This window comes from Chlorogloeopsis fritschii PCC 6912, from assembly GCF_000317285.1.
GTDB lineage: Bacteria > Cyanobacteriota > Cyanobacteriia > Cyanobacteriales > Nostocaceae > Chlorogloeopsis > Chlorogloeopsis fritschii.
Genome location: NZ_AJLN01000100.1, coordinates 173,014 through 288,356 on the forward strand (window position 1 = coordinate 173,014; position 115,343 = coordinate 288,356).

Here is a 115,343-nt window from a genome sequence, read left to right on the forward strand (position 1 = left end):
ATTTTTTGTCACTGCCTTTGACGATCCGCGTTCCTCCAAAACTGATTTGATGGCAGCACGCAGTGGCAGACTTTATATTATTCGCTTTCCCAGTTCTATGAATATAGAATCGCGATTTGAAGCAGCCAAGCCAGGTAGTTTGGGAATGTGTTTGTACACCTACCGAGTGCAGGAACTTTATCAATTTAGCGATCGCATCAAAGCCAGCCAAGCGCAAAATTATACCAACATCGTCGAAAATGAATTTGGAGAACCGAGTTTCTCCTTTGTCGCACCGGATGGATACTTCTGGACTTTAATTGCACAGTAACAAAGAATGCCATCTCTACAATAAAATCTGTATTTTTCACATCAAGACTCCTACCAACCGCCACCAGGCAAAGCCTAGAAACCCTTGTTACCAGGTTCAACCTGGTAACGAGAACTTGAGCCTCTGGCTCGCTCAATTCCTTCTGCCCTCTGATTTGCGCGAAGAGCGACAAAACCCACTCCTACCAAATGCCATGATTAAAGTTGCCACTATCAATATCTTGTACGAAATGAAATTCTGGCAGCAGCGGCGCGAGTTGCTGGTAGAAGGTTTAGCAGCAGTTGGGGCAGATTTGATTGGATTGCAAGAAACCAATTTGCAAGCAAATACTGGTTTGTGGTTGGCTGAACAGCTTGATATGCCCTATATCCACTTAGTTGCTGCTCAAGAGCGATCCTATGTATTGAGAACCGAGTACGGAACTGCAATTCTTAGCCGCCATCCGTTTATTCAACAAGCCGAACTTGATTTGCAATCTCAGGGGCGGATCGCACAATACGTACAGGTAAAAATAGGCGATCGCTCATTAGTATTTTGCAACGGACATTATTACTGCCAACCCGGTTCTTCTTCTTTGCGAATGAGACAAATACAGTCGTTAGTCAACTGGCTCAGTGCCTTACCTGCAGATCTGCCTGTAGTAGTTGTGGGAGATTTTAACGCTACACCTGAAACACCTGAGATCGCATTCATGCGGGAGCAATTTACTTCCGCATACGCCGCCCAGCATGGTTGCGAACCAGAGTATACTTGTCCGACACCCTTATTGCAAGCCCACAGCAAGTTCTGGCGTCCATTGGGGCTGCGATTGATTAATTTGTGGACTAACCGCAAATTCACACCTTGGCGCGGTACACTTGACTACATATTTATCAACAAGCACTTGAGCGTCCGTGATTGCCAGCTGATTCTGACTGAACCTGCACCCGATCGCAAAAATATTTATCCATCAGATCATTTCGGCATCGCTGCTGAACTAGAGATAGTACAAGTATGAACCAAAGAGCGATCGCTCTGCCGAGAACTTTCCTTCAGCATTTGAGTAATTGTATCAACAGGAACGGGGCGACTAAAGTAAAATCCTTGACCTTCGTCACATCCCCGTATTTGCAGATAGTCAAGCTGGTCTTGAGTTTCCACGCCTTCTGCTGTAATATTCAACCGTAAGCTTTTTGCTAGAGCAATGATAGCATCAGTTACGGCTGCACTATCAGGATTTGATGTGACATCTTGTACAAATGACCGATCTATCTTGAGCATATTAATCGGAAGGCGCTTTAAGTAGTTCAGAGAAGAATAACCTGTACCAAAATCATCTAGAGCTAGGCAGATGCCGAGTTCTCGTAATTGTTGGAGGATTTGAACAGAGCGTTGAATGTCACTCATCAAGAAGCTTTCAGTTACCTCTAGTTCTAAGTAAGATGGTTCTAGTCCTGTCTCTTCAAGGATTTGCCTGACTACTTCTACGAGATTTGGTTGTTCAAACTGTCGGGCTGACAAATTCACCGAAATCCGAATTGGAGAAATTCCAGCCAGCTGCCAAGCACGATTTTGAGCACAGGCAGTTCGCAAAACCCATTCACCAATTGGCACAATTAAACCGTTGGCTTCTGCAATTGGAATAAACTTTGCCGGAGAAACCAAGCCATGTGTGGGATGCTGCCAGCGAACTAGTGCTTCTAGAGCTACCACTTGTCTGGTGTGCAAATCAATTAAGGGTTGGTAATAAACCAGTATTTCATTGCGTTCAACTGCTCCACGTAATTCATTTTCCAAAACCAGTCGCTCCTGCAACTGCGCATTAATCTCTGGCGAGTAAAATTGGTATTGGCTACGTCCCTGCTGTTTCGCTTGGTAAAGTGCTATATGAGCTTGTTGCAAGAGTTGCTCAACACCATTAAGATTATCCAGTTCGTTAATCGTGATGCCGATGCTGGCTGTGATATGGATGGTTTTACCCTCTAAAAAGAAGGGTTTTGCTAACGCACCAAGTATTAATTGAGATAGCTTAATTACACTCTCAAAAGAAGAAAAGTCTGTTCTGGCGATCGCAAATTCATCTTGACTCAAATGGGCAAGGATATCTGTTTGAGTAATGCAAGTTGTTAAACGTTGGGCAACTGCTCTTAACAATAAATTTAATGTCTCATGTTCCAAGGCATGGCTGATACCAGTGAAATCATCGATACCAAGTAAAAGAACAGCTATCAGTCGTTGATTGTTTTGAGATTGAGATAGAGTTTGATGGAGGCGATCGCTCAATAAATCCCGGTTGGGCAATCCAGTCAACTCGTCGTAGTTTGTAATGTAATCAATTAACTCATTTAATTTGTGAAGCGTTTGCGAGGTATCCGCCATCAGCGTACCTGCTTCATCAGTGAATTGGGTGGGTAGTTCGGGTAAGGTTTTGGTATTTAGATAGTTGTGTAATGCAGCAGATGTCAAAATGACTGGAGCGAGGAGATGGCGTAATGCATAGAGAGTGGCTGCCGTACCTGCCAATGTAGCCACCAGAGAAATAAGTAGAACTCGTACCGCGATCTCGAAAGAATAGGAATTTGAAATGACGAAGCTAAAGAGTAATGTCAACAGTGGTACATGAGTGCCTAAAAATGCCACTAACATGATTTTGGCGGTGTAACTTTTCTTGAGCAATCCAAAATGAGCTAGTGATGAGTACAGGGAAAGTTTGCGATCGAGGTTCATATATTCTGAAAAATTAAAAGTTGGCAATTTTAGCGATCGGGTATGTTGTAAAATCATGTCTTTTATTCATAATCCAATAGAATACATTCCATTAGGAAATGACATGAAGTAATATATTACACTTATCACTATTGCTATTCGCAGTATAGATATTTCTATATAGATTTGATAAAACTTACTTTGGAGTCTGTTTAGCAAGCAAAAATTTTTATCGTATAATTATTGAGTTAAATGTAAAATTTGTATTAATTGAATCTTACTCATTAGATAAACTTGGGTGAAGGCGATCGGAATTTCTCATTACCATGCTCTGCATAGTGATGAAAACTGAGGCTCCGCCTCATGAAGAGGAGACAGAGCCTCAATCAATGATTTCCCAGGCTCCAGCCTGGGAAAGAGAAAATTAGCAGTTGCTGAAGCTAAAGATTTTTAGATATAAACGTAAAAAAGCTAACAGCAGCAACGCTATATATGACTAGAGAATTTTTAGGCGATCTCTGGCAAGAAGATGTTTTTCGTCTACGCTATCAAATACAGCAGCAATTAGGGAAAAAAGCAGGAAGACGAACACTTTTAGCTCGTGATTTGCAAACTCAGGAATTAGTTGTAATCAAATTACTAACTTTTAACCATAACTTTGAATGGAGCGATCTGAAATTATTTGAACGTGAAGCTGAAACTTTAAAATCTTTATCTCATCCCTCCATCCCACGCTATTTGGATTACTTTGAGGTCAATTCACCACAACTAAAAGGATTTCCTCTAGTACAAACTTATCTGCCAGCAAAAACTTTAGAAGAATACGTAAAAGCAGGACGCTCTTTTACAGAAACAGAATTAAAAGATATAGCTAAAAGGTAAGGTGGGCATTCTACACCCTACTATGATTTAAGAAGGAGTTTTACAGGAGACACTAATGTTTGGACTGGGATGGACGGAAGTTGGTGTAATCGCGATCGTTGCGCTTTTGATTTTTGGCCCCAAAAAAATTCCCGAACTAGGAAGCTCACTGGGCAAAACCTTGCGGGGTTTTAAAGAAGAATTGAATAAAAATTCTAGCGATGATAACAATCTGGAAGAAGAAAAACAAGAAGAAATAAATAGTTAGGGTAGGGACAGACGAACGTACTATACGATCGCCGACGGCAGTCCACTCAAGTCTCTTAACCTGCCAATGTTGCTAACTCCCCTACTAAATGCAGGGGAGTAAAAACTTTTGACTTATAAAACAGTATTTACAGTATTTACCACAGAAGAAGTAACTCCTACCTGGGAATCTACGGTGTTTGAGGCACTACTTTGTTGATGTATCTCCTCTTTAACTACACCACGCGCCCTAATTAATTTGATCGCGCGGCTGACACTTTCTGGCAAAATCACCACCAGACTGTTTTCAGGAGCGATATCTAAGGCTTTATCGATCGCTTGTGTTTCATCAAGAATCAGTTCATATTTGTAATTAGGATTTACTTCTTTAATACCTTGAACTATCAAATCGGCTGCCGAACCGCGTGTCCTTCCTCTTGTGTCGTCATCTTCTTTGATAATCACATAGTCAAAAATCTCCGCTGCTAGCTTGCCCAATGCGATAAAATCTTGATCGCGGCGATCGCCAGGCCCGCCAACCACACCAATGCGTTCTCCATTTGTCCAGTTGCGGACAAAAGAACCCAATGCTTCGTAACTGTGAGGATTGTGAGCATAATCCACCAAAGCGTGGAAGTTGCCCAAATTAAACAAATTCATCCGTCCCGGCGTTTGACTGACGGAAGCACGAAAAGTATTCAAGCCAGCACGAATTTGTTCAATAGAAACGTTTTGGACAAAAGCCGCCAGTGACGCTGCTAAAGCATTAGCAATCATAAACGGCGCACGTCCGCCCATTGTCAGGGGAATATTTTCGGCACGCTCAATCCGGTGTGTCCAATCTCCCTTCAAAATAGATAGAAAGCCGTTTTCATATACTGCTGCCACTCCTCCCTTTTGAATGTGGTTGCGCACCAATTCTGAATTTGGGTTCATGGTGAAGTAAGCAATATTGGCTTTTGTCCTCTCTGCCATTGCTGCCACGCGCGGATCGTCGGCATTGAGCACAGCATAGCCATCAGGAAAAACAGCTTCGGCAACCACACTCTTGAGATGTGCCAATTGGTCTATTGTATCAATGTCACTAATTCCCAAGTGGTCGGCAGCAACATTTAATACTACACCTACATTGGCGGCTTCAAAAGCCAACCCAGAACGGACTATGCCACCTCTAGCCGTTTCCAATACTGCCACTTCTACCGTCGGATCTTGCAAGATTAATTGGGCACTTTGAGGCCCAGTATTATCACCAGCTTCTACTAAGTAATCTCCGATATACGTTCCATCGGTAGTTGTATAGCCTATTACTTTACCTGTCTGTTTAAAAATATGTGCTAGCAGGCGGGTGGTAGTAGTTTTGCCGTTAGTACCTGTCACCGACAAGATGGGAATGCGACTGGATTGTTCGTTAGGAAACAACATCTCAATCACAGATCCGGCAACATTGCGGGAAGTGCCTTGACTTGGGGCAACGTGCATCCGGAATCCTGGGGCAGCGTTAACTTCTACAATTACACCATCAACTTCCCGCAAGGGACGACTAATATCGGATGTGACAACATCAATCCCCGCAATATCCAGACCTACTATTTTAACGACCCGTTGTGCCAACCAAACGTTTTCTGGGTGGATTTCGTCTGTGCGGTCTACAGCAACCCCCCCTGTACTTAAATTTGCCGTTGCTCGCAGGTAACAAATTTCATCCTTAGATAGCACGCTATCGAGAGTGTAGCCTTGCCTTTCTAATAACTGATAGCTAGTGCGATCTAACTCTATTTTGGTCAGGACGTTATCATGCCCTTCACCACGGTTGGGATCTTTATTTGTTTCCTCAATCAATTCGGCAATACTGGATCTGCCATCACCAATCACATGAGCTGGCACACGTTCCGCCACCGCTACGACTTTGCCATCCACAACCAGTACCCGATGGTCGCGCCCCTGATAATATCGCTCAACAATAATTGATCGAGAAACCTGTCTGGCTGCATCATAAGCTGCCTCTGCTTCTTGCCAGTTTTGAATATCAATGGTAATACCACGTCCGTGATTACCATCCAAGGGTTTGATCACAATCGGATAGCCACCAACATATTCTATTGCTTCTTCCAAATCATCCAAAAAATTGATGACTGTGCCTTTGGGAACTGGCACACCCGCATTAGCAAGGACGCGCTTTGTAGCTTCTTTATCACAAGCTAGTTCTACTCCCAAAATGCCGGTTTTATCCGTCATCGTAGCTTGGATTCGCTTTTGGTTAACGCCATAACCTAGCTGGATCAAAAAGCGCGCTCCTAGCTGCATCCAAGGAATACCTTTTTTTTCAGCTTCTTTGACGATTGACTCGGTAGAAGGGCCAAGAGCAGCATCACGCCATAGGTCTTTCAGGTCTTGTAAATCTTGCTCTAATTCAGCTTTTGGATAACGCCCCCGATCGACAATACTTTGGCACAACCGTACTGCCGCCCTGCCAGCATAGCGTCCCGCTTCCTCATTCAGATACTCGAACACTACTTGATATACACCCGGTGTGGAGGTTTCGCGGGTGCGGCCAAAGCCGACGTGCATTCCGACCAGTTCTTGCAGTTCTAAGGCTACGTGTTCCACAATATGACCCATCATCGTGCCTTCGCGCACGCGCATTAAAAAACCACCACGACAGCCAGGCGAGCAATAATGACCCTCCAGACTAGGCAGAGCCTCAACTAATCCCTCATAAAAGCCAGGGATCTCGTTTGAAGGCGTCTCGGCAAGGTTTTCTAAATCGAGGCGCATGACGATCAGTTTGTGGCGTCGAATGCTCCAGTAGTTGGGGCCGCGTAAGGTCTGGATCTTGAGGATTCTCATGGGAATAGGTAGATGGAGATTCGGAACCAAAATACTAGTTTCTTACTGGAATTGACCGCTAAACTGTTCATTATGAACAGTTTTTCTTCTTCAGATCGTAGCTAATCGCACTTTTTTGCTGCATCTTTTAAGTTTAGCGGCCAAATCAGTGTAACTCCAGATACTTTCGTGCGTCAGCTGGAAACACGGTAAACAGAAGGTAGAACCGTGCGCTGATAGAGGTGAAAGCGATCGCCGTGGCTGAGAATATGCAGGCGTAAATTATGAAGATTTAAAGGTTCTGTCGCTCCCACATGAGGTTCGTTGGTATGGGTAACCTCAGTTGGATCGACAATTGTCACAGAACCTTTACCTAAAACTTGCAGCCAACCATCGCGTTCAAACAAGGCACAAGTATCTTCATCAATGCCAATACCAAGGCGATCGGGATGAGAAGCGATCGCGCTCATCAGTCGCCCCATGCGATTGCGATTGTTAAAATGCTGATCTACAATCACCTCCGGTATAAATCCCAAACCGGTTGCCATATCCACAAGCGAACGATTGGGAGACTCGCCACTACCACCTCCTGCGATCATATGGTGTCCCATTACAGCCGCTCCTGCACTAGTACCTGCTAAGGTCAGTTGCCCTGTCCTGACTCGCTGCCGAATGATGTCCATCGCTGGTGTGTCTGCTAACACACCACACAATCTTAATTGATCGCCTCCCGTTAAAAAAACCCCTGTACAAGCTTCCAGGGTTTGTTGGTAATCGCGGTATTCACACTGTTCTCGTTCGCGAATGTCTAAAATTTCAACCTTTTTAGCACCCATATCTTCAAAGATACGAATATACCGGCCACCGATAATTGAGGGTTCGCGGGAGGCAGAGGGAATAATGGCAATATGAGCATCGTTACCGCCAGCACGACCAAAAAAAGTTCGCAGAATTTCTCGGCCGTGAACTTTGTCTTCTGCGCCTCCGATAACCAGAACAGCGGTTTTAGTTGCTTGGGGTGTCCTCATTTCCAGCGATTTAGCTTGTAATTCCGGCATTGTGTTTCTCCTGTCAACAACTTCAGGTGAAAATTACAAGGTCAGCAGCCTAATTGTTTTTGCGCTTCGCCTCTTTTCAAGGACAGTGCTTAACGCCCAATATGCCTCAGTTTGTGGAGTATACATTGCCGTTTTTCAAAGCTAGTACCTTGTTTTTCACCTGTCCCATATTTCTAAATTGGCAAAATATTAATTGGGAACTAGTGAAGGACGGTTGCAAGGTTTTTGTGCTATCCCTAGCATTGTGCCCGTGGTATTCTTTGCTTTTGGGAAACAGAAGCAAGTATCGACACACTTTTGTTTTGAGGCTGGCTTGATGCATCCTGGAAGTTGTTAACTCAGTCAAAATATAAATTTAAATGTAGATGTGACAATATTTAAACATAAATTAAGTAATTAGAAAAATATTTGTCTTACCCATAAAATCTACAATTTTCAGTACTCTTAGATAATTTTGAACAAGGGTGTATGTGTTTTATGCAACATCGGCTTGTTGTCAGCTAAACATTTCAAATTTAAGATTAGTGTTCTTCAATACGAATTACTGTGCGCTTTGATATAGTTACGCTATTTCCTGATTGTTTTACCTCTGTTCTCAGTTCAGGGCTGATTGGCAAAGCCTTGGCAAAACAGATTGCTCAAGTGAATTTAGTTAATCCACGAGATTTTACCACCGATAAGCACCGGAAAGTTGATGATGAACCATATGGTGGCGGTGTGGGAATGCTGATGAAGCCAGAACCCATATTTGCTGCTGTTGAGTCACTGCCTGTTTTATCCAGAAGAGAGGTGATTTTGATGAGTCCCCAAGGGGAAACGATAAATCAACCTCTACTACGAGAGTTGGCAACAAATTATGACCAGCTAGTAGTGATTTGCGGTCACTATGAAGGTGTGGATGAGCGAGTATTACATCTGGTTACTCGTGAAATATCTTTGGGTGACTTTATTCTGACTGGAGGAGAAATTCCGGCAATGGCTTTGATTAATGGGGTGGTGCGGCTCTTACCAGGAACTGTCGGGAAAGTCGAATCTCTGACATTAGAAAGTTTTGAGGAGGGGCTGTTGGATTATCCCCAGTATACTCGTCCAGCTAATTTTCGCGGCTGGAAAGTGCCGGATGTGCTTTTATCTGGCAATCATGCCGAAATTGCCAAGTGGCGGTTACAACAACAAATTAAAAGGACACGCGATCGCCGTCCGGATTTATTGAAAGCTTGGGAAGAGGCAAAGGGACACGGGGAGGTGGAGACAAGGGGACAAGGGGACAACTAACTACTAATCACTAACCACTAACAAATACCACTTGACTTTTAACCTCTAACTAATGACTAATGACTAATGACTAATGACTAATGACTAAAACATGAACCTTCGTATTGGTAACGGTTACGACATCCACCGATTGGTGAGCGATCGCCCCCTAATTTTGGGCGGAGTCAATATACCCCACTCTTTAGGCTTATTAGGGCATAGCGATGCTGATGTCCTCACGCACGCGATTATGGATGCCATGCTTGGGGCGCTATCTTTAGGCGACATCGGACATTATTTCCCCCCTAGCGATCCACAATGGGCAGGGGCAGATAGCTTAATGCTATTGAGTAAAGTACACCAATTGATTCAACAACAAGGCTGGAAAATTGGCAATATCGACTCGGTAATTGTGGCAGAACGCCCAAAATTAAAACCCCACATTGAAAAAATGCGGGAAAATATAGCGGCTGTTTTGCAATTATTGCCAAATCAGGTAGGAATTAAAGCCACTACCAATGAAAAATTAGGCCCCGTTGGTAGAGAAGAAGGTATATGTGCTTATGCTGTTGTCTTGCTAACAGCTTCCTAGTAACTTTTGTTTAGTTGAGCGGGAAGCAATTTCACAATAGCTAGTATGGGAATAAATAGGGAACAGCCAACTAACCTTAACTGGGTGGAAAATGAGAGCCATGCAAGCCATAAATTTAGAAGATCTAGACCGTCCAGATGTTGTTACTTTAGACAAAGAAGGGCAAGTTGTTCTTATTGCTGATTGCTGAGGTTAAAGGTTTTCCATTCAACTTTCAAGATACAAAAAATCAAGAATATGCTATTTTGCGGCTAATTGATTACTTAAAAATTTTAAAATGATGGCATTTGCTCGTACCTTTACCATAATTAAGAGTTTTCGTTTACCAGGAATTTTGGCTTTAATCACAGCATTCACTGTTGCTGCTTGTAACCCAGCTAGTTTTCAAACGCAAGCTGCTCAAGTACCGCAATTGGTAACTAGCGTTCTCAGTGATCCCAAAACTTTTAACTATGCTCTCAGTTCCGAGTCTCCCAACGTTTTTGGACTTATTTATGAGGGGTTAATTACTGAAAATCCCATCAGTGGTGAAGTCGAGCCTGCTTTAGGAGAATCTTGGCAAATTTCTGATGATAAGTTGCGAATTGTCTTCACTTTGCGCGAGGGTTTGAAATGGTCTGATGGTAAACCTTTAACTGTAGATGATGTAGTGTTTACCTACAATGATATCTACCTGAATGAAGCTATTCCTACAGATACCAGAGATATTCTCCGAATTGGTGAAAGCAGAAAACTACCTTCTGTACGAAAAATAGATGAGCGTCGAGTTGAGTTTACAACGCCTGAACCTTTTAGACCATTTTTGCGTGTTCTCGGACTACCCATTCTACCCGCTCATTCATTACAAAAATATGTGAAACAAAAAGATGGTGAAGGTAAACCAATCTTTCTACAAAAATTAGGTGTTGATACTCCACTTGAACAAGTTATTGTTAATGGCCCCTATAAACTAGAGCGTTACGACACTAACCAACGTGTTATATTTCGGCGTAATCCTTATTACTGGCGTAAAGACGCTCAAGGCAATCCTCAACCTTATATCGATCGCATCATTTGGCAAATTGTTGAATCGACAGATACTGCTTTGCTGCAATTTCGTTCTGGCGGTTTGGATTCTATTAGCATATCCCCAGACTATTTTTCTTTATTAAAAAGGCAAGAAAAACAAGGTAATTTCAAAACTTACAATGGTGGCCCGGCGGCAGGTACTTCGTTTGTTTTATTTAATCTTAATAAAGGCGAAAGGAATGGTAAACCGCTCGTTAATCCAATCAAATCACGTTGGTTTAATACAGTCGAATTTCGCCAGGCTGTAGCCTATGCCATTGACCGCCAAACGATGATTAACAACACTTTTCGTGGTTTAGGTCAACCGCAAGATTCACCTATTTCCGTGCAAAGTCCTTACTATCTTTCGCCGAAAGAAGGCTTAAAAGTTTACGATTTTAACCCAGAAAAAGCAAAGCAACTGCTGCTCAAAGCGGGATTTAAGTATAATGATAAAGGTTTGTTGCTAGATGCCCAAGGCAATCACGTCCGCTTTACTCTGCTGACTAATGCTGGAAATAAAATTCGGGAAGCAATGGGTTCTCAAATTAAACGAGATTTGCGCAAAATCGGCATGACAGTAGATTTCACTCCCATTGCTTGGAATACTTATACAGACAAGCTGTCTAACACTTTAGATTGGGAAGCCGCCTTACTAGGTTTGACAGGTGGCGTGGAACCAAATGATGGTGCTAATGTTTGGTCTCCGGAAGGCGGATTGCATATGTTTAATCAGAAACCCCAACCCGGACAAAAACCGATTCAAGGATGGCAGGTGGCTCCTTGGGAAGCACAAATTGGCGAACTTTACATCAAAGGCGCACAGGAATTTGACGAAGCCAAGGTGAAACAGATTTATGCTGAAACTCAACGGCTAACTCAGGAATATTTACCTTTTATTTACTTAGTTAACCAATACTCAATGGCAGCAGTACGCGATCGCTTTGCAGGCATTCAATACTCTGCTCTCGGTGGTGCTTTCTGGAACCTTCATGAAATCAAAGTCACGGATGAGTGATTAGTTAGTGGATAGTGGATAGTGGCCAATAGTTAATAGCTAATGGTTAATTGCAATGAAAAATTAACAATCAACTACTAACCACTAACTACTAACCACTGTACGGGCGGGTTTAGAAGATAAATTATCTGTTTGAAAGTCAAGACGAGCGGCAAAACCCGCACGCCAGTTGCTACAACGCGGAAAACCCGCAAGGGCGCACTGGCTCCCCTACTAACTACTAACCACTAACTACTAACCAAATAATGACTGATGAAACTACTTTGCGATCGCTCCTAGAAAATGTTGCCAATGGTAACGTTTCCCCAGATGCAGCAGTAGACAAACTCAAGCATTTAGCCTACGAACCTGTGGGTGAGTTTGCCAAAATTGACAACCATCGTGCTTTAAGAACTGGCTTCCCAGAAGTTATTTGGAGTCCAGGTAAAACTCCCGATCAGATTGCTCAAATTATGGAGGTGATGCGCCTCCGCAATCCAGTGGTGATGGCAACTCGTATTGAAGGTGCAGTATATGCGGCACTGCAATCTAGGGTTAGAGGTTTGCGCTACTACGAGTCGGCGCGAATTTGTGCGATTACACCCCCTGAAATCGAACCACGCTATCCCGGTACAATAGGCATTATTTCTGCTGGTACCGCCGACTTACCCGTAGCCGAAGAAGCTGCTGTCACAGCAGAACTTTCTGGTTTTCACGTTCAGCGCCTCTGGGATGTAGGTGTTGCTGGCATCCACCGCTTGCTAAATAACCGCCATGTCCTGACATCAGCATCCGTTTTAATTGTTGTAGCAGGCATGGAAGGCGCTTTACCTAGCGTAGTTGCCGGTTTGGCAGATTGTCCGGTGATTGCCGTTCCTACTAGCATTGGTTATGGCGCAAGCTTTGGGGGTTTAGCACCGCTGTTGACAATGCTAAATTCTTGTGCGGCTGGAGTAGGTGTAGTAAATATTGATAATGGTTTTGGCGCGGCAATTTTGGCAGGACAAATTTTGCGAACAGCCGAGAAATTGCGGTTGGCATCCTCTGATTCTTAAGTTATGACGGTGATGTCAACTTAACACGTAAGTAAAAAATGAAACTTTGGGTAACATTGGCTGCATTTGCCTTGAGTTTTTTACTGACAATTTGTATATCGACATAAGAGATGGTTAAAGGGCAAAGGAGAAAAGATTATCGATATTTTTAAAGTATAAAAATCTTAACCTTCTGCCTACCAACGGATACGCCACTACCTTTGGAAGCCGCTCCGCGTCTACGTGTCTACTGCCTTTTGCCTTCTAATTATTGAGATTTATTAAAAAATATGAACATTTTTAGTGATTTGGCATCTCAGCTAGCTGGACATTCGCCTGTTGATTGGGCGGTTCTGGCTCAAAACATTACCGATCCAGATATCATAGGTCAAATGCAAAGAGCTTTTACTCATTTTCTAAAGACTGGTCAAGCTTGGGCGCTATTGATTGGATTAGCGATTGGTTATATGATTCGGAGTCTGACAAGCTACGGCTAAAAAAATTATGAATTATGAATTATGAATGATAAAAATTTTTCATAATTTAGAATTCATCATTCATCATTCCCCAATTTATGACTGAACAGCAAACTTGGAGCCAGCGGTTTGAATCAGCGCTGCATCCTGCGATCGCTCGCTTTAATGCGAGTATCACTTTTGATATTGAATTAATAGAATACGATCTGACTGGCTCTGTTGCTCATGCCAAAATGCTGGCTAAATGCGGCATTATTTCTCCAGAAGAAGGAGAGCAGTTAGTTGCTGGCTTAGAGCAAATTCGCCAGGAATATCAGCAAGGCAAATTTAGCCCAGGTATCGACGCAGAAGATGTACATTTTGCTGTCGAACACCGCCTTGTAGAGATTGTTGGCGATGTTGGTAAAAAACTACACACTGCTCGCTCCCGCAATGATCAAGTTGGTACAGATACCAGATTGTATCTGCGCGACCAAATTAAACAAATTCAGAAGCAATTACGAGAGTTTCAAAGCGTTATTTTAGATATTGCCGAAAAAAACGTTGAAACCCTAATTCCTGGCTATACTCACCTGCAACGCGCTCAACCCCTAAGTTTAGCCCATCACTTACTAGCGTATTTTCAGATGGCACAACGTGACTGGGAACGCTTGAGCGATGTTTGTCGCCGGGTGAATATTTCGCCTCTGGGTTGTGGTGCTTTGGCAGGAACTACTTTCCCTATTGACCGCCATTACACAGCCGAACTATTGCAGTTTGATAAGATTTATGCTAACAGTCTGGATGGAGTGAGCGATCGCGACTTTGCGATCGAATTTTTATGTGCTGCTAGCTTAGTCATGGTTCACCTTAGCCGCCTTTCAGAAGAAATAATTCTTTGGGCATCGGAAGAATTCGGTTTTGTCACCCTTCAAGATAGCTGTGCCACTGGCTCTAGTATCATGCCTCAAAAGAAAAACCCCGATGTTCCAGAATTGGTGCGGGGTAAAACAGGTCGTGTCTTTGGTCATCTCCAAGCTTTATTGGTGATTATGAAGGGATTACCTCTGGCATATAATAAAGACCTGCAAGAAGACAAAGAAGGACTTTTTGACACAGTTAACACTGTCAAAGCCTGTTTGGAAGCAATGACTATTTTGCTACGGGAAGGCTTAAAGTTTCGCACTCAACGTTTAGCACAAGCGGTAGCGGAAGACTTTTCTAATGCCACTGATGTAGCAGATTATTTAGCAGCACGAGGGGTACCTTTTCGTGAAGCCTATAACCTTGTGGGCAAGGTAGTAAAAACCAGTATTGCCGCTGGGAAACTCCTTAAAGATTTGACTTTAGAGGAATGGAAACAACTTCATCCGGCGTTTGCAGCTGATATTTATGAAGCAATATCACCCCAGCAAGTAGTAGCTGTCCGTAACAGCTATGGTGGTACAGGCTTTGAGCAAGTCCGAAAAGAATTGCTTGCTGCCCGTGCCCAAGTTGATAGCTAAACAATTAAATAAAACACCCATAAAGGCGAAGAAGGCGTACTTTTTGTACGCCAACACCATTAAAAAGCTTCAAGAGTGAGCATCTCAACAGGCAAACTATTCAGCATCAACTGCTGCTGCTCCCTCATCTTCTTCACTCTTGGGCGGTCTTTGTTGGAACCTTCTTTGGAAACGTCCTGTTGTAGTTCGTTTACGAAACTTTCTGGCATATGCCTGGTTCCGTAGCGCCTTTTCTTTTTTTGGATTGCGGCGCTTAGCCATGTTCACCTCATGAATAAACAACAAAAAGCTTTAGCTAGGCATAATATGGGCAATATCAGCTACCAATGTTTTTGATATGGTTTCAGCCTAGTTTAGCTATGAACATATTTTAAACAGCAATCTAGATTATCGCATTCTCATTTATTGTGTCAACGACAATTTAGTATCGTTATCTTAATTAGCTATCAATTCAGTATAATTCATGAAAATTATGTATTTATTACTACTGAGATCTTGAAGCCAACTAAATTTTACACTTCGCGTAAAACTGCTTCTGAATCTTATCATCGCAATTCAAAATACACACATTTATTATTTAGCTATAAAAATTAAATCTAAGCTAAATTTTTAGGTAATTAGCCTTTATTCATAAAGCCTTAGGAAGTTTAACTTTGGCTTATCAGGGCACAAAGACACAAGTTAGAATTTAACAGGAATATTTCTTCTGGATGTTGACAAAAACCATATGTATCCGTATAAAAAAATACTAACTTGTAGAATAATCGAGGAGATATAAATAGAAATCTACTATCAAGTAAAGTAAAACGTATATATTTACTAAGATTAAAAAGTTGAACATTCTGGCTGTTTTTATTGTGGCTATTCAATCCACACGTAACTTATGGCGCTATGGACAAACCGTACTAGGGATTATTTTCCGCCATCCAATCCCTGGCACAAGCATTATTCCGATTTTGCCTGATGGACGGATTGTGCTGATTCGACGGCGAGATAATGGTCGTTGGGCTTTACCAGGAGGTATGGTGGATTGGGGAGAAGATGTACCTAATGCCGTTCGACGAGAGTTGACGGAAGAAACCGGACTGGAGTTAGTAAAGATAAGACGTTTAGTCGGTGTTTATTCTGCTCCAGATCGCGATCCTAGAATCCACTCAATTTGTATTGTTGTGGAAGCAGAAGTGCAAGGAAAAATGGAAATTCAAGACACATTGGAAGTCATGGAAATTCAAGCTTTTCATCTTAACTCCCTACCCCCACAGATGTCTCACGATCACAGTCGTCAGTTAGAAGACTACTTGCAAGGCTTGACAACATTGGCATAATTTATATTGAATTAATTGTTCATTGCTATTAATTATTAGCTATTAGCTATTAGCTATTAGCCACTATCTACTATTACTTAAAAATATGAATAGTTTATTTCGTAATTCCCGGAGAAAACTTTCTCAAGGGTTGTTTTTCTGGCGTGAAGCTGGTGAAGGAGTTCCTATAATTTTCATACATAATGCTTGGAATGATAGCAGCCAATGGGTAGCGGTAATGGAATTCCTATCACAAAATTTTCATTGTTTGGCACCAGATCTACTTGGATTTGGTGAATCAGATTGTCCTAATATCCACTACTCTATTGATTTACAAGTCGAATGCCTTGCTGAATTTCTGCACGCTTTGAGATTAGAGAAAGTTTACCTCATAGGACATTCACTAGGAGGTTGGATTGCTGCTAGCTATGCTTTGAAATATCCAGAACAAGTTTGTGGGTTGGTACTTTTAGCACCAGAGGGTGTAGAAATCGAAGGATTAGAACAGCGTTGGCAGACAAAACAGAATTTGATGAAACGTCCTCCTTGGATATTTAAATTATTGCGACTGCTTCGCCCATTAACCAAGAAACTAGGTTTAAATTCTAACTTTGAAGAAGATTGGCAACAACGGCAAATAATGCTGCAATACACTACAGGTAGTCAGTTATTATTCTTGCGAAAGCTACCAGAAATTCGTGCTGAATTATTGCAAGATAAATTAAATTTTCTTACAGTTCCAGTATTAATTTTACAAGGAGAAAAAGATTTGCCAGAGTCCTTAGCTAAAAGTGAAATTTATGCTAGAGAAACTCCAAAATCTGAATTAAAAATTATTGCTCATACCGGAAATAATTTACCAGAAAAATGCACTAAGGTAGTGGCTGGAGATATTAAGGATTTTGTGAGAAGGGTTAGTGGTTAGTAGGGGCGGGTTTTGTTGATTAACTTTGGATTAAAACCGACAATTTATCTTTTAAACCCGCACGGCAGTCGCACTCGACGCGCTTAACCCGCAAGGGCGCGCTGCCTCCCGTACAGTGGTTATTGGTTGTTAATTAAATGACTAATGACAATTGACTAATGTCTAATGACTATTTCCCGCATTCCCCAAAATATCAAATTTGGTTCTACTATCAAACAATTAGCAATCTCTGGAAATTGGGATTGAAGATAGTTTACTAACAAAGTGCGATCGCCCCCAGTAATCGCTATTTTACTTTCAGGATACGAGCGCCACCATGCCTCTACAAAATCTTTGATTCCAGCCAATAAGGTGTAAATCACCCCGCTTTGCATTGCTTCTTGAGTAGTTAAAGCAAACCGCTGTGGAAGTTGCTGGGGTAATTCTACGTTTGGTAGTTGCCCAGTTCTATTAGCAAGAGCCGCCAGTTGTAAACTCAATCCCGGAAGAATTGCACCCCCGTTCAGATTTTGGTTAGCATCCGCACCCGTAAAGGTTAATGCTGTGCCTGCGTCTACGATCAACATGGGAAAGCCCCAAGTTTTGCCTGCACCCCATAGAGCCAAAGCACGGTCAATTCCCAGAGTCGGATACAATCCCTGGAGAGGTACTTGTTCTAAGGTAATAATGCGAACATTTGGATAAATTTGCCATAGTGCAGTTTGTTTGGGAACTACTGAGGCAAGGAGGAGAGGAGGAGGGGGAGAAGAGGGGAGTGGGAGAGGGGGGGAAGGGGAGATAGTTTTTAGTAAGTCGTCAAGGCTTTGCCCGATCGCTAGTTGCTGTAGAGAAGATTCAGGTAGATGATTAGTATCCCAAGTTTGGCAAAGAGTTTCGCCTTCAAATAAACCCCAGTGCAACCGAGAGTTGCCAATCATTAAAGCTAACCACATTTCTGATACTAAATTAGGATAGGAAATATTATTTGATGAAGTTTAGATTTGTAGAGACGTGTCATGGCACGCCCAACAGACTGGCGATCGCATACTCAAATCACAAGAAGCACCTCCACCAGCACTACCCGTGAGGCGAAGTAGCCGAAGAGTGAAGAAACTTTGAATAAAATCAAAAGTTATTGATGCTACTGCGATGGGTACTTTAACTATAAGTACTACGCAGGAGTAGCTATGAAATTTAGCCCAGGCATACAAAATTTTTGGCTTCAAATCAGCAATTTCCTCTTTGAAAGTTTAGTTGTATTTTTAGTTCTTCTGTGGTTGAGTGGCTGGAGATTTTCCAATCTGCTAAATTTTCCAATTTTAGTAGGTTTCATAGTAGGTTTTTCCTTAGTGTTCTTTCGTTTAATTTGGTTCCTGTCTCATCTCAAATCCCAGTTGCTTCAGGCTCTGCCAGATGAATGGAAGTTTGAAGTAGCAGTGCTTGCAGATTACCCACTTTTAAATCTCAGTTGGTTGCGCGAGCAAACCAGTATTTTAGAATCTCTTGGCTTTGTCCAGTTGATGGATTATAAAGTTGAACCGGATACTGGATTTGCGCGGTGTTTTGCCCACCTACAACATTATTGCTTGGCTGAAATTTGTCAGATTTTTGGGGAAAATGGAGAGACAATCGTACAAAGCATTTCTATTTTTAGTATTTTGGAACAAGATTGGGTAGTCGGTGCTATTAATCGAGAAGTTAATCAAAATGATGGGATTGCATACATCTGGCGTCACCCTAAAAAAGTGGGAACCTACTATCCAAATATCAGTCTTGATGAATTTTTGCAGGCTCACCTAAGATTTCGTCAGCAAATGCTCGATGATTTAGGCATCACTGTATCTACAGATGTTTCGTGGTTTGCTTTTAGAAACCTAGAGCAACAAGCTACTATTTACCGCAAACAAACTATGAGGCGAAAACCTCTTTTTTTATCAATACTAGAAGCAACACTGTTTGAACTAAATCCTAAATCTGAATGGTTGGGTGATTATCCAAAAGAAGCTGTAAAAAGAAGGGCAAATCATCGCTAAATTTATTGAAGTTACTATTTGACATCTAAATCACTATTCAAAAACCACATCTTCGTAAAGTGCTGCCATAGTTCCTTCAAAATTAATGCTGTTGAGTCGAAAAATTTCTTGCTGCGAAGTATACGATCGCAAAACCCACAATCCTTCACTATTACGCTGGAAACACTCTACTCGCTGACGTTTAGTGTTAATTAAAACATACTCTTGTAAGCTCTCCAATACTTGGTAATCAGCAAACTTATCGCCCCGATCGAAGGCTTCAGTAGAGTCAGATAAAACTTCGACAATTAAACAAGGATATTTTTTATAAGCTGGCGTTTCTTGGTCTCGTTGGTCGCAAGTAACCATCACATCAGGATAATAAAATCGATTCAGGGATTCGATTCGTGCTTTCATATCAGAAATGTACACACGACAGCCAGCTCCGCGTACATGATTGCGGAGCAGAGCAAACAAATTTCCGGCAATAGTAACGTGAGGATCGAGCGCTCCAGCCATTGCGTAGATATACCCGTCAATGTACTCATGCTTGACATCGCTGTTTTCCTCCATTTCGAGGTATGCTTCGGCAGTGAGATAGTCTTGTTGAGGAGAAGCAATCATAAGTTAAAACCTCGCTGAGTTTTGATCCAATTTGAAAAATGATTGCGACAGATGGATTCACCCAACCCGGATACAGAAGGTAATTTCCAATCCAAAATCTAAAATCTAAAATTCAAAATAGTATGAGTTCTAGGTTAACGTCTGAGAAAACCAGATTGCTTTTCAATTAGTTAACAAACCTTGAACAAAATGAAAGTATCGCTAATAACGCGATATCATCGTATCTTGTGTCAGTTGCCATCTGTACTGTTAAATTATCGATGACTGCTTCTCACTCTGCATCCCAACCCACTGGAAACAACAATGCGATTGCGCCTATTTCTGATTATCGAGCGGTGGATCGCAGCAAGCTGACTCAAATGTTCCAGCATTATGTGGAAACGAAGGAGAAGTATCCTCATGCTGTGTTGCTGTATCGGGTGGGAGATTTCTTTGAATGCTATTTCCAAGATGCTGTGACTTTGGCACAGGAATTAGAATTATTCCTGACTAGCAAGCCAGTCGGAGAAGTGGGCAGGGTAGCAATGAGTGGTGTGCCGCACCATGCCTGGGAGCGTCATGCAACTTTGTTGGTGGAAAAAGGCTATGCGGTTGTCATTTGCGATCAAGTTGAAGATGCGGCGGAAGCGGCTGGCAGATTGGTGCGGCGGGAGATAACGCGCATTCTCACTCCCGGTACTTTGCTGGAAGAGGGAATGCTAAAGTCTGGTCGCAATAATTACCTGGCTGCTGTGGTAATAGCTGGAGAGCATTGGGGTTTGGCTTATGCGGATATCTCTACAGGTGAATTCCTCACTACTCAAAGCAGCAATTCAGAACATCTCACACAGGAATTGATGCGCTTGCAGCCAGCGGAAGTTCTAATTCCTACCAATGCTCCCGATTTGGGAGGTTTATTGCGCCCAGGTGAAAAATCTGAGCATTTACCGGAATGTTTGCCACCTGCTTTTTGCTATGCTCTACGATCGCAAATTCCTTTCTCGGCAGGAGAAGCTAGAGCCAGATTGTTGCAGAAGTTTAAAGTGCGATCGCTTGAAGGCATGGGTTGCGAACATCTTCCTCTAGCAGTTCGTGCTGCGGGCGGTCTTCTACAATATTTAGAAGAAACCCAAAAACATAACTCAGTTCCTCTCCAACTTCTCCGTACCTACACGATTACTGATTTCCTGATTGTTGACCATCAAACTCGCCGCAACCTGGAAATTACGCAAACAGTTCGAGATGGCAGTTTTCACGGTTCCTTATTGTGGGCGTTAGATAGAACTAGTACAGCTATGGGCAGTCGTGCCTTGCGGCGGTGGTTGTTACAACCGCTACTTGATATTAAAGGCATTCGAGCACGGCAAGATACTATTCAAGAACTAGTAGAAAATACTCCCCTACGTCAAGATTTGCGGCAGTTACTACGGCAAATTTATGACTTGGAACGCCTCACGGGAAGGGCTGGTTCTGGTACTGCTAACGCCAGAGATTTAGTAGCTTTGGCAGATTCGCTTGCCAAATTACCGGAGCTAGCGCTGTTAGTTGCAGAAACTCGTTCTCCTTTTCTCAAAGCCTTACAAAAAGTGCCGCCTGTATTAGAAGAACTGGCACAAAAAATCAGCGCTCACGTCGTCGAGACGCCACCAGTACATATTAAAGAAGGTGGATTGATTCGTCCTGGAGTGAACAAGCACTTGGATGAAAGACGTGTTTTGGTGGAAGAAGACCAAAAATGGATTGCCAATTTGGAAGTAGAGGAACGCTCAAGAACAGGAATTCAAACATTAAAGGTAGGATTTAATAAAACTTTCGGTTATTACATCAGTATTTCCCGTGCCAAAGCTGACCAAGTGCCGTCAAATTATATACGCAAACAAACATTGACGAATGAGGAACGCTACATTACTCCGGAATTGAAGGAACGCGAAGCACGCATCCTCACAGCGCGAGACGATTTAAATCAGATGGAGTATGAAATTTTTGTAGCGCTACGAGAAGAGGTGGGGCAGCAAGCGGAGGTAATCCGGAATCTTTCTCGTGCAGTAGCTGCGGCGGATGTGCTGTGCGGCTTGGCTGAATTGGCTGTGCATCAAGGTTATTGTTGTCCGGAAATGGTAGAAGGACGAGAAATTTATGTTGTGGATGGACGGCATCCGGTAGTGGAACAGTCTTTGCCTGCGGGATTTTTTGTGCCAAATTCGACGCAGTTAGGGTTGGGAGGACAGGGGACAGGGGACAGGGAACAGGGGAACAAGGGGAATGTAAATGAAAATTTCTCCCCCTCTCTCACTCTCCCCCTCTCCCACTCTCCCACTCCTGACTTAATTATTCTCACTGGGCCGAATGCAAGTGGTAAGAGTTGTTATTTAAGGCAGGTAGGGTTAATTCAGTTAATGGCACAAATTGGCAGTTTTGTACCTGCTAGCTTTGCTCGGTTGGGAATATGCGATCGCATTTTTACTCGTGTAGGTGCGGTGGATGATTTGGCAACCGGTCAATCTACGTTCATGGTGGAGATGAATGAAACGGCAAATATTCTCAACCATGCTACATCGCGGTCTTTGGTGTTGTTAGATGAAATTGGACGGGGAACGGCAACTTTTGATGGTCTTTCTATTGCTTGGGCAGTAGCAGAGTATCTAGCAACGGAAATTCAAGCACGAACAATTTTTGCTACCCACTACCACGAGTTGAATGAATTGGCATCGCTGTTAGAGAATGTGGCAAATTATCAAGTGACTGTGAAGGAATTGCCAGAACAAATTATTTTCTTGCACCAAGTTCAACCGGGAGGTGCTGACAAGTCCTATGGTATAGAGGCAGGAAGGTTGGCAGGTTTACCCAAAGTTGTAATTCAACGGGCTAAACAAGTAATGGGGCAAATTGAAAAACACAGTAAGATTGCGATCGGTTTACGTGAAGGTCTTCAGGATAAAGAGGAGTAAGTAGGTAGGTAACATGGGGACGCGGGGACATGGGGAGATGGGGACAAGGGGACAAGGAGTAACAAACAACCAATGACCAATGACTAATGACTAATTCCAATCTTGTTCTTCCCTCTTGGCACGACTTTTATACATTCCACCTGCATCATGTAGAGCACGAGTTTTCTCAAATAACTCCGCTTCGCTCAAACCCCACTGCTGCATAATTTGCTCTAAATCCTTTTGAATATCCCGCGCCCCAGGAAAACCTTGATAGCGAATGCGCAGCCTTGCTAGTTCTACTAAGTTATAGTCTGTTGCTTCTTGAGCCATGAGATTATTAACTAGAGGGCGATCGCGATTATATAAAGGGTGTTGTTGGTCTTTAGCTTCTGTGCTCATAATATTGTGATATGGTTGGTAGTTGTTAACTGTTAATTGTTAATTGCTATTAGCTATTAGCCATTTTCCACTTTTTCATACGTTTTTCTCTCTCTAGGAATAGGTGGCAAACACACCTTTGCCCTTACGGCTCTCCTCACTGCGGTTACACTGGAAATAAAGATACATTATCCGTAAGGACAATCATTAAACAAAAGTTCAGGTGAGGGTGAATATAATTTTGCCCATAGCCCAAGCAGCAAGGGAGCAAGACCCGCTATGTTTGAACATTTTACTTCCGAAGCTATTAAAGTAGTTATGCTCGCCCAGGAGGAAGCACGTCGGCTGGGTCACAACTTTGTAGGGACAGAACAAATTCTCCTGGGTTTGCTGGGAGAAGGAACTGGGGTTGCTGCCAAAGTGCTGACGGAATTGGGCGTTACTCTCAAAGACGCACGTCGTGAAGTCGAAAGAATTATCGGTCGGGGTTCTGGTTTTGTACCACCAGAAATTCCTTTTACCCCCAAAGTAAAAACTTTGTTCGAGCAATCATTTAAAGAAGCTCGCAGTCTCGGACACAATTACATTGGTACAGAACACTTGCTTTTGGGGTTAACTGAGGCAGGTGAAGGAGTCGCCGCCAAAGTATTGCAAAATTTGGGAGTTGACCTCTCGCAAATCCGCACTATGGTAATTCGTCGTTTGGGTGAAGTAACATCTGTCGGCGCTGGTAGCAGTGGTAGCCCCAGACGTACCCAAACACTTACTCTAGAAGAATATGGTAGAAATCTTACTAGGCTAGCACAAGAAGGTAAGCTCGACCCTGTAGTTGGTCGTGAGAAGGAAATTGAACGTGCGATCCAAATTCTTGGTCGTCGGACAAAGAATAATCCAGTATTGATTGGCGAACCTGGTGTTGGTAAAACAGCGATCGCTGAAGGATTAGCGCAACGTATTGCTAACCAAGATGTCCCTGACATTCTCCAAGACAAGCAAGTGATCAGCCTTGATATGGGCTTGCTGGTAGCAGGTACTCGCTTCCGGGGCGATTTTGAGGAACGTCTCAAAAAAATCATGGAGGAAATCCGTTCTACTGGTAACATTATCCTCGTGATTGATGAAATGCACACTCTTGTTGGTGCAGGTGGTGTAGAAGGTGGCATGGATGCTGCTAATATCCTCAAGCCAGCATTGGCAAAAGGTGAAATGCAGTGTATTGGCGCAACAACCTTGGATGAATATCGCCAGCATATCGAACGTGATGCTGCACTCGAACGCCGTTTCCAACCCATTATGGTTGGTGAACCCTCGGTAGAAGAAACTCTCGAAATTCTCCGCGGCTTGCGTTCAGCTTACGAGCAACACCACAGAGTCCAAATTTTGGATCAGGCATTAGTTGCTGCCGCTCAATTATCTGATCGCTACATCAGCGATCGCTTCTTACCAGATAAAGCGATCGATTTGATTGACGAAGCTGGTTCTCGCGTCCGTTTGCGGCACTCAACCGCTGTCGCCAATCGCGAACTCAAGCGCGAATTAGCCACGATTACCAAAGCTAAAGACGAAGCCGTCAGAGCGCAAAACTTTGACAAAGCAGGAAACTTACGCGATCGCGAGTTGGAAATAGAAGCTCAACTAGCCGAAGAACCACAAGATGGTCAATCTGTCAATCGGCCTGTTGTTGATGAAGAAGACATCGCCCAAATCGTTGCTTCTTGGACTAACATTCCAGTCAACAAGCTCACCGAATCTGAGTCCGAAATGCTGTTGCATCTAGAGGATACATTGCATCAGCGGCTCATCGGTCAAGAGCAAGCAGTAACGGCAGTATCTCGTGCCATCCGTCGCGCTCGTGTCGGCCTGAAAAATCCGAATCGACCAATTGCTAGCTTTATTTTCTCCGGGCCGACTGGAGTTGGAAAGACAGAATTGGCAAAAGCTTTAGCAGCTTACTTCTTCGGTTCCGAAGAAGCAATGATTCGGCTTGATATGTCTGAATTCATGGAACGCCATACCGTCTCCAAGCTGATCGGTTCACCTCCTGGTTACGTAGGATACGACGAAGGCGGTCAATTAACCGAAGCAGTGCGACGCAGACCATACACAGTGTTGCTGTTCGACGAAATCGAGAAAGCACACCCCGATGTATTCAATATGCTGCTGCAAATGATGGATGATGGTCGTCTCACCGATGCCAAAGGTCGAGTAGTGGACTTTAAAAACACACTGATCATTTTGACTTCCAACATCGGTTCTCGCGTCATTGAAAAAGGCGGCGGTGGTTTAGGCTTCCAGTTTGGCGAAGACGAAGCCGAAGCAAGTTACAACCGCATTAAGTCTTTGGTGAACGAAGAGCTAAAAGCTTACTTCCGTCCAGAATTCCTCAACCGTCTTGATGAAATAATTGTCTTCACTCAACTCAAGAGAGATGAAGTCAAGCAAATCGCACAGATTATGCTCAAGGAAGTTGCTAGCCGCTTAACTGAAAAGGATATTGCCTTGGAAGTTACAGAACGTTTCCAAGAACGTGTAGTCCAAGAAGGCTACAACCCCAGTTACGGTGCAAGACCTTTACGTCGGGCAATTATGCGCCTCTTAGAAGATTCTCTGGCTGAAGCAATGCTATCTGGTCAAATCGTAGCAGGTGATAAAGCCGTTGTAGATGTTGACGATGATGGTCAGGTAACAGTACGTAAATCAGAAAAACCAGAGTTGCTTTTAGCAAGTGTTAGCTAATATTTGCAATTACTTCTATTCCCCATGTCGGGAACAAAGCAACCGTAGCAACAATTTGGTAAATTTTTACCCCTGGTAGCAATATCAGGGGTTTTATCTTAGCTGATTCTGCAATTCTTCCTAATACCCAATCCCTGTAATAAGCAATTTTTGTAGGGTGGGCACTGCCTAACTTTCCTCAAACCCTTATGATTACGTTGTGGACAGTGCCCACCTTACGGTTTTACAACAAAAACCCGCGCCGATAATCAAGTTCGGCGTCGGGAGTGAGTACGTCACAAGTAGTAAATTTAGAGTTAGTTCAAAAAGACACTGCCATTTTCTTGAATTCTGATTGCACCTTGATTGTTAGTAGCTGTTGTCTGTTCATCCAAAGACAGTTCTAACAAACCAGACTCGGATTTTGTGGGAGTAAACCTCAAAAATCCCCGATCTTGGCGAACAGCAGTAATCGTAACTGCTACTGGTAAGTCTCGCAGCACAACTTCGTTTCTACCAGGCAGCAAGCGCTTTCCAGTATGACCGATTACTTCATACGCAACGACAGCATTAGTATTATTTTTAAGTCTCACATTGACTCTACCGTCTGTGGGTGTCACCGTCGCGATGGGTTCTTGTTGCGTTTGTGGTAAAGGTGGTTGAACGGGGGCAGTGGTTGTTGTGTCAGGAGTACCTGGTTCGGCTTGTTGAACTCCTGCTTCTGCTTCCGGATCTGGTGCGGTTGCTTGTGGTTGCACTCTCTGCGTGAAAGCATTAGGCGGGCATCCTTGCGGCACCAAAACTCTACTATTGTGTGGCTCTTCGTAAAAAATACTAGGACAGGGATTAACTTGAGAACTCGGACGAACAGAGGGCTGCTGTTGAGCTATCGCCATACGTGGTGTTGCTGGCAAGCCAATCAGCAAGCCTCCGCAAATAGCACCCAGTAATCCAGTGGATTTACGAATAATTTTATTCATCTTTATACCTCTAGCCTCAAAACATTAAAGAAAGCTCAATCAATCACTAAGTTGTTTAAAAATTTTTGATTTTTATAAATCTAAAGTATTAGTTTATAAATTAACAGATGAATAAAATATAATTCCTCTAACTGAAGAGATGTAAATAAACAAAAATTTATATATTTGTTTCAACCAAAAGAATGATAGAGTCGGTTGATTTTGTATCTTATTGTTTATGGCTCTAAATTATTAGTTAATGTAATGCTATATCTGAGAATAATTGTATTTTTTAATATACATCTACTTTGAGTATTAGATTTATTTTAATTCTCAAGGTAGATGACTTTATAAATAAAATTTTTAATAGAAATTGTGTGTCAATTTGCAAACACGGATGGGCGATCGCGTAACTCAAACTTTGGATACATAACATTATCAACTTCTGGAAGATGTTAAGTATTTTTGACCTGTGCGACTCTTGGTTATGAAGAAAGCAGACACACCTTAAAAAAGTAAATATTAAGAAGCACAGGAAAAAACAATGCCAGACGAAACAATAAGAAAAGATATTCCGGAAATTGATCCAACAGAGATTGAAGACACCAGAACTTTTATCGCTGATGAACATAGATCTTTCCTTGAGAAGGTGATGGTCAAAGCCGGATTTGCAGATTTATACGATGCAAGAGACTTTACCGAAGTTGTGTTTCGCGTCATGCGTGACTTAATGACGACAGAAACAGCCGATCGCGTCGAGGCAGAACTGCATCAAGAGGCTGTACCTACTAAGGAAAAAGCCCTACAAATGGAAGTTGCTGAACTTTGGAGGGACACTAATCCGATTGTGGGATTTTTAAGCAGAGTTCGTCCACCTTGGCAAGGCCCAGGCATCTTCAAAATTGATTCCGATCGCTTTCTGTTTCGGGTTGCCAATGAATCAGGAATGCCGCGAAGCGTTGAGCGAGAGCAGGCAGTAAAAGCAGTATTTTCTGCTACTAAAGATGAACTTTCCGAGGAACGGATTCAGGAAATCGCAAGTTGGCTCCCCGATCATGTGCGCGAACTTTGGGAACAAGCTTAATTAGTTAATCTTGAAATATCATCCATAACAGATTTGCAAACTTCATCTTGTTAGCAAGGTGAAGTTTGTGTTTTTCCATAGTTGAGATTAAGTCTCATCAGTTATTGGTAAAGTCACGGTAATAGTTGTACCCACCCCAACAACACTATCAACTTGAATCTGTCCTTGATGATTTTCCACAATAGCTTGGGCGATCGCTAAACCTAATCCTGAACCAGTGGCATTTTCTGCTGCTGTCTTCTCATTGGTATGGGTGCGTGCCGGATCTACTCGATAAAAACGGTCAAATAAGCGAGGTAAGGCTTCTTTTGGAATACCAATACCAGTATCACCGATTTTAATTTGCAAGTGAGGGCCGCTATAGTAAAGCAGTCCAGAAACGCGATTTATTCCCTCTATCCTTGCTAGTTCTACATTTACCCGTCCACCAGATGGAGTATAACGTAAGGCGTTGCCAATTAAATTTGTAAATAGCCGCACTAGCTGATCCCAATTGCCCATTAATGAAAACCAATTTTCTAGCATTTCAGGGCTGATTTCTGGGCTGTGAGGATCAATAAATTGGAAGGTAAGAGTAATATTTTTTTCAGTTGCCAACAGTTGCTGTTCTTCTACAACTTCCATTAGCAAAGCATCCAAAGGACAAGGAGAAAAACTTTCTTTACTAATACCGCTATCTTGCCGTGCCAAAAAGAGTAAATCGTTAACTAATCTACCTAAGCGTTGTGTTAACCGTTCTATTAACTTTAATTGTTGTCTGTAGTGTACAAGAGTAGGACTGTCTTGTGCTAACTCCAAGTCAGTTAAGGCAACTTGCACATTAGTTTGAATTAAAGTAATGGGACTTCTGAGTTCGTGAGAAGCATCAGCAGTAAACTGCTTGAGACGTTGATAAGACTCTCGTACAGGCTCCATCGCTTTACCAGATAGGAACCAACCACTTGCCCCAACAGAAACCACCATTAACCCGGTACCCAATGCCAAATCAAAAATCAACTGCCGACTCGGCTTTGTGACTTCAAACCAGGGATGGCTAACACGCAGATATCCCAATACCTGTTTTCCAATTTCTACCCGTTGCGTGACTTGCCGTAGTAAAATTCCTGATTCCTCAGCATTAAATTCTGAGCCAGCAGATGAGATGAGTGGGAAAGTGGGAATATTCTTCTCCTTGTCCCCTATCCCCTGTCCCCTATCCCCTGTTCCCTGTCCCCTATCACCTGTCCCCTGTCCCCCCAACCCTCCTCCCCTCACCACATACACAGTTTCTCCAGTGCGATTGACGTGAATGGGAATATCTAGCGGTTCTGATAAAGTTGACCAAAGTAATTCACCAGTGGGACTAAACCACTCTAAGTCAATATGATCGTCTTCTGCGGTATCAGCATTGCCACGAAAACTCGCCTCCACATTTATACGGTATTTACCAGTGTCAGAGTTAACAGATTCAATGACAAGCGATCGCTCTACTATTTCCACCACATGATTTAAAGTATCGTCAATCCGCTCAATCAATGTACTGCGGACATACAAATATACGCCAATGGCAAATAACAGTAATAGTACGGCAGTTATAGCAGTATACCAAAGAGCAAGACGGCGACGAGTAGTTTGAAACATACAGTAGAAGTCAGAAGTCAGAATTCAGAAGGAAAACAGGCGTTAGTTCAGGCTTTGAGACGAAGATTTATACCTCACTTATCCGCAAACCGCTGTAGTTGTAGCAATCAAATACAGAACTACTGGCGATCGCTAGTTTTTCAAGAATCAACAGAATTGGAAATGAAGTTTATATGAAGCCGCATCTCACAGCCTAAACAAACTTCATTACTTGCGGAGGATATAAAAGTGTACCGCATCCTATTCACGTTGGTTCTAATTGTAACGGTTGGACTATCAAGTCCGTTTTTACCGTTCAAATCTGGTGCTGCTACAGACGCTCGCACTGCACCTTTGTTTGATAATCTTGGCAACTATCATCATCCCATTTCTACAAAATCGCAACTTGCCCAGCGTTACTTTGACCAAGGGTTAATATTAGCTTACGGTTTTAACCATGCCGAGGCAGAGCGTTCCTTCCGGGAAGCAGCCAAGCTCGATCCAAATTGTGCGATCTGTAACTGGGGAATTGCCCTCGTGCTTGGCTCAAACATTAACGCTCCTATGGATGACGAAGCTGTGTCTTTGGCATGGGAAGCCCTGCAAAAAGCAGTGAAACTGAGTAAAAAAGCTAGTAAGCAGGAGCAGGCTTACATCCAGGCTTTGACACAGCGCTACTCGCAAAAACCGACGAAAAACCGTAAATCTCTAGAGATTGCTTATGCAAAAGCAATGCGAGAGGTAGCGAAAAGTTATCCGGATGACTTAGATGCTGCAACTTTGTTTGCTGAAGCACTGATGAATACTATGCCTTGGGATTACTGGCAAGAAAATGGTAAACCGAAGCCGGAAACTCAAGAAGTGCTTGCGAGTTTGGAGTCAGTTTTACAAAAAAATCCCAACCATCCTGGAGCGAATCACTTGTATATTCATGCAGTGGAAGCTGCAAAACCTGAACAAGGTATAGCAGCAGCCGATCGCCTGGGCAATTTAGTACCGGGTGCCGGGCACCTCGTGCATATGCCTTCCCACATCTACATTCGTGTCGGGCGCTACCATGATGCTGCCATTGCCAACCAAAAAGCTATTGCTGCAGATAAAGCATATATTACCCAATACCACAAGCAAGGTCTGTATACTCTGGGTTATATGCCGCACAATCACCATTTTCTGTGGGCTGCTGCCACGATGGAAGGGAACCAAAAATTGGCAATGCAAGCTGCCCGCGATACCGCAGCAATGGTAGATGAAAAGAAAATGCGGGAACCTGGATATGGAACATTACAGCATTTCTATTCCATGCCACTTTATACCCTAACTCGCTTTGGTAAGTGGGATGATATTCTTGCACAGCCAGCCCCAGCCAAAGATTTGAAGTATCCCACAGGAGTTTGGCATTATGCACGGGGAACAGCATTTACAGCCAAAGCTCAATTCAAGGAAGCAAGACAGGAACTAAAAAAATTAAAAGCGATCGCTGCCGATCCGGAACTGGAAAAAGTAACTATTCGGGATATCAACACCACTAGCAGTTTGCTGAAAATTGCGTCTGAGGTTTTGGCAGGGGAACTAGCTGCCAAACAGGGCAACTACAAAAATGCGATCGCTCATCTTAAAACAGCAGTCACTTTGGAAGACAAACTCAACTACGACGAACCACGACCTTGGTATTATCCTGTTCGTCAATCTTTAGGAGCAATTTTACTTCAAGCTCATCGTCCTCAAGAAGCTGAGATTGCCTATCGAGAAGACTTGAATCTGTTTCCTGAAAATGGCTGGTCGTTATTTGGACTTGCAAAAAGTCTAGAAGCACAGGGCAAAACAAAAGAAGCTCAAGTAGTGCAAAAACGCTTTACCACCGCTTGGAAAAATGCCGATTTCTCCCTTCTCACAACAAGCCCCGATAACGAATAAAAACCAAAATCACCGCCCATGAACCCAACGCGACTTTAATTGCAACCAGAATGTTAAGCAGGGGAAGAACTCCACCACTGACAAGTGCGCCCAACTCTCCGTGTGGTAGTTCCACTCCTGCTAAAGTTATCACCGCCAGCACAATGAAAACAAGAACTGAAACCTTCTCCCATGTTGCGGCGTGCCAGCGCTTGTAAATTCCCTGCATCCATTCGGATGATGAGGTAATCGCAATCAGACCGATCGCTGTTCCGCCTGCCACCCCAGCTGCAAAACCACCGCCCGGACTCAGATGCCCCCGAATTGCCAGTTCTATTCCCACCAACGCGGCGATCGTCGCTCCCAAACGTGCCAGAACAATAGATGGTTGATCTGTAAACTGATAAATCGTACAGGACGGCCTTTCATTCGCTAGTAGAAAATTGGCACCCAAAATCGCAATTGTAAATACCACCACCTCAAAGATAGTGTCGTACAGGCGATTCCTGAAAATAATACCCGAAACTGCATTAGGCACCCCACTATCTTGTACAACTGACTCGACGATAGAGATCGACAAGTCTGGTGCTGGGTTGGGAATGACAAGCATTTTGACATATAGCGCTATTCCTGCTATAATATACAGCCATTTCATGGATGCTTCTCCCCTGAGTCCGGTGTATTTACGTAAGTTAGGGTTGTCCCTGGTGATGAAAGTTCGTTTTGGATGATGTCATAGATGCGTTGCACCCTGATCGCGGTGTGATAGGGTTGCTTTTCGTCGCCAGGCAATGCATCGTCTTGATAGCTTTGTTCTGAGGGAGCACAGATCGCATGAACTTCCTTGTCCATTAGCGCCCGGTGCAAAGCCTGTGTATTTGTATACGGCACCACCTCAAGCCGCATATGGCGTTTGCCAAAAATAGTTCGTAAGTTATCCATCAGCTGTCCAAAATAGCCATCATCATCTGCCTCGCTTGACTCATCATTAAGTATGCCAAGACGCATAACCAGCGATGAACGAACCGCAACCGCATAGAGAGTAATCGCGAGCATGGTACCTACCAATGCTTCAGTTAAGGCAACATCCGCTGCCCCTAAAACTGCATATACCAACGCTGCCACTGCTCCTAAAATACCGCGAATTACCAGAGCATGATATGGATTGACCTGAAGTACCACCATAGAGGCAGCCAAGGGCAGTAGAGCGACTATGATATAGACATAGCTATCATTCATGGTTGCCTCCACTACTCGAACAGTATGCCAACACATACCCCAGCATTGTATTCCAAATAGCCAAGGAGATAATGGCCAGGATAAGTAACGGCCATTCACTGGGTATCTTGAGAAGCAACCCGACAATGATACTCATCGATCCGAGCGTATCGGCAACTGAAAGACTATGCAGTTTGAATAACACCGATCGCTTGCCAAGCAGGTGAGAAGTTCCCCAAAACCAGAAAACAATGCCTACACCGATGCAGGTATAGCTAAACACGTTTATCATCATAAGTACTGCAACAAAATTAATTACACATTTTTAAAGCTCTTCCCTGTCCCCCCAACCCTATTCCCTACATCATTCATTCGTTTCAGTATATGTGCCAAAAGCATTAACGCGGCATTTCCCACACTCAGGATAATTACCCCGACAACACCAATCATCCAATCATCACGCAAGACGGATACAACCAAGATCATGACTGACGTTTTGGTAGCGATACTTGAAAATGCCAACATCTTCTGCCAGATACTGTTATCCTTACACGCCTCGTAGATGGGAATGAGCAAGGCCAAAATCATTGCAATCAGTACCAGATTCAAATTCATGCTTTTTTCCTCCGTCGAACCCTGTGTACTTCATACCAGCCATCTTCGTGGTATTTCAAGACTATTGTCTTTGGCGTAAAGGTAATCAGGAAGATATCTAAAAATATGAGTCCGGGTGTCCGTCGCGGTTTGACTCGTTCCAAGGTGACATCTTCTTCATTATGCGGACGGAGGATGATTTCAAATGCTTCAATATATGCCTGTGGAATTGCCACAAGCACCTCACCCAGCGCCCGCAGCCAATCTTTTAATGCTCCTGCAGCTTTGTGTCTGTGCGGCAGTAGGAGTGCGATGCTGACGCCAATAATGATATTTGCCACACTCAGATTAGCAGTAAGCAGAAACCAGATGACCAGTCGCAATATTAGATTCAAATACCCAATCATGCAAATACCATCCAGAACAGCAGAATCAACATCAAACTCATCACACCGATTAGATGCTCAAATTGCTCAAGTAGGCGCGGCAGCTTGAGGACTGTCCCTCGAAAAATCAAAAAATACGCCAACCATCCCACGCCAATGATTGCAAGTGGTTTGATGACATTGGCAACGGTATACGCCTCGAAATACACAACATTTGCCAAAACCAGCCCACCGATTAACAAGATTGTTGCTGCCCAGAAACCGGGTTGTACATCCTCTTGTCTTTTTCGTCTTTCATGAGGCAGAAATATAAATTTGGCAAACGATATTGCCGTTCCTAAAGCTGCAACATTCATAGCAATTTGTTGCCAGGGCAGCAGATTCTTTGTCGTCAAAACCTTTGCCCCAAATCCTGACAACAAGGGAAAGCCCGATATTGAGAAGCTAGCCATCACCAGAGCAATCCAGACTGAGGTATCAATCGGCTTCTGTTGTAACTCCTTGAGATTTCGGCTCGGTAAAACTCCGACAATCAGAAACAGCGACGATTTGACTAGTCCGTGTGTCAGCGCATAAAAGCCACCCACCCCAGGTGCAGCAAGGATAAAGCCTAACTGCGAAACTGTGTGAAATGCCAGCATCCTCTTAGTATCCTTTTCAAAGACGGCATAGAAAACTCCCAAAAGCGCCGTCCCAACTCCGAAGAGCCTGATGATCGGATCGATCTCATCCAAAAGCAGAGCACAACGCACCAGCGGATAGACACCAGCTTTAACCACAATTCCTGACAGCATAGCCGACACTGGCGTTTGGGATTCGGAGTGAGTCAACGGTAACCACAATCCCGATACAAAGATCCCTCCCTTAACCAAAAGTCCCAGAAAGATGAGGGCAAGTGCCTCCGGAGGTGCTCCGCTCAAACTTGTAAACGCAAATGAATGATTTGCCTTGTACGCCAGTACCGCACCCACCAGATAAAACAGCATTGCCACATTGCTGACAAACAGATAGCGCAAGCCCACCCAAATCGAGCGATCGCTCCGGGGATAGGCAATCAACAAAAACGCGGCAATACTGATCACCTCTAGCGCTACATATAGACTAATAAAATCTGTACAGACAAACGCTGCATTAACACTGCCATGCAAAATTATGGTTTGTGCATAAAAAAAAGCCGTCTTACCGCTGTCCCAACAGTAAAGGATAACCGCTGCTGTAACCAGCGCATTGGTCAATATAAAATAGCCACTCAACTGGTCAATCGTCAATGTGACACCGAAATGATCCAGCAGTTGCAACTTTAGCGATGGCTCGGCAAATAGCTGCAATGCATATCCGCCCGAAACAAGAGCCATGCCCAGTGCGAGATACCGATCAAGTTTGGGGAGCAGATAAATGACGAACCCCACAAAAAACGGGAGTGCGATCCATGCAATTGTCAGGTTAATCATGGGGTGTTGCTCTTCTCGATCTCGTTGCTTTCCAATGTCGGATTATCCCGTGCCAACTTCATGACACCAACCAGCATTAAGGCTTGAATTGATAAGCCGATTACAATCGCCGTCAATATCACCGCCTGGGGAACCGGATCAGCGTAAGCGACATTTTTGACCTTTGACACAATAGGTGTAAACAAACCATCTCGCGATGCAATCAACACGTAATAGGCGATCACCCCCGTGCTCATCACATCCATCGAGATAATCTTCATAACAAGGTTCTTTTTAAGAATGATGCCGAAAAATCCACACAATATTGTTGCGAATACACATGCTTCTAACACGGGAATTGCCTGTTGGGTAAGGGTCGGTCGTAATTATTTTTGAAAAAATCTTTGAAAAATTTTTGAAAAAATCAACTATTACTGTGAGACTTTGAAAAATTCTACGCCTAAATCAAGCTAGAGTTCAAGCGGTGAAGTTAAATTATTAATGTGAACATTTAAGCAATTTAAGGATGAAATTTCAGTATCTGTACGCAAGGCTTCTAATATTTCGCCAAAGGTGATAATAAGGATTAGTTGCTCGCTGTCGTTAAAAGTCTTTAGTTAACCGATACTAATTAGTAGTACTGTTGGTACAAAAAACAACCAGCCAATGGCATTTAGGACTAGTTTGAGCGTGTACTTCATTCTCGCTCAAACTTAACCAGCCCTTGGTCTTTCAGTCAAATACTTTAAATCGATAAGATTATGAATAAGTTTTGACAACCCACTCAGCACTAACTTGCTCGTATTTTGCATTTGTACAGAAATATTCAATTTTTGTGGCTTGCTATGATGCAGAACACACCATGACTCAAAGCATTTTGGCATTGCTGATACAGATGCATATTTTAGTTGACGCTGCTCTTTTCGAGTTTGACGTAAAAGTCGCTCTCAATAAGTATTTTCGCTTATTTTGCACCTGCTTTTGACAAAGTTCTATCTTATTTTTAATGGTGAAGCATTGATGTAACTCTATATATCAAGTTACAACAATCAGGTTTTTGGAGCGAAAAAGTTTGTTGATGAATAACAGAATTTACATAGCTGAACAACCAACTCTCCACACACAACGACTTATCTTGCGAGCTTTCACCCTTGCAGATGCACCAGATGTACAACGTTTGGCTGGCGCACGAGAAATTGCCGCTATGACTTTAACTATTCCCCATCCCTACCAAGATGGCATGGCCGAGGAGTGGATTAAAACCCATCCAACAGCCTTTAACGAGGGAAAAGATGTGAACTTGGCAATTGTGCTACGCGATACTGGTTTGTTGTGTGGTGCGATCGGCTTGGGAATCAACCAAGAGCATAATCATGCTGAGTTGGGCTACTGGATAGGCAAACCCTATTGGGGACAAGGCTACTGTACGGAAGCAGCAAAAGAAATATTGCGATATGGCTTTGAAGTGCTAGGACTTCACCGCATTCATTCCGGGCATTTTTCCCATAACCCCGCATCAGGACGAGTGATGCAAAAAATTGGAATGGTTTATGAGGGTTGTCGTCGCCAACACATACTTAAATGGGGTGAATACTTAGATATTGTTGATTATGGGATTCTCAAAAGTGAGTGGCAGAACAATTGTGCGTAACCGCAATCTGTGAATAACAAAGGGCGATCGCATCTGTAAGAATTTTCTCTAGGCATCTATGCGTTCAATTTGCATGACAGACATTGAGTACTGAGCAAACTTTTGGAAGTGAGTATACAAATACTTATTTTTGCCTTATTATCAACAATAACCGTCTAAAACCGTGATTTTGGCTTGAAATAGGCTGAAGTTTTGACAGTTGCGATCGCCTGTTGAAAGCCAGCGATTGAGAGGTATTGGCATTTTTTGGAGATGCCGATCAAGTTGAAAGAAAAAATTTAGGTTAAAGACTATCTATTATATCACATTTTATTTAACTTGTCAAGGTTGATTGTGAAACCATCTCCTTCTATTTCCTTTCAGAATTTTCTCTATTGAAATACATCTACTCCGTTTTAGGTGACGCTGATGCAACAGCAACCAAACAGACGCAGGCGGAGTGTAATCCTCACCCTACAAGGCTGGGATAAATTTCAAGCTGCCAAAACTCAAGCTGAATTTGATGAGAATGGTGGAGATAAGTTTTGTTTAGAAGAACTGAGCGATCGCACGCACCTAGCTCTGCACACTATCTCCAAAATCTTGGGGCGCTTGGAACCTGTAGATAAAAGTTCGTTGCAGTCTGCCTTCGCTGCCTTTGGGTTGGAGTTGTGTAAAAGCGATTATACCCAACCTAGTCCTCCTAACGATTTGGAAGTCCGAAGCGCAAATCCTCAGTATGACTGGGGTGAAGCACCGGATGTATCTGTGTTTTATGGTCGTATGGCAAGTGCTCATCGATCACTTTGGTTCATACTAGCCCCGATGTGGGAATTAAGCTTTAGAATGTGGAAACTCTTGAGTGCATGAAAGCCCTGAAGGTAGATCGCCTTTACAAAAGTATGAACATCAAGGGTGCGATCGCCAAGTTTAAGAATATTCTTTCTTGACTTGCCTCCGCACAGATATAGTCAGATATAGTCATAATATGAGTTAAAGGTGATATTTTCATTAAAATATGTGTAAGTAAGAAGCCAAGTGAATTATTCTCTATTAGAGATATGGGGGATAGGGCTAAGATTGAATTGTATCGGTATATTAAGAGGTTTAAAGATGTTAAATGCGGTAGAGTTTCAAGCAAAAATTCAAAATGGTTTAATTCAGATTCCCGATGAGTACAAACAAGAAATCGGTGAAGGCGATGATATTAAAGTAATTGTTTTGGTAAAGAAAAAATCATTTCAAAACAAAGACATAATTGATGAATTAACTGAGAATCCTATTCAGGTCAATGGTATACTCAGCCGTGAAGAAATTTACAGTCGCCAGTTATGACTGGTGTTCCATCTTTTATTGATACTAATGTTTGGCTCTATCGTTTATTTGATGACAAAAAGATAGAAGAAATAGAGAGAGAAAGAAAGCGTAATATAGCTATTTCAATTACGTCATATGAAGGAATAATTATCAGTACACAGGTTGTAAATGAGGTTTGTGCTAATTTACTGAAAAAAGCATCCTTTAAAGAAGAGCAAATCAAAGCTGTAATTCAGTCGCTTTATCGTCGCTGCGCTCTCTCGATACATTAAATCTCTTGGCGGAAGTCTGACAATCATAGCGCGTTTTCCCGATCAAGAGGTTGTGATTTTTCAATTCGATTGATACTGACTGGCGATCGCCCACATCAATCTCATCACTCGAAATGCGATCGCTAGTTCACATCACTCACATTCACTAAATGGGAAGTACCAATGCGATCGCACAGATACCTTCACTGATTCTTTCTGGAGTTAGCATTGCTGATAGTCAAAAATTCTAGTGACCTTTGCATTCACTTAGAACGATAATGAAAATTATGTTTTCGATTTGACAGCAAGAGGATGTTAGCAGATGCTGCTCAATGAGCGCTATCAAGTAATTCGCACTCTGGGAAGTGGTGGATTTGGTGAGACTTTCTTAGCAGAAGATACCCAGATGCCTTCTCACCGTCGCTGTGTGATTAAACAACTCAAACCAATTCAAAATAATCCCCAGATTTACCAACTAGTACAAGAGCGGTTTGGGCGAGAAGCAGCAATTTTAGAAGACTTAGGCGGATCTACTGACCAGATTCCAACTTTGTATGCTTATTTTCAATCAAATAGTCAATTCTACTTAGTTCAAGAGTGGATTGAAGGTGACACGCTTACCGAAAAGGTTAGACAACAGGGTTTATTTAGCGAAAGTGCCGTTCGAGAGTTATTAGCAAATTTATTACCAGTTTTAGAATACGTACACTCGAAGCGGATTATTCACCGTGATATCAAACCGGACAATATCATTTTGCGTCATCGCGATGGCAAACCCGTACTCATTGATTTTGGTGCGGTACGAGAATCAATGGGAACGGTGCTAAATTCTCAAGGTAATCCTACCAGTTCGATTGTAATTGGTACGCCTGGATATATGCCCAGCGAACAAGCAGCAGGTAGACCAGTGTATTCTAGCGATTTATATAGTTTAGGAATGACAGCGATTTATCTGCTGACAGGGCAACCACCACAAGCACTGGAGACAGACTCACGAACAGGAGATATTCTTTGGCATCGCTATGGTATGAATGTTAGTCCTACATTGCTGGGGATAATCGATAAAGCCATACAGTATCATCCACGCGATCGCTTTGCTAGTGCCAGGGAAATGTTAGAGTCTCTACAAGGCGTAGTGAGTCCAATTCCACCCACACAACCTGTTCTCACCCAACCGCCAACGCTACCTAACCATACTCCGCAAACGGTAAATCTAAATACACCATCTCCAACTCAGGACAATAATCACAATAATATTCTGATAGCGAGTGCGATCGCAGGTAGTTTAATTGGTGGATCTGTCATTATTGGTTTTGCATTAACAAAATCTTCTCAACCAGTAACACAACAAACAATTTCACCTTCACCTAATTTACCAACTACTACACCTCAAGTTACAGAAACTCCCAATTTAAAATCAACACCTCAAATTATAGAAACTCCTAACATAAAACCTACATCAATTAGCCAACCTATATTTACTCCTACTCCATCTGTTGCAACCACATCCCAACCACCAGAAATTACTACAACAATCAACGATTATTCTTGGCTTTCTCAAAGATTAGTAACAAATGCAGACTTAGATAATAAAGACGGTGTTGAGCTAGATATCATGCGCAATTCCATTTTTGCACGTCACGGTCGGCGTTTTGATACTCCAGGTTTACAAGAATATTTTGATCGTCAACCGTGGTATCGTCCAATCTATTTACCAAAGAACTTTCCTACAAATTTATTATCAAAAATAGAACGACAAAATGTTGATTATATTTCAAAATATCAAGACCGTAATAATCGCAGACATTTTAAGAAGTAAGTAGAAAGCAGAAGGGATACTAACGAATTAATTACTATTTGTCGATCAGATTACAGATCAGTTCTCCCGCCCCATTTGATTCAAATGGTACAATAGTTCCGTTTTTACGAACTCTAAGGCGATCGCGACAGTTATATACTTCTGTTGGTCTTTTTACACCATCAATACTAATATCTGCTCTGTACTCCCAGTGATACTTAGCACTGCGTTTGATATTAATAATGCAAATTGAGTGGTTATTAAAGTTACGACAGGTAAATGCTTGTGCAGGAAGAGCGATTGCAAAAGATAATATCAATACTAGTACTAAACAAATGGACTTTAACCTAGTTAGAGACATAAGCCTTTTGCCATTCTTTAAGAATTAATCCTGACCAGATAATAAATCCAATTATCGATAAACCTGCAATAAAATCAAACCAAATCATCTATCGCTTAACCAAAAATAAGGAATTACGGCAATATTATTGCACTATTTGTAGATTTTGTAAGATTTTCTCGCTAATCGCTATCAGTGTCAAAAGACGAAGTGTCAAACTTGAGAAAATTTGTAAAATATATAACTGCCTTTTTTCTTACCCTGAAGATTTTTTATGCCAATGCTGCTCAATAACCGCTATCAAGTGATTCAGACTTTAGGAAGCGGCGGGTTCGGAGAAACATTTTTAGCAGAAGATACCCAAATGCCCTCTCGTCGCCGCTGTGTAATTAAACAATTAAAACCGATTCAGGATAATCCTCAAGTTTACCAATTGGTACAGCAGCGATTTAGGCGGGAAGCAGCGATTTTAGAAGAATTGGGCGATGGCAGCGAACAAATTCCCAAGCTTTATGCCTATTTTTTGGAAAAAGGGCAGTTTTACTTAGTACAAGAGTATATTCAAGGACAAACTCTCACACAGAAAATCCAACAGCAGGGATTGATGAGTGAGAGTGCTGTGAAAGAGATTTTAATTAGTATTTTGCCAGTTCTCGATTATGTTCACAGTAAAGGTATTGTTCACCGGGATATCAAACCTGATAATATCCTGATTCGTTATGCGGATGGTAAACCAATATTAATTGACTTCGGTGCAGTCAAAGAAACGATTGGAACAGTAGTTACTCCTTCCGGCAATTCTACAAGATCAATTGTAATTGGTACACCAGGGTTTATGCCTAGCGAACAATTGGCGGGACGTCCGATGTTTGCCAGCGACATTTATAGTTTAGGTTTAACAGCGATTTATTTGCTCACTGGTAAAATGCCGCAAGAAATGGGAACAGATCCGGCTACGGGTGCGCTGTTGTGGCGGCAATACGCTTTAAATGTGACTCCCAGTTTTGCAGCAGTCTTGAATAAAGCTATTCAGTTTAATGTACGCGTTAGCGCAGCTCCTCCGCAGGAGGCTCGCTTCATCAGTGCCAGAGAAATGCTACAGACTTTACAATCTGGTGCTGCCCCCTTTCCTCCTACCATGCCTTACAGTCAACCACCAGTGGCAACTGTACCGTCTTTGCAAATACCTGAAAACACTGTAGCTGTCAGCCCTAGTAATTCCAATCAAACTCCTGTTAATCAAAGCAGTGGGAGTGGGCAAAAAGGAATCTTACTCGGTAGTATCATTGCAGGCGCTTTGATTGGCACGTCTGTAATTATTGGTTTTGCTCTCAGCAACAGGCAACAACCCCAACCGATCGCACAACAACAAACCCCACAGTCAACGAGTGAACCAAACCCTGTAGAACCTAAATCAGAACCACAAGCAAACAATCCTGCAATTTCAGAACCTTCCCAACAAACTCCAGAACCCCAGGAAACTGTATTATCTGAGCCAACACCAGAAACTTCCATTCCTCAAGCTACCCAAACAACAGCACCACAAGTTGACAGAACATCTCCAGAAGAATTTGTGCGAAATTATTATGCAACTATTAATCAAGGAGAATATCAACAGACGTGGAATTACCTAGCCCCCAGTTTCCAAAGTAATAAACGCCTTCACCCTCAAGGTTATCTTTCTTACATCGATTGGTGGGGAGGTAGAGTGCAACAAGTAGAAGTAGATCGAGTGAGTTTATTAGGAACAGGTACACAAACAGCCACAGTGAATGCTCAGTTGAAATATTTGATGAAAAATGGAAAAGTAGTTTCTAGTTCTGTAAATTTTTCCCTTTTATGGGATGCCGAAAGTAGTGGATGGGTGATTGCTGATGCTAAGTAGCTTGCCCGTAACTTTTAACTCACATCTTTCGTCTGGGTATTTAATATACATTTGAAAAGACGAATCCTTTAGGTTGGTGTTTCACTAACGCTTTGAACAGAGCATGACAATAACACAGCTAAACAATCGCTATCAAGTTATTCAGGTACTGGGTGCTGGTGGGTTTGGTGAAACCTTTTTGGCAGAGGATACTTATATGCCTTCCCGCCGTCGCTGTGTAATTAAACAACTCAAACCAGTGACAAACGATCCCCAAACCTACAAAATGATTCAACAACGGTTTGAGCGGGAAGCGGCGACTTTAGAGTATTTGGGTGAAGGTAGCGATCAAATACCTAAGCTTTATGCCTACTTTTCTGAAAACGGGCAATTCTACTTAGTTCAAGAATGGATTCAAGGTCAAACCCTAACAGATATTGTCGAAGCTCAAGGGCCATTAGGTGAAAATAAGGTTAGAGAAATTTTATTGAGTTTGTTGTCAGTTTTGGATTATGTCCACAGCAAAGGTATTATCCACCGCGATATCAAACCTGATAACATTCTGCTTCGCGCTGCCAATGGTAAACCTGTTTTAATTGATTTTGGTGCAGTTAAGGAAACGATACGTTCAATAGTCACTTCTCCAGGGCACCTCACCCAATCTTTAGTAATTGGCACACCTGGGTATATGCCTAGCGAACAAGCTGTAGGACGCCCAGTTTATGCTACTGATATCTATAGTTTGGGCTTAACGGCAATTTATCTGTTGACTGGCAAGCCGCCCCATGAATTACAAACTAATCTGCAAACTGGGGAAATTTTATGGCAGGATCTTGCCCCTAGAGTGTCAACTCAATTGGCGATGGTTCTCAACCAGGCAATTAAGCCTCAAGCTAGCGATCGCTACTCCACTGCGAGCAAAATGTTACACGCTTTGCAATCTCTAGGTTCTATTCCTCCCACACCCTCATACCAGTCAACTCAATCTACAATCGCGTTGTCTCCTGCCACTGCACAAACTCAGCCTTTACCTTCTTCCCAAAAATCAGCTTTTATTCCTGCCGCTGCCACAGATCGAAATTGGCAAAAACCCGCTTTGATTTTTGGTGGTTTGGTTATGGGTGGTTTGATTGGTGGGATAGCGATCGCTAACATCACTCGTCAACCCCAGCCAGAAGCGACTATTGCTACATCACCTCTACCAGAAACTACACAAGAACCTACCGCAACAAATCCAACTGTCGCACCAGAATCTGTTGCTCCTACAACCGAACCCGACGATACGCCTGCTGCTTCCCAACCTCCCTTAGTTGAACCTACCTCCCCACAAAAACCAGTTGCTGCTGTTCCTTCTTCACCTCCAATTGCTTTTACACCAGAACCTCCTCAACAGCCAACTACTTTTGAACCAGCACCAGAACCCCAGCCAAAAGATTCCGAGCCTCCAATAAAGAAACAACCTCAAGCAGACAACCCACCACCAAAGCAGGAAAATAAGCAAGAAGTTGCCACAAATATCACTAGTGGCAGTGTACCTGGATTTCCCACAGGTACTTCTGAAAGTACGATTAGAGAAGCATTAGGAAAACCAAGTAAAGTTTCCAAAGGTTTATGGAATACTCGTGCTTATCTTTATCGGTTAAAGCCAAATCGTGTTGATCTTGGTTATTTATTTGATCGCAAATCAGGCATATTGCGGCAAACGGAAGTAAGTTTTGCTCAATCTGTCTCACCTGATGTTATGCAATCCACCTTACAGGGAATGCTGGGGGGTAGCGCTTCCAGTCAAATTAGACAAGGATTGCAAAAAGTATATCAGCGTCAAATTAATGAATATTCTTTTAACACTGGTGGATTAAAAGGTGTGATTCAACGCAACAAAGAGGATCAAATTTATATCGGTGTCTGGGATGCAGACTTGCATTAAACTGAACTTCTGAGCGTGCAAGCATACTAAATATATAATCCCAAACTTGCCTTTTGTTTAAAGTTTAGCTGTTGGGGATTTTGCCTAATCATGGAGCAATTTCCCTCACCATCCCTCGTGGTAAAAATGCGAATTGTGCAGCACATCAATCAGATTTTGATAAGCATAGTGGCAACTGCCTTAGTGTTAGTACCTTCTGCTAATTCTAAGTCTATTAGTGAATATTGCCTCTCTGAGATAACGCAGAAATATAAAAGCGGTAATCTTTCTGCCAAACCAGCAACACAAATTGCTATCCATGTTAATAATGATAGTACATTTTATATAAGTAAATTGCACAATGATTATTTAGTAGTAAAGCAGAAAGGAGAGAAGAAAATTTTCCAAAAAGTGGAAGCTAAACAATATCAATATGGAGAAATTAATGAATTAGTTTTGAGCAAGAGTGGTAATTGGCTCTGGGTTAATGGCGATGAAACTGATTATATTGCTTTAATAAATACTCAGAAAACTTCAATCAAGCTTGAAAAGCTGATACCTCTTCCTAAAGTTTACAGTAAGCCATGTTCATTGATAGAGGAATGGTTGGGTAACTGTCTTCTGGAGCAAGGCCACTATAGTTATGTACTAGATCGTATATTTATAACTGGTCATAGCCCAACATTGTTTGGTAGTTCAAACTTGTTTACTTATGAAATTATAGGAAAAAACATAAAACTCTTAAAGACTAATCAACGAATAGCTTCAATATTAGTTGATTGGCAACAGCAATATCCACATAGTTTAATAGAGATTTCCAAACCAAGCGGAATTATTTTCCGAGATATCAATGAAAATGACATATTTTATGATGGTGAAAAATTTACATTATTAAAAAAATGCTCAAAGAAATAATTGATACGCTCACCGTAAAATTTGGAGGCAGATTAGCACACCTTAGCACAAGTTGATATGCCGTTATCTCGCCCTTTATAACGTTTGGTTTTGCGCTAGCAGCAAGTAGTTATCACACGCTAGAGGTTACGCAACTTAATAGCTGTCATTAGCTGCTCGTCCATAATAATTTATACAAGCGTATTTTGAAGTTCTCTAGTTATTCTGCCCATTTCACTTACATCAGCTTGCATCACGGACATTTACCGGGTATCTGTGCATCTAGGTTGCACTACCAATGACATAGATATGGTTCATTATGTTTCACTTACTTAGATAGATACGTTTTTTTCAGAAAATTAATAAGCTCATAGCAATAATTGATTGGTAATGGCGCATTTGCAAAAGGCGAGCCTCCTAGATTGGAGTTTCACTAACACTATGAACGGAGCATGACAACGCTGCTGAACAATCGCTATCAAGTTATCCAGGTGCTGGGTGTTGGTGGGTTTAGTGAAACCTTTTTGGCAGAAGATACCCATCTGCCTTCTCGCCGTCGTTGCGTGATAAAGCAGCTCAAACCAATCACAAACGATCCAAAAATTTACCCCAAGATTCAGCGGCGATTTGAACGGGAAGCAACCACTTTAGAGTATCTGGGTGAAGGCAGCGATCAAATTCCCAAGCTCTATGCCTACTTTTCTGAAAATGGACAGTTTTATCTTGTTCAGGAATGGATTAAAGGCCAAACCTTGTCAAGTATTATTAAATCTCAAGGTTCACTGGGCGAAGCTGCTGTTAGAGAAATTTTATTAAGTTTGCTGCCTGTTTTAGATTACATTCACAGTAAAGGCATCATTCACAGAGATATCAAGCCAGATAACATCATTCTCTGCTCCTCTAATATCAAGCCGGTGCTGATCGATTTTGGTGCAGTCAAGGAAACAATACGTTCAGTAGAGAATTCGCCAGGATACACCACTCAATCGCTGGTGATGGGTACACCAGGATATATGCCCAGCGAACAAGTTGTAGGACGCCCAGTTTATGCTACAGATATTTACAGCTTAGGTTTAACAGCGATTTATTTACTGACTGGCAAACACCCACGAGAGTTAAAAACCAACCCGCAAACCGGGGAAATACTTTGGCAACATCATGCTCCTGACATATCGCCGCAATTTGCAATGATACTCAATCGAGCAATTAAACCCCAAGCTAGCGATCGCTACACTACCGCAAGCAAAATGCTAGATGCCTTAGAGTCTCTTCCCCCTATCCCAACGCCAACAACTGTAACTCAACCAATCGTCACCTCGATCCCTGCTGTAAGTGCAGCATCTCAAGAAACTCAACTATTGCCTTCTCATCACAAAACTCCAGTTACCCTCACCTATTCCATTCCTAGAAACTGGCAAAAGCCGACTTGGATTGTTGGCAGTTTGGTTATAGCTAGTTTGATCGGTACGCTCGCGATCGTTAATATCACCCGCAAGCCAGAGTCTGCCAACTCACCGATTTTACCCACTCCCACACCACTTTCAACAGAGTTATCTCCTTCACCAGAACCTCCGACTTCTACTTCTGAGGAAGCCAATCCACCAGTAAATTCGCAATCACCACCAAAACAGCAGCAATCTAATCCTGCTCCTTCTGTACCTACTCCATCAGAGCCTGAAGATACTGCTGAATTTCCAGTAGCATCAGCGCCGCCAGCTACGGTTTCCAAGCCACAAGAGAACGTGCCTCGCAATCAATCACCTAGCACTATCGGCACGCAAAAAGTTCCAGGATTTTCTGTGGGTACGCAAAGAAGTACTGTAGAAGCTGCCCTTGGCAAACCAAGCCAAGATTCAAGAGGTATTTGGCGCAATACTCGTGCTGTCAGTTATATATTAGCGCCAAATCGCATTCACCTTGGCTACTTATTTGACCGTAATTCTGGCAGGATTCGCCAAACAGAGGTAGCTTTTGCTCAATCTATAGACTTTCAAGTAATGCTAACAACTTTGGAGGGAATGTTAGGGCGTCAAGTAACAGAAGAAATTAGACAGGGATTGCTACAAGTGCTACAGCGGCGGTTGGATAATTTTCGTTTTGCGATCGGCTCTTTAAAAGGTCAAATTGTGCGTCAAGAGTGCGGGCTTATTTATATCAGTATATGGGATTCAGATTTACATGATTTTGTCAATCCTGCTGATGCAAGAAAGTGTTAGATCTGTTTTATAGGGATTTAAAAAAGGGGCGTTGCCGAATAGAGGTATGAAATTTAAAAATCAGGCATTTAAAACTCTTACTCTCTGCGACTCTGCGACTCCGCGTGAGACAAATTCATACTGTGATTCAGCAACGCCAAAAAAAGAGCCTCAGTTAGGCTCCTTCAAATCTTTCAAAACTGACAATAAATACTGACTATTTCACAGTCACTTTAGCGCCAGCTTCTTCAATACGCTTCTTAGCATCTTCGGCAGCGTCTTTTGCAATAGCTTCCTTAACTGGCTTAGGAGCAGATTCTACCAAATCTTTCGCTTCTTTGAGACCCAAACCGGTTAATTCCCGTACAACCTTGAGTACAGCAATTTTCTTATCGGCTGGAACAGATTCAAGAATAACGTCAAACTCGGTTTTCTCTTCTACTGCTTCAGCAGGTGCAGCAGCAGCACCAGGAGCAGCCATCATCATCATGCCACCAGCAGGTGCAGCAGCACTAACACCGAAGGCTTCTTCAATTTGCTTGACTAACTCAGCTGCTTCGAGCAAAGTTAGGGTTTTCAATTTTTCCAAAATTTCATCAGTTGCAGCAGACATTGATATAACTCCTGTAATGTGGATTTGTTGATTGTTCGTAGTTGTTAATTGCTAATTGTTAATTGTTGATTGCAATTAGCCATTAGCTATTAGCTATTAACCATTAACCACTCACTTCTTCGCCGCCTTTGTCTTTGTCGGCATATGCCTGCAAAGCACGAGCCAGCGAACTGGGAACCTCGTTGACTCCAACGGCAATCTTTGTTGCCAAAGCATTGATTGCTCCAGCAATTTGCGCCATGAGTTGTTCTTTTGAGGGTAAATCTCCTAGCGCTTTGACATCTGGTTCTTTGAGCAGACGCCCTTCCATGACGCCGCCACGAAGTTCTGTCTTCTTGGTAGCTTTCTGGAAATCTTGGTAAGCCTTAATTGCAGCAGAGAAATCCTCTTTTACCAACAAAAAGGCGGAAGAACCCTTGAGCAATTCCGACATCGGTTGCCATTTTTCATCTTCTTGAATGGCAATGCCCATCAGGGTATTCTTCGTCACTTTACAAACCGTACCAGTCGGTCGTAAGCGCCTGCGTAAATCTGTAATTTCAGCAACCGTTAGCCCCTGATAATCAATTACTAGTGCTAATTGTGACTCACCCAAAGTTTCTTTGAGTTCGCTCACGATCGCTTGTTTGTTTTCTATGGTTCTACCCATCCTTGTTTCACCTCCTTGAAAGGGATTTGTTAATTGATAATTGCTAATTGTTCATTGCGATTTACTATTAGCCATTAACAATTAGCAATTAACCGCAAAAACAATAAACCCCAGCTGTGAAAGCCGGGGTTTAACTTGAGGGGCGAATTTTGAAACGCCTGATTCCTAACGCCAGAATGCTCACACCCTCACTAGGTGAAACTTCAAGCAATTGGAACACAAACCTCGGCAGGATATTAAGCCAATGGCACCTGCTGTCTCCGGCTTTGGTTATTCAGTTTTGTCATTAGCCAATAGTCATTTGTCCTTTGTTTTTTGCCAATGACTAATGACTAATTTATGCCGCTTCAGTTAATTTCATATCGCGCAGGGCGTTGATATCAACTTTGATTGATGGCCCCATTGTGGCAGACACATACACTGTGCGCCAGTAACGGCCTTTGGCTCCTGAAGGACGGTTGCGGTCGATAGTTTCTTGCAACGCCTTTAAGTTTACCAGTAAATCTTCTGGTGAGAATGATGCCTTACCAAACATAACATGCACGATACCTGTGCGATCGGCACGAAATTCTAGTTTACCAGCTTTGAATTCAGCGATCGCACTTGCGATGTCAAATGTTACTGTTCCACCCTTTGGCGATGGCATCAAGCCACGAGGGCCGAGTAATTTACCAAGCTTTGCTACTTGCGGCATCACATCCGGTGTGGCAATCAGCTTGTCAAAGTCCATCCTGCCTTTTTGAATTTCGTCAATCAGTTCTTCGGAACCGACAACATCAGCACCTGCATTAGTTGCTTCTGTTACCTTTTCTCCTCTTGCAATTACTGCCACCCGCACTTCTTGTCCTGTACCTTTGGGCAGTACTACTGTTGTCCGCAGCTGTTGATCGGTATACTTTGGATCGATTCCTAACCGAATATGTGCTTCAGCTGCTTCGGGAAACTTTGCTGTTGCTGTCTCTTTTAAAAGATTTAGAGCATCGACGGGAGCATACTCCCTATCTTCAACTTTTTCTAATAGCGCCTGCAAACGACGCGATACTTTCTTTGCCATTTCTCTCTCCTGGGGTATTTAGCGAGGTAAATTCTCTCCCCCGATAAAATTTGCTGGTAGTTGATTGTTAATTGTTAATTGCGATTAGCCATTAGCTATTAACCATTAACTAATCTGTTACAGTTACACCCATATTCTTGGCAGTGCCTGCAATTATTTTCATTGCCGCATCAATATCGTTGGCATTGAGATCGGGCAATTTAGTTTGAGCAATCTGCCGCAGTTGTTCTTTTGTAATTGACCCAACTTTTCTTTTGTTGGGTTCACTAGAACCTTTTTCGATTTTCGCTGCTTTGGTAATCAACACCGATGCTGGAGGTGTCTTGAGTACAAATGTGAAACTCCGATCTTCATAAACCGAAATTTCTACAGGTATCACCGTCCCAGCTTGATCTGCTGTTTTGGCGTTGTACTCCTTACAAAACATCATGATGTTAACGCCATGCTGACCCAGGGCAGGGCCGACTGGCGGTGCTGGGTTGGCTTTCCCAGCGTTAAGGGCCAGTTTAATGACCGCTACTACTTTTTTCGCCATTTCTAATTAACTCTGTTTTTGAACCTGATTAAATTCCAATTCTACAGGTGTTTCTCGTCCAAAAATCGAAAGTAAAGCTTTGAGCTTGCTTCGTTCTGGAGTAACTTCTATCACCTCGCCTTCAAAGTCCTTAAATGGACCAGAAAGCACGACTATCTTATCACCAGTCGCCATGTCAATTTTGACAATTGGCTCTTGTTCGCTGGTCTGTTTGAAGATTCGTTCTACTTCCGCATGACCGAGCGGCACTGGCTTAACGTGACCGCGACCTTTGCCACCGCCACGTTTTTGTTCTGCTCCCACAAAATTAATTACGTGGGAGGTATTCCGTACTACCTGCCAGGAGTCATCATCCATCACCATTCTGACTAACACGTAGCCAGGGAAGACTTTCTCTTCTGTGTGTTGGCGACTGCCATCTTTACGGATTTTTACTGCTGGCGTGTGCGGAATCTCTACCTGGAGAATTTTATCAGCTACATCAAATGATTGGATGCGCTGTTCCAAGTTAGTCTTCACACGTTTTTCACAACCAGAGGCTACTTGTACGGCATACCAGCGAGCTTCATGCTCTGCTGCCGTATGTTCTTGTGTTTCCTCTGAGTGCACAATTGAATTGTGTTCTTCGTCTGTTGCAGAAGTCATCCGAATACCTGTTGTGCTGCCCAAGTAAAAAATTTATCGACCAAAAAAAGCACAGATGCCGATAGGGATACCATCAGCAAGACAGCTGCTGATTCGCTCACTAACTGTCTGCGACTGGGCCAAACCACTTTTTCAAACTCTTCTTTCAGTCCTTGAAAGAAGTTGCCTAAGCTAAACCCATTGGTCGTTTCTTGGATTTCTGCTTCGTTTTTCTTGGCCACGGTACTTTTACTCCCCCCATAGCTGATAAAGCTAATTTCTATAGGCGATCGCAACTTTATTTCTGAACTTAAATAATTGCTTGAAAAAAGCTGCAAATAAAACAATTATACCCGAAATCAAAAGTGCTGGTTGCTTATCTTTTCAACCACATATTGCACTCGATTCGGGTCTTTGTTTACAGCGCGCCCTGGAGGACTTGAACCCCCGACATCAGGTTTTGGAGACCTGCGTTCTACCAACTGAACTAAGAGCGCACGTTGTCTTTGATTCAGTTATTGCGTTCAGACTTTTTCTAGTTTAACGCAATTTGGCATTTTTTGTTAACTTTATTTTTGACTTGAGGAGACAAATTAGCGGCTGATGCCGCTGTTTTTGTGAATCCTTGTCCCATACTCTACTTAGTCAATCACAAAGCACGGTCAAAGCGCTGTTTAATTCGGGTAGCCTTGCCAACGCGATTGCGTAAGTAGTATAGTTTAGCACGCCGGACTTTACCACGACGCACTACTTTGATGCTGTCTATGCGAGGAGAATGAACTAAAAACACCCGCTCGACGCCAATGCCTTGAAATACACGGCGAACTGTAATGGTTTCATTGATTCCACCATTACGCTTGGCAATCACAACTCCTTCGTAGGGCTGTACGCGGTATTTGTCTCCTTCTTTGATTTTGACACCCACTTTAACGGTGTCGCCCACATATATGTCGGGCAGATTCGATTTTAATTGTTCCGCTTCAATAGAGCGGATTACTTCTTGAGCGTTCATAGTCCACAGAAAAACTCACGATCATCCATAATAAATCTACAACCCTATATCAGTCTAGTGGATTAAACTGATGACGTTTTCACCTGTTGTGGCATCAAATTAAGAAAATGTGATGTCACAAGACTGTGCCATAGGTAGAAAACGTATGAAATTTAGCATTGTAATTACAACTTACAACCGCTTACATTTGCTCAAAAGAGCGATAGACTCTGCTTTGAGGCAAACTATTCCATGTGAAGTGGTTGTTGCTGATGATTGCTCCTTGGATGGCACACAAGAATACTTAAATTATTGTAGAGAAAAATTTTTCGAGAGTGGAAACTCTCGCTTTGTGTACCATCGCAATGAGGTTAACTCTGGTCATGCAGCAACTGTAAATGCTGGTGTTCTTAAGTCCACTGGTGATTGGATTAAATTTTTGGATGATGACGACTACTTAGCTCCTAATTGTTTGGAGGAAATGGCACGAGCGATCGCACTTCATCCCCAAGCAGCGATCGTATCTTGTATTGCGGCTCAAATTAACGAACAAGAAGTTGAACTTAGCCGCACGCCACAATTAGGCACTGGGTTAGCTTTTTACACCCCGCAAGCAGATATTCATTACGGTATGTTGCTCGAACTTCTACCGTTTGGTACACCTGTACAGGTAGCTTGTCGTCGTGATGTTTTCCTCCAAACAGGCGGTTGGAATTCTCAACTCGATACCAATTGTGATGATATTGATTCTTGGATTAATATTGCTAAGTTTGGTGATGCAATTTTCATCAATCACTGCCTTGCTTATCGAACTGTATGGCAAGGTGCTTGCAATCAGAAGTTTTCTCTGTCTCGACGCTTAAATACTAATCTTGTGATGAAGGAGAAGATTTACGCTTTAGTTGATGAAAAGCATCGTGATCATATTCCTGCTCTTAAGGATATTGAAAATTATTTGAAATTGCATTGGCTCATTGTAGCCTTGAAACAAAAAAACTTTCAAAGTATAAACAGTATATTATTTTCTTCTATTCCTGCTGTATTTTCTTGGCAAGCTTGGCATCTTTTGTTTAATGCCTTGTTGAATCGGCAAAATTTTGGCAGTACTCAAATTCAAAAATATGTATTAATTAAATGATTCACCAAAAAAAACGCACAATGCAGAACATATTCATCAAAATTACCATGCACAGCAATTAAGGTATTAAGTATATAAAATTATTTTTGATACATATTTTTGTTACAAAACATAGTGATTTTTTAACTTTTCAATTGCCAGTTTCATACCAATTTGTAATTATAGATCCCCGACTTCTTAAAGAAGCCGGGGATCTGGGGATCTAGGTTTTTTATTTTTATTTGAAATTGCTATACCTTACATATTTTTATTTTTATCTCTAAGAATAGCAGCTATACATTTACTTAATATTAGCTCTAGTTTGATTAAATTTATATAAAGCTAAACTCATTTCATCAATTAATATTAAGGTATTTGTATATAACGCTATGTTAATTTCTTAAATTCCGTTGAAATGTTATGCGAATAATACATATATTGAATCACATTCAAGAAATTGGTAACGGTATTGTAAATGTGGCTGTAGACCTTGCTTGCTTGCAGGCAAAAAATGGTTACGAGGTAGCAGTCATTTCTGGAGGGGGAGAATACGAAGCTTTATTAGCAAGCTTTGGTGTTAAGCATTATCACTTAGATCAGAGTAGGAAACCAATTAATATTATTAAAGCGGCTGTACGTTATCGGGCAATTGTACAAGAGTTTCAACCGGATATCGTTCATGCCCACATGATGACGGGAGTGGTGCTAGCAGGTTTACTCAGAAATAAAGGTGGGTACGCTTTAGTTTCCACTGTACACAACGAATTTCAACGAGCCAGCATATTGATGGGGCTTGCCGATAGGGTAATTGCTGTCAGTAAAGCAGTTTCCGAGTCTATGGTACGGCGTGGTGTCCCTCAAGAAAAGTTACGGGTGATATGTAATGGTACTCTCGGTAGTCCCCGTAATCGTCCGCTACAAGAGTATCAACCTTTACCTTTGCAACGTCCCGCGATCGCTACTGTGGCAGGGATGTATCAGCGTAAGGGCATAACTGAGTTAATAGAAGCTTTTGAGCAAATAGCTTTAGATTTTCCTGAAGTCCATTTGTATCTTATTGGAAATGGCCCCGATCGCCCAATATTTGAAGCGCAGGCAAGCCAAACTGCCTTCACCTCCCGCATTCATTTTGAAGGCTTTCAAGCTGAACCTCAACGCTATTTGTTAGCTTGTGACATATTCGTGTTAGCATCTCACCGCGAACCTTTTGGTCTTGTGCTTTCAGAAGCACGTGAAGCTGGTTGTGCTATTATTGCAACTCAGGTAGATGGCATACCGGAAGCTTTAGACAATGGACAAGCCGGCATTCTGGTACCAGCAAAAGATAGCAAAGCTTTAGCTGCTGCACTCATAAATTTATTAAGTAATTCAGATACCTTAAATGAGTGGAGAACAAAAGCACATCAAAATCTAGAGTGGTTGAATATTACTCGCGTTCATCAAGAATATCTAGCAGTGTATTTAGAGTTAATTAAAAAATGACTGTTAATAGTTAATAGCTAATGGCTAATGGATATTTATATTTAATGAACAATTAACCACCATGAGAACAACTAACCACTAACCACTGTACGGGCGGGTTTAGAATATAAATTTTCGATTCTAAACCAAAGTTAATCAATAAAACCCGCCCCTCCCAACTACTAACCACTAAAGATTTAAAGGAGCCGAAGCATTAAGCTTGTAGCTACTGATAACTTGGTTAATTGCTGGTAGAAGTTTTTGGTATTGCTCGCTAGGTACAACATAGGAGTCAATCGAAACTTTATTGCTTTGATGTTTGATAAAACTATTGACTGTTAGTCTTCCAGAAACACCTTGAGTTTGATTTGTATAACTCCAAGTAATTCTGACACTGCCATCAGATTGGCGTACAGGTTGATTCATCGTCAAGTTTGTTTGTGAAGCGGCAAACTTGTTGATGAAATTTTTTAACATCGTGGTTAACTGTTCTTGGTCTAGCTCCCGTTCTACAATGAAGACATTAACCTGAACTAGAGCATTTTCAGTATCGTCAAGCCAATATATAATTACTTCATCTGAAGTGCTATTGTCTTTAACAGTCCATCCCTGGGGAATATCGATTGAGAATAAACCTGTTTTATAGGTGTACGTTTCCAAATTGCTGATTTCAACTTCCTCAAATATACCTGGTTCAGTTGTGGGGTTGGAAGGAGTTGGAGGCGCTGATTGGCTAGGAGTAGAATTGGTGGTATCAGAAGAATTTTCTTCTTCTGGAAGATTAGCACCAATAAAAGCTAAGAGGACAAATAAAGCTGCAAAGCTTGAGTAAATAATAATCGCTGCTTTTGCCCAAGCTCTTTGATGGGCTTTAAAATCCTGAATGCTCCGCCATTGTCTACTTCTCCAAGCCCAAACATTTCCCTTTGCACCGAGGATAAAGGGCATTGGTAAACCGAGGTAAGGTATCCAGGAGATTAAACCAATCCAGACTTGGTTAGTTAGACACCACAAAGGCGATATGAGAAATGCTCCCCAGTTCCAGCCTTGAATTTCGGGTGGTATGGGAACAGAAGTATTAAATGTACCGCCTCCACCTATCCACATTGAGTCAGAATTTGTTGATGTACCTGGCGAGATGTACTGTGGAGGATTAATGCCTCTTGTAGGTGTGCCAGGTGAAATATATTGAGGTGGATTACCACCAGAATTTACAACTGTAGGCGGTGGAGAATGGTAACCACCAGAGTTTGGTGATGCTGGTGTATTGTATTGGGGTGAAGGTACTGTAGGAGTAACATAGTTAGCAACAGGAGACTGCAAAGCATCAATCATTTCTCTGGCAGTGGCATAGCGAGCCTCCTGCGAAGGAGCTAGACTAACGCCTGGGTTGTAAGCGATCGCCCGATCCAAAACCATCCGCAAATTTGGACTGACATTCATCGCATATTGATGCCAGATAATGCTTCCTGTTCTGAAATCTGTCTCCAACTCATGCGGCATTTTCCCTGTCAGTAGATAAATCATCGTCAATGCCAGACTGTATAAATCACTACTGTAAACAGGTCTACCAGCCGCTTGTTCTGGAGGCATAAATCCTGGTGTACCAATTACAATTGAGCTGGTAGGATTGCCTTGAGAATTTACTACTGTACCCATCGATTCTCGCACTGCACCAAAATCGATCAGTACTGGTATGTTGTCCGAATTCCGCAGAATTATGTTGTCTGGTTTGATATCCCGATGGATAATATGTCTGCTGTGGACGAAGTTAAGAACATATAACAAACTTTTGAGAATTTCTCGCACAGCACTCTCATTCATTACCCCTTCAGTTTGTACTTTATTAGTGAGAGTTTTGCCTTCAATATATTCTTGGACTAAATAAAAATTATCTTGTTCTGAAAAATAAGCATACAATTTCGGAATTCGATTGTTACTATTGCCCAAATCCTCCAAAATAGCCGCTTCTCGCCCAAACCTGTCTTGAACCATTTTGTATATTTGTGGATTATTGGTAACAGGTTTTAGCTGTTTTATGACACAAAAACGACCAGAAGGCAAATGTGTATCTTCTGCTAAAAAAGTTTTACCAAAACCACCTTCTCCTAAGACTTTAACAATCTTGTAACGATTGTTAATTATTGATTGCAACATCGATTCCTCAACCTCTATACTACTTTATTTAAAAGTGTTTTATTGTAAATTAACTGATTGCAAACTCTGGAATTAAAAGCACAAAATTTACTAAATTTATTCTGGTTTAAATTAGTCTTGAAAAGATTATTGTTTTTCTCCATCTGCTTTTAATAGAAAAGTGTTTTATAGTTGAATTGATAACTAGTTATGGCTAGTCATGGTTAAAAATGTTTGCTATTCTAGCTGCATAAAATCAGTTTGAAAACTGTTTAACATAATAATGCAAATATCTTAATGTCTAAAAATTTACTATGTTTTCTCAATTTTGTATGTAAAGAATTGATATTTTATATGTATAGATAATTACTATTGATGAAGCAAAAGAGCAACTGAAATAACTAAGTTTTTGTTGCAGGATAACCAGGAACTGCATACAGGCGATCGCATTATCCTTGTTAACAGTCCAGAATTTGTATTTGAGGGCAATGCAGCTAAGTAAGTCAACAATAAACAACCTAAAAACACAGATCCCTCCCATCTTGCATCAGTTGCTGAATTATGATTTTTGTAGAGTGGGCAATGCTATTGGTTGACTAAAACCCTTATTTGTACCTTGTGGCATTGCCCACCCTACGGTTATTGAGAATGGTGAGCCAGTCCGGTGGGCGGGTTCCCCGGCATAAAGGAGCCAGCGCCTTGGACGGCAATGCCCTCCTTGTAGGCGCGTTCGCGAAGCGTTCTCGTAGAGTAGCGACGTATCCGTTGGTAGCGACTGGCGTCACGTGACGTGAACTGGCGTAGACGCCCGTAGACGCGGAGCGGCTTCCCGTAAGAGTGGGCGGCTTCTCGTAGAGTACCCGAAGGGTGCAAGATCTCAGATCCCCAACTAATCTAAAAACGCAGATACCCGACTTCTGGCAAGAAATCGGGTATCTTACAGAGGGTATTATATCAACCAATTGGGATACTATAGCCAACACCTATATCAACTGCTACGAACTAAGAATAATTACTCAAAATTTCACCAGCATGGAATTGTATCTGTTGGGAATGCCACTGCTATCCTCACAACAAAAGCACATATGCATGGGGAATTTTGGTTTTAGCGATCGCTTTAGCTTCCAAACCAGAGGTTGATGTTTAGTAACAGCTAGATGTTGCACAATTTAATAGCTATTACGACTATCCTATTTGATTTGTGAGAATTGAGGCAATCAAAAGTACGATTTCTTGGGTAAATTTGGCTTTTTGTTGTTTACAAATCAATTTGGAATATTAATTATATCAGTCATTCAGTAAATATATTTAAAGATAATATATGCTAGCTAGCGGTTTTTATCAATTAAAATATAACGTTTTTAAGCCCTTAGTTCTACTATCTTTTGACAGGTTAAAAAATATAATGCCTTTGGTAAATATATTACCAAAGGTTGTTACGTAATTAATTAAAATTCGTTTTTTATCTTGTGCCTAAAAACAGATTGGAACTAATTTTTATGCATTAAAATCGCCTGAACCCGAACTAATAATTCATCCGGATCTATGGGCTTTCGGATAATGCCAGCTAGCTTTACTTCGCACTCTTCGCCGAGCAAAGCTTCTTCATAAGCTGTAACCAACAGAATAGGAAGAGATTGTAAAACAGGGTTTTGCTGAATTCGACGAGCAACTTCGTATCCATCCATATCTGGCATCATCAAATCTAGGAGCAGCAGAGCGGGTTGACTAGCTTCAACTTTAGCTAGTGCTGCTGTTCCACTATTTACAATTTCAACATCATAACCCTCCAATTTAAGAACCGTTTCGAGAAAAAAGCAGTTTTCAGGAACATCATCACAGATCAGAATGTAATGATGTTTACTGTTTTGTTTTGCCCCTATACCACACATATTGCAATCAAAAAATAGTAAATTCCTACTTTTAAATCACCCTTACACCTTTAGCTAAACAGGAGTCTATAAGTCCTCCCGCTACAGATATAGTTATTTTCTAAGCCCAATGATTTAAAATGTTCTGAAAAAACTTGCTTGTTTAGTCATGGTATAAATCTTCAAAATGTAAAGCAATTGTATATCTACCTATGCAGTGAGCAAAATCAATCTTTCCAACAAGGAAAAAATAACGGCGTATTGTTTCTAATTTTTTAACCTGATCGCAGAGTAGAAATTAAAGCTATGACATTGAAGTAATTTTGCCACAAAAATTAAGTGGCTAAATGCGCCAAACGCAGACAGCCAATGGAAAAATTAGAATCAAAAGTGAAACTATATAACTGTGGAGGTGGTGGGATGGGGGTAGTTGGTAGCTTCTCGGATTACATTTTCCTGAAAAAACGCAATTGCATTAGTATGGGCTTCACCCATTTCCAACTCAAAGCATCATGCAGCAGAGTATAAAAACAGGGGATAATAAACAGCGTTAATAGTGTCGCCAAAGACAACCCCGCAAATACTACAATACCTAGAGGTTGGAGAAATTCTGAGCCTTCCCCTATTCCCAATGCTAAGGGGAACATACCTAAAACAGTGGTGATTGTAGTCATCAATATTGGGCGTAAACGCTGGGGAGCTGCTTGTAAGATTGCTGCTTTACGGCTAATTTCTTCGCGTTCCCGAATTTGGTTTGCCAGTTCAACCATGATAATGGCGTTGTTAACAACGATACCAACAAGCAACACAGCACCGACAATCACTGTTGCACCAATGGCAGTTCTGGTAATGTAAAGTCCAAAAATACCCCCAGCTAATGCTAGCGGTATTGTAAACATAATTACCAATGGGTCAATCAGTGAATTATATTGCACTGCCATGACTACGAAAACTAAAAAGCTAGCCAATCCCCCCAACAACCCTAGAGAGTTTTGCAATTGCCGATTCGATTCTGCTGTGGAACTGGGTAAGACGCTGACACCTTGAGGAAACTGGAAATTATTTAATACATTATCTACCTGTGCTTGAGCATCGCTAAGACTTGCTCCTTCAGTCAAATTACCAGCAATAATAAAAACCTGACGCTGGTTAATGCGCTGAATTTCTCCGGGGGCTTGGGCATCCACAATACTTGCCACGTCGCTAAGGCGCACTTGGCGATTATTTTCTACAAATAAAGGTAATCTTTGTAGTTGCGAAGGTGTTTGCACAGATTCTTCATTTAATTGCACTCGCACATCTACAAGACGATTACCCCGTTGCAACTGTGTGGGTACACTGCCTTGAATTGCAGTTGCGATCGTGTCACCAATTTCTCTAGTAGTCAATCCCAAGGCGGCAACCCGCTCCCAGTCTGGAAGAATCTGAATTTCCGGTTGACGTGCATCTGCATCGGGACGAAATCTTGCTAAGGTGACTTTTTCTTCCAAATTTGCCAGCAGTTGTTCTCCAGCTTTTTGTAAGGTGTCTGCGTCATTTCCTTGCAGGATGATATCAACTTCAGCACCACGAACAGGTGAATTGGTGAGAATTAAGCCCCGTACTTGTCCTGGGGCTAAACGCAAGCGAATACCTGCTAAATTTAGTTTATTAAATTCTTGAGTAACTCGTTCGACATAGGCTTCTACATCCGAACCAGGTTTGAGAGTAATGGTGCTAGAACTGCGCAGAGGATTTTCTGTAGTGTTGCTACCAAATAAGAAGCCACCTATTGTGGAAAATACGTATTCCGTTTCTGGCTGACGGCGGAGAATGTCATTAACCGCAGCCATGACTTTTTGATTATTTTCTAAAGGAGTGCCAGGAGGAAACTGGGCGAATAAGTTGGCTTGCCCGGTGTTGATGCGGGGTAAAATTTCTTGAGAAATTTGCGGTATCATCCACAAACTACCACCACCAAGTAGGATAATAGCGATCGCTACTGTTAACAACCGAAAACGCAATATCTTACTCAAAAAAGCGCTATATCCTCTAGTTGCGGCATCAAAACGATTATTAAACTCCCGTAGAAACCAAAAATCACTTACACCACTAGAAAAACGCCATGCCAACATTCGAGAAGTAAGCATCGGCACTACAGTTACTGCAATCAAGATAGAAGCGGCAACAGAAAAGCTAATGGTGAGAATTAATTCATTGAATAGCAGGGAAATAAAGCCACCAATCAGCAAAAACGGTAATACGGCTACTAAGTTGGTGCTAGTAGAAGCTATCAAAGCTGATTCTACTTCCTGACTGCTTTGTTCTGCCTGTTGAATAAGTCGTAATGGGCTGAGGCGAGTTCTCGTATCCTTGCCGGGAGTCATGCCTGCACCCTCGGCAATATTTTCTAACATCACGATGGAGTTATCCACGACAATCCCGACACCCAATGCCAAACCACCTAAGCTGAAAATATTTAGAGATAAGCCAAATAACCCCATCAAAATAATTGCAGCAAGGGTTGCTAAGGGAATCGCAAACACAATAATTAGAGTTTGCCTTACCGAACCGAGAAATAACAATACAGCGATCGCCGCAAGTACTGCTCCTATCAACCCAGAAGTAGTGACGTTAGAAATGGAATTGCGGATAAATCTTGACTCATCTAAAGTAGGTGTGAGAATTGCCTCTTCTGGAACGACACCAGATTTTCTCAGTTCTTCTAGTCGCTTTTTCACTCCATCAACAACGTCTATTGTGTTGGCATCTGGTTGCTTTTGAATGCTAATTTTTACTGCCGATTCTCCGTTGAGTAAAACAAACAGACGTTGGTTTTCGGTACCGTCAATTACTTCGGCAAAGTCACGCAAATACACGCGACGATTAGGGGCAGCGCCTTGTGCCTGCTCTGAAGTAGAGGAAGCCAAAGAAGGTGAAGAAACTTCAAAAGAAAGATTGCGGATTTCTTTAGCGTCTTTAAAACGCCCGACGGTACGGGTGAGAGGTTCGGAATTTTGTCCAAAAATTCTACCACCAGAAATGTCTTGGTTGCGGCTTGTCAGTTCATTGAGTACATCTGTTAAACCAACACCAAGAGCTTGCAAGCGATCCAAATCAATATTTACCCTGACTTCTTCTTGTACCCCTCCCGATACATCTACCCCCGCCACTCCTGACACTACACTTAGTTCGCGGGCTAATTCTTCTTCGGCAAATACCCGCAAATCAACACCTTCCAAAGAAGGCGAAGTTAGCGCCATTTCGTAAATAGGTGATTGGGAAGGATCGAATTTAAATATGCGGGGTTCTTCGATTGTGTCTGGTAATCCACTTCTGGCTCTGTTAAATGCCGCTGTCGCATCATTGAGAGCTTGATCGATATTGCCTCCTGGTAAAAAGAACAGATCCAAATTTACCTGCCCTTCACGAGTTTGGGAAAAAACCTGTACCACGCCCTCTGTCGCGGCAAAAGCTTCTTCTAATGGTTTAGTAATTTCATCAACCCCTACTTCAGGCGAAATTCCAGGAGCTTGTACCCGCACCCCAATCCGGGGATATGTAATTGATGGCAGCAAATCCACTGGTAGTTTAGTAATGAAAAAGAAACCCATTACAATCACTGCCAGAGTAAGCATGAGTGTGCCAATGTGTTGGCGGATAGCAAGGGCACTGATACTAAATCCCCCAATTTTTGTTGTTTGCTGCATTTTTCTAATTTAAAATTCAGACAACAATGATTTCTATTTTCCTGTTGAAGTCAATTCTAATTTTTCAGAGAGAATTGAAAGACTTACAGCACTGCCATCTTTTAATGGCTTGCCACTCCGCACTACATAAGCTTCACCCGGTTGCAAGCCAGATATAATTTCAACTTTGCCATCACCACGTTTTCCCAACGTGACGGTTCTCGCTGCAACTTTTGTTTTACCTTCTGTTTGCGTTACCACAAATACTTGCCCCTGAGTATTTTCATCTGTCGATTTTAACTTTGAGGTTTGTTCCGCTGTTTGTCTCTGTTGTGCTTTTTCTGCTCCCTGAATGGCTGTTAACGGCACCACTACTTGTTCTTCTTCTTTACTGACAAAAGTTGCTCTGGCTAGCAGCCCACTACCAATTCTACCGTCACTGTTCGGAATCACTATTTCTACTGGTACTAAGCGAGCGGTAGTATCAGCTGCTGGGGAAATCCGGGTTACCGTGCCAATATATTTTTCGTTAGGGAAAGCATCTAAACGCACTTGCACAGATTGCCCCACTTGAATATTTGCCAGTTCTAACTCAGAAAGTTGAACTGCAACTTTTACACGGTTAAAATCACCAATTTTCAATACTTCATTGCCTGGTTGGAGAAGATTACCCGGTTCTGTCACCTTTTCTAGAACTGCACCAGCAATCGGAGATGTGAGTCTTGCATAGGATCTGCGTTCTTTTGCTTGTGCCACTACAGCTTTTTGGGCGGTTAATCTACCTTTGGCAGCGGCGACGGCTTGCTGTTCTGTGCGTACTTGCTCTTCGGCGGCACGTAATGCTTGCACAGCTGTTTCGGCGGTGGTACGTGCTTGTTCAGCCGCTTGTTGGGCGATCGCTCCTTCTTTAAAAAGTTTTTCTTGCCTTTGTGCATCTGCTTGAGCTTGCTTCACCTCAAGCCGCGCCCGCTCTACTTCCGCACGAGCATTACTAACTTGAGTATTTGCTCTGGCTACTTCTGATTGCAGGGCGGCTAGTTCCGCTTCCGCTTGATTTAATGCCGTTTTTAGAAGCACATCATCCACCTGCCCAACAATTTGTCCTTGTGCAACTGTATCGCCCACATCTACGTTCAAAGCCACAAGCCTTCCTTCTACCTGCGATCGCAGCGATACTGTACGGAATGGTGTAGTAGTACCTGTATACTCTAATTGCTGTTGCAATAAATCCTTGCGAGCGATCGCCACATCCACAGGCGTTGCACCACCTGCTTCTGTGCTACGACGCTCTTGTTGAGCTTCAGCTGATTCTCTGGGAAGCGAGCCGCAACCTCCAATTAGCAATGCAATACCTAGCAAGCTAGCCAGCCAATAGATAGATGAACCCAACACAAAAGCGGGATTTTTGACAAATTTACGCGGCTGTTTTCCTTCGCGAATCATTGATTTAGCTCCTACCGAGGAAGTTTTTAGCTATCAAGCCCGTTCATATTCCAAGTAATTTCAACTAAATTAACCTGCGGCATAGACACTAGAGAATCTTTTGCAAAATGAAAAATATACTAGCAATTTTTATGTAGATACTTTGTATAATTTACAACTCATAGTAAATTTATTTACAGAATGATTAATGCTATTCAAATTGGTCATATACAGAAAAACCTAAGTAACCGATGGAATTATTAGCGATTCTAAAAAGAAAGTATAAATGTTTTTCACTGACTTTCCATCTGCTCGTTGGTATAAGGCTTTTAACGACCAAAATCAGCCTTTTACCGCTAGTTTGTTTCTTTATTTCTATCCTAAAGACTGAAGCTTGGAAAACACATGGCAAGAAAGTCACGTATGTAACAGTGACTAAAGTCATGTTTTGACAATGACAAATCTGAGGCTAATACTAAAAGCCCATATTCTAGAAGAAGTCTAAAGAATACGGTGACGCGATCGCAGTAGCGGAAGTTCTGAGCAAAAAGAATCATTTAGGGCACTGTAGCAAAACTATCAGTAATTATTCCAATATTTAGTTTATATTAAGAAAAGTGAAATTTTAGAAATAAGGGGCACACATCATGTATGTCCTATCAGAACTCAGTGCGAATTCACTTTGCGCAAGGAAGGCTACTAGTGACATTATCACCACGACAACTTGTACGAACAGCTAACGAATCCCTGCTTGGAGAATTTTTTCAAGCATCAGTAGGTAAGTGGCGTTCAGAACGACGCTACTACACATTGCCGGAGGGAGAGACAAAGGAAATGATTAGCATCATTACTATCCGGTATTTAGAGCAGGGATGCGATGAATTACAAAAGCTGGCTCAAATGCACAATTTGTCTGACACGATGAGTTTGGTATGTGGTGCCGAAGTGATATGGGAAAGTACTGATTCTATTTCGGGGAGAAAGGAATCTAAGGGGAAAACTTTATTTGGGGCAAAGGGAAACACCTTGTACCGCGATCGCGGTTTCGCTACAACCAAACCAGTCACAGCCCAGTATTTCTTTCCCAACCCCACTACTCTCTGTTTGCGAACTGAGTACAATGGTTCGGTATTTGAGGAAGAATTAAAGCTTGTTGGTAGTAAATATCGAACGCGCCAGTCAATTATCTCTCGTGCAGGCGAACAGTTAATGATTGGACAGTATTTGGAAAAAAGGATTTAGATAGCTCCATTGAAATTATTATGGGAGTAAAACCATCTCGTGTAAAGTCTTGGATGGTTTGTGTTACCTGGTTATTTGTAGTAGTTGTAATCACAATACTTTATACGTACCCTTCGATTAGTTGCAAGCTATTGAAGAATCAACAAGCTTGTGAAATTAATCGGTGGAGAATACGCAATGAACCGCCGTGAAGCAACAGATGAGGACGCGGGGATACGGAGACAACTAGACGCGAAGATATATTATAGGAACCACAACTGCTCATGCTTATTGTGCGGTAATGGTTCTTGCTTATTTAGATAGCTTTTATCTATAAATATTCAGAAAAATATAATAAAAAATAATGATATTAAACTTGATTTTTTATATTGTCTAATGATAGGTTAACTTCAAAGAATTACTGGTACATATGAACTAGATGTGTATGAATAACAAATTTACACTAGGCAAGTTATACAAAATCGCTACTACAGGAGGTGATTCACTTGGATATTGGTTTTATCACGGGCTGTATCTCAATGTAGGGATGGGAGAGAAACAGTCAGAGGGGAAATTTATCCAGGATGGAACCCCTTTCCATTTATTTCATTCAGATATTGCCCCTGACATAGAAATAAGAGTACCAGTGCCAGCAATGGCAGCGTTAGAAATAACTCAGAGATAAAAACTATCTGTTACAAGAAAGGTGCAGGTTAATTTGGGGCGAACAATCTTGGACTCATCAGGCTAAATCATTGAGAGTTTGCTGCCAATCTGCTACACATATCCCTTCGCTCTCAAAAAGCGATAGATGTTTTAAGTTTGTTGTCACAATTACGACTTCATTAAAACTCGGCAACTGGAGAATAGCCTGAGCAGCAAGAATTACATCACCATCCAAGCTGTCATTGCTTGCAGTCGGCTTTCCTTGGTTTCGCACCCATGCCCACAGTTCTGCTGCTTTTCGCATTGTTTCAGGCGTTAGTGGTATGAGGCAAATTTGACTAAGTTTATTGAGGCGCTCTATGCTCTTACTCTTTCCTTGCCTCAACAATTCTCGCCGAAGCTCATAGTCAGCTATCTCTGGCACACGTATAACAGTTTCATTATTCTGTAAAGATTCTAGCCACTGTCTGACTTTCGGCTCTGCTTTTGGATGCGTTACTGCACTTAACGGATTAGTATCTAGTAATATAACTCTGCTCATCTGAGCTTTTACAAAAACGGATGATTCTGATTTAAAGCTGCCTCAATTGAGGGTAGGTTTCCTCATCGTATCCTGATTGATCATCCATCCATTCATCAACCAGTTCTATGACTTTTTTCAAAGAATCATCCTTTTTTGTTTCTAATTCAGAACATTGGACAACTTTATCTTCATTTAACTGACTGCGTCTTATGTTTTCTAAGATGACACTGATATCAATGTCTTTCTCATCATTTGAAACAAAGGTCACTCTCTGATAGCTTCCAGCAATAAAATTATTGGACAACGGTAACGATTTTCCCTTAATCAACGCATTGACCTTAGCCCTAACTTTCAGCAGTTCTGCTAGAGAAAGGGCATCTAGTTGTTGCATAATTACATCAAGCGATGATGTCTTGGGCATAGGGTCAACATGGGGTTATCTGTCTTAATTCTATGTCATCACCATTCTTATGAGCCATGTTTGGAAGCTCACATTTTCTTGTTGGTGATGGAGAGCGAAAAGTTTCGGAGGAGATGGGCAACAATTCAGGAGGGGTTCTCAACATTAAATTTTTAGTTTTTGGCGCTAAAGCACCTACTACAAACCATTTACAACTGTAGCTCAAACCCAGGTAAAACCTCTTCACCAGAAAGTACAGCTGGGATTTGAACAACTTCTACAGGTTACCGCGATCGGTAAATCTCTACTTGTTCGTCTTGAAAATTAATCAGCCAACCCAAGCGCAAACCATTTTCTAAGTACTCCTGCATTTTCTCTTGCAGGGGTTAGAGGCGATCGCACTCACAACGGAGTTCAATCACAAAATCAGGCATTTAAAACTCTTACTCTCTGCGGCTCTGCGTGAGGCAAATTCATACTTTGGATCAACAACACCCAAACACCCATGTCGAAGAATTGTTAATTCTGCAAGCTAGCATCAATCAACACCGAAAGCGCACTTTGAGCAATATTTGCTCCATCAGGTGACTTTTCAATTGTTGCCATCAGACTTGCACCCCCAATCAAAAGAAGATACTGCTGCGAAAAAAATTCTGGATTTTGCACCCCAGCCTCAGCTGCTAACCGCATAATGATTTGTCGAATAGACTCACGCAAATCAATCGAAACCTGATGAGCTTTGTGAGATGCGTCTGCAATTTCTAGAACGGCATTAATAAAAGGACAGCCACGAAAATTAGGACTAGCGTACCAGTCACGCAACACATCAAATGTTGCTAATAAACGCTCTTTAGGCGTATTGCCTCGTTCTTTGACAGCATTTTCAAACCAACACAACCATTGAGATGCTCGATATTTCACCACTTCTTCAATGAGCTTGTCTTTAGAAGGAAACCAACGATAGAGTGTTCGTTTAGCAACGCCTGAAGCAGCAATCACTTCATTAATGCCTACATACTGAATACCCTTCTGATAGAAAAGTTCAGAAGCTGTTTCTAGAATTTGTTGCCGAGTGTGACTAGATTCGTGAGCCATATCCTTTGGGGTAGACAAGTTTGTCTCCTTAGGGATATACTAGCACCTATCTTGGGTAGACAAGTCTGTCTACTTGGTGGTAGTTGGAGGTTTTCGCCAATGGAATTTACGATTCACACAATTGCAACAGCTCCAGAAGACTCCAAAGAAGCTTTAGTTCACGCCCAAAAGACGTTTGGTTTTATTCCAAATTTGGAAGGTATTTTTGCTGAGGCTCCTGCTTTGCTCAAAGGTTCAATGACGCTATGGGATTTGTTCGCAACCACCAGTTTCAGCCCGATTGAACAACAAGTAATTTATTTAACAGCTAACTATGAGCATGAATGTCATTACTGCATGGCAGCACATTCCGGCTTGGCAAAAATGATTGGAATGTCAGTCAATGATGTTCAAGCGCTTCGTAAAGGTACACCATTAGGCAATCCTAAATTACAAGCACTGCGCCATTTTACCCAACGTATGATTCAGGCTCGTGGCTGGATTGAAGATAGTGAAATTGAGGAGTTTATCGCGGCTGGCTATAACAAAAGACAAGTGCTAGAAGTAATTTTGGGCATTGCCATCAAAATCATGCATAACTATACAAATCACATAGCTCAAACTCCTTTAGATAAGGAATTTCAGCCATACAAGTGGGCAAAACCAATAGTGAATATGTAGGTAATTTGTTCACATTTAAGATTTAGGTTACAGCCATTTTCAGATGAATAGACCACACAATACTGTAAGGGCGGGTTTTGTTTCAATCTCTAGCTCAAACCGAAAGGAGATCTGCTAAACCCGCCCCTACAAAAAATCGTGGTTCAAATAAATGAAATTTGCTGTAATTACAACCACAGATGAACACCAATAAAATCTGTGTCATCTGTGTCCATCTATGGTCGAATTGTTTGAAAATAGGGGCTAGAGAAAAGAGATTTTCACTCCCTTATTGTATAATTTATCACGTGAAATTCTGATTTGAAGGCGTTGCTGATTTAGGCTATGAAAATAATTTTTCGTAATGCCAAAACCCCTGCCCAGACGCGATATATCGCGTCTCTACACATCAAATTCATACCGCGATTCAGCAACGCCGATTTGAAAGAGCGATCGCCTAAAGAACGAAGACAAGGCAACTCACTCTAATGGCTTTAGCGATGAATTAATAATGATTCCCTGACTTGCGATGATGCACGGCAGTCACACCATCAAGATTTAGGACTTTGCCATTGTCCACAACTGCATACACAAGCCAGTGATCGCCAGCTTCCATCCGGCTTTGTACGGTGCATTCCAGATATGCTAGGGCATCTGCAAGAACAGGGCTACCATTTTCGGCTTCTTGAGTAGCTACTCCAGCAAAACGATCTTGTGCCGGGCTAAAAGGCTTGAGGAAGTGCTTCATCAAACCGATATGATTGCCTTCCTTGAGGATGTTGATGACAAATTTATTACCTGAATGCGTCAGTGGTTCTACTGCACGGTCTTTGGCAACAGCAACCGTAAAACCAGGAGGATTAAAGCTGGCTTGGGATACCCAAGAAGCCAACATCGCACTAGAGATATCACCCTGTTTGGCAGTGAGAACGCACAAAGAACCAACTACTCTGCCAACGGCTTGTTCAACTGTAGTCGCGGGTTGACTGGGAGTACGCAATTTTTTGGCTTTCTTCAAAGCTTGGGCAAAGTCGGTGCCCGCTTCTTCGCACATTTGTAGGGTGGCATCATTCGGCTTAAATTTGACGCGGATGGTGTCAAAGCCAAACTGATAGCCAGCATCTTTGAGTTTGCCTTCAAGTAAATCAACCGCCTCGCCACTCCAACCATAGGAACCGAATACACCAGCAAGTTTACTTTTGGCAGCAGTGGAAAGTACAATACCTAAAGCTGTTTGCACAGGCGTGGGTGCATGACCGCCAAGAGTTGGAGAACCGATAATAAAACCTGCTGCTTTCTCAACGGCAGCCTGGATTTCCTCTGGAGCGGCGACTTCGCAATTAATAGATTCGACGCTGATACCAGCTTTAGTGATACCGTGGGCGATCGCTTGTGCTAAGGTTGCGGTATTCCCGTAAGCCGAAGCATAAATTAATGCTACTGTCGTATCTTGGGAGGTTTGTTGTTGGCTCCACTCCCGATAAGCTTTGGTGAGTTCAATTAAGCCATAGCGTACCAAAGGGCCGTGATTGGGTGCATACATTCTGACTTGCAAATCAGCAAGCTTTTCTAGGGAAGTTTCGACTTGACGGGCATGGGGAGCCATCAAACACTCAAAATAATAGCGTCGATCTTCGAGAAAAATTTGCCAACCTTCATCAAACACCTGATCGCTGCAGATATGCGCTCCAAAGAGTTTATCTGTGTATAAAATTTCTGTTTGCGGATCGTAAGTGCAAAGCAAATCTGGATAGCGTGGGTTGGGCGTTGGAATAAATTGTAAATGATGACCTTTGCCTAAATCCAGGGTTTCTTCTCCACGTTTGACAAGAATAGGCAAATCTGGGTTTTCTAATGCCCCCCGCAAATTGATCGCCCCAGGATTAGAACAAACAAACGTAATCTGTGGCGCACGTTCTAGTAATACTTTGAGAGTTGCGGCGCGGTTGGGATTGACATGACCGAGAATCACATAATCAATTTGTTTTAAATCAAACCGCTGCTGTAATGTATCTAAGTAAATCTCCGTAAAAGTTTCTCCGGGAGGATCGATAAGGGCAGTTTTCTCCCCTTTAATTAAATAAGAATTTGCAGTCGTACCCTTAGCTAGGGCGTATTCAATTTCAAATCGGAGTCTTGTCCAACTGCGCGATCGCAATATTGTCGTATCGGTAGCAATGGGAAGAACTTGAACGTCACGGGGTTTTGTAGATGTCATGGCTGAAATAGGGGCTAGGGGTTAGGGGCTAGAGGCTAGGGGCTAGAAGCTAGGAGTGACAAGAGGAGACAAGGATTTTCTCTAACTCTCTGCTCTTACTAGTCCCTAGCCCCTAGTCCCTAGTCCCTCTTAATAATGATTTCCAACTTTACGATGATGTACGGCAGTTAGTGCATCTGGCTTACTCACTCTTCCCGCATATACGGTACTGTAAACAATCCAATGATCACCACCATCCATTCGGCTAACAACTTCGCACTCCATATAAGCCAAAGCATCGGTGAGAATAGGCGCACCGTTTTCGGCACTCTGGGTTCTGACTCCTTCAAAGCGATCGGCACCAGGGGCAAAACGTTTGAGGAAATGCTTCATTAAGCCTTGGTAATTGCCTTCTTCTAAAACGTTGAGCACAAACTTATCACCCACTTGCATGAGTGATTCAATAGCCCTATCTTTCGCCACCGCAATTGATATTCCCAAAGGCTTGAAACTAGCTTGGCTTACCCAAGATGCAAGCATCGCACTTTTCACATCACCTTTTTTGGCGGTAATGATATACAATCCACCACTAAGTCTGCCTAAAGCTTTGTCTAAATCAGCACCAAGAGATTTCATCGCTTTGATGCTTTTATCGCGTGTCACCCACTGCCCTAAGTCTGTCCCTGCTTCTTCACACAGTTTATAAATATTGTCTGTAGGCGTTTGTTTGATCCGAATTGCCGGAAAGGCTGGTGTTAAACCTAAATCTCGGAATTTACTTAACAGTGGATCGATTGGCTCGTCATCGCCACCACCTGTCTCAAATATGCCTACAGCTTGTTTCTCTTTAGCAGCACCTAAAACCGCACTCAGAGCAGTTTGAGCAGCAGTATCAGACGTTGGCGGTGTTCCTACGACAATTCCCGTACACCGACTGACGATTTCTTGGAGTTCTTGCAAATCTGCTGACTTGAGATCTACCCATTCTACCGCTACGCCTGTTTTGGTGATACCGTTGGTGATGCTTTGAGCGAGGCGATCACTAAAGCCATATTCTGAAACGTAAAATATGCCAACAACAGTCTCTGCTTTGGTTTGGGATTGGCTCCACCTGCGATAGCGTCCGGTTAGTTCTTCAACATTGTGATAAAGTAAAGGCCCGTGACCTGTGGCAATCATGCCGATTTTTTCTAGTTCGCCCATGCGCTTTAGGGCAGATAAAACAGACCGGGCATTAGGAGCCATCAAACATTCATAGTAAAATTCAAAATCAGGGGATATTGCTTCTAAGTCTTCGTCAAAAGTAGCATCCGAGCAATAGTGCAACCCAAATGCATCACAGGTAAACAGGATTTGGGTTTTGTGGTCGTAGGTAAAGATAGTATCAGGCCAATGTAAATTTGGTGCAATCACGAATTCTAATTCGTGTCCGTTGCCCAAATCTAGGCGATCGCCATTTTTGACGATTCGCCGCTTGAAGGGTTGATGCACCAAGTCTTCTAAAAACTGGATTGCCACTTTAGAACCGACAACGGTAACATCCGGAGCAAGTTGCAGCACATCTTTAACTAAACCACTGTGGTCTGGCTCAGTATGGCTGATAATTAAATAATCAATATCTACTGGATTGATTTGATTTTTAAGAGTATCTAAAAATAACTGACGAAACTTTTCGTGGGAAGTATCGACTAATGCCGTCTGCTCACCGCGGATGATAAACGAGTTATAGGTAGTACCATTTTGCAAACCGAATTCGATATCGAAGCGATCGCGATCCCAATCTAGAGAACGAATAGTCGTCGTTTCCGGCGCAACTTCAGCAACCTGTACAGTCAGTCTTTTTTTTGGATTTTCGGCGAGTGCTACCATTACTCCCCTCCATAGCGAATGAGTATTTCTTCCTCTTTAACCTATTGTTGCACGAGTCAATTGTAAACAAATATTAAAAAATCTATAGATAAGTTAAAAAAAATAAAATAGTGGACTGCAGCACTACCCAAATGATCAAGTGCGATCGCAAGCATTAGTGGTAGAGATCAGTTTCAATTTCTTTTCATCAAGTAGCCAACTGAATAAATCTTCTACCGTAAGACTAAAATCTTTGGCAAAGTCAGGCACTGGTAATTGTGCTTTTGGTTGATCGTAAACAGCAGTAGGTCGATCCGACAAATATGCAAACACAGATTGTTCCTTCGGATCTATCAACCATCCCATCTGAGTTCTGTACTCCAAGCAGTACAGAAGCCTTGGCAGATAAACTCAAGTCTCTAGGTGTAGATTTAATTGATACTTCTAGTGGTGGTACTGTATCTAATGCCAAAATTACCTATGGTGCTGGCATTTTATGCCTCGATCAAGATGGCGTTTGATGTCTACCTAATTGATAAATGCTAAAATGCGATCGCTCACTCTTCCACAACAGGCGATCTGGCAGATAAACTCCACCCTTCCGTATTATCTCGTAGTCTTTTTCAGAAATCAAATATAAGATGCCTATAATACCCAGTAAGTTTATGTAATGCGATCGCTTCTGAAATTAGCTGCTCTAGCTGCTCATACTTTAGATCAACCAATCGCTGTGTCTCGTGGGAATTTTGTTCGATGCACTCTAATACAGTACTCATGTTCTTACTTGCATAAAAATTGTTAAGTATTAATTAATCTGATTTTGTTTATATTGCGGAGATGTCTATTTGCATTTTCCAAAAGCAACACAAGATTGGTTATTTAATCTTTAGGCGTAATAACATTTCGATATGAGCATACATAATTATTGTTCATTTAGCCCCAGCCTTCCAATACTTGTCATTACCCGCATCTTTTAAATCTTCGCTTCGTTGCCATCCAGCCGTAGAATTAATTCTCCCACCTAATAGCTAAAGTCTACTTAATTCACATCTTGCATCTCGCCCCTAAAACGCCTGGTAGACGCCCAGTAGACAGGCGTAGCCTGGCTTCTCGGAGAGTGGGCGGCTTCCCGTAGGGTACTGAAGTTCCTCTCTTATCGTTCAAGTCAGTTAAAACTGACTAAAAAGTTTACATAGTCTACTTTAGTAGACTTTAGCTTTAAGCCAAGAAATAAATTTCTTGGCGGATAAGAGCGTGGATGCAAGATATAAGTTGAGACTCGCTGCATATTTCAGCCCTCTTTAGTAGACTTGTGCTATGCAGCCCTGTAGACACAGGAGGCGGCTTCCCGTAGGGTACTTCAGTTCTGGCGTGACACTAGCAAACAATAATTTATCTGCTAAACCTGCCCCTATAGTTTTTACTTGTATAGCATTATTCAATTTAAATTCCTACCAAAATCATCCTTTAGGGTATGTGAGCTTTAAGCCTATTGATAGGGCTTTTCAGTATTGACAAGAAATAGTATCGAAATACATAGGTCATGTTTATAAATAAATGAGCGTAAATAAACATAAACAATTAAGATAGTTAAGTATTAGTTTTCAGTTAAAAATTGTTAATTATTAGGTGTTTATAGTTATTATTTGAAACTAACAATTAGCAAGATAAGTCTATTCATTTAATTCAATCATTGTAATCCGATTGGGAGTATAAAAATGTTGACTATACACTCACCCAGATACAGCCCTAATCAAGTAGTTTCCTTTATTGGTGGTGTAGGTAAAGTCTTATGTTTACAGCCTACTTCTGGTACATGGACTTACGCCATTGAATTGGAAATGGGTGAAGTACCAGAAATGGGCAGGTTAGGTGGTGAAACAACAATTCTACTTTATGAAACCGAAATTGAAGGTGTAATGAGTTCATGAATACTTCTACTCAGTTCTATTATCCTGAATTTGGTATACCAAGCTATTTAATTGTATTGTTGTCAGCATTTCCTTTCTCAATATTTCTGATTACTTTTGCTATTAATCAATCAGATATCATTAGCTTCTATATCTACGTTTATACAGCCTGTATTATTGTCGGTTTACCGTTTATGGCAACGTTGAATCGAGAAAATACGGCGTTGCAGTCTGTCAAAAAACCTGTACAGGAAAGGGGTATTACTGCAATACAGCAGCGTGGTAACCATAAAGACTGGCAGTGGCGAGGCTGGAAGGTTCGTTACACTTTTGTATCTAACCCTAAAAGTCAGTTGTCAGTGATTTTACTGCACGGTTTTGGTGCATCTATCGGTCACTGGCGACAGAATATACCAGAGCTAGCAAAGTATTACAATGTTTATGCACTGGATTTGTTGGGTTTTGGAGCCTCTACCAAGCCAGATATTTCCTATTCTGTAGGATTGTGGGTAGAGCAAGTTTATGAGTTTTGGCAGACATTTATCAAAGAACCCACTGTACTAGTAGGTAATTCTATTGGTTCTGTAACTTGCTTGGCAACGGCAGCCGCTCACCCAGAGATGGTGCGAGGTGTAGCGATGATTAGTTTGCCGGATACATCTAGCACAGAAGAATTAATCCCAAAACCTATACGCCCATTAATAAATCGCCTTAAGAGAATTTGCTCCTCACCTTTGCTACTGCAACCACTATTTTACTTATTGCGTTATCCTTGCATTCTCAGGCATTGGCTAGGAATGGCGTATGCTCGCAAAGAAGCAATTACCGAAGAACTGATTGAAATTCTGAGCGCACCTGCTCGCGATCGCTATTCTGCGAGAGCATTTTGTGCCATTATCAAAGCAATGCTCAGTCCGCAATTTTATCCGTGCATTAAGTCTAGTTTGAGTAGCTTAGAGATTCCTTCGTTGTTGTTATGGGGTAAAGGCGATCGCATGATTCCCCCTACCCTCTCAAAGCGCTTTTTAAATTACAACCCAGCACTACAATTAATAGAAGTGGAAAATGCCGGGCATTGCGCCCATGATGAACATCCCGAACAAGTAAACAGGGAATTACTCTTGTGGATTCAAACAGAGGTATTAAAAGCTTTGTAAGTAGAAGTCAGAGGGCAGAGAGCAGCGCCCTTGGGGGTTAAGCGCGTCGAGTGCGACTGCAAAGAGGCAGATGGCAGAAGGGAAAATATTGATATAAATCCTAAAACTATGCTGGTGTGAGCCATTAGCCATTAGCTATTAGCCACAGTAGTTAACCACTAACCAATTCCTCTACAGCACTCGCATCCGTTGGCAAAGCAACTGTTAAAACTTCGCTACCTTGCTCTGTTACTAAAACATCATCTTCAATGCGGATACCACGTACATCAGCAAATTCTGATAAACGTTCCCAATTTACCGTGTATTGATATCTAGAGCGCAATTCGCTATTATTTAAAATCGCTGGCACTTGATAAAAACCTGGCTCTATTGTTACTAACATTCCTGCTCTGAGTGGGCGATTTAAACGCAGGTAGCTCAAGCCAAAGCGATCGCTCCTTTTGCGCCCCTGTTCATATCCGGCTAAATCTCCCAAATCTTCCATATCATGAACATCTAAACCTACAAGATGACCGATACCATGAGGGAAAAATAGTGAATGAACATCCCGCTCTACCAAATCTTCAGGCTGTCCTTGCAAAATACCTAAATCTACTAAACCTTCTGCAATCACCGTACACGCCAATAAGTGAATCTCTCCATACTCAACACCAGGGCGTATTTTAGCAATGCAAGCATCATGAGCTGCTAGCACTACATCATAAATATCTCGTTGGGTAGATGAAAATTTACCAGTCACAGGCCAAGTACGAGTAACATCTGCTGCCCAACCCATCTCTGTTTCTGCCCCAACATCAGCAAGCAGTAAGTCATCTGGTTGCAGAGAGTGGTGATACTGCTCGTTATGCAGAACTTCACCATGAACAGTGACAATACTGTTGTAGGAAGTAGTCATATTATGAGCGATAATGACTTTTTCCATTGCCCCACGCACTTGTGCCTCTATTTTGGCATTCACTGTTGCCGCCATCCCAGCCTTGTGTGCCTCGACAGTAACAGCAGCAGCTTTTCGCAATTCTGCCAAGGCTCCTGCATCATGGGTGAGGCGCAATTCAACAATAGCCTTGGCTAATTCTAAATCAATTCCCTGCAATTGATTTTGCGGTAAAACCCATCTATTTAACAACTGCGACTGTTGTGTCCAAGTGGCAGCATCCTGTACGGCAATTGTTGCTGCTCCTTCTAAGTATGACTCTAGTTCAGCGATCGCAAAAGCAGCATCCGCCCCAATCGCCTGGGCAATTTCTTCGCGCTTGGGCATTTCTCCATGCCATAGGGCGCTACTGGGTGCGGGATCGTCCATAAATAATGTCAGCTTGCCTGCTTCCAAGCGAATTGCCGCATTAGACAGGGGAAGCCCAGCAAAGTAAAGGAAATGACTGCTAGCACGAAAGCGATATACATTGGCTGGATAGTTGCGCGGACTACTGCTTCCTGACCACAAAATTGCGGGAAAATCTATGCGGGCAGCTAGTCTTTGTCGTCGCTGACGGAGAGTATCGACGAGGGAACTAGAAAAGTTTTGTATATCCATGAGCAAGCAAGGATGAAAAGTTTATACAGCAAATTTTATTTCAACAAAAATTTTGTAGGGTCGGGTTTAGCAGATATCTTTTCGGCTTTAGCTAGAGATTGAAACAAAACCCGCCCTTACAGTATAGTGTGGTCTATTTCTCTGAAAATGGCTGTAAATCAGATTTACATCTGATTGCAGACTTTTAATCATCATCCTCTTCATCTTCCCTATCTTCTTGTCGATTTCTTCTTTCGTTGTTCTCATCATCGTCATCATCCGAGCGACGTGGATTTTCATAACCCTCTCGTTCTTCTTGACGTTCGCCTGCGGGATTTACTCTGCCTAAGTTGCAACTGGCTAATCCTGTTGAAAATATGATTAAGCTAGCAATAGCAAGAATACCTCCCACAATGCCTTTTTTCTTCAAGCCCTCAGTTGTGCGGAACATAATTTCTATCCTTTGAAGAAAAACTACTTACTTTCTACACTAATGCGAGAATGCATTTTAGATAGTAGTAAATTCAAAGCGATCGCCAACACACAATTGCAACGGCAAGCTTTGTTTTCTATGGTAATTTTTTTAAATAAATGTAAATAGAAATAAACATTAAGAGGTGTTTGCCCCCTATACTGAGCTACGGTCTATACACAAATTGATTTTTTCTCTTTCCCAGGCTGGAGCCTGGGAAAGCATTGATTGAGGCTCCGCCTAAAATCATGAGCAGACACGGTAATGAGAAATGGAAAACCCTCTTTCCCCCTGCACCCTGCTTTCCTGCGACTTTCATGATCAGTCTTTCACCGGACACGATATTACTTAATGCCCACCACAATCGAGTCTGGGCCGATTAAGTATTCTACTCGTGTTTCACGAAATCCGGCTTCTTTCATCCATTGGCAACAGTCAGCGCCTGTATAGTCAAATCCTGCCGGGGTTTCAATCAGCATATTTAAGCTCATCAACAAACCGAACAGATTCTTGCATCGCTCATCATCAATCACAGCATCATAAGCAACTAAAAGTCCGTTTTCGGGAAGAGATGCATAAGCCTTACGAATCAACATTTTCTTCTCTTCCAGACTCCAGTCATGCAAAATATGACCCATGAGAATCACATCGGCATTGGGCAAATCGTCCTGAAAGAAATCACCACCCATAAAACGGATGCGATCGCTAAGAGCTTGCTCGGCGACATAATCTTCAAACACCGGAGCAACTACAGGCAAATCAAACCCAATCCCGCTCAGATGTGGATTAGCTTTAGCAATTTGCACGGCTAAGTCACCTTGGGCTGTGCCAACATCTACAAAAGACTTGTAATTAGACCAAGGCAAACGCTCGGCAATACAAATATTCGCCCCACGACTAACCCCAGACATAGCCCGAAGAAATTCTTTGAGGCGATCGCGATCGGCGTAAAGTGTCCCAAAGAAATTTTCTCCACCCTTAGCTTCGTTTTGCATCTCGCCTGTCCGCAATGCCTCGCTTAAGTGTCCCCAGAAACCGAATAAGCGATGGTTTGCCATTTCCAGTATGCCACCGATATAAGAAGGCTTTTGTTTATCTAAAAACATATCGGTATCGGGAGCGTTATGGTAAATGTTTCCTTCTCTACGCAGGAACCCCATGGCAACCAGCGCATCCAGAAAATCCCGTGCCGATCTTGGATGCAAACCAAGCCGAGTCTGCAAATTCTCAAGATCTCCTGGATGTTTAGCCAATTCTGTGAACACCTCTATTTCGACGGCACTCAGTAGCACCTTGGAAGCCCAGAAGCCAAATCCAACCTCCATAATTCTTTCAGCAGTAGGGGGCAGCAAGCTATTACTCCTAAAACCATTAAGTAAATAATTGATACAGCTAAAACAGCTTAATTGCTAGTGGCTCGCTAACTATCTATACATTCAACCGCAGTTTACATTCATGAAGGCAGCTATGCTGGAGGCAGAGAAGCCACTGCGCCCTTGCGGCTTCCCGGAGGGTAGCCGCTAGCTAACGCAACGCCTGACGGCGAACGCGTCTAGTGCCGACTTGAAATATGTGGCGTGGCAGAAGGGAACTTACGCGCTATATCGTGGTTGTGACGTGTACAGATTTGGCAAACCAATAAAGAGATAGAACTGAAATATAGTCTTAAGATAGATGAAAAAATTAGCAAACCAATTCAAAACAGAATCAGCTAGGCAGAGTCATAGGTAGTAGCCCTTGCCAAATTGTGTACAGAAGAGGACACGGGGAAATCTGAATGACGTTCTTGCTCCTTGTCCAAGTCTTACCTTCTGCCCTCTGCCCTTTGCCTTTTTCAATCAGCTTATTAACCTAACAAATTTTAGACACATAATTTTAGACACATAAATATATGGATACAAGCATATACCCGCCTGGTTTGAAAACCGCTTTAGAATTCCCGTTAGTAGAAGCACTATTTGGCAGACGCGCTCGACGGTTTTCTTTGGGTGCCTCAATTCCTGATGGCCCGTTGGCGTTTACGTCTCGTCATCAGCCCTTTCCCCTTTCTGAATTAGAGCAAATGATGGTTTTAACGGCAGCTGCTGGCAATACCGGATGGCACCACATGATTACGCGTCATGCCAGATATGCTCCCCATCTGTCCAACTATTCTGCTGCTGCTGGAGGGCGTACTTTTCCTTCAGCTGCGGGTTTCCATACTAGTGAAATCTTTTTTACCAACGACGATGGCATCTACTTCTTTCCAACCCGCGATGCACACGCTTTAGTAGAACGGCAAGCGGACGAAAAAATAAATCTGGATGCTCTCTTAGAAGCCCATCGCCAACGAATTCGCAAATTAGCTAACCATCGGTTGTATATTCCACCAGCCGAACCTTACATGGAAGGGCACAATACCTGGTGTGTCAATCGTCCGGGCAGTCTTTTGATTATTCCGGTAGCTGATATTGCCCAGCATATGATAGCTAATCTCTGCTTTTTGGTACAGAACGGCTATTGTATCTATGACGATGTCAATCACGAGCAAATTCCAGGACTAGAAAAATTCAAACATTTAGTGAATTTAGACGAACCCTTCCCCTTGACTTTTATTGAACAGTATTCCCTAACAGAATCCACTGCTGAACTTTCGACTTGTTGCTACGCAGGGATGCTGATGCTGCAAGCAATGGGCTTGGGTGGTTGGATGTTTGACGGCATGGATCGTCATGTTGTATTGGGTGCCAGTGGAAATCCGGAGGTGCCGGGTTTAGGTTTTCGCTACGACACCGATGAACGCTGGTCACTTCCCAACCCGACTGGCTTACCGGGAGTATTCGAGGCTTTTTGTCCGCCCCACTATCCCAATCTGCGTGCTGCTGTGGAAGCTTTTGCGAAGCGGAAATTTGGTGTAGGCGGGCCATTTCACCCCGATACAAAAGGCCCTTGGAAAGAAAGTGCCAAAATCCGAGCAAGTGCAGAGATTCATAGTGAAGAATTCAAAGACTGTGTAGCTCTGATGGCTCAATACATCTACGATCGCTTCGGTAAGTTCCCCGGTACAGTACCTAGCGTGTTTATTCTCACTTATCTTCAGGCTCATCACTTAGATTTAGAGTTCTACGACCATTACTTCCAGCCAGGAGCATATCTAGAAACTCACGCTCAACATATGGCGAATTGGCATTCGGCTGAGGAAATGTAGCTCGGCTACCGTGAAAGCACGCAAAAGACATATCCGTAAATTAGGTTTTTACCCTTGATTCATAAGGTATATAGGTAAATTCACGGATCAACCTAGAAGGAGGAATATTATGGTCAGCCTACATATTGCCACCACCACGGGTGAAGAGACTGTTCTGGAGGAAGCAAGAGTAACAGCATTTAAATCCAACCTGCGTGGTGAACTACTCTCTGCTGACGATGAAGGCTATGAAAACGCCCGCAAAGTCTACAATGGCATGATTGACCGACATCCTTGCTTGATTGCCCGTTGTGCAAATGTGGCAGATGTCATCAATGCTGTCAATTTTGCCCGCGAAAACAAACTCCTGCTTGCAGTTCGAGGTGGCGGACATAATGGTGCAGGTTTGGGAACTTGCGATGATGGCTTGGTCATCGATCTCTCGCGCATGAAGGGCATTCGCATTGACCCGCAGGCTCGCACGGTGAGGGTCGAAGGCGGCTGCACCTTAGGGGATGTGGATCATGCAACCCATGCATTTGGTCTGGCTATACCTAGTGGAATTAACTCTACTACCGGTGTTGCTGGACTGACCTTGGGTGGCGGACACGGCTATCTGACTCGCAAGTATGGTTTAACCATTGATAATCTTCTGGAAGCAGATGTAGTACTGGCAGACGGGCGTTTCGTTACTGCCAATGCAAACGAGAACGAGGATCTGTTCTGGGCAATCCGTGGCGGTGGAGGTAACTTTGGCGTTGTCACTTCCTTTTTATTCCAGGCACATCCCGTTAGCACGGTTTATGCTGGGCCGACGCTGTGGCATTTAGATCGGGCAACCGAGTTGATGCAATGGTATCGGGATTTTATCACCAACGCACCGGAAGACCTGTATGGCTTTTTTGCCTTCCTGAAAGTACCACCGGGGCCACCATTTCCCGAACACCTGCACACAAAGACAATGTGCGGCATAATTTGGTGTTATACCGGAGCGGAAGAAAAAGTAGAGGAAGCGTTCCGACCGATCCACAATTTTGCTACTCCGGCATTTGAACACATTGGCCCAATGCCTTATCCAGAATTACAAAGTATGTTCGATCCGCTGATGCCAACAGGGATGCAGTGGTATTGGAAAGGTGATTTTGTGAATCAGTTGAGTGACGAAGCGATCGCCTTACATATGAAATATGGTTCGCAACTCCCAAGCTTGTTGTCAACGATGCACCTGTATCCGATTGATGGCGCAGTAAATCGAGTCGGCAAAAATGACACAGCTTTTAGTTTCCGTGAGGCAAAATGGTCGATGGTGATGGCTGGTATCGATCCAGATCCGGCAAACGCTCAAAAAATTACTACCTGGGCAAAAGAGTATTGGAATGCTCTGCATCCTTATACTTGCGGCGGAGCATACGTAAATTTCATGATGGAGGAAGGGCAAGAGCGTGTCCAGGCAACTTACCGTGATAACTACGAGCGTTTGGTTGCTATTAAGAACAAGTACGATCCGACAAATCTGTTCCGCGTCAATCAAAATATCAAGCCAGCCACAGCTTAGACTCCTTGCAAAAGTAAATTTTGCACTCTTATGGGAAAAGGGTTTTCTAATGCCTTTAGCACCATACCCTGCGGGAAGTGCTACGCCCTACGAGTGGGAGAGCCTGAAGCTCTTAAATTCTCGTTACCAGGTTGAACCTGGTAACGAGGGTGGTGGGCTTGCCTGGTGGCTGTTCTTGAATCGATCGCTTGACAAATATAAAGGGCTGATTAGTTCTGTGGAGTATCAATTCAACATTTTCACGAGTTTGCCAGAGAAAGGAGGTGATTATTATGCCCTATGCCAACAACCAAGGAATCCGTATTCACTACCAAGTGCAGGGAGACGGCCCACCGCTAATCCTCCATCACGGTATAACTCAGACCTGGGAGGATTGGCAAGAAAAGAGCTACACTAAAGCCCTCAGCCGCGACTATCAACTCATCTTGCTTGACGCTCGCGGGCATGGTGCTAGCGATAAGCCTCACGATCCCGCAGCTTATGCATTGCCGTTGAGAGTTGGGGATGTGACTGCGGTTTTAGACGATCTCAATATTCGTCAAGCCCACTTTTTTGGTTACTCGATGGGTGGATGGATAGGGTTTGGCATGGCTAAATATGCTCCAGAACGCTTGCACAGCCTCATTATCGGTGGTGCTCATCCCTATGAAGAAAGTATGCAGCCTTTCCGAGAGCCAATGAGCAAAGGGATGGAGGGTTTAGTTAGTTTTGCTGAGGCGATGTTCGGACAGTGGCTGACTCCTGCTGGTAAGACGCGGTTGATGTCCAACGATATAGAGGCTTTGATGGCGCTTGCCCAGGATAGAGACTCTATAGAAGATGTTTTGCCAACCATGACAATGCCGTGTTTGTTGTTTACAGGTGAAACTGACTTCAGGTATGCCGAGATTCAGGAATGTGCCAAACATATGCCTAAGGTAACATTCGTTTCTTTCCCTGAATGCGATCATTTTGCGGCGATGGCGAAAAGCGATTTGGTGCTTCCCCACATCACGAAATTTTTAGAAGCGGTGAACCAGAGTTAGAAATTGGCTGGGTACAATGGGTGAGTTGGTGCTGGCGATCGTGTCCGCATAGTGATCGCTGCACCTAAAAGGAGCCACTATGATTTTTTGCTGTCCAGTCTTCTTAGCGTATTTGTCACAATATTTAAATAAGCCTATTTTTTATTTCCAGAAATGCCTCCTAAACCTAAACCGCCAGTTAACGTCTTACAATCATGTGACTGGCCGATTGAACAATTGCCGGGATTATCCCCAGAAGAAACATCTCAACTCAAAAATTGCGGCATTACAACCACAAAAGTGCTGGTCAAAGAAGGCAAAACTCCACAGGCTCGCCTCACCCTAGCAAATAAATTACAAGTCCATCTTCAATATGTAAATAAATGGGTAGCCTTGGCTGATTTAGCACGAATTCCTAGCGTCGGTACCCAATATTGCGGATTATTGCTTCATGCTGGTGTGGGTTCTGTTGCCCAATTGGTTAATATTCCTACCCACAGATTGCATCAGCAAATTTTACGCTTGCAAGTAGCAACAATGCAGCGGCGAGATTTATGTCCTACTGTTGAGCAAGTGCAGCAGTGGAGCCAGCAGGCAAAGTCGATTAGAGGCTAGGGGCTAGAGGCTAGGGGCTAGAGGCTAGGGGCTAGAGGCTAGAGGCTAGAGGCTAGGGGCGAGTTTAGAATTAGTCTCCAAATAATGATTCCAAATAAATATTCCTAGTCCCTAATATTCCTAGTCCCTAATCCCTAATCCCTAGTCCCTAACTAATACGCCGTTAAGGAAGATATCAGCAAGCCCTTCTGCCATTTCCTGCATTTTTTGGGGAGAGGCATCTGGTTCCATTAATGTGTTGTGGGAGAAGCCTGCGACTGCAAACATTCCCAAGAATACCTTTGCCACCAAATTTGCATCCATTTTGCGATAAATTCCTTTATCCATAGCTGTTTGAAAGAAGGCTTCGGCAACATCTGTCATTTTGGCAATTACTTCCGACTGAATGCGATCGCGTAAATCTGGATGAAACTGTGCCTCCATAAAACACACTCGCATCAGATCGGCATTTTTTTGCATATTCCACATCCGGCGGCGCATTACCTGAGCTACAGCTTTATAGCTGCCCATTTCACTCAACTCTGTGAGTAAATCAGTAAGAATCTCAACCCATCCTTGAGTTGCTACCTCAACTAAAATCGCCTTTTTATTGGGAAAATGACGAAATAGCGTCCCCTCCGCAACGCCTGCTGCCTGTGCTAAGTCGCGGGTGGTGGTACCATCAAATCCTTGGGAGGCAAATAAGCGTCGTGCTGCTTGTAAAATACGACTACGCGTTTGTGCCTCTGATGGCGGAGGAGAATTAAAGACACGCATAACAGTTATAGTGAGATATCCGGAACAGGACTCGTAGCATTATTGTCTTACGAGAAGTACAAAAAGCACAGAAAGCTTAATACAAGATTAACGCCCTACTTGATACTTGAGTTATGAAACTTTACTTTCATTTTCGCTTATGAACCTGCTTGATTGCATATACCTAATAAAAATCAAAAAACCCGCTGGTCGGCTGATCGTCGCGTTGCTTTTAGTACTAACTTTGAACTGGGGATTGCTACCAGAAGTTGCTTGGGCTAGAACTCAAACTCCACCAGCTACTCAAAGTTCAATTCAACCCTATTTAGATCGGGTGATTAAGCAGTTGACGGAATTTCGTCTCGATAATGGGATGAAGTTTATTGTCTTAGAACGTCATCAAGCACCAGTGGTTTCTTTTCTTACCTATGCTGATGTCGGTGGTGTAGACGAACCAGATGGGAAAACTGGTGTAGCACACTTTCTAGAACATTTGGCTTTTAAAGGGACAACACGGATTGGTACAGTAGATTACAAAGCAGAAAAGCCGCTACTAGATCGGTTGGATCAGTTAGCTGCTCAAATACAAAGCGCAAAAACTGCTGGTAATAAAGATGAGGTTGCCCAATTAACAACTGAATTTGAGAAAGTGGAAGCACAAGCCGCCAAGCTAGTCAAGCAAAATGATTTGGGGCGGATTGTAGAACAGGCAGGAGGCGTAGGCTTAAATGCCAATACTTCTAGTGAAGCTACTCGTTATTTTTACAGCTTCCCTGCTAACAAGTTGGAATTGTGGATGTCACTGGAATCGGAGCGATTTCTCGAACCTGTATTTCGGGAGTTTTATAAAGAAAAAGATGTGATTTTGGAGGAGCGACGCCTGCGGGTGGAAAATTCACCAATTGGCATGATGATTGAAAAGTTTAATGATGCAGCTTTTACAGTTCATCCTTACAGACGCCCAGTAATTGGTTACGACGAAGATATCCGCAATTTGACAAGAGAAGATGTACAACAGTTTTTTGATACGCACTATGTACCGAGCAATTTAACCATGGCTGTTGTCGGAGATGTCAACCCTGCTGAAGTTAAAAGGCTGGCGCAAGTTTATTTTGGGCGTTACAAAGCTAAAGCAAAAGCTGATGGGCAGATACCAACAGAACCAAAGCAAACACAAACGCGAGAAGTGACTTTAAAGTTAAATTCTCAGCCTTGGTATTTGGAAGGCTACCACCGCCCAGCAATTACCCATCCAGACAATGCAGTCTATGACATTATTGGTAGATTGCTCAGTGACGGACGAACATCACGATTATATAAATCTTTAGTCGAAAAGCAGCGATTAGCTCTTTCTGCACAGGGCTTTAGTGGATTTCCAGGAGATAAGTATCCAAATCTGATGTTATTTTATGCTCTCACCGCTCCCGGTCACACGGTTGATGAAGTGGCAGTGGCTTTGCGCAAAGAAATTGACTCTTTGAGAACTGAACCTGTGTCGGCGACGGAGTTGGATCGAGTTAAAACACAAGCTAGAGCAGAATTATTACGATCGCTTGATTCTAATATGGGCATGGCACAGCAGTTGTTGGAGTATGAGGTAAAAACTGGCTCTTGGCGAAATTTGTTCAAACAGTTGAATCAACTGGAGGCTGTAACGGCTGCTGATGTTCAGCGAGTAGCAAAGGCGACGTTTACGCCCCAAAACCGTACTATTGGCAAGCTGTTATCGCAATAGAGATTGGGGTATGCCAAGGAATACAAATATGAACAGGTATAAGGGAACTGGCAAAAAGCAGATGAACATCCACAATTTGAAGTTCAAAATCCCAGATGGGAAAAGATTTGTATATGCATTGGTTGTTGCTTTTGCCTTTGTACTTTTGACTTTTAATTTTTCTTGGGCGGCAACTGTGGCAAAACACTATACAGAGTTGGAGTTTGCCCCACTGCCTGAGGTGAAGTTGCCGAAGTATGAGCGATATGTGCTCAATAACGGTATGGTAGTTTATTTGATGGAAGACCGTGAACTGCCGTTGGTAAAGGGTACAGCACTAATTCGTACAGGCGATCGCCTAGAGCCAGCAGATAAAGTTGGTTTGGCACAGTTAACAGGCACTGTGATGCGCACTGGCGGAACCGCAAAGCATACAGCAGACGAGCTTAACCAGATTTTAGAACAACGAGCCGCCTCAGTAGAAACTAGTATTAATGAAGTTGTAGGTACTGCTAGTTTTGACTCTCTGAGTGAAGATGTAGAAACAGTGGTGGGGTTGTTTGCCGAAGTATTGCAAGAGCCTGTGTTTGCTGAAGATAAATTAGAATTAGCAAAGACGCAAGAACGTGGTAGAATTTCTCGTCGCAATGATAGTCCAGATGAGATTGCTCAACGGGAATTTAAAAAATTAATCTACGGTGAGGATAGCCCCTACGGACGCACCACAGAGTATGCAACACTGAATAGTATCTCCCGCGAAGATTTGGTGAAGTTTAAAGGGCAGTACTTCTACCCCAACAACATGATTTTGGGGATTGTGGGAGATTTTGAACCCAAGAAAATGAAAGCGCTGATTCAAGCCAAATTTGGTGAGTGGAAACCCAATCCAAATTCAACTAAACTTCAATTGCCAAAAGTAACGCAAGCTAAAAGCAGCGGCGTTTTTGTTGTCAATCAACCACAACTAACTCAGAGTAATATTCTGATTGGGCATTTGGGTGGACAGTTTAACAGCCCCGACTATCCGGCGCTAGATGTGTTAAATGGGGTATTAAATGGGTTTGGCGGGCGTTTGTTTAATGAAGTGCGATCGCGCCAAGGTTTAGCTTACTCGGTTTACGGCGCTTGGAGTCCTCGCTATGACTTTCCTGGTATATTTATAGCTGGTGGACAAACGCGATCAGATGCTACCGTACAGTTTGTCAAAGCACTGCAAGCAGAAATTAAGCGCTTGCAAACTCAACCAGTAACGCCCAAAGAATTGGCTTTTGCAAAAGAGTCTACTCTCAACTCGTTTGTTTTCAATTTTGAAGATCCTGCTCAAACCTTGTTGCGACTGATGCGGTACGAATATTATGGCTACCCTAGTGATTTTCTGTTCCGCTATCAAAAAGCCGTAGCAGCAACCACAGCAGCAGATGTGCAGCGAGTAGCCAAGCAATATCTCAAACCAGAAAATTTGGTAACTCTGGTAGTAGGAAATCAAACTGCTATTAAACCGCCACTGACACAGCTAGCTACACAAGTAACGCCCATTGATGTGACAATTCCTGGTTCAACACAACCCCAAGCAAAAAATTAATAGAGTTTGCTTTTTGAACTATCTGAGGCAAAAAATTACCCGCATCTCTCTTTTTATTAAAAAACCCCTCTTCTGTGTTGGAGAGGGGTGTTTTGTAAAAAAAGAAGAATCAAAACCAACCACAGTTTGTGCTGGTGTATGGCTTATATACATTAGGAACGATTTGTTTTTGCCCAGCAAATTCCCTTCGGTAAAACCCATCATCAAAACCACGAGCAAATTCGCCCCCAGCAGTACGTGGTTTGTAAGCCTTTCCTTGTTTAGCTCTCTGACTTCCTTGACGGTAACCATCAGCATAAGCTTGAGGATGATAGGCAGGATCTTCATCAACAAACCATCGAGTAACCGGATGGCAGTATCTCAATGGATATATAGGATACGGGTGATAATAAGAGTAACGCCGATGAGCTTGGGCTGGTTGATTGCTGACAAGTAATCCAGTAGTAGTAGCTAAAGCTACTACACTAGCCATAATCATTTTTTTCATAAAATTAGCCTCCAGAGTTCATTAACTCTAGATGCTTTTAAGATATCGTTCAGAAAATATCGACGACATCACCTGAAAGGGTGAGCGATCGCTTCGGCTGCCATCGCTCAAAACCAACCGTCGCTAACACTGCACGAGCGATCGCCTATGAAAACAATAATAATGAGTTTCAAAATTGGCTTCTTAACTACAAGCCCTCTCAAAAAATAGTCTACCCTAGTTAGGGAAAATGATTGTCAAGGGTTGATGTATGAATGCAACCCTCAAAACCTCCGCAATAGTCGCAGGAGATAATATTGTGAGTAGCCTGGGCAAAAAAAGATTAGAAGTTGCTTTAGCGATCGCCACTTGCGCGATCGGTAGTGGTGGTGCTTCAGCAGCGCCAACCCCTGGCATCGAAGTTCCAAAACAGGTAGTTTTAACTGCCTCCGATATTGCCATGTACACTTCGATCTGGAAAATCTATTTTCAAGAAGATTTATCAGATAAAAATGTCATAGAAATGCTGGCAGAATTAGGTTTAGTAACGGTAGCAGCAGCAGGTACAGCTTATGTTGTTTCTAAAGTTAGCACCGCTGTATTATGTGAAATTACAGACTGGCTTGGGCCGATGGGGTGGGCAGTTGGAGCAGCGATCGCAGGTTCTCTGACAGGTTTATTTGGAGCTGCTTGGGCAGTATATTGCGATTATCTTTTCTGTCAAAAACAACCTCAACCTGTTTAACGGTACGTTAAAACAGTATCACTACGGGTACAAAAATCTTATGGCCGGATTGGGATAATACAATCAGTTGTAAATGGCGAACTGAACTGTATAGCTGTTCGCCATGCTCTTTAAGTTCATTGCAGAGTTAAGTGAGGGCAAATAACCTTTGCAAGCTCACCAAGTTCTTTTGTCAATCTGCTCCAAGTCAGTCTTAGCTTACTGGCGTATGCTTTTTGTTGTGCTGATCTTGCAGGACTTGAGTTACGCTTGAGGGTGCAATATAGGGAAAACTGATTTTTGGGATCAAAGCAACCTTCAGCTTATCTTATGACAGACTCCAGTTCAAATGACAATCCTGAACTACTCTCTGTAGCCCAAACTGCAAAGCTACTTAGTGTAACCCGTCAGCGAGTTCACGACTTAATTAAGAATGGTCAGATTATAGCTCGCAAACTTGGGCGCTACTACTATGCCGATCCACCCTTTAATCTTGGTAAAGAATTCAGTGTGCTAATGATTGGGAGGAAAATTCTTTACGGGTTGGGTGGGGTTGCGATCCCCATCCATACCTGTCTGTATCTCCAGTTCAAGGACAATTTGATATAAATCTCCGACTACTCCTATCGAAAGGCTAACGCCTACAGGCGTCAGCCCAATTTAAGAAAATATCAACCCAACTGATTCAAATAACAACCAACATCAACGCCTAACTTCTGCCCTAACTTCAACAATTGACGGCATCTAGTTAAATCCTCATTTTTTCCAATTTCCAAGTTGTACTGGGATGGAATTTGATTTTGCAGACAATTCCAATAAAGTTCTTGAGAGCGAGCTAAGGAAATGCCGATATTTAGCTGATACGCTACATCAATCAACCTTTCCAACCGCAACAAATCTGCATCAAAGGTACCGTTAGCATCGTGTAACAGTTGCCAAAGCAATCGCAAAATGATCTGCTCTAGCATCTGCTTGCCTTGGAGGTTATTCAACCGACAGCGCAAATGTTTTGCTTCGTTCGCGATCGCTTCTAATTCCACTATATAATTCATGCTTAATTGCAGTTCGGTTAGCTCTTGCTCTAGCGATCGCAATGTTGTCATACATCGATAACCCAAGGCAATTTCTGCTGCTACCTGCAACTCTTGCGGTGCTTCTAGCCCATCCCGGTGGAACGCCATTAACACACCATAATTGTCTCGATATGTTTGTGTGTAAAGCTGATCTAAACGAGACAGAGTTTCCTGACTGAGCAGTTGCATCAGGCGGTAACGTTCCTCAGCAAAGAGATTTTCTAGGCCAAATGCCTGATCCCCAAACAACTGCATCATGACTGCAATCGTGCGAGCTGCACTAGCTTGTTGCATAGACGCTAACAGTTTTTCTTTGAGTTGACTGTAAGCACGTCTTCCCTGAAATGGTTGAATGCAACAGTGAAAATCCCACCCTCCTAAATGTAGAACTGCAAACACCAAATGTTCGCTTTCCCATGTAATTTCTGACACCAGTTTCAAATGACCTATTGCCATTGTTAACGATCCCAAGCGTTGTAGCTGGTAATCTTGCTCGTGAAGATTGTAGCAATAGACGCGCTTTTGATAGAGGTGGTGATGTTTTGCGGCACCATTGTTTGCCGCTACTCCATTACGGGTTTCGGCTTTGTGATTGTTAAATAATGAAGCGATCGCATAGTGGGCAGCAACTTGCTTAAAGGTAATCTGCGAAGTCATCACTAGTTGGCGATATACTTCGCCACCGTGTTTGAACAGATCGACATTACTGGGAGCAAGAGTGAGGCGCTTGAGAAAACCTTTTTCTAATTGCACTCCTGCCACATCTCCTGCTAGTTCCAAGGCACGAGCCGCATAACGTAGAATCTGCGTTCCTTCTGGGCGTGAGATTTCTTCAAAAAACCAGCCGCAACTAGTAAACATCAGTAACGCGTGACGCTGCATTTCCAATAAGCGCAAAGCATCTACTCGTTCTGCATCCGATAATTTGTGGTTTTGATGGCGATAGAGGAAGCGGTGAACATTGGCAGGAGAGCGATCGCGAATTACTTCTATATATTCATCTCGTGCTTGCCAGGGATCGTTAAAAAACAGTTTGCCATGTTCTTCATATACTTCTATAAGTTGATCCCGCAGCCAATTTAAAGTATTTCTTAACGGGCGACGCCATAGTTGATGCCACTCGCCGCCGCCACCGCAACCGCAGTTATCTTGCCATCTATCAACACCGTGGGCGCAACTCCAAGCAGTGACTGGTTTTAATTCCACTTCCCAAGTGGGAGGATTTAAGCTCAGATAGTGGGCAAAATTCGTAACTTCCCAGCCCTGACGGGGAAACTCTTCTATAAAAGCGTAAGCTAAAGTTTTTTCGGTTCCTCCCTTGTGGTGTCCAAAGGTTTCTCCATCTGTTGCCACAGAAATTAATTGGGCGGGGCGATGATCCCCGCGTACTGCTGCACCAACCCGCCCCATTAAGTGATGGGAATTGAATAAGACGTCGCTAAATCCCATGTCGCGCGAGATCGGGCCATCATAGAAGAATATATCAATGTAAGGCAGAGATTCGGGATCGCTGGATGCGCAGCTCCCATCATTTTCCGTGTCTTCATCTCTAGGAGACAAAGAAACCGCACTCAACGGTGAGGATGCAGTGCTAAGTGTAGATTTGAGATAGCAACGATAGGGGCGTGTGGGATCAATTTGACTACCACCAACTTCGTGCCATTCTGGATGAGGATTTTCATGGGTAGGTAGGAGGCGGCAGCGCTGGGCTTGCGAAGGAGCCAGAACAATAAAGCGAATGCCTTCTTTGACTAAAGCTTCTAGAGTTGGGTAGTCTACAGCAGTTTCCGCCAACCACATTCCTTCGGGATCGCGTCCAAATCGGGATCGGAAGTCTGCTTTGCCCCAGCGAATCTGCGTGTATTTATCACGCTCGTTAGCAAGAGGCATGATGATGTGGTTGTATACTTGCGCGATCGCATTGCCATGTCCATTCAAGCGATCGCAACTTTTGCGATCTGCCTCCAAGATTCGCTGATAAACTTCGACATCGTGGCGCTCTAACCATGACATCAATGTTGGGCCGATATTAAAGCTCAAATACTCGTAATTATTTACGATCCCCAGTACTTCTCCTCGATCGTTTAACACCCTAGCAAAGGCATTAGGGCGATAGCACTCGTGGTGAATTCGCTCATTCCAGTCATGGAAAGGTGCTGCTCCTCCTTGGCGCTCAATCGCATCCAAATAAGGATTTTCCCGTGGTGGCTGGTAAAAATGGCCGTGTACAGTGACGTAAACACCCGTAGCCAGTTTCCTGTTTTCAGGCATTTTCGTGGGTTTAGTATTTTCTTGCGATGTCAAATTTGCGCCAGCACCGGCTGGCAGTTCAGCAGCAGAAGTCATGTAGTGTTATCCAAAATCAAGAATACTTGCAGTTGTGCCGACAAAGAACGATCCATCTACCTTTTATAGCGGCATCCTACAAATGTTAGCTTAGATAAAATCTATAAGAACAGATGCAAATTGGAAAAAAAGCTATCTGAGTATTGGAGATAGTCTAGATTAACAAGCAGCCTTTTTCCCCGAAACTAGGCAGGAACAAGCCATTGAAAAAGTCCATAATTGAATGAGTTTTTCATTGGCAGTGCTACAAAATTTAATTGTCTTTTAATATATTAAGCATATTTGATGGTGTAACATCTCCGGAAAATTAAAAACTTTTATAACAAAAAGTTACAAATGCTCAGTAAAAAGCAACCTAATTTTATAAACCTTGCTGTCAATACTGAAATAAGAAAATTTTTGAATAACTAAACCCCTATTTAAGAGTATTCTGGAGTCTGCAATCAGACTCACCTATTGAATTTTTGAAATTCTGCGTTAAGGTTGTCCATAGTTAACAGCCAACAGCTTTGGGCTTTTGGTTGTAGATACATCTGTGACTGATACCCTCAAATTGAAATGGCAAATGTCAGGTAAAAATCTTCTCTTTTTAATTTTGTTACTGTTTATCCCCATTTCCTTGGCGGCTCACTTTTTAGAATGGGGAGATTTAATAGTTTTCATCACAGCTGGGTTAGCAATTCTACCCTTGGCAGCTTGGATGGGTACAGCCACAGAAGAAATAGCTGTAGTAGTTGGCCCTACACTAGGGGGATTCTTAAATGCTACCTTTGGTAATGCAACAGAATTAATTATTGCTCTAGTTGCCTTAAAAGCTGGATATGTGAATGTAGTCAAAGCTAGTATTACCGGTTCGATTATAGGTAACTTACTACTGGTAATGGGACTAGCGATGCTGTTGGGGGGACTGCGTTACAAAGAGCAGACATTTCAGCCGATTGTGGCACGAATGAATGCTGCTGCAATGAATTTAGCTGTGGTTGCTATTTTGTTGCCAACAGCGATGGATTTTACTTCGCCAGGAATTGATGAAAAAACACTGCAAAATTTGTCCTTAGCAGTGGCTGTAGTATTAATTCTCGTCTATGCCTTGACTCTGCTGTTTTCTATGAAAACCCATTCTTATCTTTACGAAGTGGGAGTAGCAGAAACAGAGGCTCTAGAAACTTCTCATGAAAAACCCAATGTTTTGTTATGGGTTGGGGTATTGTTAGTATGTACACTTCTGGTGGCATTCGAGTCAGAATTACTCGTGGATTCTTTGGAAGTTGCCACCTCCCAACTCGGTTTGACAGCATTGTTTACAGGGGTGATCCTCGTGCCGATCATAGGTAATGCTGCTGAACACGCCACAGCCGTCACCGTGGCAATGAAAGATAAGATGGATCTTTCTCTTTCGGTTGCAGTGGGATCGAGTATGCAGATTGCCTTGTTTGTCGCACCTGTGTTAGTGATTGCGGGGCGATTGCTCGGACAACCGATGGATTTGGATTTTAATCCCTTTGAATTAGTTGCTGTAGCTGTCTCGGTTTTGATTGCCAACACCATTAGTTCTGATGGCAAATCAAACTGGCTAGAAGGTACTTTATTGTTAGCTGCCTACACAGTTTTGGGATTTGCTTTTTACTTCCATCCAGTGGTTGATGGCATGGGATAGTAGAAATTAACTAGAAAGTGCTGTAGACGCCCATAGGGCGTCTTTGCGTATATAGAGTATTCTACTGCAAAGATTTTGACAGCCCCGACATCGTTGATGAACTTAATAGCTTGAGTTGCAGGATGACATTGTGTCCGCTTAAAGACTTATCATTAAGGCTGACGCGGGGACACGGAGACAAAAAGACGCGGAGAAATTTTAATCGTAATTGATTAGCCGAACTTGATATGATACTAAGATTTGATAGTGGTTATGAGCCTGCCTTTTAATTCTAATGCTGGCGCTTGAGAAAACTTGCATTACACCACAACGAACCAGTAAACTTCTTGCAAAGGTTAGTCAGTTGCTTTCATTACAACTATCACTTTCTGAGGTTTTCAATGTCTATTCCCGAAATCACTCAAAAGCTTTTAGCATCTAAAAAAGAAAAAGGACTTTCTTTTGCTGATTTAGAAAAGATTCTAGGACGTGATGAGGTATGGATTGCAGCTGTCATCTACCGTCAAGCAAGCGCTTCACCCCAAGAGGCAAAGTTACTAGTTGAAGCGTTAGGGCTAGATGCAAATTATATTGAGGAGTTGACTCAATATCCTATCAAAGGATTAGGCCCGGTTGTGCCAACCGATCCCCTCATCTATCGATTTTATGAAATTATGCAAGTATATGGAATGCCTTTGAAAGCGGTAATTCACGAAAAATTTGGCGATGGGATCATGAGTGCAATTGATTTTACTTTGGATGTAGAGAAAGAAGAAGATCCAAAAGGCGATCGCATCAAAGTTATTATGTCTGGCAAATTTTTACCATATAAAAAGTGGTAAAATTCTAACTTGATTTTTGAAAGTGCTGCCTGAAGGTTGGTGGAGTGCGATGTTCTATGATTCAGAACCTAAACCAGATGACTAATACTGAGTTAAAGCGGTTTATTTCAGAACATAGAAATGACGAGGAAGCATTTCGGGCGGCATTGTAAGTTTCGATGAGTCGTCGCGATCCCGCAACACAGCAACCTTATCCTTTCGAGCTTGAGAATCCAGAGAATGAGGTAGAAACTCTCCTGAGAGGAAAACTTCATCGAACTGAATAAACAAGAGCGTCGCACAGTAAGTGATGGCATTGCGTGGAATTACTCCTTTTTATAAACTCTAGCGAGCAAATTCTCCAAGTTTGCCAGCACACTAAGTGATGAAATCGCTATAATAGAAATTTTTAATAGTTGGATTTATATACTGTACAATAGTATGTAGAGGGGCGAACGTCGGCTTCATGCCGTGTGTCCGAGTAGTAATCCTACTTAGACCTAGCCCCTTTTAATTTTTCAAGTGTTAATGGGTTGCGATCGCAGTACCACTCTCCATAAGGCTTGTTGCGCTTATCGTCCAAATCCATGATGAGTCTATATTTATTAGCAAGGGGCAGAAAAAACTGGTCATCATTGCGCTCATAGCATCGCTGCACAGCCCACAGGTAATAATCAATGACTTGTAAACCAGCAACTTCAGATGGATAGCAAGGCTCAATGATGATCGAGCTATTTGAACTAATTTTCCATTTAGACTCAAAGTTTTTCTGAGCTTGATTAATAGCTTGTTCTAATGCTTCTTCGCGTACTGCCTTACCGCGTCTAGCAATAGCAATTTGGATAATGTCTGCTTTATGCAACAGATTTTTGAATATCCGTGTTATGAGATCGTCATAAATTGCGTTCTGTTCTAACTTTCTGCCTAAGCGTTTAAAGTCGGCTTTTGCTGATTCTGCGATCTCAGCTTTACTCCGAATTGCAATGAAAACTTTGATATCAAAATACTGGATAAGTTCAAAAACCTTTTCACGAATTTTGGGATGATCATCTTTTGCATGGAAGGTAATCGCCGTCTTTTTCACTTCCGGTTGCATAGAGGGAATGTTTTTGAAGCGAGGATTAGTCATCAAGCTGGCGCGTAGTGTATTCAGTTCCCAGGTAACTTGTTCTGGATTACCAATTTGAGCAACACCAAGCATGAAGAATTTAGATGCTCCAGGTTGACCTACGATTATGCGTCCCTTTTTATCGAAAAATGTAGTATCACCTGCTTCGTCTACAAAATAATGACGAAATTTGATTTCTTCTGACATGCACCCGAAAAAAATAAATATGTTTGACATATTTTACGTCAAACTGAGATTATAGCCTCTAATCGCGCCATTGCTTTATCTTCTAGAGCATTGGCTGAATCTCGCAACTCACAAACTCTAACCAATTAATCGCTCTATTGTTTCCTATTTTGAAAACCAACTCGTTCAGCAGTTACAATACAGCGAATAGGTATAAATAGATTTCAGTTAAGAAGTAATGTGAACAATACTTTTCATGATATTAATGCCAATGACAGCAACAATTCTCTCAACCATGAAGGTTGTATTACTTGCTTAAATTGGAGGATGTACAACCATCTAGGAAGTATACACAATTCCTCCAATACTCTATACATTCTTCGGCATGGACATAGTGAAGCTAACGAGCAAAGATTAATTGTCAGCGATATTAAGAATGGCATCACAAATTATGGCCTTTCAGCAAAAGGTATTCAAGAAATTAAAGATAGTATTTACCGATTAATTACAGCTACCCATACTGAAAGTGAATATATCATCTATAGCTCTCCATTTCTGAGAACAGTTCAAACTTCATTGTTGGTTGCAGAAATTATCTTAGCTCAGGAAATTTATTACGATAGTCGTCTGCGAGAACGTTTTTTTGGTGAATGGGAACTCACAGAAAACATTAATTATCAAAAAGTTTGGCTAGAAGACTACCAGAATCCGTGTCATAAAAAGTGGTGTGTTGAAAGCACCTATGAAGTTTTAGAACGTGTAACGTCTGCGGTGAGAGAAATTGACAGTCTATACAAAGGGAAGCAAATAATTTTTGTCACTCACGGTGATGTTGCTCAAATTCTCATCTCTGGATATTTAAATCAAAACCCTCAGAGTCACAGACAACTTAGTTCGATAGAAACTGGAGAATTGAAAGTGTTACATCAGCCAATTGGTAAGATAAAAAGCGATTGTTAGATTATAGACTTATCCAAGCAATTTTTTCAGTAAATATACATAAATAACTGCATAATATAATGAACTTATAATACACGCTTTAGAGAGATTTTTCGCTTGAGTCGCTACTTTAAACTTGCACCAATGTCGCCTTTGATCAGAGGGCTGACGATCGCACTCTGGGCATTGCCACTTTTCTTTGGCATATTTGCGCTTGTATCGCGGCAGCTAATTGCAGGCATCGTATTTCTATTCCTCATAACTCTTTATGGGGTTGTATGGTTATGGTGCCGACCATCTTGCTTTGTAGTTTACCGCAACTATGTGGAGATTGTGTTTCCTGGCCGGCGGCGCAAGATCCCCATGCAAGATGTATCCAGTATCCGCATTATCAGCAACGATGCTTTTCAACAGGAGTTTGGCTGGGCTATGCGTATCGGTGTGGGAGGATTGTGGGGCGGCTTCGGCTGGCTGTGGACGTATCGTCGAGGTTTTTTAGAGTTCTATATTTCACAACTCGACAACTTTGTACTGATCGAGCGTGTAACAGAAAAAAGCGTCCTCATCACACCTGAAAATCCTGAACAGTTAGTAGAAGCTGTTGAGGAAGCGATCGCTTAATTAAAAATCCTACCTGTTAACGGACAAGACGCGATCGTATATCTTTAGGAACCTAAATCACTCGCTTAGTGTCAGGGTAAGCGGTGAGTGTTACAAATTGAAGAGATTGTAGACAGATATCCATTTGAGGATTTAACACTTGAAGAATTATTTATAGAAGCTGATCGCATTGGGAATAAATATCTAACTGCTCAAGAAAGAGAAGAATTTAATCAAAAGTTAGCTCAAGAAGTTAATGAGATTGCGGAAGAGATAGATAGGCAGTTTCCTGACACTGAAATAGAAGTTATTGACTTCAGTAAAAAAAATAGCAATAACTCTCGAAAGAAACGCAATCAAAAGTCATATCGAACTGTTAAATTTTAGTGAGAGATACTGTGAATTTAGAAGACAAAGAGCTTGAGGAATTATTTAAACTCGCAGACAAAATTGGTAAAAAGCGATATCACAAACTAACTCGTCAAGATTTTGAAGATTATCGAAAATTTGACAAGTGGCGTTACATCAATGGTGATAGTGAGTGTGGAACAACTCAAGAGAGTAAAGACTGGGTGAAAGAAAATTCAGATTGGTTGTGCCCAATCTGTGAGGAAAAATACTCTCTAAGGGATGGTAAAACAATCGATCACAAGTTACCCCGATCGCAATATCCTTGGTTGGCAATGGAATTCAAGAACTTATGGGTTATTTGCCAAAGATGTAACAAAGAAAAAGGGGAAATGCATTGGTACGAATATGAGCACTATATGTTAATCCACCATCCAAAGCTTTATCTAAATGTGAGAAATGTACGTCCCATACAGTTACTAAAGTCTCTCAAAAACTAAAATAACAATAATTTCGGGCATTGCTGACATAGAGGTATGAAATTTAAAAATTAGGCATTTAAAACTCTTACTCTCTGCGACTTTGCGGACGCCACTTGACGCCAGGTGCTTTATGCCGGGGAACCCGTCCACCGCACTGGCTCCTCCGCGTGAGACAAATTCATACTTTGAATCAGCAACGCCCAATTTCAAGCCAGTCTTAAAAGTTTTGCGCTTCCTTCCCACCAAGTTTTATACAATAATCATCTGCTCTTGATGATCTTGATTAAAAAAGCTGGGGAATTATGGCGCGTCTGGCACTATTGAGTGTATCTAATAAAACAGGTTTAATTGACCTTGCCCGGAGATTGGTAGAAGAATTTGACTTTGAAATTATCAGTAGTGGTGGCACTGCCCAAACTCTGAAAGATGCAGGATTACCAGTTACAAAAGTTGCCGATTACACAGGCTCTCCCGAAATATTAGGTGGGCGAGTCAAAACACTGCATCCTCGCATTCACGGCGGTATTTTAGCGCGAAGAGATATGCCCCAAGACATGACAGATTTGGAAAATAACCAAATTCGTCCGCTTGATTTAGTGGTAGTGAATCTCTATCCTTTTGAAGCTACTATTGCTAAAGAGGGTGTGACTTTAGCTGAGGCAATTGAACAAATTGATATTGGCGGCCCTGCTATGCTGAGAGCAGCATCGAAAAACTTTGCTCATCTAACAGTATTGTGCGATCCCGCCCAATATGGCGAATATTTAGAAGAATTAAGGCAACATGGCGGCGAAACTTCGCTGGCATTTCGACAAAAGTGTGCGTTGAAAGGATTTTTGCATACTTCTAGTTACGATCAAGCGATCGCATCTTATTTGAGCGAGCAGTCTGCTTCAGAATCAACGCTACCGTCACAGTTTATGCTTGCCGGACAACAACTGCAATCTCTGCGTTATGGGGAAAATCCCCATCAAAGTGCGGCTTGGTATCAAACTGGCACAACTCCAAGCGGATGGGCAGCCGCTACCAAACTCCAAGGCAAAGAACTTAGTTACAATAACTTAGTTGATTTAGAAGCAGCCCGTCGGATTATTGCAGAATTCACCGACACTCCCGCAGCAACTATTATCAAACACACTAATCCCTGTGGCACGGCGCTAGGAAACACTATTTTAGAAGCTTATCAAAAAGCATTGAATGCCGATCCCGTGTCTGCCTTTGGTGGCATTGTTGCACTCAACCATCCCATCGATAGCGCTACTGCAACTGAATTAACAAAGACATTCTTAGAATGTGTAGTTGCCCCAGGATGCGAAGAGGATGCTAAAGAAATTCTGGCAGCCAAATCAAAAGTGCGGGTATTAATCTTACCAGATTTGAGTAGCGGCCCTAAAGATACCGTCAAGGTGTTAGCAGGCGGTTTTCTCGTTCAAGCTTCAGATGACATTGTTGCCAACACTAGTAAATGGCAAGTCGTTACCGAACGTCAACCCACCCCAACCGAATTAGAAGAATTGCTATTTGCGTGGAAAGTTTGCAAACACGTCAAATCGAATGCCATTGTTGTGAGTAGCGATCGCACAACCTTAGGTGTGGGTGCAGGGCAAATGAACCGTGTTGGTTCAGTAAAAATAGCCCTTGAACAAGCCCAAGAAAAAGCCAAAGGAGCCTTTCTTGCCAGTGATGGATTTTTCCCCTTTGATGATTCCGTCAAAACAGCTGCTGCTGCCGGAATCACGGCGATCGTTCAACCAGGTGGAAGCTTGCGAGATCAAGATTCTATTCAAGCTGCAAACGAGCTGGGTTTAGTTATGGTATTCACAGGCGTGCGTCACTTTTTGCATTAAATAGAGTGTAGGGGGAAGAAGAGGACACGGGGACAGATCAATTAAAAATCAAAAAGTAAAAATTTTTAATTTTCTAGCCCCTAGTCCCTACTTAGTACACTCGCGAAAGTGTCACTAATCTGAAAGTAGAGATTTAGAGCCGATGCTACTCTTTTATTGTGTGAGGAGCAAGTTTGAAACGAAAAGCGCTTGGAGTGGAAACACGGCAACACTCTTAAGCGCTTTTTAATTTAGAATTTATATAATTTACAGAATCTTCATATTAAGTACTTGTAATGCCATAAAAGCAGTGATATCTTTTAGTTGTGTGTGAGGAGCAAGTGTAAATCAAAAAGCGCTGAGGGTGGAAACACGGCAACACTCCTGAGCGCTTTTTGCTTTTTCAATCTGGCTTGAAGCTCAGAGTTAATTTCAACAAAAATAGTTCCACTTTGATACTTATCTTCAAAATGAAACAGCAGCCCACGGTTTGAAATGTCTGGACTGCTGTTTGATAAAGAGTTTAGCCAATACAAAATCGTTGATTCCTAACTAAAAAATTCCTAACAGAAAAATGAATGTCAAACCACACAAGGCGAGAAGGGAAATAATAATTATGTTACCTACACTGTGGTCTTCTACTGTATTGTGAGTATGGTCAGTCATTTTAATCAACCTTATCTTCTAATAGTTTATGCTGCAATTATAAGTAGTTAAACTAGTTATTTTGTTTGTATAATAGGAAACTTGAATTAAATTTATCTATGTTTAAATTTATAGTAATAGTCATATAAGTTAGATGAATTATTGTTGCAACAAGTAATTAGTGAAAATTTATTCATACTAATTACCAATCAATAACATATAACTTTTTTATTAGAACCCAGAATACGCAAGCTTAAGCAGCATATTTAGCCTAGTTTTAGTATTTGTATCTTTTGATAGATGCAATAACATCTTGAGAATAATACCGATTCATAAAATGTTTGCAACACATCCTGATGTAGAGACGTGTTATGGCACCTCTCTACAATGTCTATTTGTCGCATTCTTTTTTCAAATTGGTATAAGCTTTCTATGTAAAGATATTAAGATTAGAGAATTAAATATTACCTCTATGGGAAAGTCTAAGAGGATGTTTGAAATGTCCTATTTCATATTTCCCTTGACCACGAGGAGTCACAACTAATAGCTCAAAATCTGCCTAATTGGCTTAAAAATGTTTGATTTTGTCTGGTTTTCTTTACGTATTTTAAAGATTAACGCCATAACAATCAAATATTCCAAAAAATCATGGTATTACACCCAATTATATTCTTGTCCAATCAGGAGCGCTTGAAATGACCCAAAAGCAAGCAAATTTCCTTGAAGGCACATTTGCCGGCGGTGGACAGATGGGTACCTTGATGTGTAACTTTGACTGGGCAAGCACTTCCCTTGGTTCTGTGGAAAACTGGTCGCAAAGCTTGCGTACATCTGTCGGTATTTTACTCAATTCCCATTACCCTGTGGTTATTGCTTGGGGTTGTGAGTTGCTCCAATTCTACAACGATGCTTTCATACCTTTGCTTGGAGATAAACATCCCCACGCCCTTGGACAAAAAATTCCCCAGGCATGGCCGGAATTTTGGTCTGGGATCGTGCCCTTGCTTCAAAAAGTCATAGATACAGGAGAGGGTGCTTTCTTAGAAAATATGCAACTGTTTGTCATGCGCAACGGATATATAGAAGAAGTATATCTAAACTTCTCCTGCAGTCCGATCCGTGATGACAACGGCTTGGTAGGAGGTATTTTTATTGCCTGTATCGAAACAACTCAAACTGCCGCCAATGCTTGTGCCCGTGAAGAAGAACGCAAACGCACCGAAGCCTCGGCACAAGTAGAAAGAGTCGCCCAACTTCCTCAATCAACTACAGAGTACGAGCGACAGTTACGGTTACTTAGCGAAGTAACACCTGGCAAGCTTCACTCTATCCTCGAAAGTATTACGGATTCCTTTATCGCATTAGACAAAGACTGGCGAATCGTATACATCAATCAAAAAGCTGCTAGGAAAAACGGACAAACGCCCAACGAGATTGTTGGCAAAAATCATTGGGAACACTGGCATTGGCTGGCTGGAACGCAAATAGAACAAGAATATCACCGTGCTGTTGCCGAGCAAGTACCAGTCCATTTTGAAGTTCCTTGTCAACCTCTCAATACTTGGTTGGAAATCCACGCTTATCCATCTGAAGATGGGTTGAATGTTTTTTTACGTGATATTACCGAACGCAAGCGTATCGAAGTAATGTTACGAGAAAGTGAAGAGCGATTACGCTTGGCTATAGAAGGGGCTGGTTTGGCAATGTGGGATTGGGATCTTGTCTCTGGGCAGATTATATGCTCAGATGGCAGCCAAGCTATGCTGGGGCTAACTGCTGATACCAAGATGACTTATGAGATTTTCCTTAATGCTGTGTATCTAGACGATCGCGAGGGAGTTGAACGGGCAGTGCAGCAGGCGATCGCAGGCGAGAATGACTATAACGTTGAGTACCGAACTATTTGGGCAGATGGCACAGTTCATTGGCTGGCATCCAAGGCGCGCGTCTACCGCGATGAAAATGGTAAACCAATTCGGATGACAGGTGTAGGGTTAGATATTACTGCCCAGAAGCAAGCACAGGAAGCTCTGCACCAGAGTGAAGCTCATTTAGCAATGGCTCAAAAAGTTGCCCAAGTCGGTAGTTGGGAATTCGATCTAGCCAGCCAAAAAATTATTTGGTCAGAAACTACGTTCCAGCACTGGGGATTTGAGCCAACCCAAAGCGAACCGAGCTATGCCGAATTGCTAGAGAGGGTTTATCCAGAATGATCGAGAAATTCTGCAACAATTTGTGGAGCGAGCGATCGCACAAGGGATTCCTTATGGCTTTGATATGCGAATTTTGCGCCCGGATGGTTCAATTCGATATCTCGATTCTCGCGGAGAGCCTGTATTTAACGAGCAGGGGCAAGTTATTAAACTGATAGGAACATCATTTGATATCAGCGATCGCAGGCACCTAGAAGAAGAATTACGTCGTCAAGAGCAGGAACTTGCTGATTTTATTGAAAATGCACCCATTGGCATACATTGTGTATCATCAAACGGAACCATCTTGTGGGCAAATCAAGCTGAATTGGACTTGCTTGGTTACTCTCATCAAGAGTACATTGGGCAGCACATTGCTACTTTCCATGCCAATCAACCCGTCATAGAGGATATCCTCAAAAGATTAACAGCGAAGGAAACTTTGATTGACTATGAAGCTAGGCTGAGGTGCAAGGATGGCTCGATTAAAGATGTTTTAATCAACTCTAATGTATTGTGGGAAGACGATCGCTTCATTTACAGTCGGTGCTTTACCAAGGATATTAGCGATCGCAAGCAGGTAGAGGAAGCATTACGTCTTTCGGAAGCAAGATTTCGACTGGCAGTGGAAAATCTCCCAGAAGTATTCATGCTTTATGATGCTCAACGTCGATTTCAGTTTGTCAATGCCAAAGTATTACAACTAAGCGGGAGAACTCTAGAACAATTTATTGGGCATCGGGATGAAGAAGTTTTTCCTCCTGAAGTTACCAATGCCTATTTACCCTTGTTACTAAAAACTGTCGAAACCGGAAAATTGGAGACTGGAGAATGTACAATCACTTTCTTTGAATGCCAGAAATACGAGCCAATCACTTTTATTGTGAAATATGTACCCCTACTCGACAGTCAGGGAAATATCCAGCAAATTCTTGCCCTTACTCACGACATCACACATATCAAACGTGCAGAGGAAGCGCTTCGGCAACGAGAACAAGAATTTCGAGCACTGGCTGAAAATGCCCCAGATATGATTTCTCGATTTGATCGAAACCTTTGTTTTAGATATGTCAATCCTCGTGTAGAGTTAGAGATGGGTATTCCAGTAGCTGAATGGATTGGTAAAACCCTATTGGAACTAGGTTTTCCCGAAGCGATTGTCAATCCTTGGCATCAAGCACTGCAAGAAGTTTTTGAAACCAAACAGGAACTATTCTACGATTCGGAGTTTCCCTCTGCTACGGGAATGAGATATTGGTCGTCTCGGATTGTACCTGAATTTGCTGAGGATGGTTCCGTTAAAACTGTTCTCTGTGTTTGTCGAGATATTACCACTCGCAGACAAGCAGAATTGGAATTACAGCAAGCAAAAGAAGCAGCAGAAGCAGCTAGTCGAATTAAAGACGAATTTCTGGCTATTCTCTCCCATGAACTCCGCTCTCCCCTCACTCCCATCCTTGCTTGGGCACAAATTTTGCGGTTAAAGAACTTTGATGCCACAACAACCGACTATGCCTTAGAAACGATTGAGCGCAACGCTAAGTTACAGACTCAGTTGATCGACGATTTACTGGATGTATCTTCTATAATCCAGGGCAAAATGACTTTAAATGTTAGATCTGTCAATTTGGTTTTCGTGATTCAAGGCGCACTGGAAACAATACGTTCCACAGCCCAAGCTAAAGCAATTCAAATTCAAACCTTTTTGGACTACACTCCCCACAAAATGAAAGGAGATCCTAGTCGCTTACAACAGATAGTTTGGAATTTGCTTTCCAATGCGGTAAAGTTCACCCCAGAAGAAGGAAAAATTACAATCAAGCTAGAGTATTTTGACTCTTACGCCCAAATTCAAGTTAGTGATACAGGTAAAGGTATCAGCCCTGACTTTCTCCCTCATGTTTTTAAACGCTTTTCTCAAGAAAGCAACTCTACAACCAGAAGATATGGTGGACTGGGATTAGGGTTATCAATTGTTCATTATTTGACTAAGCTACACGGTGGTTCGGTAAAAGCAGAAAGTCTTGGAGAGAATTTAGGGGCAACATTTACAGTAACTTTGCCATTTGTGACGGCTGAGTGTGAAGAAATTAGAGAAAAAGAGCCAACTCAAGCGCAGATGAGTTTAAGTGGGCTGCGCATTTTAGTTGTAGATGATGAAGCAGATGTACGGGAATTGTTAGCCAGGATATTAAAGGATGCAGGAGCTGATGTCACCATTACACCATCAGCTAATGAAGCGCTTGCAGCTTTGCGGCAAAAACTACCGGATATTATGCTTGCTGATATTGGTATGCCAGATGTAGATGGCTATATGTTAATGCGTCAGGTGCGGGCTTTGCCATCAGAACTGGGAGGACAAATACCTGCAATTGCCCTGACTGCTTATGCTGGAGAGTATAATCAGCAGCAGGCGATCGCCGCAGGTTTTCGGTTGCATATTGCTAAACCTGTGGAACCAAAGGTGTTGATTGAGGCAATTGTCAGTCTATTAAAGGGGATAGGGGACAGGGGATAGGGGACAGGGAACAGGGGATAGGGGACAGGGAACAGTAATCAGTAAACAGTGAAGGATAACTGATACCTAATATCCAGTCAACGTATGCCTTTAGTTAGAGTACAAAGGGTCAGAAATTAAGATAGGCCTAGAAAGGAAATGAGATTAAGAGGAATGGATAAGAATTTATGACTTTTGGTTGAAAATCAGCGTACATAAGCCAGAAATAATCAATATTCTGACTCCTACGTTTTGAATTCTGAGTTCTTCAATTGCATTTATCTGCACTTGTTCCATTTCTTTCAGGAAGAGCCAGAGGCTCTAGTTCTCGTTACCAGGTTAAACCTGGTAACGAGGGTTTGTAGGCTGCCGCCTGGTGGCTGTCATTAGTAGTGCAAGATATGAAATTTGAAAAACGCTAGAAGTTAAGAACTTTGTTATGCCAAAACTCGTAAATCTCTTCTCGTTCTAAGGTAAATTCAACATCAAAGCTCCAATATCTTTTGGTAGATTTCCATGTCTGAATTAATTCAAGCAGTCCTCAACAGTGAAGAAAAACTTGATTTACGTTCATTTCTGAGCGATTTACGTCATCAAGATAAAAAATATTTGTTACGCAATGACATTCAAAATGTATATCGCGATTATTGCTCTCATTATCAAAAACCGGAGCAATTTTACACTTCATCGCATTTAGGTAAATTACTTTACTACACCCAGGAAATTATTCAAGATGAGTCTAGCTTTTGTTTGATTATCCGCCCCAAAATTGCTAGCCAAGAAGTTTATCGGCTCACGGCAGATTTGAGTGTAGAACCAATGACAGTCCAAGAACTTTTAGATCTGCGCGATCGCTTCGTCAATAGATTCCATCCCAATGAAGGCGATTTGTTGGAATTGGATTTTGGCCCATTCTACGACTACTCCCCAATGATTCGCGATCCGAAAAATATTGGTAAGGGAGTACAGTTTCTCAATCGTTACCTTTCTAGCAAACTTCTCCAAGATCCCAAGCAATGGCTGCAAAGCTTGTTTGAGTTCTTAAGCTTGCATCAATATAATGGCGTCCAACTTTTGATCAACAATCGCATTAAATCTCAAAAGCAACTTTCCGAGCAAGTCAAAAGCGCGATCGCATTTGTGAGCAATCGTCCTAGTGATGAACCCTACGAAGAATTACGCTTCCACTTACAAACAATGGGGTTTGAACCTGGTTGGGGTAATACCGCCGCCCGCGTGCAAGAAACCCTAGAGATGCTCGATCAATTAATCGACTCTCCCGATCACCAAACCCTAGAAGCATTTATTTCCCGCATTCCGATCATTTTTAGAATCGTTTTGGTATCTCCCCACGGTTGGTTTGGGCAAGAGGGAGTTTTAGGACGTCCCGATACTGGTGGACAAGTTGTTTACCTGCTCGATCAGGCAAAAAGCTTAGAAAAGCAGCTCCAAGAAGACTCTATCCAAGCAGGTTTAGAGGGACTGAATGTTGAACCAAAGGTGATTATTCTCACCCGCTTGATCCCCAATAGTGATGGCACTCTGTGCAATCAACGTTTAGAAAAAGTCTACGGTACAGAAAATGCCTGGATTTTGCGCGTGCCACTGCGGGAGTTCAATCCCAACATGACTCAAAATTGGATGTCGCGGTTTGAAATTTGGCCTTATTTAGAAACTTATGCCATTGATGCCGAAAAAGAATTGATGGCAGAATTTCAGGGTAGACCAGATTTAATTGTTGGTAACTATTCTGATGGTAATTTGGTGGCATTTTTGTTGTCACGTCGCTTGGGTGTAACGCAGTGCAATATTGCCCACGCTTTTGAAAAGACTAAATATTTGTTCAGTAACCTCTACTGGAACGATTTAGAGGATAAATATCATTTTTCATTACAGTTTACCGCTGATTTGCTGGCGATGAATGCTGCTAATTTCATCATCAGCAGCACTTACCAAGAAATTGTCGGTACGCCGGATAGTGTAGGACAGTACGAATCCTATAAATGCTTCACTATGCCGGATTTGTATCATGTGGTAAATGGTATTGAACTATTTAGTCCTAAGTTCAATGTTGTGCCGCCAGGAGTGAATGAAAATTACTTTTTTCCCTACACCCATACTCAAGATCGAGTCGAAAGCGATCGCCAACGCATTGAAGAAATGCTGTTTACATTAGAAGATCCGACTCAAGTATTTGGTAAGCTTGACGATCCCAGCAAACGTCCTCTCTTCTCAATGGCACGTCTTGATCGCATCAAAAATCTCACGGGGTTAGCTGAATGCTTTGGTCAAAATAAAGAATTACAAGAGCATTGCAACTTAATTTTAGTGGCGGGGAAATTGCGCGTTGAAGAATCAGGAGACAATGAAGAACGCGAAGAAATAGTCAAACTTTACCGAATTATTGAAGAGTACAATCTTCAAGGCAAAATTCGCTGGTTGGGTGTACGTTTGTCGAAAATAGACTCTGGAGAAATTTACCGTATCATTGCCGAGCATCAAGGTATTTTTGTTCAACCCGCTTTATTTGAAGCGTTTGGTTTGACTATTTTAGAGGCAATGATTTCCGGATTACCTACTTTTGCAACACAGTTTGGCGGGCCTTTAGAAATTATTCAAGATAGGATAAATGGCTTTTACATCAATCCTACCAATTTAGACGAGACAGGCGCAAAAATTCTAGATTTTGTCCAGAAATGCGAACAGAAACCAGATTACTGGTATCAAGTTTCTGGGCGAGCTATTGATAGAGTTTACAGCACTTATACCTGGAAAATTCATACGAATAAGCTGCTATCTTTAGCACGAATTTACGCTTTCTGGAACTTTACTTCCAAAGAAAATCGAGAAGACTTGTTGCGTTATATTGAGGCTTTGTTCTATTTAATTTATAAGCCAAGAGCGCAACAATTATTAGAGCAACACCAGTATCGGTAGTTAGTCATTAGTTATTAGTCATTAGTCATTTGTCATTTGCCGCTCACTAAGGACGAATGACAAAGGACAAATGACTACCTTGTTAACTGATACCAAGTTTTTTGACCAACTATTCCATCTACAGCTAGATTTCTTCTATTTTGAAAAGCTTTGACAGCTGTTTCTGTCAAAGCACCAAAAATTCCATCAACTTGAATAGCATAGCCATGAGATGATAATAACCTTTGCAGTACTCTCACACTATTACCAGTTGTACCAAAACGCAAAGTCGGCAAATGGTGACTATTAGAACTTGAAAGTTTTGTCACCTGATTATTTTTTTTGATTGGCTTATTTTTGAAACGCTGCTGTGGCAAATCACTCGCTACAGTATATTTTCGCTGACGAGAGCGAGAACTTTTTCCAATCGTATCTTTGTTTACAGCTTTTAATTTCTTGACAGAATTAGAAAAACTCTGGGAATGAAGCTTTTGTCTAACTTGCTCTGCTGAATTTTGGGCGATCGCAATCTGCACAACAGAAGGTTTCTCATCTACCACTATAAATTCAGGCGGCGTGATTTGAGTTGTGGGAGCTATTTCTAATAACTGACTTTGTTTTGACGTTTTTACATCATTGTCTAGCTGAGGTGGTAACTTTTCTGGAAAATTGGGCAAATAAGGTTGTCCTGTTGTTAATGCGCCCGTCATCAGCAGACCAATATTACTCATTAGTATTTCATTTTACTCAAACCCATGTTTTCATTCACATAAAAAATAATTAGCATTCCGGAATGATGAGTGTTTTTAGTTAAAATATATTTTATATCAATCTAATATCAAGCAATTTTAGACACAGACGCCATCACTCAAAAAAGCAACACGCAGAGTTGTTGGGCTAGAGACAAATGCAGCTTGCATAATTATAAATGAAGAAAATTAGATTATAGGAGAAAGCTTCTGTCTTTAGAATTCATTGAGATCCCTCCAAGAACAGGGCAAGCACCTGAGGGACTAATTATAACTTTGCACGGTTGGGGCGCAAATGCGGAGGATGTGGCATCTTTTGCACCGTTTTTAAATTTACCGAATTATCATTTTGTGTTTCCCAATGCACCTTTTCCATATCCTTATTCTCCTGTTGGTAGGGCTTGGTATGACTTGAGCATGGAAAATATGTATGAAGGATTAGCACAAAGTCGGCAATTGCTAATCGATTGGTTACAATCTTTAGAAAGCAGCATCGGTGTGCCTTTATCGCGGACAATTTTGAGTGGCTTTTCCCAAGGTGGTGCCATGACCTTTGATGTAGGATCGAAGTTGCCTTTTGCTGGTTTAGTTGTCATGAGCGGATATTTACATCCCGGCGCGATCGCAGATGTAGAAACCCAAAAATCAACAGCTTTACCTCCAGTTTTAATCATGCATGGCAAATACGATCAAGTTGTGCCTTTACAAGCAGCAGTAAGAGCAAGAGACACTTTAGAATTGTTAGGAACTAGAGTGCAATACCATGAATTTGACATCGGTCATGAAATACGACCGCATATGCTGGATTTAATACGGAATTTTGTGATTAATATTTAAAAAATCACCAGGCTGCTCTGATGATATATCTACTAGGATTGGTTACAAAAGTTTTACAAAATCCGGTATAAATCCGGAAAATTTTTATGAAATTGGCGTCCTCAAATGAGTAAGATATATTGGGTGGCTGCGTCGAGCGCAACGTAACCCATGCTGGATGCAAGTGCTGCTAACGGGAGAGGCGAGCAAAATGAAAACTCTAAGCATTTCTAAAACAGACATTGCTACCATGACTCCACAAGATGTAGAAAATTTAGCTACACGTTTGGAGCAAGATAACTACAGTAATGCTTTTGAAGGTTTGAATGATTGGCACTTATTGCGTGCGATCGCATTTCAGCGCCCAGAGCTAGTTGAACCCTATATCCACCTTTTAGATTTAGAACCTTACGATGAAGCTTAATTAGAGCTAATGGCTAATAGACATCTCCAAAAATAGAATGAATGTAGAGACGCGTACGCCCCAGGCGTTCCCGGAGGGTAATTTCGCGTCTCTACAAGGATTTTAGACAACGCGCATATTAATTTATGGAGATGGCTAATTATCAGAAAACAATTAGCTATTAGCTATTAGCAATAAAATTATGTTAACTCCACAACCAAGGCGGGTTTTAATTGGTATTGGTGGCGGAATCGCCGCTTATAAAGTTTGTGAAGTTGTTTCTACACTGTTTAAAAATGGTGTAGAAGTGCGAATAATTCTTACTAATTCTGCACAGAAATTTATCACGCCCTTAACTCTCGCCACTTTATCTCGCCATCCTGCTTATACAGATGAAAATTTTTGGCAACCAATTTATTCTCGCCCGTTGCACATAGAATTGGGTGAATGGGCAGAAGTTTTTGCGATCGCGCCTTTAACAGCTAATACGTTAGCCAAGTTAGCCTTTGGGATGGCTGATAATTTGCTTACCAATACGGTGTTAGCTTCCACTTGCCCGGTATTGTTAGCACCAGCAATGAATACCGATATGTGGGAACAGCAAGTAGTGCAGCGAAATTGGCAGCAGTTAGCGACAAATAGCCGATTTCATACTTTGCCAACAGCATCGGGGTTATTGGCGTGCGATCGCGTCGGTGCTGGCAGGATGGCAGAACCACCGGAAATTTTGGCATACATTCAATCATTGCTACACACTGCAGGCAAGCGAGATTTAGTAGGTAAGCGAGTGTTAATTAGTGCTGGGGGAACGCGAGAGCATTTCGATCCAGTCAGATTTATTGGTAATCCCTCTACGGGAAAAATGGGGTTAGCTTTAGCACAGGCAGCACTACACCGAGGAGCAAAGGTAACGTTAGTACATGGCCCGGCAAACTTTGATATACCCTTGGGGATAGAAGTAATTGCTGTTGTCAGTGCCAAGGAAATGCAAGAAGAAATGCTAGGAAATTTGCATAGCGCTGATGTGATAATTATGTCAGCAGCTGTAGCAGATGTGAAGCCACGGGAATATGCTCACGAAAAATTGCCAAAGCGATCGCTTCCAGAGGCTTTAGCTTTAGAAGCAGTACCAGACATCATTACAGAATTAGCCAAGCGCAAACAACCGCATCAAACATTAATTGGGTTTGCTGCCCAGACGGGAGATATTGTTGCCCCCGCGCTAGAAAAGTTACAGAGAAAAAATTTAGACGCAATTGTTGCAAATCCGGTAGATCAACCGGATAGTGGTTTTGGCAGTGACAACAATCAAGCCGTATTTTTAGATCAACAAGGTCGTCAAGTCAAGATTCCACCTTGTAGCAAATTGCAGCTAGCTCACCATTTGTTTGATTTTGTTAGTGGTTAGCCATTTGTCATTAGTCATTGTCATTTGTCATTAGTTAGTGGTTAGTAGGGGAGGCAGCGCGCCCTTGGAGATTAAGAGGAGCTAACGGAAACGTCTCCGGCTCCGCTCCGTTGTAGCGACTGCCGTGCAGGTTTTGCTGATGATTTTTCGGTTGAAACAGACAATTTATCTTCTAAACCCGCCCGTACAGCAGTTAATAGGTTGCTTGTCTCCCCATCTCCCCTTGTCCCCCTTGTCCCCTTGTCTCCCTCTTTCCTTCTGCCTACCAACGGATACGCCACTACCTTTGGAAGCCGCTCCGCGTCTACGTGTCTACTGCCCTCTGCCTTTCTTCCTGCAATCTTGACTATACGTAAAAAATCTAGGATAAAAAATTACGTACCACCCTCCAATGTACGATTACCTCTGAGAGGGAGATGAGTTAGAAGGCGAAATGCCAGCATATACTGACAAGCAAAAACCGTTACAAAAACAACTAGGATGGTGTTTGGATCGGCGAGATCCGCAATTTATCCAATCTCTAATGCCGATTTGGGAATGGCTTTACTACCACTATTTTCATGTCCAAACTAGTGGTTGGGAGCATATCCCATCTCACAAAAAAGTTTTATTCGTCGGTTCCCATAATGGTGGACTCGCTGCTCCTGATATGTTTATGATGATGTACGACTGGTTTCAACGCTATGGTGTGCAACGACCAGTCTATGGTTTGATGCATCCGACAATGTGGAAAGTAGTTCCTCCAGTAGCGGAAGCGGCTGCTAAGGTAGGAGCCGTTGTAGCACATCCAAAAATGGCGATCGCTGCCTTGCGTTCTGGAGCTAGCGTACTTGTCTATCCAGGTGGGGCGCAAGATGTTTTCCGTCCGCATTCTCTGCGCAACAAAATTTACTTTGCCAATCGTCACGGATTTATTAAGCTAGCACTACGAGAAGAAGTGCCAATAGTACCTGTAGTTTCCACTGGCGCTCACGATACGTTGATTGTGCTTGCTGAGTGCTATAAAATTGTGCAGCAACTCCATAACTGGGGAATGCCCTGGCTATTTGGAATCGATCCAGAAGTTTTCCCTATTTATTTGGGATTACCTTGGGGATTAGCATTAGGCCCTTTGCCCAATATTCCTTTACCAAAACCTATCCATACGCGAGTTTGCCCGCCGATTGTATTTGAACGCTACGGTCGTCAAGCCGCGTGCGATCGCGAATATGTTCATGCCTGCTATGAGCTTGTCCGCAGTAAAATGCAGCAAGAGTTGGATAATTTGGTTAAGATGAGCTAAACCAAAGCAAAAACGCAAAGATGCTTTGAAAAATATCACATCTTTGCGCTTTGCCTAAAACTAATCTCAATCGAGCGTGCAAGGAAGATTTTTGGTTAAACTTTCTGATTTAAAAAGGCATAAAATTGCCCATCTTGAAAGAAATATATCCTGAATCTGCCCAGTTAGTCAAAGGATTAAAAATATTTGCCAAATTAGTTGTAAAAAATTATGCATATAAGTTATTGATATGTCTAAAATATAACTGGCACTCCCAAAGCGATCGCGCTCATGAGTGCCAATTATATTACTCAACCCTTGAGGTGGAAACGCTCTCAGCAGATTGGGGTGTACTAGGTAGTTCCAAACAGTAGCCCGCACCATACACCGTTTTAATATAACGGGGATGACGGGGATCGGGTTCTAACTTAGTTCGCAAGTGGCGAATGTGAACTCGAATTGTCTCAATATCATCATCTGGATCGTAACCCCAGACTTCCCTAAGAATTTCACTCGGAGAAACGGTCTGACCGTGCCGCTGTAGTAGGCAGTGGAGTAGCTCAAATTCCAAGTGAGTTAGCTTTACTGTTTGACCAAACCATATAGCTTCAAACCTTTCAGGAACGAGAGTTAATGGCCCGTAATTAAGAATTTCACTGTGCTTGGCTGCTTGAGGAATCCGATCAGTGCGTCGCAGCAGTGCCCTTACCCGTGCCAGCATCTCCTCAACTTCAAACGGCTTGGTGAGGTAGTCATCCGCGCCCGCATTAAAGCCTTCTACCTTATCCTGAGTTTGACTCAGAGCAGTTAACATCAACACAGGAATTTCAGCAGTCCGTTCATCACGTCGCAAGCGTTGACAAATGGTAAATCCGTCTACTCTAGGTAACATCAGATCGAGCATGATTAGATCTGGCTGTAGTTGGAGAGCCAGTGCTTGACCTTTAATACCATCTTCGGCTTGACTGACGTCGTAACCAGCCATTTCCAAATTGACGGCAACTAACTCTGAAATCGCTGGGTCATCGTCTATGACTAGAATCCTCGGCATTATTAAAAGTTTATTACTACTTATTAAGGATAAATAAGAACCTTTGGGGGATACAAAGATTTCTTCATTGATTATAAAAAATAATTGAAATTTAACATAAAACTTAAAATAAAATGTTGTAAAACAAGACCCAAGCTAAATTAAATCTTGAGCGTAATGTGTTATGTGCCATACAATTCATCTCGTTTTGTGCAAACCACCGTAACGATGATGAATTGTCAATATAGAAAAAACTACTAAAAATGCAACTAACACTTTACACACAGTACACACAATCTTATTAAATTGAGTACTGTAATTGCATCTGCTTTTGGATTCTCGGCGATTGCTGCTATTTAGTCAAGCATCTACTTGCTACATATTTAGAGAAAGCGCTCGCACAAAATGTAAATTTATATAAATAAGTAATCTATAATACCTTTTAAGTAAGTATTTGCAATTACATAGCTTTTCTCGTCTTCCCAAAGTAGGAAAGCATCCACTAGGGCGATCGTCGAATTTAATGCGAGGAATTTTGTAGATGGGGTTGAAGATACGAAACCCAACATTTACAGTATGTTGGGTTTGCTTGCACTCAACGAGGAAACTTCCAAGGATGCAGTAGCTCCACGAGCCGAAAAAGCCAATGTGAGGAAATGATGGCTCAGGCAACACAGTAGCTCCCCTCATACTGCCATGCGTTAGTTTGCTTTGCAGGCAACTAATGTGATACCGATGCCATCTTTCCTCGAACTTCTGGCGATCGCAAGCACTTTTACAAAATCGTACTTGTCAGGTTTTACCGAACGTCAACTAATAGCAGCGTGCATTCTCAACTTTTTCATCAACTCTTGAGTTAACTGAGAGAAAGCTTTTGATCCTGCTGATTGAGGAGCATTTAAAACAGCCGGTACAAAGCTATCAACTGCCTTAGCAACATTTACATCCACTGGAATTTGTGTTTGACAAATTTTTTCTTGATCAAAATCTTGATGAACACGCTGCATGACTTGTTTGTAATATCTGCCAGTTAACAAATTGGCATTGGACATTGTAAAGACAATGCCTAGCATTTGTATATCAATTTTTGCCTCTTGCTCGTGGCTATCTTTTAATTGAGCAATGCGTCTTTCCAACAACTGGATACCTACTACAGAAAGAGGTTCTGGTTTAGCAGGAAGTATGTAAAAATTACTAGTTGCTAAAGCACTACGAGTCAGCAAATTATAGCCTGGGGCACAGTCTAGGATAATAAAATCATATTCTTGACGTACTGGTTCTATGATTTTAGCCAGCAAGACTCTTTCAAAACGATTCCAAATTGTTTCAAAGTCTTTTTCTGCCAGATTCACTGCTTGTCTGTGCAGCATTTCTGAAATCACAAATTCATCGTATAAGTCAATATCTCCTGGTAACAAATCTAGTCCTTCGAGCTTACAAACCTGTGATTCAATAACTTCTGGAACTGTATGTTTAGGTTGAGGCTCCGGATTAATAATTTGATCTATTAGATACCTAAAAGTCTTTCGTTGTTTACGGCGTCTGGCAAAGTCTACAGGCGACATTAAACTGAGTGTTGCACTAATTTGAGTATCTAAATCGAGAACTAACACCCGCTTGCCATGCTCTTTCGCTAAACAAGTT

107 protein-coding genes, 1 tRNA gene, 2 pseudogenes and 1 other annotated feature (2 of these 111 only partly in view) are annotated in these 115,343 nt (G+C 42.3%); of the genes and pseudogenes, 61 read left to right on the top strand and 49 right to left on the bottom strand.

What is annotated here, in order from left to right:
- Both UYC_RS0120160 and UYC_RS0120165 read left to right on the top strand, forming a co-directional pair.
- Positions 1 to 310, top strand: the final stretch of a protein-coding gene (locus UYC_RS0120160; RefSeq protein WP_016875505.1) for a hypothetical protein. 719 nt of this gene lie to the left of the window's left edge; the window shows 310 of its 1,029 coding nt (coding positions 720–1,029); the start codon falls outside the window, past its left edge; it ends in the stop codon at positions 308 to 310.
- 115 nt (positions 311 to 425) lie between these two features.
- A complete protein-coding gene (locus tag UYC_RS0120165; protein WP_016879631.1) occupies positions 426 to 1,307 on the top strand; it encodes an endonuclease/exonuclease/phosphatase family protein in 882 nt (293 codons plus the stop codon).
- Here the strand turns inward: UYC_RS0120165 and UYC_RS0120170 are convergent.
- On the bottom strand, positions 1,265 to 3,016 hold the full coding sequence (locus tag UYC_RS0120170; RefSeq protein WP_016875503.1) for a putative bifunctional diguanylate cyclase/phosphodiesterase: 1,752 nt from the start codon (positions 3,014 to 3,016) through the stop codon (positions 1,265 to 1,267). The two genes, UYC_RS0120165 and UYC_RS0120170, sit on opposite strands and share 43 nt — an antisense overlap.
- A gap of 471 nt (positions 3,017 to 3,487) precedes the next feature.
- Between UYC_RS0120170 and UYC_RS0120175 the strand changes: the two are divergent.
- Positions 3,488 to 3,871: pseudogene (locus tag UYC_RS0120175) on the top strand (protein kinase domain-containing protein); the annotation flags it as partial.
- Positions 3,872 to 3,932: 61 nt separating this feature from the next.
- Complete coding sequence (gene tatA / locus UYC_RS0120180; RefSeq protein ID WP_016875501.1) at positions 3,933 to 4,124, top strand: twin-arginine translocase TatA/TatE family subunit; 192 nt, start codon at positions 3,933 to 3,935, stop codon at positions 4,122 to 4,124.
- Between the two features lie 113 nt (positions 4,125 to 4,237).
- Here the strand turns inward: tatA and cphA are convergent, their stop codons facing one another.
- Entirely contained in the window at positions 4,238 to 6,949 is a 2,712-nt protein-coding gene (gene cphA / locus UYC_RS0120185; RefSeq protein ID WP_039751375.1) for a cyanophycin synthetase, read from the bottom strand.
- A 173-nt stretch (positions 6,950 to 7,122) separates the two neighbouring features.
- The gene (locus UYC_RS0120190) at positions 7,123 to 7,986 is read right to left on the bottom strand and encodes a cyanophycinase (RefSeq protein ID WP_016875499.1); all 864 of its coding nucleotides are present in this window, start codon (positions 7,984 to 7,986) and stop codon (positions 7,123 to 7,125) included.
- A 546-nt stretch (positions 7,987 to 8,532) separates the two neighbouring features.
- Between UYC_RS0120190 and trmD the strand changes: the two genes are divergently transcribed.
- The 6 genes from trmD to argH all read left to right on the top strand — a co-directional run bounded on the left by trmD (position 8,533) and on the right by argH (position 14,870).
- Positions 8,533 to 9,261, top strand: a complete 729-nt coding sequence (gene trmD / locus UYC_RS0120195; RefSeq protein ID WP_016875498.1) for a tRNA (guanosine(37)-N1)-methyltransferase TrmD — start codon at positions 8,533 to 8,535, stop codon at positions 9,259 to 9,261.
- A 91-nt stretch (positions 9,262 to 9,352) separates the two neighbouring features.
- Positions 9,353 to 9,832, top strand: coding sequence for a 2-C-methyl-D-erythritol 2,4-cyclodiphosphate synthase (gene ispF / locus UYC_RS0120200; RefSeq protein WP_016875497.1), 480 nt, complete (start codon positions 9,353 to 9,355; stop codon positions 9,830 to 9,832).
- 280 nt (positions 9,833 to 10,112) lie between these two features.
- Positions 10,113 to 11,897, top strand: coding sequence for an ABC transporter substrate-binding protein (locus tag UYC_RS0120210; RefSeq protein ID WP_016875494.1), 1,785 nt, complete (start codon positions 10,113 to 10,115; stop codon positions 11,895 to 11,897).
- Between the two features lie 245 nt (positions 11,898 to 12,142).
- Entirely contained in the window at positions 12,143 to 12,931 is a 789-nt protein-coding gene (larB, locus tag UYC_RS0120215; RefSeq protein ID WP_016875493.1) for a nickel pincer cofactor biosynthesis protein LarB, read from the top strand.
- A 269-nt stretch (positions 12,932 to 13,200) separates the two neighbouring features.
- Positions 13,201 to 13,407, top strand: coding sequence for a hypothetical protein (locus UYC_RS0120220; RefSeq protein WP_016875492.1), 207 nt, complete (start codon positions 13,201 to 13,203; stop codon positions 13,405 to 13,407).
- A gap of 77 nt (positions 13,408 to 13,484) precedes the next feature.
- Positions 13,485 to 14,870, top strand: coding sequence for an argininosuccinate lyase (gene argH / locus UYC_RS0120225; protein ID WP_016875491.1), 1,386 nt, complete (start codon positions 13,485 to 13,487; stop codon positions 14,868 to 14,870).
- Positions 14,871 to 14,966: 96 nt separating this feature from the next.
- Here the strand turns inward: argH and UYC_RS39015 are convergent, their stop codons facing one another.
- A complete protein-coding gene (locus UYC_RS39015; RefSeq protein ID WP_016875490.1) occupies positions 14,967 to 15,131 on the bottom strand; it encodes a hypothetical protein in 165 nt (54 codons plus the stop codon).
- Between the two features lie 572 nt (positions 15,132 to 15,703).
- Here UYC_RS39015 and UYC_RS0120235 point away from each other — a divergent pair.
- Positions 15,704 to 16,195 (top strand): NUDIX domain-containing protein, encoded by a 492-nt coding sequence (locus UYC_RS0120235; RefSeq protein ID WP_026087509.1) that lies wholly within the window; start codon positions 15,704 to 15,706, stop codon positions 16,193 to 16,195.
- 85 nt (positions 16,196 to 16,280) lie between these two features.
- Positions 16,281 to 17,099, top strand: coding sequence for an alpha/beta fold hydrolase (locus tag UYC_RS0120240; protein WP_016875488.1), 819 nt, complete (start codon positions 16,281 to 16,283; stop codon positions 17,097 to 17,099).
- Positions 17,100 to 17,254: 155 nt separating this feature from the next.
- Here UYC_RS0120240 and UYC_RS0120245 read toward each other — a convergent pair whose 3' ends face one another.
- Positions 17,255 to 18,031 carry a pantothenate kinase gene (locus tag UYC_RS0120245; RefSeq protein WP_016875487.1) on the bottom strand — a complete coding sequence of 259 codons (777 nt, stop codon included), beginning with the start codon at positions 18,029 to 18,031 and terminating at the stop codon, positions 17,255 to 17,257.
- 42 nt (positions 18,032 to 18,073) lie between these two features.
- Positions 18,074 to 18,304 (bottom strand): hypothetical protein, encoded by a 231-nt coding sequence (locus UYC_RS38630; protein ID WP_162139009.1) that lies wholly within the window; start codon positions 18,302 to 18,304, stop codon positions 18,074 to 18,076.
- 123 nt (positions 18,305 to 18,427) lie between these two features.
- Here UYC_RS38630 and UYC_RS0120250 point away from each other — a divergent pair, with 123 nt between their 5' ends.
- On the top strand, positions 18,428 to 19,111 hold the full coding sequence (locus UYC_RS0120250) for a hypothetical protein (RefSeq protein WP_235082972.1): 684 nt from the start codon (positions 18,428 to 18,430) through the stop codon (positions 19,109 to 19,111).
- Between the two features lie 33 nt (positions 19,112 to 19,144).
- Here the strand turns inward: UYC_RS0120250 and UYC_RS0120255 are convergent, their stop codons facing one another.
- A complete protein-coding gene (locus UYC_RS0120255) occupies positions 19,145 to 19,714 on the bottom strand; it encodes a Uma2 family endonuclease (protein ID WP_016875485.1) in 570 nt (189 codons plus the stop codon).
- Between the two features lie 260 nt (positions 19,715 to 19,974).
- On the opposite strand from UYC_RS0120255, the gene mutS reads away from it, so the two are divergent.
- The gene (gene mutS, locus UYC_RS0120260; protein ID WP_016875484.1) at positions 19,975 to 22,641 is read left to right on the top strand and encodes a DNA mismatch repair protein MutS; all 2,667 of its coding nucleotides are present in this window, start codon (positions 19,975 to 19,977) and stop codon (positions 22,639 to 22,641) included.
- Between the two features lie 90 nt (positions 22,642 to 22,731).
- Here mutS and UYC_RS0120265 read toward each other — a convergent pair whose 3' ends face one another.
- On the bottom strand, positions 22,732 to 23,022 hold the full coding sequence (locus tag UYC_RS0120265) for a DUF3288 family protein (protein ID WP_016875483.1): 291 nt from the start codon (positions 23,020 to 23,022) through the stop codon (positions 22,732 to 22,734).
- A gap of 258 nt (positions 23,023 to 23,280) precedes the next feature.
- On the opposite strand from UYC_RS0120265, the gene UYC_RS0120270 reads away from it, so the two are divergent.
- The gene (locus UYC_RS0120270) at positions 23,281 to 25,737 is read left to right on the top strand and encodes an ATP-dependent Clp protease ATP-binding subunit (protein ID WP_016875482.1); all 2,457 of its coding nucleotides are present in this window, start codon (positions 23,281 to 23,283) and stop codon (positions 25,735 to 25,737) included.
- A gap of 296 nt (positions 25,738 to 26,033) precedes the next feature.
- On the opposite strand, the gene UYC_RS0120275 is transcribed toward UYC_RS0120270, so the two are convergent.
- On the bottom strand, positions 26,034 to 26,696 hold the full coding sequence (locus UYC_RS0120275; RefSeq protein ID WP_016875481.1) for a superantigen-like protein SSL4: 663 nt from the start codon (positions 26,694 to 26,696) through the stop codon (positions 26,034 to 26,036).
- Positions 26,697 to 27,219: 523 nt separating this feature from the next.
- Here UYC_RS0120275 and UYC_RS0120280 point away from each other — a divergent pair.
- The gene (locus UYC_RS0120280) at positions 27,220 to 27,759 is read left to right on the top strand and encodes a DUF2267 domain-containing protein (RefSeq protein ID WP_016875480.1); all 540 of its coding nucleotides are present in this window, start codon (positions 27,220 to 27,222) and stop codon (positions 27,757 to 27,759) included.
- A gap of 87 nt (positions 27,760 to 27,846) precedes the next feature.
- Here the strand turns inward: UYC_RS0120280 and UYC_RS0120285 are convergent, their stop codons facing one another.
- Positions 27,847 to 29,379 carry a sensor histidine kinase gene (locus UYC_RS0120285; protein ID WP_016875479.1) on the bottom strand — a complete coding sequence of 511 codons (1,533 nt, stop codon included), beginning with the start codon at positions 29,377 to 29,379 and terminating at the stop codon, positions 27,847 to 27,849.
- Between the two features lie 228 nt (positions 29,380 to 29,607).
- On the opposite strand from UYC_RS0120285, the gene UYC_RS0120290 reads away from it, so the two are divergent.
- On the top strand, positions 29,608 to 31,272 hold the full coding sequence (locus UYC_RS0120290; protein ID WP_016875478.1) for a tetratricopeptide repeat protein: 1,665 nt from the start codon (positions 29,608 to 29,610) through the stop codon (positions 31,270 to 31,272).
- On the opposite strand, the gene UYC_RS0120295 is transcribed toward UYC_RS0120290, so the two are convergent.
- Genes UYC_RS0120295 through UYC_RS0120325 form a run of 7 tightly spaced genes read right to left on the bottom strand, consistent with a single transcriptional unit; the run spans position 31,247 to position 35,232 of the window.
- On the bottom strand, positions 31,247 to 31,906 hold the full coding sequence (locus UYC_RS0120295; RefSeq protein WP_016875477.1) for a Na(+)/H(+) antiporter subunit B: 660 nt from the start codon (positions 31,904 to 31,906) through the stop codon (positions 31,247 to 31,249). The two genes, UYC_RS0120290 and UYC_RS0120295, sit on opposite strands and share 26 nt — an antisense overlap.
- Positions 31,903 to 32,490: a DUF4040 domain-containing protein gene (locus UYC_RS0120300; RefSeq protein ID WP_016875476.1), complete on the bottom strand. Its 588-nt coding sequence runs from the start codon at positions 32,488 to 32,490 to the stop codon at positions 31,903 to 31,905. Before UYC_RS0120300 ends, UYC_RS0120295 begins: the two co-directional genes overlap by 4 nt.
- Positions 32,483 to 32,761, bottom strand: a complete 279-nt coding sequence (locus UYC_RS0120305) for a monovalent cation/H(+) antiporter subunit G (protein ID WP_016875475.1) — start codon at positions 32,759 to 32,761, stop codon at positions 32,483 to 32,485. Before UYC_RS0120305 ends, UYC_RS0120300 begins: the two co-directional genes overlap by 8 nt.
- A 23-nt stretch (positions 32,762 to 32,784) precedes the next feature.
- Positions 32,785 to 33,084 (bottom strand): hypothetical protein, encoded by a 300-nt coding sequence (locus UYC_RS0120310; protein WP_016875474.1) that lies wholly within the window; start codon positions 33,082 to 33,084, stop codon positions 32,785 to 32,787.
- Complete coding sequence (locus UYC_RS0120315; protein WP_016875473.1) at positions 33,081 to 33,470, bottom strand: Na+/H+ antiporter subunit E; 390 nt, start codon at positions 33,468 to 33,470, stop codon at positions 33,081 to 33,083. The genes UYC_RS0120310 and UYC_RS0120315 overlap by 4 nt, the downstream gene beginning before the upstream one ends.
- Positions 33,467 to 34,900: a cation:proton antiporter gene (locus UYC_RS0120320; RefSeq protein WP_016875472.1), complete on the bottom strand. Its 1,434-nt coding sequence runs from the start codon at positions 34,898 to 34,900 to the stop codon at positions 33,467 to 33,469. The genes UYC_RS0120315 and UYC_RS0120320 overlap by 4 nt, the downstream gene beginning before the upstream one ends.
- Entirely contained in the window at positions 34,897 to 35,232 is a 336-nt protein-coding gene (locus UYC_RS0120325; protein WP_016875471.1) for a cation:proton antiporter subunit C, read from the bottom strand. Before UYC_RS0120325 ends, UYC_RS0120320 begins: the two co-directional genes overlap by 4 nt.
- Before the next feature lie 725 nt (positions 35,233 to 35,957).
- Here UYC_RS0120325 and UYC_RS0120330 point away from each other — a divergent pair.
- The 5 genes from UYC_RS0120330 to UYC_RS0120355 all read left to right on the top strand — a co-directional run bounded on the left by UYC_RS0120330 (position 35,958) and on the right by UYC_RS0120355 (position 39,896).
- On the top strand, positions 35,958 to 36,530 hold the full coding sequence (locus tag UYC_RS0120330; RefSeq protein WP_016875470.1) for a GNAT family N-acetyltransferase: 573 nt from the start codon (positions 35,958 to 35,960) through the stop codon (positions 36,528 to 36,530).
- A 408-nt stretch (positions 36,531 to 36,938) separates the two neighbouring features.
- The gene (locus UYC_RS0120335) at positions 36,939 to 37,379 is read left to right on the top strand and encodes a hypothetical protein (protein ID WP_016875469.1); all 441 of its coding nucleotides are present in this window, start codon (positions 36,939 to 36,941) and stop codon (positions 37,377 to 37,379) included.
- Between the two features lie 243 nt (positions 37,380 to 37,622).
- The gene (locus tag UYC_RS0120345; RefSeq protein ID WP_016875468.1) at positions 37,623 to 37,844 is read left to right on the top strand and encodes a hypothetical protein; all 222 of its coding nucleotides are present in this window, start codon (positions 37,623 to 37,625) and stop codon (positions 37,842 to 37,844) included.
- Complete coding sequence (locus UYC_RS0120350; RefSeq protein WP_016875467.1) at positions 37,841 to 38,098, top strand: PIN domain-containing protein; 258 nt, start codon at positions 37,841 to 37,843, stop codon at positions 38,096 to 38,098. Before UYC_RS0120345 ends, UYC_RS0120350 begins: the two co-directional genes overlap by 4 nt.
- Before the next feature lie 301 nt (positions 38,099 to 38,399).
- The gene (locus tag UYC_RS0120355) at positions 38,400 to 39,896 is read left to right on the top strand and encodes a protein kinase domain-containing protein (RefSeq protein WP_016875466.1); all 1,497 of its coding nucleotides are present in this window, start codon (positions 38,400 to 38,402) and stop codon (positions 39,894 to 39,896) included.
- A 34-nt stretch (positions 39,897 to 39,930) separates the two neighbouring features.
- On the opposite strand, the gene UYC_RS0120360 is transcribed toward UYC_RS0120355, so the two are convergent.
- Complete coding sequence (locus UYC_RS0120360; protein WP_016875465.1) at positions 39,931 to 40,236, bottom strand: hypothetical protein; 306 nt, start codon at positions 40,234 to 40,236, stop codon at positions 39,931 to 39,933.
- A 253-nt stretch (positions 40,237 to 40,489) separates the two neighbouring features.
- Between UYC_RS0120360 and UYC_RS0120365 the strand changes: the two genes are divergently transcribed.
- The 4 genes from UYC_RS0120365 to UYC_RS0120380 all read left to right on the top strand — a co-directional run bounded on the left by UYC_RS0120365 (position 40,490) and on the right by UYC_RS0120380 (position 47,095).
- Positions 40,490 to 42,100 carry a serine/threonine-protein kinase gene (locus UYC_RS0120365; protein ID WP_016875464.1) on the top strand — a complete coding sequence of 537 codons (1,611 nt, stop codon included), beginning with the start codon at positions 40,490 to 40,492 and terminating at the stop codon, positions 42,098 to 42,100.
- A 103-nt stretch (positions 42,101 to 42,203) separates the two neighbouring features.
- Positions 42,204 to 44,006: a serine/threonine-protein kinase gene (locus tag UYC_RS0120370; protein WP_016875463.1), complete on the top strand. Its 1,803-nt coding sequence runs from the start codon at positions 42,204 to 42,206 to the stop codon at positions 44,004 to 44,006.
- A 168-nt stretch (positions 44,007 to 44,174) separates the two neighbouring features.
- A complete protein-coding gene (locus tag UYC_RS0120375; protein WP_127011296.1) occupies positions 44,175 to 44,900 on the top strand; it encodes a hypothetical protein in 726 nt (241 codons plus the stop codon).
- 431 nt (positions 44,901 to 45,331) lie between these two features.
- Complete coding sequence (locus tag UYC_RS0120380; protein WP_016875461.1) at positions 45,332 to 47,095, top strand: serine/threonine protein kinase; 1,764 nt, start codon at positions 45,332 to 45,334, stop codon at positions 47,093 to 47,095.
- 196 nt (positions 47,096 to 47,291) lie between these two features.
- On the opposite strand, the gene rplL is transcribed toward UYC_RS0120380, so the two are convergent.
- From rplL to rplS, 8 genes are all read right to left on the bottom strand, one after another.
- Positions 47,292 to 47,687 (bottom strand): 50S ribosomal protein L7/L12, encoded by a 396-nt coding sequence (gene rplL, locus UYC_RS0120385; protein WP_016875460.1) that lies wholly within the window; start codon positions 47,685 to 47,687, stop codon positions 47,292 to 47,294.
- Positions 47,688 to 47,790: 103 nt separating this feature from the next.
- Positions 47,791 to 48,336 carry a 50S ribosomal protein L10 gene (gene rplJ / locus UYC_RS0120390; RefSeq protein ID WP_016875459.1) on the bottom strand — a complete coding sequence of 182 codons (546 nt, stop codon included), beginning with the start codon at positions 48,334 to 48,336 and terminating at the stop codon, positions 47,791 to 47,793.
- A gap of 93 nt (positions 48,337 to 48,429) precedes the next feature.
- Positions 48,430 to 48,618, bottom strand: a sequence feature (ribosomal protein L10 leader region).
- A gap of 55 nt (positions 48,619 to 48,673) precedes the next feature.
- A complete protein-coding gene (gene rplA / locus UYC_RS0120395; protein WP_016875458.1) occupies positions 48,674 to 49,390 on the bottom strand; it encodes a 50S ribosomal protein L1 in 717 nt (238 codons plus the stop codon).
- 109 nt (positions 49,391 to 49,499) lie between these two features.
- Positions 49,500 to 49,925 carry a 50S ribosomal protein L11 gene (rplK, locus tag UYC_RS0120400; RefSeq protein ID WP_016875457.1) on the bottom strand — a complete coding sequence of 142 codons (426 nt, stop codon included), beginning with the start codon at positions 49,923 to 49,925 and terminating at the stop codon, positions 49,500 to 49,502.
- Between the two features lie 6 nt (positions 49,926 to 49,931).
- Positions 49,932 to 50,570, bottom strand: coding sequence for a transcription termination/antitermination protein NusG (gene nusG, locus UYC_RS0120405; RefSeq protein ID WP_016875456.1), 639 nt, complete (start codon positions 50,568 to 50,570; stop codon positions 49,932 to 49,934).
- Positions 50,567 to 50,791 (bottom strand): preprotein translocase subunit SecE, encoded by a 225-nt coding sequence (secE, locus tag UYC_RS0120410; RefSeq protein WP_016875455.1) that lies wholly within the window; start codon positions 50,789 to 50,791, stop codon positions 50,567 to 50,569. The genes nusG and secE overlap by 4 nt, the downstream gene beginning before the upstream one ends.
- A 182-nt stretch (positions 50,792 to 50,973) precedes the next feature.
- Positions 50,974 to 51,046 (bottom strand) — tRNA-Trp (locus tag UYC_RS0120415).
- 152 nt (positions 51,047 to 51,198) lie between these two features.
- Positions 51,199 to 51,561, bottom strand: a complete 363-nt coding sequence (gene rplS, locus UYC_RS0120420) for a 50S ribosomal protein L19 (protein WP_016875454.1) — start codon at positions 51,559 to 51,561, stop codon at positions 51,199 to 51,201.
- A 145-nt stretch (positions 51,562 to 51,706) separates the two neighbouring features.
- Between rplS and UYC_RS0120425 the strand changes: the two genes are divergently transcribed.
- Complete coding sequence (locus tag UYC_RS0120425) at positions 51,707 to 52,678, top strand: glycosyltransferase family 2 protein (RefSeq protein ID WP_016875453.1); 972 nt, start codon at positions 51,707 to 51,709, stop codon at positions 52,676 to 52,678.
- Positions 52,679 to 53,077: 399 nt separating this feature from the next.
- Complete coding sequence (locus tag UYC_RS0120430) at positions 53,078 to 54,139, top strand: glycosyltransferase (RefSeq protein ID WP_016875452.1); 1,062 nt, start codon at positions 53,078 to 53,080, stop codon at positions 54,137 to 54,139.
- 168 nt (positions 54,140 to 54,307) lie between these two features.
- Here the strand turns inward: UYC_RS0120430 and UYC_RS0120435 are convergent, their stop codons facing one another.
- Complete coding sequence (locus tag UYC_RS0120435) at positions 54,308 to 56,275, bottom strand: serine/threonine-protein kinase (protein WP_016875451.1); 1,968 nt, start codon at positions 56,273 to 56,275, stop codon at positions 54,308 to 54,310.
- An 846-nt stretch (positions 56,276 to 57,121) separates the two neighbouring features.
- Here UYC_RS0120435 and UYC_RS37960 point away from each other — a divergent pair.
- Entirely contained in the window at positions 57,122 to 57,394 is a 273-nt protein-coding gene (locus UYC_RS37960) for a hypothetical protein (RefSeq protein WP_127011295.1), read from the top strand.
- A gap of 350 nt (positions 57,395 to 57,744) precedes the next feature.
- Here UYC_RS37960 and UYC_RS0120440 read toward each other — a convergent pair whose 3' ends face one another.
- The 3 genes from UYC_RS0120440 to UYC_RS0120450 form a co-directional block, all read right to left on the bottom strand.
- Entirely contained in the window at positions 57,745 to 58,146 is a 402-nt protein-coding gene (locus UYC_RS0120440) for a response regulator (protein ID WP_016875450.1), read from the bottom strand.
- A 425-nt stretch (positions 58,147 to 58,571) separates the two neighbouring features.
- Positions 58,572 to 61,814, bottom strand: a complete 3,243-nt coding sequence (locus UYC_RS0120445; RefSeq protein WP_016875449.1) for an efflux RND transporter permease subunit — start codon at positions 61,812 to 61,814, stop codon at positions 58,572 to 58,574.
- Positions 61,815 to 61,847: 33 nt separating this feature from the next.
- A complete protein-coding gene (locus tag UYC_RS0120450; protein WP_016875448.1) occupies positions 61,848 to 63,236 on the bottom strand; it encodes an efflux RND transporter periplasmic adaptor subunit in 1,389 nt (462 codons plus the stop codon).
- 630 nt (positions 63,237 to 63,866) lie between these two features.
- Here UYC_RS0120450 and UYC_RS0120455 point away from each other — a divergent pair.
- A complete protein-coding gene (locus tag UYC_RS0120455) occupies positions 63,867 to 64,457 on the top strand; it encodes a phycobiliprotein lyase (protein ID WP_016879636.1) in 591 nt (196 codons plus the stop codon).
- 424 nt (positions 64,458 to 64,881) lie between these two features.
- Positions 64,882 to 65,121: a hypothetical protein gene (locus UYC_RS0120460; protein ID WP_016875446.1), complete on the top strand. Its 240-nt coding sequence runs from the start codon at positions 64,882 to 64,884 to the stop codon at positions 65,119 to 65,121.
- A gap of 57 nt (positions 65,122 to 65,178) precedes the next feature.
- Here the strand turns inward: UYC_RS0120460 and UYC_RS0120465 are convergent, their stop codons facing one another.
- Positions 65,179 to 65,643: a type II toxin-antitoxin system VapC family toxin gene (locus UYC_RS0120465; protein WP_016875445.1), complete on the bottom strand. Its 465-nt coding sequence runs from the start codon at positions 65,641 to 65,643 to the stop codon at positions 65,179 to 65,181.
- Between the two features lie 31 nt (positions 65,644 to 65,674).
- Positions 65,675 to 66,016, bottom strand: coding sequence for a hypothetical protein (locus UYC_RS0120470; protein WP_235082971.1), 342 nt, complete (start codon positions 66,014 to 66,016; stop codon positions 65,675 to 65,677).
- An 86-nt stretch (positions 66,017 to 66,102) separates the two neighbouring features.
- Between UYC_RS0120470 and UYC_RS39020 the strand changes: the two genes are divergently transcribed.
- On the top strand, positions 66,103 to 66,246 hold the full coding sequence (locus tag UYC_RS39020) for a hypothetical protein (protein ID WP_016875443.1): 144 nt from the start codon (positions 66,103 to 66,105) through the stop codon (positions 66,244 to 66,246).
- Here UYC_RS39020 and UYC_RS36700 read toward each other — a convergent pair.
- Both UYC_RS36700 and UYC_RS0120485 read right to left on the bottom strand, forming a co-directional pair.
- Positions 66,235 to 66,456, bottom strand: a pseudogene (locus UYC_RS36700) (Uma2 family endonuclease); the annotation flags it as partial. The gene UYC_RS39020 and the pseudogene UYC_RS36700 overlap by 12 nt on opposite strands.
- A gap of 88 nt (positions 66,457 to 66,544) precedes the next feature.
- On the bottom strand, positions 66,545 to 67,120 hold the full coding sequence (locus tag UYC_RS0120485; protein ID WP_016875442.1) for a TetR/AcrR family transcriptional regulator: 576 nt from the start codon (positions 67,118 to 67,120) through the stop codon (positions 66,545 to 66,547).
- A gap of 99 nt (positions 67,121 to 67,219) precedes the next feature.
- Here UYC_RS0120485 and UYC_RS0120490 point away from each other — a divergent pair, with 99 nt between their 5' ends.
- Both UYC_RS0120490 and UYC_RS37965 read left to right on the top strand, forming a co-directional pair.
- The gene (locus UYC_RS0120490) at positions 67,220 to 67,780 is read left to right on the top strand and encodes a carboxymuconolactone decarboxylase family protein (RefSeq protein ID WP_016875441.1); all 561 of its coding nucleotides are present in this window, start codon (positions 67,220 to 67,222) and stop codon (positions 67,778 to 67,780) included.
- Positions 67,781 to 68,104: 324 nt separating this feature from the next.
- Positions 68,105 to 68,248, top strand: coding sequence for a hypothetical protein (locus tag UYC_RS37965; protein WP_157171259.1), 144 nt, complete (start codon positions 68,105 to 68,107; stop codon positions 68,246 to 68,248).
- A 16-nt stretch (positions 68,249 to 68,264) separates the two neighbouring features.
- Here UYC_RS37965 and UYC_RS0120495 read toward each other — a convergent pair whose 3' ends face one another.
- From UYC_RS0120495 to UYC_RS0120505, 3 genes are all read right to left on the bottom strand, one after another.
- Entirely contained in the window at positions 68,265 to 69,977 is a 1,713-nt protein-coding gene (locus tag UYC_RS0120495; protein ID WP_016875440.1) for a diflavin flavoprotein, read from the bottom strand.
- 129 nt (positions 69,978 to 70,106) lie between these two features.
- Positions 70,107 to 71,825, bottom strand: coding sequence for a diflavin flavoprotein (locus UYC_RS0120500; RefSeq protein WP_016875439.1), 1,719 nt, complete (start codon positions 71,823 to 71,825; stop codon positions 70,107 to 70,109).
- A gap of 135 nt (positions 71,826 to 71,960) precedes the next feature.
- The gene (locus UYC_RS0120505; RefSeq protein ID WP_321164268.1) at positions 71,961 to 72,125 is read right to left on the bottom strand and encodes a Uma2 family endonuclease; all 165 of its coding nucleotides are present in this window, start codon (positions 72,123 to 72,125) and stop codon (positions 71,961 to 71,963) included.
- Between the two features lie 2 nt (positions 72,126 to 72,127).
- Here UYC_RS0120505 and UYC_RS36705 point away from each other — a divergent pair, with 2 nt between their 5' ends.
- Positions 72,128 to 72,325 (top strand): hypothetical protein, encoded by a 198-nt coding sequence (locus UYC_RS36705; RefSeq protein ID WP_016879638.1) that lies wholly within the window; start codon positions 72,128 to 72,130, stop codon positions 72,323 to 72,325.
- A 102-nt stretch (positions 72,326 to 72,427) separates the two neighbouring features.
- Here the strand turns inward: UYC_RS36705 and UYC_RS39025 are convergent, their stop codons facing one another.
- Positions 72,428 to 72,580: a hypothetical protein gene (locus tag UYC_RS39025; protein ID WP_016875436.1), complete on the bottom strand. Its 153-nt coding sequence runs from the start codon at positions 72,578 to 72,580 to the stop codon at positions 72,428 to 72,430.
- Positions 72,581 to 73,522: 942 nt separating this feature from the next.
- On the opposite strand from UYC_RS39025, the gene UYC_RS0120520 reads away from it, so the two are divergent.
- Together UYC_RS0120520 and UYC_RS35670 are read left to right on the top strand one after the other, a co-directional pair.
- Positions 73,523 to 73,735 (top strand): hypothetical protein, encoded by a 213-nt coding sequence (locus UYC_RS0120520; RefSeq protein ID WP_016875435.1) that lies wholly within the window; start codon positions 73,523 to 73,525, stop codon positions 73,733 to 73,735.
- Complete coding sequence (locus UYC_RS35670) at positions 73,732 to 74,871, top strand: alpha/beta fold hydrolase (RefSeq protein ID WP_016875434.1); 1,140 nt, start codon at positions 73,732 to 73,734, stop codon at positions 74,869 to 74,871. Before UYC_RS0120520 ends, UYC_RS35670 begins: the two co-directional genes overlap by 4 nt.
- Before the next feature lie 151 nt (positions 74,872 to 75,022).
- Here the strand turns inward: UYC_RS35670 and UYC_RS0120530 are convergent, their stop codons facing one another.
- From UYC_RS0120530 to UYC_RS0120540, 3 genes are all read right to left on the bottom strand, one after another.
- Positions 75,023 to 76,405: an aminopeptidase P family protein gene (locus UYC_RS0120530; RefSeq protein WP_016875433.1), complete on the bottom strand. Its 1,383-nt coding sequence runs from the start codon at positions 76,403 to 76,405 to the stop codon at positions 75,023 to 75,025.
- Between the two features lie 184 nt (positions 76,406 to 76,589).
- Positions 76,590 to 76,835 carry a hypothetical protein gene (locus UYC_RS0120535; RefSeq protein ID WP_016875432.1) on the bottom strand — a complete coding sequence of 82 codons (246 nt, stop codon included), beginning with the start codon at positions 76,833 to 76,835 and terminating at the stop codon, positions 76,590 to 76,592.
- A gap of 365 nt (positions 76,836 to 77,200) precedes the next feature.
- The gene (locus UYC_RS0120540) at positions 77,201 to 78,208 is read right to left on the bottom strand and encodes a methyltransferase (protein ID WP_235082970.1); all 1,008 of its coding nucleotides are present in this window, start codon (positions 78,206 to 78,208) and stop codon (positions 77,201 to 77,203) included.
- Between the two features lie 539 nt (positions 78,209 to 78,747).
- On the opposite strand from UYC_RS0120540, the gene UYC_RS0120545 reads away from it, so the two are divergent.
- From UYC_RS0120545 to UYC_RS0120560, 4 genes are all read left to right on the top strand, one after another.
- The gene (locus tag UYC_RS0120545; protein ID WP_016875430.1) at positions 78,748 to 80,043 is read left to right on the top strand and encodes a hypothetical protein; all 1,296 of its coding nucleotides are present in this window, start codon (positions 78,748 to 78,750) and stop codon (positions 80,041 to 80,043) included.
- A 109-nt stretch (positions 80,044 to 80,152) separates the two neighbouring features.
- Positions 80,153 to 81,577: an FAD-binding oxidoreductase gene (locus tag UYC_RS0120550; protein ID WP_016875429.1), complete on the top strand. Its 1,425-nt coding sequence runs from the start codon at positions 80,153 to 80,155 to the stop codon at positions 81,575 to 81,577.
- Positions 81,578 to 81,849: 272 nt separating this feature from the next.
- On the top strand, positions 81,850 to 82,602 hold the full coding sequence (locus UYC_RS0120555) for an alpha/beta fold hydrolase (protein WP_016875428.1): 753 nt from the start codon (positions 81,850 to 81,852) through the stop codon (positions 82,600 to 82,602).
- 153 nt (positions 82,603 to 82,755) lie between these two features.
- Positions 82,756 to 83,196 (top strand): DUF4332 domain-containing protein, encoded by a 441-nt coding sequence (locus UYC_RS0120560; RefSeq protein WP_016875427.1) that lies wholly within the window; start codon positions 82,756 to 82,758, stop codon positions 83,194 to 83,196.
- Between the two features lie 141 nt (positions 83,197 to 83,337).
- Here UYC_RS0120560 and UYC_RS0120565 read toward each other — a convergent pair whose 3' ends face one another.
- Complete coding sequence (locus tag UYC_RS0120565) at positions 83,338 to 83,952, bottom strand: TetR/AcrR family transcriptional regulator (protein ID WP_016875426.1); 615 nt, start codon at positions 83,950 to 83,952, stop codon at positions 83,338 to 83,340.
- A 139-nt stretch (positions 83,953 to 84,091) separates the two neighbouring features.
- Here UYC_RS0120565 and UYC_RS0120570 point away from each other — a divergent pair, with 139 nt between their 5' ends.
- Positions 84,092 to 85,666, top strand: coding sequence for an insulinase family protein (locus UYC_RS0120570; protein ID WP_016875425.1), 1,575 nt, complete (start codon positions 84,092 to 84,094; stop codon positions 85,664 to 85,666).
- Positions 85,667 to 85,727: 61 nt separating this feature from the next.
- The gene (locus UYC_RS0120575; RefSeq protein WP_016875424.1) at positions 85,728 to 87,227 is read left to right on the top strand and encodes a M16 family metallopeptidase; all 1,500 of its coding nucleotides are present in this window, start codon (positions 85,728 to 85,730) and stop codon (positions 87,225 to 87,227) included.
- A 109-nt stretch (positions 87,228 to 87,336) separates the two neighbouring features.
- Here the strand turns inward: UYC_RS0120575 and UYC_RS0120580 are convergent, their stop codons facing one another.
- Positions 87,337 to 87,714, bottom strand: a complete 378-nt coding sequence (locus UYC_RS0120580; RefSeq protein ID WP_016875423.1) for a hypothetical protein — start codon at positions 87,712 to 87,714, stop codon at positions 87,337 to 87,339.
- Between the two features lie 80 nt (positions 87,715 to 87,794).
- Here UYC_RS0120580 and UYC_RS37970 point away from each other — a divergent pair, with 80 nt between their 5' ends.
- From UYC_RS37970 to UYC_RS0120590, 3 genes are all read left to right on the top strand, one after another.
- A complete protein-coding gene (locus UYC_RS37970; protein WP_157171260.1) occupies positions 87,795 to 87,938 on the top strand; it encodes a hypothetical protein in 144 nt (47 codons plus the stop codon).
- Between the two features lie 26 nt (positions 87,939 to 87,964).
- Positions 87,965 to 88,438 carry a hypothetical protein gene (locus UYC_RS0120585; RefSeq protein ID WP_016875422.1) on the top strand — a complete coding sequence of 158 codons (474 nt, stop codon included), beginning with the start codon at positions 87,965 to 87,967 and terminating at the stop codon, positions 88,436 to 88,438.
- A 309-nt stretch (positions 88,439 to 88,747) separates the two neighbouring features.
- Positions 88,748 to 89,026, top strand: a complete 279-nt coding sequence (locus tag UYC_RS0120590) for a helix-turn-helix domain-containing protein (RefSeq protein ID WP_016875421.1) — start codon at positions 88,748 to 88,750, stop codon at positions 89,024 to 89,026.
- A 62-nt stretch (positions 89,027 to 89,088) separates the two neighbouring features.
- On the opposite strand, the gene UYC_RS0120595 is transcribed toward UYC_RS0120590, so the two are convergent.
- The gene (locus UYC_RS0120595) at positions 89,089 to 91,836 is read right to left on the bottom strand and encodes a DUF3536 domain-containing protein (protein ID WP_016875420.1); all 2,748 of its coding nucleotides are present in this window, start codon (positions 91,834 to 91,836) and stop codon (positions 89,089 to 89,091) included.
- A gap of 565 nt (positions 91,837 to 92,401) precedes the next feature.
- On the opposite strand from UYC_RS0120595, the gene cax reads away from it, so the two are divergent.
- From cax to UYC_RS40385, 3 genes are all read left to right on the top strand, one after another.
- A complete protein-coding gene (cax, locus tag UYC_RS0120600; RefSeq protein WP_016875419.1) occupies positions 92,402 to 93,493 on the top strand; it encodes a calcium/proton exchanger in 1,092 nt (363 codons plus the stop codon).
- 380 nt (positions 93,494 to 93,873) lie between these two features.
- Positions 93,874 to 94,314 (top strand): cyanase, encoded by a 441-nt coding sequence (gene cynS / locus UYC_RS0120605; RefSeq protein WP_016875418.1) that lies wholly within the window; start codon positions 93,874 to 93,876, stop codon positions 94,312 to 94,314.
- Between the two features lie 56 nt (positions 94,315 to 94,370).
- Positions 94,371 to 94,466, top strand: a complete 96-nt coding sequence (locus tag UYC_RS40385; protein ID WP_392407301.1) for a DUF6887 family protein — start codon at positions 94,371 to 94,373, stop codon at positions 94,464 to 94,466.
- A gap of 317 nt (positions 94,467 to 94,783) precedes the next feature.
- Here the strand turns inward: UYC_RS40385 and UYC_RS0120610 are convergent, their stop codons facing one another.
- Positions 94,784 to 95,608 (bottom strand): DUF3800 domain-containing protein, encoded by an 825-nt coding sequence (locus tag UYC_RS0120610; RefSeq protein ID WP_016875417.1) that lies wholly within the window; start codon positions 95,606 to 95,608, stop codon positions 94,784 to 94,786.
- 219 nt (positions 95,609 to 95,827) lie between these two features.
- On the opposite strand from UYC_RS0120610, the gene UYC_RS0120615 reads away from it, so the two are divergent.
- The 8 genes from UYC_RS0120615 (at position 95,828) to UYC_RS0120660 (ending at position 108,053) form a co-directional block, all read left to right on the top strand.
- The gene (locus tag UYC_RS0120615; protein WP_235082969.1) at positions 95,828 to 96,547 is read left to right on the top strand and encodes a histidine phosphatase family protein; all 720 of its coding nucleotides are present in this window, start codon (positions 95,828 to 95,830) and stop codon (positions 96,545 to 96,547) included.
- 123 nt (positions 96,548 to 96,670) lie between these two features.
- Positions 96,671 to 97,147: a PH domain-containing protein gene (locus UYC_RS36715; RefSeq protein WP_081588145.1), complete on the top strand. Its 477-nt coding sequence runs from the start codon at positions 96,671 to 96,673 to the stop codon at positions 97,145 to 97,147.
- Positions 97,148 to 97,234: 87 nt separating this feature from the next.
- The gene (locus UYC_RS0120630) at positions 97,235 to 97,513 is read left to right on the top strand and encodes a hypothetical protein (protein ID WP_016875413.1); all 279 of its coding nucleotides are present in this window, start codon (positions 97,235 to 97,237) and stop codon (positions 97,511 to 97,513) included.
- A gap of 11 nt (positions 97,514 to 97,524) precedes the next feature.
- The gene (locus UYC_RS0120635) at positions 97,525 to 97,974 is read left to right on the top strand and encodes an HNH endonuclease (protein ID WP_026087504.1); all 450 of its coding nucleotides are present in this window, start codon (positions 97,525 to 97,527) and stop codon (positions 97,972 to 97,974) included.
- A 284-nt stretch (positions 97,975 to 98,258) separates the two neighbouring features.
- A complete protein-coding gene (purH, locus tag UYC_RS0120645; RefSeq protein WP_016875410.1) occupies positions 98,259 to 99,803 on the top strand; it encodes a bifunctional phosphoribosylaminoimidazolecarboxamide formyltransferase/IMP cyclohydrolase in 1,545 nt (514 codons plus the stop codon).
- Positions 99,804 to 101,122: 1,319 nt separating this feature from the next.
- A complete protein-coding gene (locus UYC_RS0120650) occupies positions 101,123 to 102,640 on the top strand; it encodes a PAS domain-containing protein (RefSeq protein WP_016875409.1) in 1,518 nt (505 codons plus the stop codon).
- Between the two features lie 22 nt (positions 102,641 to 102,662).
- Positions 102,663 to 105,137 (top strand): PAS domain-containing hybrid sensor histidine kinase/response regulator, encoded by a 2,475-nt coding sequence (locus tag UYC_RS0120655; RefSeq protein ID WP_016875408.1) that lies wholly within the window; start codon positions 102,663 to 102,665, stop codon positions 105,135 to 105,137.
- Positions 105,138 to 105,632: 495 nt separating this feature from the next.
- On the top strand, positions 105,633 to 108,053 hold the full coding sequence (locus UYC_RS0120660; protein ID WP_016875407.1) for a sucrose synthase: 2,421 nt from the start codon (positions 105,633 to 105,635) through the stop codon (positions 108,051 to 108,053).
- 74 nt (positions 108,054 to 108,127) lie between these two features.
- Here the strand turns inward: UYC_RS0120660 and UYC_RS0120665 are convergent, their stop codons facing one another.
- On the bottom strand, positions 108,128 to 108,763 hold the full coding sequence (locus UYC_RS0120665; RefSeq protein WP_016875406.1) for a peptidoglycan-binding domain-containing protein: 636 nt from the start codon (positions 108,761 to 108,763) through the stop codon (positions 108,128 to 108,130).
- 243 nt (positions 108,764 to 109,006) lie between these two features.
- Here UYC_RS0120665 and UYC_RS0120670 point away from each other — a divergent pair, with 243 nt between their 5' ends.
- From UYC_RS0120670 to coaBC, 3 genes are all read left to right on the top strand, one after another.
- Positions 109,007 to 109,618 carry an alpha/beta hydrolase gene (locus tag UYC_RS0120670; protein ID WP_200862391.1) on the top strand — a complete coding sequence of 204 codons (612 nt, stop codon included), beginning with the start codon at positions 109,007 to 109,009 and terminating at the stop codon, positions 109,616 to 109,618.
- Positions 109,619 to 109,808: 190 nt separating this feature from the next.
- Positions 109,809 to 110,021 (top strand): protein IsiD, encoded by a 213-nt coding sequence (isiD, locus tag UYC_RS0120675; RefSeq protein WP_026087503.1) that lies wholly within the window; start codon positions 109,809 to 109,811, stop codon positions 110,019 to 110,021.
- Positions 110,022 to 110,202: 181 nt separating this feature from the next.
- On the top strand, positions 110,203 to 111,408 hold the full coding sequence (coaBC, locus tag UYC_RS0120680; protein WP_016875403.1) for a bifunctional phosphopantothenoylcysteine decarboxylase/phosphopantothenate--cysteine ligase CoaBC: 1,206 nt from the start codon (positions 110,203 to 110,205) through the stop codon (positions 111,406 to 111,408).
- Positions 111,409 to 111,479: 71 nt separating this feature from the next.
- On the opposite strand, the gene UYC_RS37975 is transcribed toward coaBC, so the two are convergent.
- The gene (locus tag UYC_RS37975) at positions 111,480 to 111,689 is read right to left on the bottom strand and encodes a hypothetical protein (RefSeq protein WP_157171261.1); all 210 of its coding nucleotides are present in this window, start codon (positions 111,687 to 111,689) and stop codon (positions 111,480 to 111,482) included.
- A gap of 152 nt (positions 111,690 to 111,841) precedes the next feature.
- On the opposite strand from UYC_RS37975, the gene UYC_RS0120685 reads away from it, so the two are divergent.
- The gene (locus UYC_RS0120685; protein ID WP_016875402.1) at positions 111,842 to 112,690 is read left to right on the top strand and encodes a lysophospholipid acyltransferase family protein; all 849 of its coding nucleotides are present in this window, start codon (positions 111,842 to 111,844) and stop codon (positions 112,688 to 112,690) included.
- 286 nt (positions 112,691 to 112,976) lie between these two features.
- On the opposite strand, the gene UYC_RS0120690 is transcribed toward UYC_RS0120685, so the two are convergent.
- Both UYC_RS0120690 and UYC_RS0120700 read right to left on the bottom strand, forming a co-directional pair.
- Complete coding sequence (locus UYC_RS0120690; RefSeq protein ID WP_016875401.1) at positions 112,977 to 113,720, bottom strand: response regulator transcription factor; 744 nt, start codon at positions 113,718 to 113,720, stop codon at positions 112,977 to 112,979.
- 788 nt (positions 113,721 to 114,508) lie between these two features.
- On the bottom strand, positions 114,509 to 115,343 hold the 3' portion of the coding sequence (locus UYC_RS0120700; protein WP_016875400.1) for a ParA family protein. Its footprint extends 71 nt past the window's final position; 835 of the gene's 906 nt are visible here — the last part of the coding sequence; the start codon falls outside the window, past its right edge — the gene reads right to left on this strand; it ends in the stop codon at positions 114,509 to 114,511.

Coding starts and splice junctions, on each gene's coding strand:
- UYC_RS0120170 (WP_016875503.1), bottom strand. CDS start 3,016: ATGAACCTCGATCGCAAACTTTCCCTGTACTCATCACTAGCTCATTTT.
- tatA (WP_016875501.1), top strand. CDS start 3,933: ATGTTTGGACTGGGATGGACGGAAGTTGGTGTAATCGCGATCGTTGCG.
- cphA (WP_039751375.1), bottom strand. CDS start 6,949: ATGAGAATCCTCAAGATCCAGACCTTACGCGGCCCCAACTACTGGAGC.
- UYC_RS0120190 (WP_016875499.1), bottom strand. CDS start 7,986: ATGCCGGAATTACAAGCTAAATCGCTGGAAATGAGGACACCCCAAGCA.
- ispF (WP_016875497.1), top strand. CDS start 9,353: ATGAACCTTCGTATTGGTAACGGTTACGACATCCACCGATTGGTGAGC.
- UYC_RS0120210 (WP_016875494.1), top strand. CDS start 10,113: ATGGCATTTGCTCGTACCTTTACCATAATTAAGAGTTTTCGTTTACCA.
- larB (WP_016875493.1), top strand. CDS start 12,143: ATGACTGATGAAACTACTTTGCGATCGCTCCTAGAAAATGTTGCCAAT.
- UYC_RS0120220 (WP_016875492.1), top strand. CDS start 13,201: ATGAACATTTTTAGTGATTTGGCATCTCAGCTAGCTGGACATTCGCCT.
- argH (WP_016875491.1), top strand. CDS start 13,485: ATGACTGAACAGCAAACTTGGAGCCAGCGGTTTGAATCAGCGCTGCAT.
- UYC_RS39015 (WP_016875490.1), bottom strand. CDS start 15,131: ATGGCTAAGCGCCGCAATCCAAAAAAAGAAAAGGCGCTACGGAACCAG.
- UYC_RS0120240 (WP_016875488.1), top strand. CDS start 16,281: ATGAATAGTTTATTTCGTAATTCCCGGAGAAAACTTTCTCAAGGGTTG.
- UYC_RS0120245 (WP_016875487.1), bottom strand. CDS start 18,031: ATGTGGTTAGCTTTAATGATTGGCAACTCTCGGTTGCACTGGGGTTTA.
- UYC_RS0120255 (WP_016875485.1), bottom strand. CDS start 19,714: ATGATTGCTTCTCCTCAACAAGACTATCTCACTGCCGAAGCATACCTC.
- mutS (WP_016875484.1), top strand. CDS start 19,975: ATGACTGCTTCTCACTCTGCATCCCAACCCACTGGAAACAACAATGCG.
- UYC_RS0120265 (WP_016875483.1), bottom strand. CDS start 23,022: ATGAGCACAGAAGCTAAAGACCAACAACACCCTTTATATAATCGCGAT.
- UYC_RS0120270 (WP_016875482.1), top strand. CDS start 23,281: ATGTTTGAACATTTTACTTCCGAAGCTATTAAAGTAGTTATGCTCGCC.
- UYC_RS0120275 (WP_016875481.1), bottom strand. CDS start 26,696: ATGAATAAAATTATTCGTAAATCCACTGGATTACTGGGTGCTATTTGC.
- UYC_RS0120280 (WP_016875480.1), top strand. CDS start 27,220: ATGCCAGACGAAACAATAAGAAAAGATATTCCGGAAATTGATCCAACA.
- UYC_RS0120285 (WP_016875479.1), bottom strand. CDS start 29,379: ATGTTTCAAACTACTCGTCGCCGTCTTGCTCTTTGGTATACTGCTATA.
- UYC_RS0120295 (WP_016875477.1), bottom strand. CDS start 31,906: ATGAAATGGCTGTATATTATAGCAGGAATAGCGCTATATGTCAAAATG.
- UYC_RS0120300 (WP_016875476.1), bottom strand. CDS start 32,490: ATGAATGATAGCTATGTCTATATCATAGTCGCTCTACTGCCCTTGGCT.
- UYC_RS0120305 (WP_016875475.1), bottom strand. CDS start 32,761: ATGATAAACGTGTTTAGCTATACCTGCATCGGTGTAGGCATTGTTTTC.
- UYC_RS0120310 (WP_016875474.1), bottom strand. CDS start 33,084: ATGAATTTGAATCTGGTACTGATTGCAATGATTTTGGCCTTGCTCATT.
- UYC_RS0120315 (WP_016875473.1), bottom strand. CDS start 33,470: ATGATTGGGTATTTGAATCTAATATTGCGACTGGTCATCTGGTTTCTG.
- UYC_RS0120320 (WP_016875472.1), bottom strand. CDS start 34,900: ATGATTAACCTGACAATTGCATGGATCGCACTCCCGTTTTTTGTGGGG.
- UYC_RS0120330 (WP_016875470.1), top strand. CDS start 35,958: ATGAATAACAGAATTTACATAGCTGAACAACCAACTCTCCACACACAA.
- UYC_RS0120335 (WP_016875469.1), top strand. CDS start 36,939: ATGCAACAGCAACCAAACAGACGCAGGCGGAGTGTAATCCTCACCCTA.
- UYC_RS0120345 (WP_016875468.1), top strand. CDS start 37,623: ATGTTAAATGCGGTAGAGTTTCAAGCAAAAATTCAAAATGGTTTAATT.
- UYC_RS0120350 (WP_016875467.1), top strand. CDS start 37,841: ATGACTGGTGTTCCATCTTTTATTGATACTAATGTTTGGCTCTATCGT.
- UYC_RS0120355 (WP_016875466.1), top strand. CDS start 38,400: ATGCTGCTCAATGAGCGCTATCAAGTAATTCGCACTCTGGGAAGTGGT.
- UYC_RS0120360 (WP_016875465.1), bottom strand. CDS start 40,236: ATGTCTCTAACTAGGTTAAAGTCCATTTGTTTAGTACTAGTATTGATA.
- UYC_RS0120365 (WP_016875464.1), top strand. CDS start 40,490: ATGCCAATGCTGCTCAATAACCGCTATCAAGTGATTCAGACTTTAGGA.
- UYC_RS0120370 (WP_016875463.1), top strand. CDS start 42,204: ATGACAATAACACAGCTAAACAATCGCTATCAAGTTATTCAGGTACTG.
- UYC_RS0120380 (WP_016875461.1), top strand. CDS start 45,332: ATGACAACGCTGCTGAACAATCGCTATCAAGTTATCCAGGTGCTGGGT.
- rplL (WP_016875460.1), bottom strand. CDS start 47,687: ATGTCTGCTGCAACTGATGAAATTTTGGAAAAATTGAAAACCCTAACT.
- rplJ (WP_016875459.1), bottom strand. CDS start 48,336: ATGGGTAGAACCATAGAAAACAAACAAGCGATCGTGAGCGAACTCAAA.
- rplA (WP_016875458.1), bottom strand. CDS start 49,390: ATGGCAAAGAAAGTATCGCGTCGTTTGCAGGCGCTATTAGAAAAAGTT.
- rplK (WP_016875457.1), bottom strand. CDS start 49,925: ATGGCGAAAAAAGTAGTAGCGGTCATTAAACTGGCCCTTAACGCTGGG.
- nusG (WP_016875456.1), bottom strand. CDS start 50,570: ATGACTTCTGCAACAGACGAAGAACACAATTCAATTGTGCACTCAGAG.
- rplS (WP_016875454.1), bottom strand. CDS start 51,561: ATGAACGCTCAAGAAGTAATCCGCTCTATTGAAGCGGAACAATTAAAA.
- UYC_RS0120425 (WP_016875453.1), top strand. CDS start 51,707: ATGAAATTTAGCATTGTAATTACAACTTACAACCGCTTACATTTGCTC.
- UYC_RS0120430 (WP_016875452.1), top strand. CDS start 53,078: ATGCGAATAATACATATATTGAATCACATTCAAGAAATTGGTAACGGT.
- UYC_RS0120435 (WP_016875451.1), bottom strand. CDS start 56,275: ATGTTGCAATCAATAATTAACAATCGTTACAAGATTGTTAAAGTCTTA.
- UYC_RS0120440 (WP_016875450.1), bottom strand. CDS start 58,146: ATGTGTGGTATAGGGGCAAAACAAAACAGTAAACATCATTACATTCTG.
- UYC_RS0120445 (WP_016875449.1), bottom strand. CDS start 61,814: ATGCAGCAAACAACAAAAATTGGGGGATTTAGTATCAGTGCCCTTGCT.
- UYC_RS0120450 (WP_016875448.1), bottom strand. CDS start 63,236: ATGATTCGCGAAGGAAAACAGCCGCGTAAATTTGTCAAAAATCCCGCT.
- UYC_RS0120455 (WP_016879636.1), top strand. CDS start 63,867: ATGTCCTATCAGAACTCAGTGCGAATTCACTTTGCGCAAGGAAGGCTA.
- UYC_RS0120460 (WP_016875446.1), top strand. CDS start 64,882: ATGAATAACAAATTTACACTAGGCAAGTTATACAAAATCGCTACTACA.
- UYC_RS0120465 (WP_016875445.1), bottom strand. CDS start 65,643: ATGAGCAGAGTTATATTACTAGATACTAATCCGTTAAGTGCAGTAACG.
- UYC_RS0120470 (WP_235082971.1), bottom strand. CDS start 66,016: ATGCAACAACTAGATGCCCTTTCTCTAGCAGAACTGCTGAAAGTTAGG.
- UYC_RS39020 (WP_016875443.1), top strand. CDS start 66,103: ATGTTTGGAAGCTCACATTTTCTTGTTGGTGATGGAGAGCGAAAAGTT.
- UYC_RS0120485 (WP_016875442.1), bottom strand. CDS start 67,120: ATGGCTCACGAATCTAGTCACACTCGGCAACAAATTCTAGAAACAGCT.
- UYC_RS0120490 (WP_016875441.1), top strand. CDS start 67,220: ATGGAATTTACGATTCACACAATTGCAACAGCTCCAGAAGACTCCAAA.
- UYC_RS37965 (WP_157171259.1), top strand. CDS start 68,105: ATGAAAATAATTTTTCGTAATGCCAAAACCCCTGCCCAGACGCGATAT.
- UYC_RS0120495 (WP_016875440.1), bottom strand. CDS start 69,977: ATGACATCTACAAAACCCCGTGACGTTCAAGTTCTTCCCATTGCTACC.
- UYC_RS0120500 (WP_016875439.1), bottom strand. CDS start 71,825: ATGGTAGCACTCGCCGAAAATCCAAAAAAAAGACTGACTGTACAGGTT.
- UYC_RS36705 (WP_016879638.1), top strand. CDS start 72,128: ATGCAAACACAGATTGTTCCTTCGGATCTATCAACCATCCCATCTGAG.
- UYC_RS39025 (WP_016875436.1), bottom strand. CDS start 72,580: ATGAGTACTGTATTAGAGTGCATCGAACAAAATTCCCACGAGACACAG.
- UYC_RS0120520 (WP_016875435.1), top strand. CDS start 73,523: ATGTTGACTATACACTCACCCAGATACAGCCCTAATCAAGTAGTTTCC.
- UYC_RS35670 (WP_016875434.1), top strand. CDS start 73,732: ATGAATACTTCTACTCAGTTCTATTATCCTGAATTTGGTATACCAAGC.
- UYC_RS0120530 (WP_016875433.1), bottom strand. CDS start 76,405: ATGGATATACAAAACTTTTCTAGTTCCCTCGTCGATACTCTCCGTCAG.
- UYC_RS0120535 (WP_016875432.1), bottom strand. CDS start 76,835: ATGTTCCGCACAACTGAGGGCTTGAAGAAAAAAGGCATTGTGGGAGGT.
- UYC_RS0120545 (WP_016875430.1), top strand. CDS start 78,748: ATGGATACAAGCATATACCCGCCTGGTTTGAAAACCGCTTTAGAATTC.
- UYC_RS0120550 (WP_016875429.1), top strand. CDS start 80,153: ATGGTCAGCCTACATATTGCCACCACCACGGGTGAAGAGACTGTTCTG.
- UYC_RS0120555 (WP_016875428.1), top strand. CDS start 81,850: ATGCCCTATGCCAACAACCAAGGAATCCGTATTCACTACCAAGTGCAG.
- UYC_RS0120560 (WP_016875427.1), top strand. CDS start 82,756: ATGCCTCCTAAACCTAAACCGCCAGTTAACGTCTTACAATCATGTGAC.
- UYC_RS0120565 (WP_016875426.1), bottom strand. CDS start 83,952: ATGCGTGTCTTTAATTCTCCTCCGCCATCAGAGGCACAAACGCGTAGT.
- UYC_RS0120570 (WP_016875425.1), top strand. CDS start 84,092: ATGAACCTGCTTGATTGCATATACCTAATAAAAATCAAAAAACCCGCT.
- UYC_RS0120575 (WP_016875424.1), top strand. CDS start 85,728: ATGAACATCCACAATTTGAAGTTCAAAATCCCAGATGGGAAAAGATTT.
- UYC_RS0120580 (WP_016875423.1), bottom strand. CDS start 87,714: ATGAAAAAAATGATTATGGCTAGTGTAGTAGCTTTAGCTACTACTACT.
- UYC_RS0120585 (WP_016875422.1), top strand. CDS start 87,965: ATGAATGCAACCCTCAAAACCTCCGCAATAGTCGCAGGAGATAATATT.
- UYC_RS0120590 (WP_016875421.1), top strand. CDS start 88,748: ATGACAGACTCCAGTTCAAATGACAATCCTGAACTACTCTCTGTAGCC.
- UYC_RS0120595 (WP_016875420.1), bottom strand. CDS start 91,836: ATGACTTCTGCTGCTGAACTGCCAGCCGGTGCTGGCGCAAATTTGACA.
- cax (WP_016875419.1), top strand. CDS start 92,402: ATGTCAGGTAAAAATCTTCTCTTTTTAATTTTGTTACTGTTTATCCCC.
- cynS (WP_016875418.1), top strand. CDS start 93,874: ATGTCTATTCCCGAAATCACTCAAAAGCTTTTAGCATCTAAAAAAGAA.
- UYC_RS40385 (WP_392407301.1), top strand. CDS start 94,371: ATGATTCAGAACCTAAACCAGATGACTAATACTGAGTTAAAGCGGTTT.
- UYC_RS0120610 (WP_016875417.1), bottom strand. CDS start 95,608: ATGTCAGAAGAAATCAAATTTCGTCATTATTTTGTAGACGAAGCAGGT.
- UYC_RS36715 (WP_081588145.1), top strand. CDS start 96,671: ATGTCGCCTTTGATCAGAGGGCTGACGATCGCACTCTGGGCATTGCCA.
- purH (WP_016875410.1), top strand. CDS start 98,259: ATGGCGCGTCTGGCACTATTGAGTGTATCTAATAAAACAGGTTTAATT.
- UYC_RS0120650 (WP_016875409.1), top strand. CDS start 101,123: ATGACCCAAAAGCAAGCAAATTTCCTTGAAGGCACATTTGCCGGCGGT.
- UYC_RS0120660 (WP_016875407.1), top strand. CDS start 105,633: ATGTCTGAATTAATTCAAGCAGTCCTCAACAGTGAAGAAAAACTTGAT.
- UYC_RS0120665 (WP_016875406.1), bottom strand. CDS start 108,763: ATGAGTAATATTGGTCTGCTGATGACGGGCGCATTAACAACAGGACAA.
- isiD (WP_026087503.1), top strand. CDS start 109,809: ATGAAAACTCTAAGCATTTCTAAAACAGACATTGCTACCATGACTCCA.
- coaBC (WP_016875403.1), top strand. CDS start 110,203: ATGTTAACTCCACAACCAAGGCGGGTTTTAATTGGTATTGGTGGCGGA.
- UYC_RS0120685 (WP_016875402.1), top strand. CDS start 111,842: ATGCCAGCATATACTGACAAGCAAAAACCGTTACAAAAACAACTAGGA.
- UYC_RS0120690 (WP_016875401.1), bottom strand. CDS start 113,720: ATGCCGAGGATTCTAGTCATAGACGATGACCCAGCGATTTCAGAGTTA.